Here is a 115343-nt window from a genome sequence, read left to right as displayed (position 1 = left end):
GGTCCCTGCCTCCAGAACTACTGTATCCACACCGCTTTCCATAAGGAACCATGCACAAAGGATCCCTGCCATCCCCCCTCCGATCACGGCCGCAGAAATGTGCTCCGGAAGAGGTTCCCGTTTATCTTTCTTCTGTATGTCGTTTATGGACCAGATGGATCTCATTTCATCACCTCTGGCCCTATTATTCCCCTTTTTTATCCACGCATACGTGCCCGCATTCCAATTAGCGGGCAGGACCGGTCGATTCCCACCAGATACCGCTTCTTTGCCCCGGCCACATAGGTCCTGGTCCAGATCTCCTGCTCCTCCTCCTTGTCATACAGTTTCACCTCTACTTCTGTCATCAGCGGCAGGATATCGCCGTCCAGCGTCATCTCTCCCTGGCTATCCAGACCCAGAACCCCCTCCTTTACGACCTCCAGTCCCATATATTCTGCCAGATGGCACATTCCATGGAGATTATCCAGAAATTCAAAAAAGATCTCCTTCTGCAGGCGGCTCTCCGCGTCTTCTGCATCCTCTCTCAGAAAATCCACGATCTCATTTTCATACTGTGCAAGGAATCTCTCTCCGTCGGCTTTTATTTCACGGGCTTTTTCTGCCAGTTCCTTATAATTCATGAATGAACCCCTCTTTCTTTTAATAAAATCTATTTTCGACATCTAGTAAATGTCATCTCCCGGTCCATCTTAACATATATTTATCTTACTGACAATCAGTGAATGTCTTGAGGGGAGAAAGCGATGTACAAAAACAAATCAGAACACGGACTAAATAATATATGCGGACAAAAAATACGGAAGCTGCGCCTGGAGATGAAAAATGTCTCCCAGAGGAAGCTGGCCGATATGCTCCAGGTACAAGGCCTTGATATTGATAAAAATGCGATCCAGCGGATGGAAAGCGGCAAACGCTTTATAACAGACATTGAGCTGAAGGCCCTGGCCAAGGTCCTCAACGTCACCTACGCGGAGCTTCTGGATTAAAGGAATTCCTTCCGTTTTCTGGTTCCGGAGCCTCCTTCCAGATCCCACTGCGCTTCTCCGGCTTCCAGTCGGTCCTGGTATCACTCAGTATCATCTGGATCCGTTCCAGGTTCCTGTGGGTCCTGAGGACATAGGCGCACAGAATATGCGGGCGTTTTTTGACCCACCTTTTCCTCCTCTGTACGATCTCCTCATCCTCCTTCCCCTCCAGGACCAGAAGCTGCTCCACAGGCAGATCCAGCATACATCCCAGGACCAGGAGATTATCCAGAGAAGGGAGAGCCTTCCCTTTCAGCCATTTGTAAACAGACTGGGGACTGTCCAGCTCCAGCTCCTCCTGCACATCCCGGACTGTGATCCCGCTCTCTGCCAGGAGTCTGCGTATCCTTTTTCCTGTCTCCTCTTTCGATATCTTTACCATCCCATCACCTGCCTGTCCTTCCAGATTCTTTTCATCTGCTTCTATCATACACGAAATCAGCCGCGTTGTCTTGAACCATTGGTTCAATAGTGAAAAAAAACAGCCCCAGTACGAACTTCGTACCGGAGCCGATTAAAAAGGGGAGGATAAGTATTAATCTTTCTCTTTGGTGATACTCCTATTATTGCCGCTTTTCCCAGATCTATACCAGTCTGAAAAAATTGATTGATTTTCTTTCTTCCTGTATTATAATATTTCCGTACAGCACGCCGGCCCGGAGATAAATGATCCCACCGCCGGCAGTAAGAAGTACTGACTCTAAATCGCACTAGAATGGAGAGAATGGATTTATTATGAAGAATTTAGTGATCGGACAGTCCGGCGGCCCCACCGCCGTCATAAACGCCAGCCTCTGCGGCGCAGTACAGGCATGGAAGGAGGCAGGGCAGGAGGGCCGTGTCTATGGGATGCTCAACGGCATTGAGGGCTTCCTTGCGGACCAGGTCACAGATCTGACTGCCCTCAGCGAGGAAGAGCTGAAGCTCCTCCGGCTGACGCCCGCCGCTTATCTGGGGTCCTGCCGCTTTAAGCTCCCGGAGGATCTGACGGACGCTGTCTATTCCGCTGTTTTTGATAATCTCCGCGAAATGAACATCGGATATTTCCTCTATGTGGGAGGAAACGACTCCATGGATACGGTGGATAAGCTTTCCCGCTTTGCTGCCCGGACCGGCAGCGATGTACGGTTCATCGGCATTCCCAAGACCATTGACAACGATCTGGTGCTCACAGACCATACGCCCGGTTTCGGCAGCGCTGCAAAATATGTGGCCTCCACGGTCCGGGAGATCGTCCTGGACGCCTCTGTATACCAGCAGAGATCTGTGACGATCATCGAGATCATGGGACGCCACGCCGGCTGGCTCACAGCTGCCTCAAAGCTGGCAAGAAAATATGAGGGAGACAACCCTATCCTCATCTACCTCCCCGAGGCTCCCTTTGAGCTGGAAGCCTTTTACCAGGATCTGGAGCATGCCTTTGAAAAAACAGCCAATGTGGTCGTCTGCGTTTCCGAGGGCATTGCCGACGCCGGAGGAACCTTTATCTGCGAATATTCCGACGCCGCAAAGCTGGATTCCTTCGGACACAAAATGCTCACCGGCTGCGGAGAGGTCCTGGAATCCTTCGTCCGTGACCGGTTCCACGTCAAGGTCCGCTCCATTGAGCTCAATGTAAGCCAGAGATGCAGCGGGATGCTGGCCTCCAGAACAGATATCGAGGAGTCTGCCATGGCAGGCGCCTTCGGAGTCCGCGCCGCCCTTTCCGGGGAAACAGGAAAAATGGCAGCCTTCCAGAGGATCTCTGATGTCCCCTATGAGCTTTCCTGCTGCCTGGAGCCGGTGGGACGGATCTGCAACCAGGAAAAGAAATTTCCGGCAGAATGGATCTCTGAGGGCGGTTCTGACGTAACAGACAGCTTCCTTCCCTATATCCTGCCGCTGATCCAGGGTGAACCGAAACGGATCATGGAAAACGGGCTTCCCAGATATCTTTACCGGCAGCCAGGCGCGGCCGCCCGCATAAAGCCTTAAACCATCAGAAAAACCGGCATGCCGTTCCTTTCGGGATCACATGCCGGTCTTCCTATTTAACGGACTGTCTTTCCGCCTGTCCTCTCCTCCAGCCGCTCCTTCAGATAAAGAAGCGCCTGGGTGATGATGCAGCCGTGGTCCACAGCCAGGCCGTCCGCCCACAGGAGCCTGTATCTTTCCCTGGGAAGCACGGCATCCGGGAAATATGTACGCTCTACCCGGGCCGCCACATGGACCTTCCGTTCTTCATGGTCCAGGCAAAGCTCCCATATCTCCTTCCGCTGCTGCCCGTCCTCCTCCGAGACCAGACGGAGCGACACATCCATCCACAGCGCATCCGCCGCGTCGTCGGCGGCCCTCACCGGCAGATCGCCTTCCGCCAGAGCCAGGAACGAGGTCGTGATCACCCGCCACCGGGGATCCCTGTCATAAGCGCCCCAGGTACGAAGCTGCTGGAGCGGAAGTCCCGTCACTCCGGTCTCCTCCTGAAGCTCTCTGGCCGCACCCTCATAAAGATCCTCCTTAAGCTCCACAAAGCCTCCCGGCGTGGCATACCAGCCAATGCTTGGATGATTGCCCCGTTTGACAAGAAGAAGCTTTAAGGGCTGCCCCCAGGACCGGAGCGGCTCATCACACTGTACCGCCACAATATCCGTGGTACAGCTGGGGCAGTCATATTTTTTGGGATCATACCTGTCCAGAAACTCCTCCAGGCTCTGACCCGCCCGGTTTTTCTCGCCAGTTCCGTAAAATCCCTTCAGATCCTCCAAAAAAGCCATGACACACTCCTATACCTTATGGATCCCGTCTCCGCCTTTGGCAAAATACCAGCCGTATTCGTACATCTTAAGGCCGATCTCCCTCTGGATCTCCATCATGTTGTCCACAATGGCCTCCACGTCCACATCGTCGCCGAACTGCACGCCCAGGCGTCTGCACAGGCGCTCTCCGGCGGCATACACCTCCCTGTAAGCCTCTGCACAGACAGAGCCCTCGCTGAACACATTTTCCACAAAGGCATTCTCTGCCACGATGCTGCTTCCAGGATTATAGGCTCCGGTTGCCAGATCATATACCTGCTGCATAAACTCAGTGCTGTTCTTTTCCATCTGTATCTCCCTCTTTTCCTATAATATACCAGCCTTATCAGAATACTTCCTTCTGCCTGGCGGCGCAAGCTAAATGATGCTTTCCGTCATTTCTGTTCCGGCGCAGAGCAGAGTCATGAGGAGCGTCTGCTGGCAGCCCTTGAAGGCATCCTCCACCTTAAACTGCTCGTCCAGGGTATGGCACTGGCAGTCATAATCACAGCCGCCTCCAAGACAGACAGCCGGAAGTCCGGCTTCCAGGGCCCGGTTGCAGTTGGTGGAGCCGCCGTTTCCAAGCTTCGGCTCTGCACAGCCAAGGAATTCTGCCGCCGCCATGGCTCCTTCCACGATGGACGCGTGGGAATCCTGATGACCGGCGTTGACGTCACAGATATGCTTCACTTCATATGTGATGGTATCCATGCCCCAGCGGTCTGTCTCCTCCTTACATGCCTCGTCGATGGCAGCAAAGATCCGGTCACGGAGCTTCTCCAGCTCCTCCTGGGAATTGGAGCGGAAGTTAAAGCGGATCTGGGCTGTGGGAACGATGGCATGGACCGCCTCAAAGCTTCCCGCATGGAAGTTGGTCACTGCAAATGTCGTCATGGGATCTGCGGGAACACGGAATTCCGAGATCTTGGCAATGGCTCTGGCCGCCGCATGGAGCGGGTTTGCCACCTTTCCAAACATGCCGCACGCATGGCCGCCGATTCCGTTGAAGTTCACCTCATACGTCTGGATGCCTGTGGCCTCATAAGTGATCTCCTGGTAGCCGGGTCCGTCCACAGAAATGCTGGCCTCCAGCTCCGGATGATGGTCCACATAATACTTCATTCCCTTTAAAGCGCCGGTTCCTTCCTCCTGTACCGTTCCCACAAAGTGGATATCACCCTTTGTCTGGATCCCGGCGGCGTTTAAAGCCCGGATCGTGGAAAGAACGGCCGCACAGCCTCTTGTATCGTCTACGATTCCGGGGCATTTGATAAAGCCGTCCTCCCGGACGATCTTAAGCTCCGTATCCAGGGCGAATACAGTATCCATATGGCCTTCCACCAGGGTCGTTTTTCCGCCGCCGGTGCCCTTACGGATCCCCACACAGTTGCCGTATTCGTCAATGTGACAGTCGGAAAGTCCCTCTTCCTTAAACATTTCCAGCATACGTTCTGCCTTCTTCTGCTCATGGTAGGTGGGGGCGGGGATCAGGGTCAGCTCGATCTGACGGTCGATGACCGCATCCTGGTCTTCTTCCATAAACTTCAGTGCCTTCTGAACCTTTTCGTCTTTTACGAGGGCGTCAAATTTCTGGCGTACCTGTTCTGAAACCTTATATTCCATCTGTATCCTCCTATAAAAATTTATTCCACATACAGCATAGCAAATCTGCCATAAATTTGCCACATAAATCTCCCATTTTTTCCTAAAAGATTTCACAATTTCTACACATACCTTTGTTACTATGATGCTATAAGAAAATGAAACACAAACTTACATAGCTTTAGGAGGATTTTAATATGAAGAAAAAAATCATGACCCTGGTCTTAACCACAGCAATGACCGCAGCCGCAGGCCTCACCGCCTTTGCAGGAGAATGGAAATCCAATGACACCGGCTGGTGGTGGCTCAACGACGACGGCTCCAATCCCGCAGCCGAATGGAAATGGCTGGACGGAAATAAGGACGGTACCTTTGAATGCTATTACTTTGGAAACGACGGCTACATGCTCTCAGATACGACCACACCGGACAACTACCAGGTCAATAAGGACGGGGCCTGGATCGTGGACGGAGGCGTACAGCTCCAGTTCGACCTGGAAGAAAACGCTAGAAATGATGAGGAAGATGGAGAGAACTCCGGTGAAGCTTCCTATGAATATGATGCCTACGATCTGATCGGAACTTATACTTCTGAAGACGGCGATTATATGGAGTTAAATCTGGGCGCTGACGACAGCCTGGTGGGTATGTACTATGATGAAGACGGCTCCTTTGATGGGATCTACAGCTTCAAAAAGGTAAATTCCCTGGAATATAAAGACTCCCTCCATTCCAGAAACATCAAATTCTCCAACGAGGGCTCCTTTACCATGAGGGATACCGTATACTACCGCTAAAATCCGTTTCTAAAGGTAAAAAAGAATCCTGCTCTTGCAGGATTCTCCGCCTGCGGCGGGTCGCATTTGCGACGAAATTCCATACCGCCGCAGTGCGATTCTGCACGAAGTGCTTTTTTATTTGATAGGAATTTCCTATCAAATAAAAAATGCTCCGGCCATATGACCGGAGCACTTTCTTTCCATCTTATTCAGTTCAGGCTACTGGATCCATGCGCCGCTGGCGTCTACAGTGTAGCCGTCCGGTGTGGTCCCATTCACGACCAGGGAGCCTACGGGGCCGCCTGCGTTCTCGCGGAAATAGTACCACTTGCCTTCGATCTGATGCCATCCAGTGTACATATGACCCTGGGTACCATCGGATACGTTATGTAAGAAATACCAGTTTCCATCCGTATCCAGATACCAGCCAGCTACCATGTAACCAGCCTCATTGAAGCGGTACCACTGGCTCACGCCGTTCCAGGTAAGCTGGGTCCAGCAGTTTGCCGGCCAGGTGTGGTTCGGGAATTTATACCACCAGCCTGCGGCATCCTTCACCCATGTTCCTTCTGTGGGAGCCTTATAGGATCTGCTTCCGCCGCTGCCGCCGGAACTTCCGGAGGAGCCAGTGCTTACTCTGGAGTTTGTAAATGTTACGTCAAATTCGCTGAAGTGGCGGACTTTAACGGAAATATAGGCGTTGTCTGTACCTTTGTTCTGGATCTCGAGATTGCTGATACTGGAATCGGAATAGCCCGCGCTCTTATGAACGATCTGGGCATATTTTTCTGTCACGGTCTTCGGAACAGCAAGACGGAAGGTGATATATCCATCCAGCTCGCTGTTGACAACCTTTCGGTCGGGAGTCTTCAAGTTTCCATTCTCGTCAAACACGTCCATGGCCACGGATGCATCGTAAACCAGCCTGCTGGGACGTACCACAAGCTTGCCGTCTGCCATTTCCGCGATCATTTCCATATCCTTCAGCTCAGAATCCACACGGCTTACGCCCTTATAGCCTTCCGGAAGCTTAACATTCACAGCCTCCTTTAAGCCTTCGGCAGGCTCCAGAACTGCTGTATTATTCTTCACGCTGTTCAGAGCTGACTCTACTGCCGCATTCTTAGCGTCTGCCAGCTGCTGGGCAGTCACAGAATCCGGAAGATTCTCCCTGGAAACTTCAACTGCTGCCTTGTTTACAGAAACAGTTACCTCACTGTCGCCTTCCAGGACAGCTCCTGTTTCTTCCGTTACAGTAACAACAGCTGATGCCTCTTTGCAGTTCTCTCCGCTTACAGTGATCGTAGTCTCTCCTGCTGCCAGGGCTGTTACAACACCATTCTCCACTGCAGCGACCTTCGGATCTGCAGAATCCCATTTGAGTTCTGTATTCTCCGGTTTGTTGGTCACCTTCAGCGTCCCCTTGCTGCCCTTTGTAAGAAGAAGCTCAGAGGATTCAAGCTTAAGCTCTGTTATGGCCGGTTCCGGAGTTTTTCCTACGGTTACTGTACAGGAAGCCGGCTCACAGTGACCTGCTGAAACAGTGATCGTTGCAGTTCCCTCTGCCACAGCAGTCACATTACCAGACTGGTCAACCTTTGCCACAGACTCTTTATCAGAAGACCAGTTGAGAATCGTTCCTGCCGGAACCTTTGTTGTTAATGGAAGCTTCTGCTGCTTAGATACTTCTAATGATAAGCTGCTGGTTTCTAATTCAAGCTTGAGTTTATTTACAGTTACCTTCAGAACGTCCTCTGCGGATTCAAGGTCCTCATAGGCGGGGTCATAGATCTTAACATAGATTTCACTGGATCCTGCTCCAACCGCCTTATACGTCATCTCCCCATGGCTTACCTGCGGATCATAATTTTCTGCCGGGTCTGCAAAGGCAATAACGTCCTCATTTTCATACCCCCACTTTACCTCAGCATTCGCAGGGCTTGTTACGACCCGCACGGTAAATTCGTCTCCAAATGTTACGGTCTTTGATTCTTCGGTAAAGTTAACGCTTACATTACTGGGTGTCGCATCACCCGGAGTCGCTTCCGAACCGGAGGCTGCCATAATCCTGCCGTCCCGCTCCGGAGCCTTCACATCTGCATAGGTCAGTCCGGACCCGGCAACTGCCGGTGCGAATGCCATGCCGATGCTGAGGGCTGCGGCGGTCAAGCGCTTCAGCCATTTTGTTTTCATGTGCATTTTACATTCCTGCCTTTCTTTACTTTTTTCACTCCCTTCCCAGCATATTCCGGCATTTTCCTGTATTACCGGATCTGCCAGTCTCAGAGATCATTCCCTGCATACACCCGGTCCGTTCCCCGCAGAATGTACACATTACATGCAGTTCCCAGGTTCTGATGTATACGTTCTCATCTTATCATACCCCCCCCCCGGGTGTCAATGGATGCCGTAAAGTTTTCCAGGATTTCCGCACATTTTCCAGATCGTTTTCCCCTGCTTTATGCGTCCCCCATAACTCCCCGGATATAAGAGATCACATGGCTCTTTTCCAGCACTCCCACAAAGGCCGCAGCCATGATGGTCCCGCAGCAGGTGCTCATAAGGAAGGGCATCACATACGTAAAAAGCGCCGCCTCTTTTCCCATGAGGACCACTGCCACCGGGTAACAGAGCATCCCGCCCAGGATTCCTGTTCCAATTACCTCTCCCAGGTATGTGGGCAGCAGCTTTCCCGTTTTCTCATACAGGATGCCGCAGAGCAGCGCCCCCACCATGCTCCCCGGAAAGGCCAGAAGGCTTCCGGTTCCCATGAGGTTCCGGATCAGAGAGGTACAGAAGGCCGCCATGACTCCGTAGCCGGGGCCTAAAAATACAGCGCACAAAACGTTCACCATATGCTGGATGGGATAGCATTTGGATACCCCGATGGGGATATAAAAGCCCGATAACGCCACGGTCAGCGCCGCCAGCATGGCCGCTGTTACTGTTTTTTTCAAAGAAATCTTCATGATCCTCTCCCCCTACTCTTCAAAAATATTTACGATCTCTCCGTCCAGGATCCGGTTCATATTCTTTACCGCGCAGAAATTCCCGCACATGGAACATGTATCTTCCTTCTCCGGCTTTGCCTCTGCCCGGTACCGTCTGGCCTTTTCCGGATCAATGGCCAGGGAAAACATCTTCTCCCAGTCCAGATTTTTTCTTGCCAGGCTCATTTCATTGTCCCAGTCCATGGCCGACGGGATCCCCTTGGCGATATCCGCCGCATGAGCAGCGATCCGGGACGCGATGATCCCCTCCTTCACATCCTCCACATTGGGAAGCCTTAAATGCTCCGCCGGAGTCACATAGCAGAGGAAGGACGCGCCTGCCGCTGCTGCCAGGGCTCCTCCAATGGCTGCCGTAATATGGTCATATCCTGGGGCCACGTCGGTCACCAGCGGTCCCAGAACATAAAACGGGGCTCCCTTGCAGATCTCCTGCTGGATCCGCATATTGGCCTCGATCTGGTTTAAGGGCATATGGCCCGGCCCCTCGATGATCACCTGGACATCCTTTTCCCAGGCCCTCCTCGTAAGCTCTCCCAGGGTCACTAATTCCTCGATCTGGGAAATATCGCTGGCATCCTTAAGACAGCCCGGACGGCAGGCGTCTCCCAGGCTTAAGGTCACGTCGTACTCCCGGCAGATCTCCAGGATGTCGTCAAAATGCTCATAAAACGGGTTTTCCTTCCCCGTCATCTCCATCCACGCAAAGATAATGGAGCCGCCCCGGGAAACGATATTGGTGAGACGCCGGTTTTCTTTAAAGCGCTTTGCCGTTGACCGGTTGATGCCGCAGTGGATGGTCATAAAGTCCACGCCGTCCTCCGCGTGCATCCGGACGATATCCAGCCACTCCTCGGTGGTGATCTCCTTTAAGGCCTTGTGATAATATACCACTGCATCGTAAATGGGCACAGTACCAATGATGGCAGGACATTCCGCTGTAAGCCGTCTCCGGAACACACGGGTATCCCCAAAGGAGCTGAGATCCATGATCGACTCTGCGCCCATGACCACGGCCCGGTTCACCTTCTCCACCTCCGTGTCCAGATCCATGCAGTCTCTGGATGTCCCAAGGTTCACATTGATCTTCGTCTTCAGCATGGAGCCGATGCCGTTGGGATCCAGGGCCTTATGGACCCGGTTGCAGGGAATGGCCGCCCGGCCCTCTGCCACCCACTGACGGATCTCCTCCGCCGTCCTCTTCTCTTTTCTGGCCACCAGCTCCATTTCCCGGGTAATGATCCCCTTTCTGGCCGCGTCCATCTGTGTTGTGTAATCCATATCCGCTCTCCTTCCATGATTTTTGAAAAAGAGGAAAGAAACATGAAAAAAAGGAACCTATCCCAAACGGATAAGTTCCTCCAATGACTCGCTTCATTCCTACGCCGGCATTATCCGTATCAGGTTCAACAGGTCGGAATCGTTCCTTCATTCCCTCTCAGCCTGCCGCGGCAAGCTCCCTCTTTTTCCATATTCAATTTACAGTTCCGCCCTTCTGTGCGGCCCCGGCACATCTGATGTGCATGGTATTATCATACCACGATTTTTCCAGATTGCAAGAAAAACCTGATATTTACCCGATGGGCTCAAAATCCGCCGCTCCATGCTTGCATAAGGGACAAATATAGTCGTCGGGAAGGGTATCTCCCTCATAAATGTATCCGCAGATCTTGCAGACAAAGCCCTTTTTGCCGTCTGTTTCCGGCTTCGGCTTCACATTCTTCTGGTAATACGTATAGGTCATGGTCTCCTTATCGCTCATGACACGGGCCTCTGTAACGGTACAGATGAACATGCCGTGGGTATCCAGATCCACGTACTGCTCCACCTTTAAGGACATGAAGGCGTTGATGTACTTGGGAAGGAACACCAGACCGTTATCGGACCGGCATGTCTCCCAGCTTTCAAATTTATCCACGTTCCGTCCGCTCTGGAAGCCGAAATTCTGGAATACCTCAAAGGGCGCTTCCACAGACAGACAGTTGACGTTTAAGATCCCTGTCTTTTTGATCACATGATGGGAATAATTGGCCTTATTGATGTTCACCTCCACCCGGAACGGATTATCCGTCAGCTGGCTCACCGTATTGACGATCAGTCCATTATCCCTGGTCCCGTCGTTGGAGGTGACCACATAAAGACCGTAGCCGATCTTAAATAAAGCGGTCATGTCGTGCTTATTGGCCTTTTCATCGGATCTGGCGATATACTCCCGGCACAGCTCCTCGGCCATGGTATCGATCTCCTTTAAATTATCCTCGCTTAAGGAGGAGGTGATCTTTACAGTCGTATTGAGCCAGGTGATGTCCTTGGAGCCCTCCAGCATTCCCTTCATGATCTTTGCTGCCATGGGAGCCCAGGAGCCGTTTTCCATCAGTCCCACCGTGCGCTTTTTAAAGCCCCGCTCCGTCAGATGGTCGATGAATTCCCGCATGAAGGGGAAAATATCGGCATTATAGGTGGTGGTGGCCAGTACCAGCTTGCCGTAACGGAAGGCGTTTTCCACAGCCTTTGACATATCCATCCGGGCCAGATCGCATAAGACCACTCTGGGGCAGCCCTTTTCCGTCAGCTTCGCTGCCAGCGTCTCAGCCGCCTTTTTCGTATTTCCATATACGGATGTATAAGCGATGACCACGCCGTCGTCCTCCACCCCGTAGGAAGACCAGGTATGGTATTTTTCCAGATAGTGGCCCAGATTTTCCTTTAACACCGGTCCGTGCAGGGGGCAGATGGTCTGGATATCCAGCGCAGAGGCCGCCTTTAACAGGTTCTGCACCTGTGCCCCATACTTGCCCACGATCCCGATATAATACCGTCTCGCCTCGTCATCCCAGTCCTCTTCCACATCCAGAGCCCCGAATTTTCCGAAGCCGTCGGCAGAAAACAGGACCTTATCCGTGCTGTCATAGGTCACCATGACCTCCGGCCAGTGGACCATGGGAGCAAACACAAAATTTAACACATGTTTTCCCAGGGAAAGGCTGTCCCCGTTTTTCACCTCCAGGGTCCGGCTCTCTAAATCCATGGAGCGGAAGAAATTCCCAACCATACAGAAGGTCTTTGCATTGGCCACGATCACTGCCTCTGGATAGGCCTTCATAAAATTCTGGATATTGGCCGAGTGGTCCGGCTCCATATGCTGGACCACCAGATAATCCGGCTTTCTTCCTGCCAGGGCCTTCTCCACATTGTCCAGCCATTCATGGGTGAACTTTCCATCCACCGTATCCATAACGGCAATTTTTTCATCTTTTATCACATAGGAATTGTAGGCCATTCCATTTGGGACCTGATACTGTCCCTCAAACAGATCCACCTGATGGTCGTTGACGCCTGCATAAATGATATCGTCGGTAATATACACAGATCTCATTCTCCTTTTCTTATTGAATCCATTGTCTGTCCCTGCGCGTTCCGCGCCGCTGCATACAATGTTAATTTTACTACAATCCCGCCGGATTTTCAAGACTGGCGGGACCATGTTTCCAGCCTGATACAAAACATTCCGAATCGTTTGTGGTTTTTGTGTAACACCTCCATGTTTTCAATATAATATGCTAATTATCTGCTAAATATCGGAAATTTCCCTGGATTCTTTGTACAATATATGATATCATGGTATAGTATTCAACACACTTTTTCCAAATATTTACTAAAGGGGGAAATGCCATGAAAGAAAAGACCGTAGAGAAGAAACCGTTGCTGGCCCGTTTCATGGACGGAGTTGAGACTGTCTGCAATAAGCTGCCGCCGCCGACCATGCTGTTCGTGTTCCTGTTCTTTATTGTGGCCATCCTGGGAACGATCTTCACTTTCCTGGGAACCAGTCTCACCAATCCGGCCACCGGAGAGATCGTCATGTCAAAGAACTTCTTTTCAAAAGAAGGCCTTCTCTGGTTCCTGGACAATATGGTGAAAAACTTCACCGGCTTCGCCCCCCTTGGTCTTGTGCTTACCATGACCATCGGCACCGGTATCTGTGAGGAAGCCGGGATGCTCAATTCTCTTTTAAGAAGCTCCATGAAAAATGTTCCCGCTGCCCTGGTCCCCTATGTATGCGTGCTCATCGGCATCATCGGAAACCTGGCCTCCGACGCCGCCAGCGTTATGGTACCGCCCCTGGCTGCCATGGCCTTCATGGGTGTTGGAAAGCATCCGGTGGCCGGTATGATCTGCGGCTATATCGGAGCCTAGGTGGGCTACGCCGCCAATCCGGTCATCTCCGGTACAGATACGCTCCTTATGGGGATCACCAACGATACCCTGGCCTCCTTTATGGGCGATTCCGCTTTCACCGTGGACGTGACCTGCAACTGGATCTTTAAGATCGCTTCCACTGTTCTCTGTGTAGTCGTTATCGGAATCCTTGTACAGAAGATCGTGGAGCCCAGATTCGGCGTTTACCACGGCGAACTGGAAAAAATGGAAGACCTGACTCCGTCTGAGAAAAAGGGGCTCCGGGCCTCCGGGATCTCGACCCTGGTCTATGTGGCCTGTCTGCTGGTCCTGTTCTTCACAGGAGTCATTGCAGCCGAGGACGGCGGCCTCATCGGTTCTCCGTTCTTAAAGGGCCTGATCCCCATTATCTTCCTTCTGTTCGTCATCGCAGGCGTTTCCTACGGCTATGCCTCCGGAAACTTTAAGGGACTGGTGGATATCCATAAGGCCATTGTGAAGCAGATGGCTGCCATGGGTACCTACGTGGGCTTCTGTTTCTTCTGCGGACAGTTCCAGGGCCTGTTCTCCTGGACCAACCTGGGAGCCATGTCCGCCATTGCAGGCGCAGATTTCCTGGAAAGCATCGGCTTTACGGGGATCCCCATGTGCATCGGCTTCATTATCCTCGTAACCCTGGTGGACGTATTCTTCAGCTCCGGCTCTGCAAAATGGGCGATCTTCGCTCCGATCTTCGTTCCCATGTTCCTGCTGCTGGACTACCATCCCGGCTTTACCCAGATCATTTACCGTCTGGGCGACTCCGCTGGAAACCTCTTCGGCCCCACCTCCGCTTATCTCTGGATGCTTTTAAGCGTGGCCCAGGCCAAGTACGATAAGAACTTAAAGATCGGCCAGATCATCTCCTGCAACCTGATGGTAGCCGTGATCCTGGAGGTCTTCTGGATCCTCTTACTGGTTGCCTGGATGCTTTTAGACCTTCCCATCGGCCCCGGCATCAATGTATTCATGCCCGCAGCCATGTAGCTTCTGCATGGCAGGATCCTGCCATATAAAAAGCCGTCCGGCTTCCCTCTCCGGAATACGTGTGAAAACGTACTCCGGCCGGAAGCCGGACGGCTTTTTCCGTTCCAGTCTGATCACAGGATGACCACCTCTGCCCCAAAGGGCAGGAGAGCCAGCTTTGCCAGCTTAAACTGCTGGAGACCGAAGGGGATCCCCAGAATGGTCACACAGAGGAGCAGGCCCATGGCCACATGCTCCAGGGCCAGGGGAAGCCCCGATACCAGAAGCCAGATCACGTTCAGAAGAAAGGAGCCTGCGCCTCCGCCGTACCGAACCTCCTTCCCAAAAGGGAAAAAGCTTAAGGACGCCAGCTTAAAGCATTGGAGCCCCACCGGGATCCCAATGACAGTGATGCACCAGAGGCAGCCCGTCAGGCACCAGCTTAGGCCCCCGATGGCTCCTCCAAAAATAAACCATAAAACATTTCCAAGAATTCCCATTTTCCTTCCTCCTCCCTCCGTTTATCCCCAGTCCTTAAACGCCTCCTCATAAGCGTTCCTGGTCCGGCCGTCAAAGCAGACCATCTGCACCTCCATATCCTGGTGGTCCTCCAAAAACCGGAGAATGGTCCCCACGGCGATGGGAGCGGCCTTCTCCAGGGGAAATCCATAGATCCCCGTACTGATGGACGGAAAGGCCACGGTTTTGCATCCATTCTCTGCCACCAGCTTAAGGCAGCTTTCGTAACAGCTTTTTAACAGAGCTTCCTCTCCGTCTCCTCCGCCGTTCCAGACAGGCCCCGGCGTATGGAGCACGAAACGGGCTGGAAGCCGGTAACCGCCAGTGAGCTTTGCCTGGCCGGTGGCACAGCCGCCCAGGGTCCGGCATTCTGCCAAAAGCTCCGGACCTGCCGCCCGGTGGATGGCGCCGTCCACTCCGCCTCCGCCCAGAAGGCTAGTATTGGCCGCGTTGGCAATGGCGTCCACAGCAAACGTTGTGATATCTCCCTGGACGATGGAGAAGCGGGAGGCGGCCGCTTTCTGTCTTTGGTTCTCATTGTTTTCCATAAATTCCATAGTCTCTCCTCTCACTGGTCCGCAGACTGCTGTTCCTTTGCCTGGAATGCCAGGTCATAAAATTTCTCTGGAAACGAATAGAAGGGTCCCTCCCCGATGACATCCAGCTCCGTGCCGATATATCCATAATTCGCATCCTGGTACAGACCGATAACCACCCCGTTATCGAATCTCACCCAGAGGTCCATGGTCCCCTCCAGCCATTCCTTTTCCGGCAGCAGCCGGTATCCCTCTGTCTCCAGCGCTGCCTCCACCAGCTCCTCAAGTCCGTTTTCTCCACTTATGGTTCCCGTGGGCGGGACGGCGCAGCCGCCTCCGTAGATCTCAGCCTTTTCCACTGCATCCCAAGAAACGCTTCCATCGCTGATATATGGGATTTCTTGTTTCCCACCCTGGCAGCCCGTCAGAAAAACTGCCAGGAGGCAGGGCAGGATCCATTTCTTCTTCCATGTCACCTGTTCCTCCCTCCTTTCTCAGCAGCTTTCATTTGTTTCTTTTATTATACCAGAATTCCCCCTTCCATATTTTAACGTTTGCTTACGGACTCCTTACATTTCTCCACTATCCCCGGAAAACTCCGGCCACGGCCTCTGCAATCCTCACCAGGATGCTCCAGAGACGCTGGAAGATGTTTCCCTCAGCCTGGAAATCCTCACTCATGGCCGGTACACTGTCTTCCTCTGTTTCCTTTGTGCCCTCCGTCCGCAGGATGATCTGGAGGCTCTGGGGCTCCGGATTCTCCCCGGAGGTAAAGGAAACCTTTTCTGCATGGATATCGGCATTGAGAATGGTCATATCCTCTCCCGTATATTCCTCCCATTTTTCATCAGCCAGATCCTCCACGGTATTTTTCGCATCCCGGATCACTCCGGTCTCAGAAAGCCCGGAAAGAGCTGCGGAAAGGGCGGAGCTTAAGCCCTCAATGGTCTTTTTCGTTCCTGCATCCAGGGGCTCTCCGGCTTTTTTAAGGCTTTCCTCCACGTTGGAAAGCAGGGTGTGCATGGCGTCCGTCCCCTGCACGGCGCTGTCGATCAGAAGCCCCGTATCCTTAAGGGACGAAGAGGCTGTGCCGTGATACGTATTTAAGATCCCGGTGAGCCGGTCCACATGCTCCACCAGACTCTGGCCCGTGGCCGCTGTATGCCTCAGGGTATCGGCCACATCGCCCGTATCGCTCAGGACATTTTCCAGGGATTCCCCGTCCCGGTGTACCCGGTAAATGATATGCTCCAGGGTGGAAATGGACTGGGTCACAGATCCGATCATGGATTCCAGCCTGGATGGCTTTTCAGCCGCTCCCACCAGGGCCTCCAGGGCCCCGATCAGCCTGGAAAGCCCTTTTCCGGCGATCTCGGTCCCCACGCCGGCCAGGTCTCCGAGAGCGTCCCCGACCGCGTCGGAGCCGCTGGCTGTAATCGCTTCATACTTCTCCCAGCCCTCATCCGCAAAGCCGCCGCAGAATCCGGAAAGCTGCTCCATCAGTTCCTCCCGTTCCTGGTCGGAGATCCCCAGAACGTCTCCATGGCCCTGGATCTGCTCCTGGAGCTCCTTTAATCTGGCGATCACTTTCTTAAGCTCTGCCACCCGCTTCCTGACGGCCTCTTTTTTCTCCTTCAGCTCCTCCAGATCCTTCCTGAGCCTTGCCAGCCCATCCTCCAGATCTCCCACATCATGGCGGGTATCATAAAGAAGATCTGCGGTATCGTTTAAGTCCATGGTCACATGCTTAAGCCCGTAGCCCAGGCTCTCCAGCTGGTCGTCCAGGGCCTGGACCGAGGTGTTCATGGAATTTAATTCCCCATTCATATCCTCCAGGGCCTTTCTGGCCTCCTCCACATAGGCCGGGAAGGGGATCCCCCGGTCAGACAGCTCCTTTAAAAGAGCCAGGGCCTGATCGGCGTCTACATAGATCCCTCCCTTGGCGTCTGAAAGGATCTGTCGGGACCGGTCCAGCTGTCCCAGGCCCTCCACCGTGCTCCCCAGGCCTCCCTGGAGTCCGTCCAGACTGTCCAGGACCACGTCCAGGCTGTCCCCGATGGCGTCTGCAGAATCCTTCACCGTGTCCCTGGCCTTCCTAAGATCCTCCAGCCGCTCCAGCTGGCTGATGGTCACCGGAGCCATGAGAAACAGCAGACCGGAAAACTCCAGGTCATTGCTGCCGATCTCCAGCTCAAAATGCTGCTCCTCCCCGGGCATCACCATAAACAGCACGGTCTTCATGCTGCCAATGGACTGGATCTGGGCTCCCGGAGCCTCCACGCTGAGGTTCTGGTCCATGTCCACCACGGCGGCGATCTCCATGGTCATATTATTTCTGAAATATTCGCTGGTACCGGTGTTGGGCACCGCGTCAATGGAGATTTTTAAGACGCCCTTTTCATGGGCCAGCTCCTCCAGCCTCCGCTCCACGCCGTTTAAACGGTAGGACACGGCGATATCCCAGGGCAGGGTCTCCGAAACCTCCTCCGGCTCCATGCGGCCTTCAAAATAGAACCTGTCGTTCTCCGGCTCCTCCAGAAGACGGAAGATCACCGTATCCCCGTCCACCTCCGGCTCCTCCATCCCGGTCATGTTATGGACCGCCTGGTAGGTGCCCCGGTCTGTGATCTCTCTGGCCCCATGAAGCTCATAGCTTTTCACCACACTGGCTTCCGATATGCCTCCGTAGGGGTCCATGGTCACGTACATGGCCTCGTCGCAGACCGGAACTCCGGCCGCGCCGAAGCTGGCGATCCCGGCAGACGCCGCCATCACTGCCGCCAGGGTCCCGCTGACGGCTCTCTTTATCTTTTTATCCATACCTTTCATTCCTGTACCTCCCTGCATGTTTGTTTTCCCGGCCGCGCCATTCTCCGCGCCCTTCGTTCCACTGCCCTCTGCTGCTGGCGCCGGATGGGCTTATCAAAGGCAGCCAGAAGCGCCGGAAGCAGCGAAAGCACCAGGATCATAGAAAGCAGCGCGCCCCTTCCCACCAGCCTTCCTACCTGGGAAATGGCCTGGATGGAGGAAGTAAAATAAAGGAGATACCCCACCACCGTCAAGATCCCGCCGGACGTAAGGATGGAGATGGCGCTTTTGGCAATGGCTGTGACCGCCGCATCCCGGCTTCCCATGGTCTCTCTGAACTCCATATAGTTGTTTGTCATAAGGATCGAGTAATCAATGGTGGCTCCCAGCTGTAAGCAGCTTACGATGATGTAGCCGATATAGACCATGCTGTCGCCAATGATATAGGGGATCGTCATATTTAAGTAAATGGCCACCTCAATGGGGATGATGACCAGGACCGGCACCATCACCGAATGGAAGGTCAGCATGACCACCAGGGCCACTCCTGCCAGAGAAATGATGGATACCCGGTTGTAATCGTCGGTCAGGATATCCCGGATATCCATGGTGGTGGGCGTCATGCCGATCACATAGGAGTCCTCTGGATAATATTTTTTCACGATCTCCGTCAGTTTTTCACTGCACTGGAAGGAGTAACTGCTCTCCTCCCTGTTCTCCATGGAGATCAGGATCCTGGCGTAAGAGCCGGTCCGGAGCTGCTTTGTAACGGATTCCGGCAGAAAGCTTTCCGGGATCCCCTGGGGAAGAGTCCCGGCCATGGACAGGGCGTAGTCGATAAATTCCTGGTCCTCCAGCTCCTCTGTCAGCCTGCGCTCTTTTATGACGTTCCCGTTGGGCACCATGGCGATGATCACATTGGACTTTCCAAACACGTCCTCGATGGCCCGGGAGTCCTCATAGACCCGGGTGCCTGGACCGGAGCCCAGGGCGTCGTCCCCGTAATAAAAGTAGTTCATGGACTGTCCAAAGTAACAGGGGACCGCACAGAAGGCCGCTGCTGCCAGCACCGGGATCCGGATCCTGTACATCAGCTTTCCCAGGCCGTCCAGCGGCGGAAGGAAGGATCTGTGGGCTGTTTTCTCGATCTTCTTATCGAACCGCAGGATCAGCGTGGGCATCAGAAACAGGACCGTCACCAGGCTGCATACGATCCCCTTGGTAAGGACGAAGCCCACATCCCTGCCAATGGTAAATTTCATCAGCGCAATGACCAGGAAGCCCACGATGGTGGTCGCGCCGCTGGCCAGGATCGAGCTGCAGGATTTCTCGATGGCGGCCTCCATGGCCGGACGTGAATCCACTCCCGACTGTTTGATGGCCGTATACGTATGTAAAAGGAAAATAGAATAGTCCATGGACACCGCCAGCTGCAGGATCGCCGCTGTGGAGAATGTAAAGAAGGAGATCCTGCCGAACATGATGTTGGAGCCCATGTTCAGCACGATAGCCACTGCCATGACCAGGATAAACAGGAACGGCTCAAACCATGAGGTGGTGGTCAGGGTCAGGATCAGCCAGATGATCACCACTGCCATTCCAATGGCCATGGCGATCTCCCGGGTAATGGATTCCTGACGCTCCTTACTGGAAACGGCGCTCCCGGCAAAGCATCCCCTGTCTTTTCCCACAATGCCATAGATCTCGTTTATGGCCTTATGGGTGGAGGCATCTGAATCCCCGTCCTCAAAAATGATCTGGTATACCGCGTTCCCATCTTTATAGAACCGGTCTGTCAGGCTGTTCTTTATAAAGGCATCTGTGGAATAAACATTGGCGGCCAGGTCCGGACCCACCACCAGGTCCACGCCATCCACCCGTGAGATCCTCTGGCGGATGGTCCGGGCCTCCGGCAGGGTCACGTCCTTTACCATGATCCGGGCCATGCCGGGATAACCGAATTCCTGCTCCATCACATCCAGCGCCTGCTTGGTGGGGGCAAAATCTGGAAGATACTTGCTCAGATCATAGTTGACGCCCACAAACGGGTAACAGACGGCGCAGAGAATGGTCATGGCAATAAAGAATTTTTCAATGATCCTTCCTCTTTGAACAATAAAATGGGCCATTTTTTTCAACATAGCTTTCATTCCTCATTATTTTTTTGTTATTAGTTTTAAATATGTTTATCATACATACTGTTGATTTTCCTTCTGGGATGTATTATAATATACCGCAGGACCGGATGCAATCATTAGTATTTTAATGTTTTGCTGTTTAATGAACACGGAAATTTTAATATGTCAAAAATGGAGGAAAATCCATGAGAAATCCCAAAGAAGACCGGCGCGTCCGCCGGACCCAGAAACTTTTAAAAGAGAGCCTGGTACAGCTTATGTCTGAAAAAGCGTTTAAGGACATCACCATCAAGGACATCACAGAACGGGCTGACTTAAACCGGGGTACCTTCTATCTCCACTACTCCGATACATACGACCTTCTGACTGCCATGGAAAACGGAGTGCTGGAGGACTTCCAGGAGATGATCACCGCCTATATGCCCTCCAGGCCGGGAAACGGCCTGATGCCGGTGCTGCTTCCCATTGTCCACTACATCGTGGAAAATGAACAGATCTGCAAAAATCTGTTTGAAAACAACGTTTCCAATGAATTTGTGACTAAATTTAAGGAACTGATCCGTAAAAACGGCGGCGCGCTCATCGAGCGGCTGTATCCCGCCTGTCAGACGGCCGATTCCGAATACTTTTTTGAATTTATCACCTATGGCCTTATCGGGATCATTAAAAAATGGCTGGACAACGGAATGCCCCAGACCGAGGAGGAGATCGCCCGCATGTCCAGCGACGCCGTCCTTTCCCTGGCCCGGTCCTTTTTTGCGGCATGATCTTTCCGGGCCGCTCCGTGTCCTGTGCATTCCCTCTTTCTGGCCGCCCCGTGCCCTCCCGGGAGTTTCCGGTTTTTTCTGGAAATTTCCCCGGGATTTTTTTATTTTCCTCTTGATTTTTTTACTCGTCTATATTATCATCAATATATGAACACTTATTCATATGTTGATCCTGACTAATCTAAAAAAAGACATCCGGAGGGCATAATTATGGAAGAGAACAAACATCTGCACGGACCGGAAGATCCTGCAGAAAACAGCTGCGGCCATGAGGGGTGCGGCTGCGGCCACGAGCACGTACATGAGCAGGAACATTCCCATGAGCATAGTCATGAGCATTCCCATGACGAGCAATGCTCCTGCGGACATGAGCACAGCCACGAACACGGACATTCCCACGAGCACTCCCACGACGGGCATTGCTCCTGCGGCTGCGGACATGAACACAGCCACGAACATGGACATTCCCATGAACATTCTCACGAGCACTCCCATGACGGACAGTGCTCCTGCGGCTGCGGACATGAACACAGCCACGAACACGGACATTCCCACGAGCACTCCCACAGCCATGGACACCACAATGCCCCAGGCTCCCCCTGTACGGTCTATGTGATGAAAAACATTGACTGCGCCAACTGCTCTGCCAAGATCGAAGCGAAAATAAAGGAGCTCCCGGAGGTGGACGACGCCGTCCTCACCTTTGCTACCAGACAGCTCCGGGTCTACTCCTCCGCCGGCACGGCTCTCCTTCCCAAAATGCAGGAGATCGCTGATAAGATCGAGCCCGGCACAGTGATCGAAGTCAGATCCAGAAATCCCAAGGCCCCGTATGTGGTCTACAACCTGGAAAATATCGACTGCGCCAACTGCTCCGCCAAGATCGAGGCGAAAATAAAGGAGCTCCCGGAGGTGGACGACGCCGTCCTCACCTTTGCCACCAGGCAGCTCCGGGTCTATTCCTCTGCCGGTACGGCCCTCCTTCCCAAAATGCAGGAGATCGCCGATAAGATCGAGCCCGGTACCCGGATCACGGTCCGGGAGGAGGGAAAACGTCAGAAAGACGTTCATAATGAGAAGCATTCCAGCGATCTTCCTGAGATCCTGGCCGGAGCCGGACTGTTCATCGCCGGTTCTCTTCTCGCCGGCCCCATGCCCGGCGTCTCCATTGTCTGCTTTGTGATCGCTTACCTGATCCTGGGGAAGGACGTGCTTTTTACCGCCCTTAAAAACATGAAGACCGGCCATGTCATGGATGAAAACTTCCTTATGAGCCTGGCGACCCTGGGAGCCTTTGTGATCCGGGAATACGGAGAAGCCGTGGGCGTAATGCTGTTTTACCGCATCGGCGAGGCCTTTGAGCACCGGGCTGTGGAAAAGAGCCGCAGCCAGATCATGGACGCTGTGGATCTCCGTCCGGAAACCGTGCTCCTGGACGAAGGCGGCTCCATCCGGGAGATCCCTGCCGAGTCTGCCCGCATCGGCCAGGTGATCCAGGTACGCCCCGGCGACCGGATCCCCCTGGACGGTGTGATCGTTGAGGGAGAAAGCCGTCTGGATACCTCCCCCATCACCGGCGAGCCGGTTCCGGTGGCCGTCAGAGAGGGCAGTTCCGTTTTATCCGGCTGTGTCAACACCTCCGGCCTCTTAAAGCTCCGGGTGGAAAAAGAGCTTTCTGAATCCATGGTCACCAGGATCCTGGATTCTGTGGAAAATGCCGCCGCCCAGAAGCCCCAGGTGGAACGGTTCATCACCAAATTCGCCCGGATCTACACCCCTGTGGTAGTAGCCCTGGCTGCCGCCACCGCCATCCTCCCGTCTCTCTTTACAGGAGACTGGAACCACTGGGTCTACACAGCCCTGACCTTCCTTGTCATCAGCTGTCCCTGTGCCCTGGTCTTAAGCGTTCCCCTATCCTTCTTCTCCGGCATCGGAGCCGGATCCAGAAAGGGGATCCTTTTTAAAGGCGGGATCGCTCTGGAGGCCTTAAAGAATGTAAAGGTCGTGGTCATGGATAAGACCGGAACCATCACCAAAGGAAACTTCGTGGTACAGACCGTATCTCCCTCCGGCTCCATGAAAAAAGAAGAGCTCCTGGCCCTGGCCGCTGCCTGTGAGACCGCCTCCACCCATCCCATCGGCATCAGCATTCTGGCGGCTGCCAGAGACCAGTCCCTTTCCGAGGAAACGCCCAGAGACCTGGCTGAGATCCCGGGAAAGGGGATCCGTGCCGTCACCTCTGCAGGCGTGCTCCTCTGCGGAAACCGGAAACTTCTGGAGGAAAACCAGGTGGATCTTGCCGGATTTAAGGAAGACTCCGGCTCCACCATGGTCCTGCTGGCAAAGGACGGCGTATATGCCGGCTCCATTTCCATTTCCGATACCATAAAACCGGAGGCGTCCGCTGCCATCGCATCCCTTAAGAAAATGGGGATCCAGACGGCCATGCTCACCGGAGACAGCGAAGCCGCTGCAAACGCCGTGGCCTCCTCCACCGGCATCGACCGGGTATATGCAAAGCTCCTTCCCGGCGATAAGCTGGATCTTTTACAGAATCTCCGGAAGGAAGCCGGAAACGCCATGTTCGTAGGCGACGGCATCAACGACGCGCCGGTGCTGGCAGGAGCCGACGTGGGCGCCGCCATGGGCAGCGGAGCTGACGCAGCCATCGAGGCCGCCGACGTGGTCTACATGACCTCCAGCATGGAAGCCATTCCCGAATCCATCCGCATTGCAAAAAAGACCGGGGCCATCGCCACCCAGAACGTGGTCTTCGCCCTGGCCGTGAAGGTCCTGGTCATGATCCTGGGGCTGGCAGGCTTTGCCTCCATGTGGATGGCCGTATTTGCCGATTCCGGCGTGGCCATGCTCTGCGTGTTAAATTCCATCCGGGTATTATATAAGAAAAACTGATGTAAAAATTTAAACTTCATTTCATCTGGGCATTTTCCGGGAAGCTTCCTTGAAAATGCCCAGTTTTTCTCATATCTGTTCCATCTGCCGGAAATGGAGCCTCCACTCCCAAAAGCCGGCGTTCCACAGCATCCCCTCTCCCCGCCGGAACCCTGGACAGGAAGATCCCATACAATAAACCATAGCATTTTTCCGGGAGGGAAATCATGAAAAAAATCGTCTGCGGGATCCTGGCAGGATGTCTGGTCCTTGCCACAGCCACCGGCTGCCAGAAAAACGCATCCGGCAAAACGCCCATCACCTTAAACGAAGTGGCCCATTCCATCTTCTATGCGCCCCAGTACGCCGCCATTGAGCTGGGATATTTTGATGAAGAGGGACTGGACGTGACCCTGGTCAACGGAGGCGGAGCCGATAAGGTCATGACGGCTCTGGTATCCGGAGAAGCCGACATCGGCTTCATGGGATCCGAAGCCTCCGTCTATACCTATGCCAACGGAGAAGCCGACTACGCCGTAAACTTTGCCCAGCTGACCCAGAGGGCCGGAAACTTCCTGGTGGGTCGGGAACCGGAGCCGGATTTCCAATGGGAAAACTTAAAAGGGAAAAAGGTCCTGGGAGGAAGGGCAGGCGGCATGCCCCAGATGGTCTTTGAATACATCTTAAAAAAGAACGGCATCGACCCGAAGACAGATCTTTCCATCGACCAGAGCATAAACTTCGGCCTCACTGCCGCTGCCTTTACCAGTAACGACGCAGACTACACCGTGGAGTTCGAGCCCTTCGCCACCGCCCTGGAGCTGGAAGGAAACGGCCATGTGGCGGCCTCCCTGGGAGAAAGCTCCGGCTATGTGCCCTACACGGCATATTGTGCAAAGAAAAGCTATATTGAAAAAAATCCGGAAATCATACAGAAATTCACAAATGCCATCCAGAAGGGACTGGAGTACGTCAATTCCCACACATCCGCAGAAATCGCAAAAACCATAAAACCCCAGTTTAAAGAAACAGACAAGGCCGCCCTGACAGCCATTGTGGAGCGGTATAAGGCCCAGGATACCTGGAAGACCGATACGGTCTTTGAAAAGGAAAGCTTTGATCTTCTCCAGAATATCCTGGAAGAAGCCGGAGAGCTTCCAGCCAGAGTGCCTTATGAAGACCTGGTAGTCACAGACTTTGCCAGGGCGGCGGTGAAAGAATAGAAACGATTTATCTTCTTAACCTTTGGGAGACAGCGGCTATGCTGGCTCCCGCGCCGTTTTCCCACTCCGCCGACCATATTTCGTAAGACCTTATTCATATATTTGTAAATTGCTTTTTCTTCTGTCCTCCCTTATAATGGCCATATCACCACTCATTATGGCATTTGAAGGAGGATTTTGAATTTATGAAAAAATTTACACAGAAAAAACAGTTGACCGCAGTTATCATGGCCGCTTCTCTGGCCTTTGCTTCCCTTACAGGCTGCTCCAGCTCTTCTGCCGGCAAGGAGCCTGCCGGCCAGGAGACCGAGGCCGCGGTAAACGTATCCCTGGACAACGTTTTAAATAAGATCAAAGAAGCCTATGGAGAGGGCTACATCCCCAACACTCCCATGGACGACCAGATGTTAAACGACGTCATCGGCCTTTCTCCGGAGCTGTGCGAATCCTATGTAGCCGAGATGCCCATGATCAGCACCTTCGTGGAGACCTTCATCGGAGTGAAGGCAAAGGAGGGAAAGGGTGACGATGTGGAGAAGGCCCTGACCGAATACAGAGAGCGTCTGGTGGGCGATACCATGCAGTATCCCATGAACGTTTCCAAGATCCAGGCCTCCCAGGTGGTGCGCCACGGCGATTACGTATTCTTCGTGATGTTAGGAGGACCCGATGACGCGGCCATGGAACAGGGCGATGAGGCAGCCTTAAAATCCGCAGAGGAAAATAACAAGATCGCCATTGACGTGATCGACGGCTTCTTTAAATAAGCCATGGTCTTTTCCAGTCTCTTATTTTTATTCCGTTTTCTGCCGCTGTTCCTGGCCCTCTATTTTCTGGTTCCCAGGAAGCTGCGGAACGGAGTATTATTTATAGGGAGCCTGATCTTCTATGGATGGGGGGAGCCTGTGTATATCTCGCTCCTCCTTTTTTCCACGCTGGTGGACTTTTTCCATGGAAAGCTGGTGGGCCGCTTTTTAGAGCGCGGAAACCGGAAAGCCGCCAGGATGACGGTAGCCTCCTCTGCGTTCATCAATCTGGCCCTTCTGGTGATCTTTAAATATACGGACTTTTTCATCCGTTCCATCAACAGCCTCACCGGAAGCGGGATCCCTCTCCTGGGCCTGGCCCTTCCCATTGGGATCTCCTTTTATACGTTCCAGACCATGTCCTACACCATCGACGTATACCGGGGCGAGGCTCCGGTCCAGAACAATATCATAAGCTTCGGAGCCTATGTGTCCATGTTCCCCCAGCTCATTGCCGGCCCCATTGTCCGCTACCAGGACATTGCCGCGGAGCTGAACACCCGGACCGAAAGCCTTGAGCGTTTTTCCCTGGGGATCCGCCGTTTCGTGGTGGGCCTGGGAAAAAAGGTCCTGCTGGCCAATCAGGCCGGCGCCCTGTGGACGGAGATCACGGCCATCCTTCCTGCGGACCGCAGCGTCCTTATGGTATGGATGGGGATCCTGGCCTTTGCCTTCCAGATCTATTTCGACTTTTCCGGTTATTCCGATATGGCCGTGGGCATGGGCCACATGCTGGGCTTTCATTTTCCGGAAAACTTTAATTATCCGTATATTTCAAAAAGTATTACGGAATTCTGGCGGCGATGGCATATTTCCCTGGGCACCTGGTTTAAGGAATACGTGTACATCCCCCTGGGCGGCAACCGGAAGGGCGGCCTTCTCCAGGTACGGAACATCCTGGTCGTATGGCTTTTAACAGGGATCTGGCATGGCGCCAGCGTAAACTTCCTGTTATGGGGTATTTATTTCGGACTGCTTCTTTTATTAGAAAAGTTTGTACTGATGAAATATTTAAAAAAGCTCCCCTCCCTGCTCCAGTGCACCTATGCTTTTCTTCTGGTGCTCCTTGGCTGGGTGCTGTTCGCCTTTGAGGACATGGGACAAGGGTTCCAGTACCTCCTTCAGATGACCGGAGCCGCCGGGCTCTCCCTCTGTAATGAGCGGACCATATTCCTGCTTTCCGGAAATCTGGTCCTTCTGGCCGCCTGCGCCCTGGGCTCCACCCCCCTGCCGGCCAGGGCTGCCGGGAGATGGAAAGACCGTGTCCCGGAACCTCTGTTCCTGGGCCTGGTACTGCTCCTCTCCGTGGCTTACCTGGTAAACGCAACCTATAACCCGTTTTTATATTTCCGCTTTTAGTACAGAAAGGGAGAAGCCATGAAAAAAAATATTTCCTATCCGGCTGTGATGACCGGGCTTTTCTGCGCCTTTCTGGGACTGGGCGCGGCCCTTTCCGTTTTCATGCCCCGACGGACGTTTTCTGAAACGGAAAACCGCTACCTGGCAAAACGGCCGGCCCTTACCTGGGAGGCCGTAAAGAGCGGAAAATTCGGTTCTGATTATGAAATTTATTTAAGCGACCAGTTCCCTTTCCGGGATTCCTGGATCGGCTTTAAGACGGCTGCCGAAAAAATCCAGTTAAAAAAGGAGATCAACGGCGTCTTTCTTGGAAAGGACGGCTATCTCATCGAGGCCTTTTATGCCGAGGACATGGATCCGGAGCTCTCAAAGAAAAACCTGGACGCCCTGGCGGCCTTTGCCCTCCGCCAGGAGGCGCTTCTGGGAGACGGTCATGTGAAGGTGCTTCTGGCCCCCACGGCCTCTGAGATCCTCACAGAAAAGCTCCCGGCCTCTGCCTCCCCCTTTTCCCAGGCGGCGGCCACGGATTTCCTGGAAAAAGCCGGGCTGTCCTCCATGCTTGTGCCCGTAAGGGACGCCCTTTTACAGGAAGAAGCCGACGGACCGGACCGCCCCCTTTATTACAGGACAGACCATCACTGGACTGCCTCCGGGGCCTATACGGCCTACCAGGCCTGGGCTTCTGCTTCCGGCCTCACGTCCCTGGAGCCTTCCGGTTTTTCTGTGGAAACCGTTTCGGAGGACTTTCTGGGCACCATCCACTCCAAGCTCAACGTTCCTGTAAAGCCTGACTCCATCGAGCTTTACAGGCCCATCCAGGAGCCGGAATGGAGCGTATTTTATGATGAAAGCCAGGAGCCTGTCCACAGTCTTTACTCTATGGAGGCTTTAAAGACCCGGGATAAATACCGGGTGTTCCTGGACGGGAACCATGGTCTCACAAGGATCGTAAATCCCCAGGCGGACAGCGGCGGGAAGCTTCTTATTATCAAGGACTCCTACGCCCACTGCTTCGCCCCCTTTGCAGCTCTCCATTTCCCGGAGACCCTTATGATCGATCTCCGGTATTATAATGGAAGGCTCGGGGACCTGATCCAGGAGCAGGAGATCACCGATGTCCTCGTCCTGTACCAGATCCCTGGATTCTTAAAGGACCGGAATATCAGCAAGCTGGTGTGGGGGTAAAAAACAGCCCCCACACCTTTTTCAGACAGTCTGGAAATCCGGCCCTTTCCACAGGCTCCTCTGCTGTCACGGCCACCCGGCCCAGCTCCTCGCCATCCAGCGTATAGACCAGATAACCGAAAACATCTCCCTCTCCCACCGGCGCTTCCACCGGGCCTTCCAGCTGCAGCTCCTTCTCTATGGCGGAAAAATCCTCCCCGTGGAGTCCCAGGAAGGAAAAGCCTTCCCTGTACCCGGCCTTTACAAAGTCCCGGACGCCTCCAAGCACCTGGATCTTTGGCAGCTCCGGCGGCGCCTCATCCCGGTACAGACGGCAGTTTCCATATCCATAATTCAAAAGAGCCACCGCATCCTGGAACCGCACCTTATAATCCGGCGCAGCCATGATGGCGGCGATCAGCTCCACCCCGTCTTTTTTCGCTGTGGCTGACAGACAGTATTTGGCAATGCTGGTGGAACCGGTCTTAAGGCCCGTCACCTGGAAATTCACAGGCATCTTCAAAAGCCGGTTGGTGTTGGACAGGCCGAACTCCTTTGTTCCCTGCTTCGTCACATGGGTGATGTTTTCCATCCATATGGTAGAATAATTGATGATCTGTGGATATTTTGTGATCAGTTCCCGGGACATTAAGGCAATATCCCGGGCCGTGGTCACATGATCCGGAGAATCTGTAAGGCCGCAGCAGTCCACAAACCTCGTGTGCTCCATGCCAAGGCCTGCGGCCCGCTCGTTCATCATCCGCACAAAGGTCCCCTCGTCTCCGCCTATGTACTCCGCCATGGCCACGGAGGCATCGTTGCCGGAGGCGATGACGATGCACTTGATCAGTGTTTCCACGGTCTGCATCTCCCCCTCCTCCAGGAATACCTGGGAGCCTCCCATGGATTTGGCGTAGGCGCTGGTCACCACCTGGTCGTCCAGACGGATCTTTCCTGACTGGAGGGCATCGAATATAAGGATCAGTGTCATGATCTTGGTGACGCTGGCTGGATTTCTGGGCTCGTCGGCATTTTTTTCAAAGATCACCGTTCCCGTAGACGCCTCCATAAGAAGGGCTGACGGCGCTGCGATCTGCGGCCCTCCGGCGCTCTCCTCCGGGACAGCTCCCGGCTGGGCCGTCTCCTGGCCCTGGGGCCCTGTCTGGCCGTTTTCCTGGCTCTCTGCCTTCCCTCCCTCCGTTTCTTCCCGGACCGTTTCCCGTCCTGGGACTGTTTCTGCCATCACCGGCATAGAGCCGCCGCCCAGGGCCATCGCCCAGGATAGGAGAAGGGCGGCCGCCCGTTTTCCTGTTTTTTTCACGTTTCCACCATGTCCTCTCAAACCGTCATGATCTCCTTACAAAATATGGCTGGGACATGGATCTTTATGTATTTTTCGCAGCAGTCCTATCCGGATCTTTACAAGGCTGGATTGTTGCTTTTTTTCACGGATTCCCATAACACCTTCCGGGAAATTATGTTATAATGTCTGTGAAGCAGACATTATAACATCGCGCATCTGGTTTCTGCGTTCACCGCAGAAATCCAGGCGCTTAAATTCCCCGGAGGGGGACCATGTCCGGAGGACATGGTATAATGTCTGTGAAGCAGACCCACGAAGGGATAAAAAGCCCGCCCGGCAGAAAAGGGCTTAAAAATACGATTCGAGGTGATCCAATGCAGTTTGAAGACGACTATACCCGCCGCCGTGCATACATATCCAGACGCCAGAAGCAGAGAAAACGCCAGCGCATGGTCCGTATCCTCATCTTTTTCATGATCCTTGGGATCCTGGCTGCCGCCGGAGCAGGAATCTGGCTTTTTAAGACAAAAGGCTTCCCCGGAGCCGGCTCCCATCCTGCTCCCGACGCCCCGTCTGCATCCAGCCCCGCAGAGCCCGGCGCAGACCCAGGAAACGGTGAGGACGGAGAAACAGGGACCAGTCCTGCGGAAACAGAACCCTCCAGCCTGGACGAACTCCTTTCCAGAGCCTCGGGCCTGGCCGCCTCCTACGACTATGACGGAGCCATCGCCCTGTTAAAGGACAGTGCAGAATTTTCCGGTGAGCAGGCGGTCCTGGATGCCATCGCGTCCTATGAAGAGATAAAAACAACACTGGTCCGGGCTGATACGGCCTCCATCACCCATGTGTTCTTCCACTCCCTGATCATGGATAATAAAAAAGCCTTTGACGGCGATTCAGATGAAAAGGGCTATAACCAGGTGATGACCACCAAAAGCGAATTTTTAAAGATCCTGGATCAGATGTATGAACGGGGCTATGTGCTGGTACGGATGCGGGATATCGCCTATGAGACCACAGATGAAAACGGAAACCCAAAATTTGTGGCCGGCGATATCATGCTGCCGCCGGGAAAGAAGCCCTTCGTCATGTCCCAGGACGATGTCTGCTATTATGACTATATGAAGGGCGACGGCTTTGCCACCCGGATCGTCATCGGGGACGATGGAAAGCCCACCTGTGAAATGGAACTGGACGACGGGACCGTGGTCACCGGCTCCTTCGACCTGGTACCTCTGCTGGAGGATTTCATTGCAGAGCACCCGGACTTTTCCTATAAAGGAGCCAGGGCAGTCCTGGCCTTCACCGGCTACCAGGGTGTTTTAGGCTATCGCACCGATCCGGAATATAAGGACTCCAACCCTAATTATGAGGAGGACCTGGAATCTGTCCGACAGGTGGCCCAGTGCCTCCGGGACGGCGGCTGGGAGCTGGCCTCCCACAGCTGGGGCCATATCAACCTGGGCTCCCGGGATCTGGCTTCTGTAAAAACAGACACCGATAAATGGGAGGAGCGGGTGGAATCTCTCATCGGCCCCACCGATATCATCCTCTACCCCTTCGGCGCAGACGTGGGCGACTGGCGGGCCTATACCCGGGAAAACGAGAAATTTGCCTATCTGTACGACAAGGGCTTCCGCTATTTCTGCAATGTGGATTCCAGCCCCGCCTGGGTACAGCTGGGGTCTGATTATTTGCGCCAGGGGCGGCGGAACCTGGACGGCTACCGCATGTACTACGATCTTCCGGAAACAAATCCTTCCAAGGATCATTTAAGCGACCTGTTCGACGTTACCACCGTTTTTGACCGGGAGCGCCCGGTGCCGGTGCCGCCCATGTAGGGTAGGAAATATTGCCTGCGGGGCTTCCTGCCGGCGGCATAATTCTTTCCCAGAGCATAAAAATAAGCTGCTGCAAAAAGGAAATGGATGCTTTCCTTTCGCAGCAGCTTATTTTTACTTTATTGCCCTAAAACTGGACGATCTCCTTGATCTCCTCTGCCGGCTCCACGCTTTCCGCGTAAAGCACCGGACCGGTTCCGTCGTAGTCCTGCCAGAACTCATATTCGATCCTGGCCCGGACCTTTACCCACATTCCGGTCTCCAGGGTCCTGGCCTCTCTTGCCTTGCATACAAAGCCCAGGAAGGTCATATCCGCCTCGCAGCAGGTCATGGCCATACGGCCCGGAACAAAGTAATTCTTCGGGAATTCCGGAGACTTTAAGACCATAGCCGTAAATTCCACTACCTTCCCCTTGTACCGGTCCTCCTTGTCCAGGGCGTCGATATACCAGATGCCGTAGGCCCCCGGGTCGATCTGGATCACATCTGCCTTCATATCATAGGGCAGATCCTCCTCCAGAAGCTCCTGCTCGATCTCCCCTTCCGCATCCTCCAGGATCAGGTCGGCCTGTGGATTTAAGGCCTTTAACCCCCTGCGGTAGCGGGTCAGGCTGTCATCGGTCAGATCGTCGCAGCGGTTCATGATGATCAGCTCGGAATTCCTCACCATAAGTCCCAGCAGCGGCTTCATGTTATTTAAATAGAGCTCAAAGGTGGAGCCGTCGATGATGGTGATCTGCTGGAACAGCTCCCAGTCTGCCGGAAGCTTCAGCAGGTCCTGGGGCCAGATCCCGTTCCATTCGATGAGCACCCGGTCCGGATCGTAGAGTGCTTCCAGACGGCCGAAAAAGTCCTCATCCAGCTCGTCTGCGCTGTCCACGGTGATCACCCTTGTCCGCGTTTTCTTTAACAGCTCCTGATCATATTCTGTGTCCCCCTCCTCGCAGAGGATCAGGACCGTAACTCCGTCAGCCTGGAAATACTCCTGCTGCAGTGTAAAGGAGATAAACTGGGTCTTTCCAGCCTCCAGAAAGCCGTTGATCAGAAACACCGGCATTTTTTCTTGATTATTTCCGCTCATGATTTCTCCCAGTGATTAAAATTAATGGAACAGTTCCTTCAGATCGTCCTCTTTTAAGCCGGAGCCGATGACGCACACCTTTCCTGTATAGATGGGCGCGCCTTCCCGCACCTCCGTCTCCTCGGGAACCATATCAAAATAGTGCCATACGCCGTTTTCATCCGGCAGCATGCCCTTGGCACGAAGCACCGTGCCGTACTTCTCTGTGTGGGCCAGGTCATGGAGGATCTCATTTAACCGTTCCAGGCTCACGCTGCGGCTTGTTTCCAGTCCCCAGCTTGTGAAAACCTCGTCGGCGTCATGGCCGTGGTGGTGATGGTGATGATGGTCGTGATCGTGGCCGCAGCAGCACTCCCCGTCCTCATGATCGTGGTGGTGATGGTGCTCATGGTCATGGCCGCAGCAGCACTCTCCCTCCTCATGATCGTGATGATGGTGATGCTCATGGTCGTGGCCGCAGCAGCACTCCTCATCCTCATGATCGTGGTGGTGATGGTGCTCATGGTCGTGGCCGCAGCAGCACCCTTCGTCCTCATGATGATGGTGTCCCTGCCTTACCTCCTCCAGAAGCTCAGCTGCCATGTCGTCGGTGGGCTTTTCAATGATCTCCAGAAGCTGGGCTCCGGTGAGACGGCCGATGGGAGTCGTAACAACGGCTGCCTTAGGATTCTTCTCCCGGATCAGCTCCACTGCCTTTGCCACCTTATCGGCGTCTGCCACGTCGGTACGGCTTAAAACGATGGTCCCGGCGCTTTCGATCTGGTTATTGAAGAACTCGCCGAAGTTTTTCATATACATTTTGCACTTCTGGGCGTCTACCACCGTCACAGAGCCGTTTAAGACCACGTCGATCTCTCCGGCCACGTCGCAGACAGCCTTCATCACGTCAGACAGCTTTCCAACGCCGGACGGCTCGATGATCACCCGGTCCGGCTCATACTTGGTCAGCACCTCAGACAGGGAGCGGCCGAAATCGCCCACTAAAGAGCAGCAGATACAGCCGGAGTTCATTTCCCGGATCTCAATGCCAGAATCCTGTAAAAAGCCGCCGTCAATGCCGATCTCTCCAAACTCATTTTCGATCAGCACCACCTTTTCCCCGGCGATGGCCTCCTCCAGAAGCTTTTTTATAAATGTGGTCTTTCCAGCTCCCAGAAAGCCGGAAATAATATCGATCTTTGTCATTTTTAATTCCTTCTTTCTATTCAATCCATAAAATAACGGTTGTCTGTTACTAACTTTAACACATTTTTTCCCAAAGTCAACCGCCGCCCTTAAAATTTCCCGTCCTACCGCCTCCGGACAGCCTGGATCACGGAAAAAATCCCAAAGGCTCCCATGTTGACCACCACCACGCTGGCTCCCGCCGGAATGGAATACACATAGGAAAGCACCAGGCCGATGAAAAAGCAGACCACGGATACGGTCCCCGCCGAAAGGATCACGCCGGAAAAGCTTTTAAATACCCGCATGGAGGTGAGGGCCGGAAAGATGATCAGGCTGGAGATCAGCATGGCTCCCATCATCCGCATGCCCAGGACAATGGTGACCGCCGTCAGCACCGCCAGGATCGTATTGTAGCCGGAGACCCGGACTCCGGTGGCCCTGGCAAAGCTCTCATCGAAGGTCACGGCGAACACCTTATTGTAGCACAGAATGAACATCCCCAGGACGATCAGGGACAGGACGGCGCTCAATACCACGTCCTCCCGGCTCATGGCCAGGATGCTGCCGAACATATAGCTGCTGACGTCTGTGGTCATTCCCGTGGTCAGGGATGTGACGATGATCCCCACAGCCAGGGAGCCGGCAGAGATCATGGCAATGGCCGCATCGCTCTTGATCTTGCCATTGCCGGTGATCCGAAGGAGCAGCACCGCAGCGGCGGCTACCACGGGGATGGATACCGCCAGGGGAGCCCACCCAAAGGCCACGGCCACGGACAGGGCTCCAAAGGATACATGGGATAAGCCGTCCCCGATCATAGAATACCGCTTCAGCACCAGGCTCACCCCCAGAAGGGAGGCGCACAGAGAGATCAGAAGGCCGCCGGTCAGCGCCCGGACGATGAACGGATACGAAAGCATTTCTCTTAAAAGCTCCATCATTTTCCACCTCCCAGGAATTCTCTCCCGCATTCCGTCTGTTTATAGTCTTCCACAGAGCCGTAAAATAACACGCTCTGCTTTAAGTGGAGGATCTTATTGGCCTGGGCCACGATGTTCTGGATATCGTGGGACACCATTAAGACGGCCACCTGCTCCTCCCGGTTCAAATGGCGGATCACCCGGTAAAAGTCCTGGGTGGTGGAGGGATCCAGCCCGGTGATGGGCTCGTCCAGGATCAGAAGGCGGTCTGTGGCACAGAGGGCCCTGGCGATCAGCGTCCTCTGCTTCTGGCCGCCGGAAAGATCCCGGTAGCAGCTCTTTCTCAGATCTGTGATCCCCAGACGCTCCATGTTCACTGCCGCCGTTTCCCTTTCTTTTTTTGAGTAAAACGGACGGTTCCCCCGCTTTCCGAGACAGCCGGAGATCACCACCTCCTGGACTGTGGCCGGAAAATCCTTCTGGGCCGGCGTCTGCTGGGGAAGATATCCGATGCCGGACCGCTTCAGATCGTCGGATACCATAAGGCTTCCGCCAGTGGGCTTTAAAAGCCCCAGAAGCCCCTTCATCAGCGTGCTCTTTCCCGATCCGTTTTCTCCCACGATGCAGAGGTAATCCCCCTGGCAGATCTCCAGGGACACATCCTTTACCACATCATAATTTTCATATCCAAAATCCACATGCTCACATTTTAATAACGGCTGGCTCATTTGCACAGTCCCTCCCACAGATTCTTCACATTCTGTTCCATCAGCTCCAGGTATGTGACCCCTTCCTCAAACTGCCGCCGGGTCACGTTATGGCAGGAATGGAACAAAAGAGGTACGGCCCCTGTCTCTTCTCCGATGATCTCCGCCACCCGGTGGCTGGAAAGCTCCAGATAGTAAATCACAGGAAGCCCCTCCTCTTTTACCTTGTCGATCAGATAGGCGATGGTCCTGGCGCTGGGCTCTGTATCCGAGGAGCAGCCGGAAAAGGCCGCCCGGTAACGGAGTCCGTAGGTGTCGGCAAAATACCGCAGCGGGAACTTATCGCCCATGACGATCATGTCGTGGACCGCGCTATCCCTTACCTCCCGGAATTCTTTGTCCAGTCTTTCCAGCTCCTCCAGATACGCGGCAGCTCCTGCCTGGTACATGGCCCCATGGTCCGGATCCCTTTCCGTAAGAGTCTCAGCGATCACGTCCACCATCCTCATGGCATTGACCGGGGAGGTCCAGATATGCTCGTCGTACTCGATCTCATACTGACTCTCATCCTCCTCCAGATGACCATCTTCCTCACCGTCCTCATGGACATGAACGTGGCCATGGCCTTCGTCGGAATGCTCCATCCCTTCCACGATCTCTTCCTCCACCGCGTCCACATGGTCCATCATAATGACCACCGTCTGGTCCTCCCGGTCAAAGGAATCCACCACCTGGTCCACCCAGTGCTCCATGGCCCCGCCGTTGGCGATGATCACATCCGCCTCCTGCATGATGCGGATGTCCTTCGGCGTAGGCTCAAAGGAATGGCTGTCCATGCCCGCCGGGATCACCAGGGACAGCTCTACCTGGTCTCCGGCCACCTGGCGCACAAAATCATAATAGGGGAACAGAGTGGCGGCTACCTTTAATTTCCTCCCGCCTTCCCCGTCTCCCGGCTCCTCTCCGCTCTCTGCTCTCCCACAGCCGGAAAGGAGACAGAAAAGGAACATCACTGCCAGCGCCAGCCATGTTCCCCCTCTTATTTTCCTCGTTTTTACAGATTTCCTCAATGATTCTCCTCAGCTTTCCCGGAAAGGATCCGGATCATGTCCCAGGGGCTTTCGATCAGATACGCCGGGGCAAAGGCCGCCAGCTCCTCCCGGCCCCGGAATCCCCACAGGACTCCCACCGTGTCCATCCCGGCATTTCTTCCTGTTTCCATATCGGTGTTGGTATCTCCGAAATACAGACAGTTTTCCGGAGCAACGCCCATCTCCTTTGCCGCCTCCAGAGCACCTCTGGGATCCGGCTTCTTCGGGATCCCTTCCCGCTCTCCGACCACCGTGTCAAAAGCGTCCGTTCCGAACACATACTCCACGGTCTTCACGGCCTGGGCGTGGGGCTTGTTGGAGACCACGGCCAGCTTCATCCCCTTTTCCCTGGCAAAGGCCAGGAGCTCCCTAATGCCCTCGTAGGCATGCATCTGGTAATTACAGTTTTCCCCGAAGATCTTCATATAAACCGGGAGGATGGCTTCATAATGGGCCGGATCTGCATCCTTACAGGCCGCCAGCGACCGCCTCATCTGCATTTTATAGCCGTCTCCCACAATGGTCATCATCTGCTCCTCAGACAGAGGCCCCAGCCCGAACCGCTCCAGGGACTTGTTGGTACAGTAGGTCAGCGCATGGATGGAATTCACCAGGGTTCCGTCCAGATCAAAGATCATAGCGCCGTAATCCGTACATTTTTTCATGTGCTCATCTCCTTACAGGGCCTTAGTATATCATAAGAAGGAAAGCCAGGCAAGAAAATCTTGCCTCAGTCCCTGGCTCCCGGAGGATCCCTCTGTCCGGAAGATTTCGTTAAATTCATATCAATCTTCTGCGATTTCCTTGCTTTTTTCTGGTTTCTATGGCAGAATACGTTGACCAATGGGATCGTTAATTTCTTAACGTATCTCTGGAGATCCGCAATCGTTCCGCTATGTGTCTTCCTGTCCGGATCTTCCCATGGCTGAACGGCCGCGAAAACGATAAAAGGAGTCACTGAATCATGGAAACAGCACCAAAGCACCGGGGATCCTGGAAGGAATTCCTAAAGAGAAAGCAGATCAATTTCACCGTACAGACGTACTTCATCGACGCCCTGGGGGCCATGGCCTTCGGCCTTTTCGCCTCCCTCCTGATCGGGACCATCTTTTCCACCATCGGGGAAAAAACGGGCGTGGAGGTTTTCAATACCATCGCCTCCTACGCCAAAGGGGCCACCGGAGCCGCCTTGGGCGTATCCATTGCCTATGCCTTAAAAGCGCCGCAGCTGGTTCTTTTTTCCGCTGCCACCGTGGGGATCGCAGGCAATGAGCTGGGCGGGCCCGTTGGCGCTCTGGTGGCCACCATTGTGGCTGCGGAGCTGGGAAAGCTGGTGTCCAGGGAGACCCGTGTGGACATCCTGGTCACTCCCGGCGTTACCATCATTTCCGGCGTCTTTATGGCCCAGTTCGTAGGCCCCGGCGTATCCCGGTTCATGACCCTGTTCGGAGAAATGGTCAAGACTGCCACAGAAATGCAGCCCTTTTTCATGGGGATCCTGGTATCGGCTCTCATCGGCATTGCCCTGACCCTTCCCATCAGCAGCGCGGCCATCTGTATCATGCTGTCCCTGGACGGCCTGGCCGGAGGAGCGGCCACAGCCGGCTGCTGCGCCCAGATGGTGGGCTTTGCCGTCATGAGCTTTAAGGAAAACGGCTGGGGCGGCCTTTTGGCCCAGGGCCTGGGGACCTCCATGCTCCAGATGGGAAACATCGTGAAAAACCCCAGGATCTGGATCGCTCCCACCCTGGCGTCCATGGTCACCGGCCCCCTGGCCACCATGGTCTTTCAGCTGGAAAACATCCCGGCAGGCGCGGGCATGGGGACCTGCGGTCTTGTGGGCCCCATCGGCATCTATACCGCCATGTCCGGCGGAGGCCCCAGGATGTGGGCCGGGATCCTCATGATCTGTTTCATCCTTCCCGCCGTCCTCACCTGGATCTTCGGAGAGCTCTCCAGGAAGGCCGGATGGATCCGTGAGGGAGATCTGAAGCTGGATCTGTAAACAGCCTCCATAAAATACTTCGGCCGTCCAGGCATCATGCCCGGGCGGCCTTTTTATCATTTTCCATCATTGATCCTGATTCCGGGTAAACTCCCCTACTAAATACACGATCCCAAGAACTGCCGTCAGAATAAGCCCCAGATACAGCGCCCAGAAGATCAGCCTCTGCCGTCCCGCACAGAACAGGAAGACACTGATCACCGCCGCCCATAGTAGCGGAGCCCAGAAAAATTTTGAAAGACGGAATAAAGCACCGATCACCTTCATTGTATTCCTCCTAGTATAATAATGGTGTAGTCAATGATGACTACAGATTAATAGTTACAAAGTCTAAATGAATAACTGAAGGAGGGATTCTCCTCTCCATCAGAAGTTATTGTTCCTTACCGTGTCTGAGACTTCCATAATGCACCAGGCCAGATCTTGAGGTATAATCACTGAGGCAGGGCAATTGACGTTTCCTCCTTGGGACCCGGCTTTCCGCCGGGAAAACCTCTTAGAAAGTCTGTCTGTCCATTCGGTGGTGATTTATGGTTTGGCTGGTTGGGAAGCCTCAGGCTATACCTGTATAAGCCGCTAGGTTGTGTATCCACCTTTTGGAAATGGATGCCTGCCGGAAAGGATATTTTACTATGCATTACAAAAGATTACTTACATGGATTGACGGCAGTTCTTCTTACCTCTCTGTCGGCCTCGCTGTCACAAAAATAAAGGAAGCGCAAGAGACGTATTCTCTCAAAAGCCGCTGCTTCCTTGAGTCTACCGGGATCTACCATATCCCGCTCCTGTGCTTCCTTCGTGATAAGGGGTTTGACTGCTCCGTCATTAATCCTATCATCACTAAGAATAGCACAAATATCAACATAAGGAAACTGCATAATGATAAATTCGACTCGAAAAAGGCTGCCCTTGTTGGTCTCAACGTTTCTCTTAAGACTTCCATCATCCCAGAGGATTCCATCGTTGATCTGAGAAACCTGGTCCGTGATTACTATTATTTCAAGGATCTCCAGTCTGCTGTCGCTCTCAAACTCACTGCGGAACTGAAAATGTCTTTCCCCGCTTATGCGAAAGTCTTCAGCAAGGTCACCACACAGTCTTCCTTAAAGCTGCTAAGCTCTTATCCTCTTGCCGGGGACATGCTTGAGGCTTCTAAAGACGATATCGTGGAGACCATCCGTAGCACGGCACGTTTTGGCGAAGCTTATGCACTGCGTAAGTATGACGCCGTCATCGCTGCCGCACAAGATGCTTCTGTTTTCGGCAGGGCACTTCCCAGCAATGCTGTCCGCATCCGCCTTTATATTGATACTTATCAGGAATACCAGAAGCATCTGGACGCACTCCTGAAGGCGCTCCATGAGACGGTGGAACGGCTGCAGGATACTTTGATCTACGACCAGATCTGCCTTCTGCAGTCCCTGCGCGGAATCGGTTTCTTAAGCGCAGTCGTCCTGATCGCGGAGATGGGGGATTTTAAACTTTTTCCTTCCCCGAAAAAACTTTACGCTTACTTTGGGCTTGACCCTGCCGTCAAACAGTCTGGAAAACTCAATGGCGATAAAGTCCATATGTCCAAACGCGGTTCCAGCCTTGCCAGACGGGTTCTTCACATGGTCGCACTCAATAACGTAAAGGTTGATAAAGGAAGCGGCACACCTGTGAATCCTGTCATTTACGACTACTACACAAGAAAGTGTTCTGGCAAGAAAAAACCAGTAGCAATGGGCGCTGTCATGCATAAGATCTGCAACATCATCTTTGCCATGCTTCGAGATAACAAACCTTTCGAGATCATCACTCCGGAAGAGCACTGCCAGCGATTCGCTGCGGAGTATCCAGACAAGATACGGAAAGCCGCATAATCAACACGGTACTCTCAATATTTCGTTCGCGACCAATCCAATATATCGGAATGGTCTGTTAAGGTTACCCTTTTTTCGCTGCTGTAAAAAATTTAACTTTTTTATATCACCTCTTGACATTTCTTAGCTGGACTCTCGTGGATATGGTCTGTATCCTGATTATACCATGTCCTCCGGACATGCTGCCCCTCTGGGAGAATTGAGCGCCTGGATTTCTGCGGTGAACGCAGAAACCAGATGCGCGATGGTATAATGTCTGCTTTGCAGACATTATACCATACAGGATCCCCCATTTCTATCCCTGTTTTATTGACTTTCCTCATGAAAAACTATATAATTTTTCCATGGGAGGATACCCCCCCCCAGGAATATTTATAAGGAGGTACAAACGTATGAAAAAGCGATTTGCCGCCCCACTGGCGGCAGTGCTGGCGATGAGTATGGCGTTTTCATCGCTGGCGGCAGTGAAACTGGACACACCGGTCGTACGGTGGAGTTCCAAACGAGAGGCTCTTCCTGAGTGGAAGCGGGTGGAGAATGCCAGCAATGAATACCAGGTGGAGGCGTTCCGGGATGGGGAACGCACATACAATTCCCACCACACATTTTCCTCCACAGGCTCCCGCGAATGGCTGAAATCCAGCGGATTTGTCAACAAATTGAAGGACTCTGGAACTTATACCTTTAGAGTTATGGCGCTTGGAGATGGTAACGATACCCTAAACAGCGACTGGTCCGAGCTTTCCGCTCCCTGGACATTTGAAAAGTCTTCCGTATCATTAGGGAGTCCAGTCAATCTTCGTTGGGATGGCACCACAGCCTGTTGGGATACTCCGGAAATTCCGGCAGAATATGCATCCTATTTCAAAGGCTATGAAGTATATCTTCTGGCTGATGGTCAATCCTGGAGTGGATACTCCAATGTACAGAACACCAGCCAGGATCTGGCTGACAACATGACAAAGGAAGGCGCAAAGGAATACTCCTTCTCCGTCCGCGCCGTCAGCAATACGCCGTCCAAGATCTTCCATAGTGAAACCGTTTACGCAGATGATCCCTACAAGCCAGGCGGCGCTTCCGACAAGGTATCGGGTACTCTTGATAAGATCACTTCCGGCGATATTCCCATGGACCAGGCACCGGATGCTTTAAAAGAAAATATCAAGGACGTCCAGGTGGCCATGCAGTCGGATCCGGACGTTCTGGCCAAGGTTGAAGCCCTGGAGCAGCAGTACATAAAGGATCAGAATGTGACCCTGGAACAGAATGTCACCTCCAATGAGGTGAGCATCGACCACAGCCAGGTAAAGGTGATCGGCGCTGCCTTAAACGCTGCGGCAGCCGGTTCCACCGTTTCCTTCAATATCGGAAAGCCTCATAAGGACGCAGTTGTGGATGCCATGAGATATAAAAACACCATCCAGGTGGATTTCAGCCTCAGCGGAGCCGTTCCGGAGCTTAAGGTTCCGGTACGCATCACCGTTCCGATCCCGGAAAATGTCAATCCAGAATTCTTCCATGTGCTCCACTATTCCAATGACGGAACGTATGAAGATATCTGGCCGCTGGAGATCGACCGGGAGGCCCGCACGGCTTCCTTCACAGTGACCCACTTCAGTACCTTTGTGCTGGCTGAGGAAAGAACCGAAGAGGATAAGCCAGGTACTGATCCGGAGTTTCCAGATTCCATCGCCACCCCGTCCAACGCAAAGGAGTTCCAGGCTCTGGCCGATGCCCTTCCCAATGACCTGGCTGGTCTTCCCCAGGAGGAGCGGGACGCCGCAGAAAGCGCCCTCTGGAAGCTGGCAGAGGCTCTGGATAAGAACGACGTCCAGAAGGCCATGGCCGGAAAGTCCGCAGAGCCCACTGTGAAAAAGCTCTCCTTCCTGTTTGACTCCCTGGGCGTGGGTGCAGCCATGGATGTCCAGTGTGCAGAGCCGCTGGAGGGAATGGACTACTATCCCCTGGCCTTCGCCCCGGACCATGGCTCCATCACGGGCCTCCGGGCAGAGCTTTCCAATATCTCCACGCCCAGCAACGCCAGCCGGACGTATTCCTTCGACCTGGAACTTTATAAGACCACAGAGGGAAGCGCCCGATCCGCAGAGGGAACTGAAACAAAGGTCACTTCCCTGCGGACTCCGCTGAAATTCTACATCTCCATGCCCGACGGCTTCGAGGATGTGGCGAACGAAAGCGATACCCTCTGGTATGACGAAGAGACCGGCTGCATCGTGGTCTACACCAATGATCCTGGAAGGTTCACCGTAAAGCTCCGCAGGGAAAACAGCGGCTCCGGTTCCTCCGGCAGCTCCGGCGGCGGCTCCAGCAGAAGCGTCCGCGTGGATCTGATGAACCAGTCCCCAGAGGGCGGAAAGTGGTCCAAGGATGGAAATATCTGGCGCTTTACCTTTAAGAACGGGATCCTGGCCCAGAGCTGCTGGCTCTATATCAACAACAACTGGTACTACTTCGGCAGCAACGGCGATATGGCCACCGGATGGTTTAAGGACAACTTAAACAACTGGTACTATCTGACTCCTGCCGGAGCCGGAACAGAGGGCGCCATGGTCACCGGATGGCAGCAGATCGACGGACGCTGGTATTACTTCAATGAGAAGAGCGACGGCTTTTGCGGCACCATGTTATCCAATACCACCACTCCCGACGGCTACACCGTAGACGGAAGCGGTGCGTGGATCCAGTAAAAAACAGATCTTGTTTCATCCGCCCGGGCTTTGTCCCGGGCGTTTTTTATATCATCGAGAAGTGCGCCCTATGACATAAAAAACGCTCTGCGGGGATCGCCATGCGGCGAAAGGGAATTATGCCGCAGATCTGCCCCTCCACATCTTTCTGCCCTCTCTAATTTTCCTCTCCCATTCCCCGGCCTACCAACTATATGCTCTCCTAGCTTCATATTCCCCCCTCCCGTATCGTCAAAAATTTTGGGCAAAAATCCCTCCTTTTTTCCATGGTGCCCAAAAATCGTGCGGAAATCCTGGATTTTCACCGGATCTTCCTGCGGGATTGGACATATATCTCTTTTTTCCCTGTATATGCCCAAAAACTGCAGGAATTTTGGGCATAGCAGAAAAAAAGTCTATTCTATGCCCAACAACAGGGCCTGTGTGAAGTGGTATGAAGTGGTAAGATAAAAGTAGACACCACCCCAAAAATAGTAGACAATAGAAATAGTCTTTTATTCTATAGATTCTTATATTATACAGGAGGTATCACATATGCTTACCAAAGAAGAACGCATACTCATTGGGAGAAGAATTGTAGAAGGTGAAATAACCGTTCATGACGCAGAAAAGGAATATCACATTTCTCGTTCTTCTGCGCAGTAATACGCCACAATCTACTTTTCGTTGACTAGTGCACTGTGAAGCTAAGGTGCGCCCCATAAGGCGGGTACACTTCCCCCTGTCCGCAAAAGGACCGGCCTTCCGGCCGGTCCCAGCAAAACAGCTTCTTTTATTTTTATTCGTACCGCAGGGCGTCGATGGGATCTGCCTTGGCCGCCCGGGAGGCCGGATAGATCCCGAAGAAAATTCCCACCACTGCGGAGAATCCCACAGCCAGGAAAATGATCCCAGGCTTTATGACCACTGGAAGTCCCAGGGCCATGCCGCCCAGGGATACCACGCTCACCGCCAGCACCACGCCGATGATGCCGCCGCAGGCCGAGAGGATCGCCGATTCTGTCAGGAACTGGATCAGCACGTCCCGGGTCCTGGCTCCCAGAGCCTTCCGGATCCCGATCTCCCGGGTCCGCTCCGTAACAGAGACCAGCATGATGTTCATAATGCCGATGCCTCCCACCAGGAGAGAAATGGCTGCGATCCCGCCCACAGCCGCGGACAGGGCTCCCATCATACTGTCCACACTGCCCATCTCATCCACCGCCGTCTGGCTGTAAAAGTCCTCTGGCTTCCTGTCCTTCTGTTTGGCGATATACGCCATGAGCCGGTTCATGAAATCCGTCATATCCACATCGTCCGCCGCGAACAGACGGCAGGAGTAAAAGTTATCATTGGGCCAGGTGAGGATCGTATAGGGGATAAAGGCCGCTCCCGTATCGCTCCCAGTCCCCATCATCAGCGCCTGGAAGGCGTTCATCTCTTTTTTGTAAACGCCCACCACCGTATACTCGTCTGTCTCCCCGTAAACGGTCATCCGCAGGCTTTTCCCCACGGCGTTTTCCGTTCCGAACAGCTTCTCGGCGCTTTTTGCCTCCATCACCAGGTTTTTCCTCCGGCCCAGCACATCTCCCTCGTTGAGATAGCGGCCGTAGATCACATCCACTGGCTGTACTTCCTGGTAATTATAGTCGATGCCGGTAAATTCAAACTTCATTTTCGTACGGCCCGCCTGTACATCTGTGCTCAGATACGCACTGCTGTCGATGTAAGCCACCTCATCCCCGAATACCTCTTTGATCTTATCCAGATCATCCAGGGTGAAATAATCGGTCATACGCACATCATCGATCCAGTAGCCGATCTGGATATAGGCCTGGGTGATCCCCACGTCCTTATAAAGATCCTGGAACAGTCCCCGCATGGTATCGCCGATGGACACAATGGAGATCACAGAGCCAATGCCGATGATGATGCCCAGCATGGTGAGGAAGGAACGCATCTTATTGGCCTTTATGGCGTGGAAGGCCATGGCCATATTTTCGATCAGCATACGGCCTCCCCCTTTCTCCCGTAAAGTCCCCGGGTGTGGATCACTCCGCTGCCAGGCGTGGGATTTAAGTTTTTCTCATCGCTGATGATCTGGCCGTCGGAAAACCGGATGATCCGGTCCGTGAAGGCGGCGATATTTTCCTCATGGGTCACCACCACCACCGTGGCTCCGGCCTTATGGAGCTCTGAAAAAATCTCCATGATCTCAATGGAAGCCGCCGTATCCAGGTTTCCCGTGGGCTCGTCGGCTAAGATCAGCGGCGGCTCGTTGGCCAGAGCCCTGGCGATGGCCACCCTCTGCCTCTGGCCTCCGGACATTTCATTGGGCATGTGGTCTGCCCTGGCTCCCAGGCCCACGCATTCCAGAAGCTCCATGGCCCGCTCCGCCCGTTTCCTCTTGGGGATCCGGGCATAGGTCATGGGAAGCTCCACATTCTTTAAGGCCGAGGTCCTGGAGATCAGGTTAAAGGACTGGAACACGAAGCCGATCTTTAAATTCCGCACCGCCGAAAGCTCGTTGGGATCCAGCTCCGCCGTGTCGATGCCGTCCAGATAATAATGGCCCATGGTGGGGCGGTCCAGACAGCCCAGGATATTCATGAGGGTGGATTTTCCCGAGCCGGAATGGCCCATGATGGCTACAAACTCCCCCCGCCGGATGGTCAGGCTGATCTTTTTCAGCCCCAGGACCTTAATGGCTCCGGTATCGTAGATCTTCACCAGGTTTTCCAGGCGGATCAGCTCCTCATGGACGTTTTCTGTCATATAGGGAGAAAGCTTTTTGTCTCTGATTCCAAACACATCCATTCCCCCCTTACTGCGCCATGGCGGTCACGGCCATGCCCTCCGTCAAGCCCTCAGAGGGAGCGGCCACGATCTGGGTCGTCTCGTCCAGCTCCTCGCCCTCGCCGGGAAGGATCTCCAGCTCCACATCTCCCTCAATGCCGGTCTGCACAGGGACCTCATGGATCATGCCGTCCTTCACTGCCAGCACCATGGAAACTCCGTTCCGTTCCGTCACGGCGGCCACTGGCACCGTCAGGGCATCCTCCTTTTCCTCCAGGACGATCTGGGCCTTGGCTGTGATCCCGGCAATGAGCTTTGTGTTCTCATCCATGATCCGCACCTTTGTGGGGATGACCCGCTCGGTGGAGCCGCCGCCCTTTTCCTCACCGGTGGGGGAAATGGACACCACCTGGCCGCGGACCGTTTCTCCGTCCAGGATATCTGCGGAGATCTCTGCCTCCTGGCCCACAGCCACCTTTCCGATGGAATACTCGCTGACCTTGATCTCCATTTCCAGAACATCCAGATTTTCTATGATGAATAAAGGCTCCGAGTCCTCCACTGAATCGGCGAACCGGCCCACCTTGGTGTTGACCCGTACCACCGTGCCGTCGATGGGGCTGGTGATCTGGGTATCCGCCAGCTGCTCCTGCTTCTTCTCATACTCAAACCGGGCCTTTTCCACCTGGAGCCGGTAGGAATCCCCTGCCACTGCCTGGCCATTCTTCACCTCATAGGAGGCAGCCTGGCGCTTTGCATCGTTTAAGCCGTTTTCCGCCGTTTCCAGATCCACCAGGGGCACGTCCCCGCTGTCATAGAGGACCTTGGTCCGGTTATAATTGTCCTGGGCCGTTTTCAGATCCTGGACCGCCTTGGCATAGCCGTTCCTGGCGTCCCGGTCCTGCTCCGCGCAGGTGCTCACTGCCAGATCGTAATCGTTTTTTGCCATGGCCACTTCCTTTTTCAGGTCTGTATCGTCCAGGACTGCCAGGACCTGTCCCTTTGTGACCTTATCGCCTTCCTTTACAGGGATCTCCAGCACCTCTGCATGGAGATTGGATACCACGTCCACACTGTCGGTGCCGGAAACCGGACCGCTGACCGAAAGCCGGTTCTGGATCTCCTTTCTCACCGGCGTCACCGTAGCTGCTGTGGGAAGACTGGGCTCGCTGCCGCCCAGGACCTTTACGGCTCCAATGCCCAGGACTGCCAGGACCGCCGCCGCCAGGAGAAACTTCTTTTTTCCGCGCTTTTTCTTCCCGGCCTTCTTTCCTCCTGTTCCGTTCATCATCTCCTCCAGCTGCCGGTCAAAGGCCGCGTCCTCCTGCGGTGCTTCCGGGGCCGCCTCCTTCTCCTCCGCGTCCTGTCCTTTTTCCCTGGACATTTCCGCTTCCTCTCTGGTCTCCGTCTCCCCGGGTACATTCATTCCCTGTCCCTGGGCCAGTGTTTTTCCTTCCGTTTCATTCATTCTGTCGTCGTGTCTCATGTCTGTATGTCCTCCCACCGCGCTGTTCTCTCTTTCTCTCTTTCAGTGTCAGCTTCAGTATAACACGAGAACTTTTCTATTCTTATGCGTTTTCCTTTCAGTTTCTTTCAAAATTCTTACGATTTTGCGTCAAAGCCCGGGCAAAATTCCACAATGGCACAATGATCAGATAAAATGCCAGACACAGACTGGCCATGGGTGCGCCTATGGTGGAAATGGGCACGTTTCCTGCAATGGACCAGGGCACCAGGGCCGCCATGAGGACCACCGTGTCCTCCAGGGCCAGGGCCCGTTTTTCCTTGTCCGGCTCCGCATCCTTTGTGAGCTGGTCGGTCAGAATGATCGCCAGGGTCTGGTTAAAGGAGATCATGGAGGTGACCACAGAGACTGCCAGGATCCCGCCGAAGGGCGTGATCCTCCTGCTGACGGCCTCCACGTACCTTTTGATCCCCAGAAGAAGGCCGGTACCCTCAAAGATCCCCGCATAGGCCGAGGAGATCCCCACGATCACCGACACCTGGACCATGGAAAGGAAGCCGCCTCCGTTCATCATGGCCGCTAACTGCGGGTCCTCTGACCTGTATCCGAAGATCATGAGCCTTATGAGCTCATGAACAGTCATTTTCTGGAATACCAGACAGCACACCGCCGCCGCTGCCGCACTGGCCAGCAGGGTATATTTCACCTTTGCGCGGAAGGCCGCCATCACCAGGATCAGAAGGGCCGGAACCAGAAGGATCCAGTGCAGGGTAAAATGTCCAGAGAACATGGTCTTCACATCCATGGCTCCGCTTCCTCCTCTGGAAAAGGCCCCCAGGGCCAGATAGGCTGCACAGGTCAGAACGAAAGGAACCAGGCAGGACCGGAGCATCCTGCGGATATTTCCGTACAGATCGGTCCCGGTCAGCTCACTGACCAGAAGAGCGCTGGTGGACACCGGGGAGCACCGGTCCCCGAAAAAGATCCCCGATACCACCGCCCCGCCTGTAAACAGAGGATTCACGCCCATGGCCGATCCCATGGTCATACAGACCACGCCCATGGTGGCCGCCGTGCCAAAGGATGTGCCCGTCAGCACCGAAACAGCACAGTTTAATAAGAAGCTCAGCAGTAAAAAGCCCGAAGGATGGATCAGTCCCGCCGAAACGGCGATGATCTCCGGAATGGTCCCGGCGCCTCTCCACAGGGCCGTCAGGATTCCGATCAGAAGAAAGATAAACAGGATCCGGATCACAGTACCAAGACCGGACCAGGACATTTTAAGAAGTGAAGGGACCGAATATCCCTTTTTCATCCCATAAAGGATAAAGATCACATATCCCGCTATGAGGGCGGCGGCCGTTGGGACCCCAAAGGCCACGCAGAACATCAGAACGGCCACGAAGGCCAGCATCACAAGGTTTTCCAGCATCATATTTTCCTCCCGTAAATCAAATACAGAGGCCGGGGACAAACTTGATGTCCTGGCCTCTGTCCTTGCATACAGTATAAAATAAGCTGCCGGATCTGTCCAGTGTGTTTACTGGATCTCAAAGGATCCGTCTTCCGATACGGAAATGGAGGACTTATAGAATTCCTCGAAGGCTTTTACCATATACTCCATATCCTTAGCGCCTGCAGTCTCATAAGAGGAATGCATTGCCAGCTGGGGCAGTCCGATGTCCACGGTATTTAAGGATACCTTGGAGTTGGAGATATTGCCCAGAGTGGAGCCGCCTAACATATCGGAGCGGTTTAAGAAGTTCTGGTAAGGCACGCCTGCACGGTCGCAGAGACAACGCATTACGGCTGCGGAAACAGCGTCGGTGGTATATTTCTGGTTGGCGCTGTGCTTGATCACGATACCGCCGTTTAAGTACGGACGGCTGGTGGGATCTGTCTTATCCGCATAGTTGGGATGGACCGCATGGCCGTTGTCGCCGGAGATCATGAAGCTGGCTGCCACGGCTGTCCAGTATTCCTCCTCGCTTCTTCCCATGGAAAAGTTGATCCGGCGGAGAACATCGTAAAGGAAGGTGGAGCCTGCGCCCTGCTTCGTGCCGCTGCCCACTTCCTCGTTGTCCATTACGCAGAGAACGGAAACGCTCTTCTCGCTCTGGCTCTTTAAAAAGCCCTTCATGGATGTGAAGGCGCACTGAAGGTCATCCAGACGCGGCGCGGAGATGAATTCATCCTCTGCGCCCCATACTCTTCCTTCCATTCTGTCGTAAAGGAACAGGTCGCTGCCCTTGATGTTCTCCTTTTCCACTCCTGCCTCAGCGGCGATCATGGACAGGAAATCCGTCTTGGAGCCATGCATCCGGAATAAGGGGAGCATGTCCTTCTGGAAATTGTACTTATATCCGTCATTGACATCCCGGTTCATATGGACAGCCAGGCTCGGGAGCATTAAAATATCCCGGTCTACGGCCACAAGCTTTGTCTCCAGCTTATTTCCATCCTGCACGATCACACGGCCGGCCACAGAAAGGGGTCTGTCAAACCACGGTCCGCAGAGCATTCCGCCATATTTTTCCACATTTAATTTTACATACTGGTTCTCCACGTTCATTTCCGGATCTTCCTTGATCTTTAAGGACGGGGAATCACTGTGGCTGGCGGCGATATTGAAGCCGGTAAATTCCTTACAGGGAACATGGAACGCGATGATGGCGGATTTATTTCTTGTCACATAATAGGTACCGCCTTCCTTTAAGTTCCATACGCTGCCCTCGGAAAGCTTTTCAGCTCCGGCATTTTCCATATATTCTTCCATAGCGGCAATGGCATGGAAGCTGGTGGGGCTTTTTTTAATAAATGCAAATAACTCTTCGTTTAAATTGTTATACATGATTTCCTCCTATATGATTTACATGCCTTCCGACTGATATTCTACCATCCGGCCGTCCCTTTTTCAAGGGGTTTCGTCCTTCCCCGGTCCGGGACACCGGACCGCCGGGGATCAGGCCAGATGGGTGTGGACGTATTCCTCTTTCACATCCTCCGGCACCAGTCTTCCTCCGGTGGCCCAGGCGATGTGGGTGATGTTTTCCTGCTTTTCCTCCAGTCCCTGGCTCTTAATGTAATCCCCAAGACGCTCCGGAACCTCTGCAAAGGCAAAGGCGGCACAGGAGGAGGGCTCGATGAACACACCTTCTGCTTCCATCAGATCCCGCATATAATCATAGAGCACTGCGTCTCCGGTGGTAAAGATCCCGCTTAACATGGGCTCCATGAACTTGCCGACAAAGGCGGACGGCCGTCCCACTGCCAGTCCGTCGGCGTGGGTCTTTCCGGAGATGCCGAAATCCTGGACGCAGACCTGGTCGTGGAGTCCCGTGGCCATGCCCAACAGCATACAGCAGGAATCCACCGGCTCTGTAAAGAAGCAGTGGACATTGTCACCGAACACGGTCTTTAAGCCATAGGCAATGCCGCCTGGCGCTCCTCCGATGCCGCAGGGCAGATATACGAACAGCGGGTGATCCTGGTCCACGAAAACTCCGGCCGCCTCCAGCTGCTTCTTTAACCTTCTGGGAGCCACGCTGTATCCCATGAACAGATCCCTGGAATTTTCGTCATCCACAAAATAGCTGGTGGGGTCGCTGTCGGATTCCTTCCGCCCCTGCTTTACGGCTTCCCCATAATCGGACTCATATTCCTTCACCGTGACACCCTTGCTCCTTAAAAGATCCTTCTTCCACTGTCTGGCGTCATGGGACATATGGACAATGACCTTAAAGCCCAGCTTCGCGCTGATGATACCAATGCTTAAGCCCAGGTTTCCTGTGGAGCCTACCTGGATCGTATAACGTCCAAAGAAATCTACAAATTCCTGGGAAGCCAGGATGGAATAATCGTCCGTGGTCTTTAAAAGCCCGTTTTCAATGGCCAGGGTCTCCGCATACTTTAAGATCTCATAGATCCCGCCCCGGGCCTTGATGGAGCCGGCAATGGCCAGCTGACTGTCCTCTTTTAAGTAAAGCCTTCCGGCAAGCTCACAGCCATGGCGCTCCTTTAAAAGCTCCTTCATCTTCGGGATCTCCACAAACGGAGACTCGATCAGTCCGCCGTCCTTTTCAGTTTCCGGGAACTGCTTCTTGATATACGGCGCGAACCGCTCAAGCCTCGCCTCTGCATCGTCAATATCCTCCACCGTCACCGCCAGATCCTTTGGCAGCTCCTTCATGGATACCAGGCGCGGATTGATCCAGCCCACCGGCTTCTTTTCCACAGCCGCTGCGATCTCCGGTACCCGGGCTTCAAACTCTTTCCGTTCTCTTAAGTCCATTGTCCTTACCTCCTGATTATAAAGTCACCCCATCCTGCGGCCTTTTCCTCCGCAGTATGTCAGTTTCCATTATAATGGGAGAACCCGCTTTTTACAAGACCTCCCGTCATATTGACCCCTGGGTTTTCATAAGCTGTAACAAACAAAGAATCCCAAAGGAACTGACCCATGAGCTCCAAAACAAAAATCGTTGTCCTCCGGATGAAGGAGATCATCTACACTGCCATCTTCATCGGCCTGGCCATCTTTCTGATCCTGCTGTTTTTCTTCATGTTCTGTTCTGAAAAAGAAGCTCCGGCTCCCACTGCCGAAAGCGCTTCCCCGGCCGTTTATGCGCCGGGAGTCTACTCGGCCTCCTTATCCCTGGGCCGCCAGAACGTAAACGTGGAGGTGGCCGTGAGCCCGGACCGCATAAGCGCCGTGACCCTGGTTCCCTTAAGCGACTCTGTGGCCGCCATGTATCCTCTGATGCAGCCGTCCATGGATGCCCTGTCCGCCCAGATCCTGGAAAGCCAGTCCCTGGAGGGCCTTGAATATCCCGCAGGCTCCCAGTATACCTCCATGGCTCTGATGAACGCCATAAAAACCGCGGTTGCAAAGGCGGCCCTTCCAAAGGAAGCCCCATAAAAGGACTTGACAATTCCGGATCCTAAGGTTATACTCTTCACTATGTTAGCATTTTACCATGATAAATTGCTAATTTATAAAAATATCAAAATACCACAAGAAGGAGGATTTTCCCATGAGGAAAGTAAAATTTTTCGCATCTCTCACTGCCCTGATGACCCTTTCCGTGGCTGCGCTCACCGCATGTACCACCGCTGAGGCATCCACCCATCATACGGTCTCCCAGACTGGCGGTGAGAGCGTCCATTCCTCCCGTCTTGACGCAATCTTAGAGAGGGGATATATCGAGGTGGCCACCGAGCCTTCCTTTGCCCCCAACGAATTTATCGACACCACAAAAACCGGCCAGGACCGGTATGCGGGCTCTGACATCCAGCTGGCCAACTATATCGCCAACGAGCTGGGAGTGGAGCTGCGCCTGAAGCCCATGGATTTTACCACCGTGCTGGGAAGCATCACGTCCGGGAAATATGACCTGGCCATTTCCGCCCTGGCCTATACGCCGGAGCGGGCCGAAGCCATGAACCTCTCCAAAGGATATTATTTCGGCAGTGAGGATCCCCAGAAGGCCTACGGCCTCCTGATCCGCCAGGAGGATGCCGGAACGATCACCGGTGCAGGAGATCTAAAAAACAGGACCATCACCGTACAGAACGGCTCTCTCCAGGAACTGTTCGTAAAAGAACAGCTCCCGGACTGCGGAAAGCTGAATCTGGTCTCCTCTGCCAATGACGCCTTTCTGATGGTGCAGACAGGCCGTGCCGACGCTGCGGCCGCCTCGCTGAAAATGGCACAGCTCTATCTGGATTCCACCCCGGAAAGCGGACTGATGATCCTTCCGGATTTTTACTTTACTGTAGATGAAAGCACCCAGGGGATCCGGATCGGGATCCCCAAAGGCGAAGACGAGCTGACGGATCGGATCAATGAGATCATCGACATGGTGCTGGAGCAGGATCTTTACAACCAGTGGTATGAGGAATCCCGTGAATACGCCAAGTCCCTTGGACTCAATCTGTGATCTTTCCCGTCCCCCTCTGGATCCGTCCGGAAAGTGCCTCCCCTGCGGAAGCCGTTCTGGGCGGTTCTTTTTTCCTTTTTCTCTCCTATGAAATATTCTTGCCACCAAATTTCTCTTATGCTACAATGGAATCATGAGACCGGGCAGGCGTTCTCTGCCCCATCCATGGATACCGGACTGTTTTTTCATGACGCGGTCCGGCATCCGGACCTGTACGTTAAATCTGTATATCCTATTTATAAGGAAGGAAAATGAATATGAATCGAATCGATCCCCAGTCCTGGAAAGCCGATCTGCCGGAATTCAGGGAAAAAACAACTGCCTTTTATGCAGGCGATCTGGACAAAATGGCCTATAAGGGCTTTTCCGGCCTGTATGGAAGCTACGCCCAGAAGGGCGGAAAAGCCAGCATGCTGCGTCTCCGTATGACTGCCGGCCGCGTTACCAGAGAAAAATTGGCCTTTGTTGCAGAAGCGGTCCGTACCCACAAGGTATCCCGGATCCACTTTACCACCTGCCAGACCATCCAGCTTCATGACCTCCAGCAGGAAGCCGTTTTTGATATTATGGAACGGGCCCTGGACTGCGGGATCGTGACCATGGGCGGCGGCGGAGATTTCCCGAGAAACGTCATGTGCTCCCCTCTCTCCGGTGTGGAAAAGGACGAGTATTTCAACGTTATGCCCTATGCGGAGGCGGCCGCCGACTATCTGATGAACTTCATCAAGGCTGAAAAAATGCCCAGAAAATTAAAAGTGGCCTTCTCAAGCTCCCCGAAGAACCTGACCCATGCCACTTTCCGGGATCTGGGCTTTGCAGCCAGACCTGATGGAAAGTTTGACGTTTACAGCGCCGGAGGCCTGGGAAACAATCCCCGCTTCGGCGTCAAGGTCGCTGAAGCCGTGGAGCCGGAAAAGATCCTTTACTATGTAAAGGCCATGTGGCTCACCTTCCGCGCCTACGGAAACTATGAAAACCGCGGAAAGGCCCGCACCCGTTATATGCAGGAGATCTTAGGCGGACCGGAAAAATATGCCGAGGCCTTCCTGGAAAAGTTAAACCAGGTACTGGCATCCGGTGAAAACCTGGATCTGGCCGTGGCTCCCTGGGATATCTCCAAAAAGGGCAACGGCTCCACTGCCTGCGGCGCCCGTGTGATCCCCCAGAAGCAGGACGGCCTCTATACCGTAGTATGGCATCCTCTGGGAGGCCAGCCTGATCCCGTTGCCTTCTGTTCCCTCAGTGATCTTCTGGCTGATATGGAAGACGCTGAGATGCGCCTGGCTCCCGATGAGACCGCTTATATCGTAAACCTCACCGGAGACGAGGCAAAACTGGTCCTGGCTGCCACTGGTGATGGTGCAGAAACCTTATTTGAAACATCCGTAAGCTGCATCGGAGCCAGCATCTGCCAGGTGGGCGTCCGCGACTCCCAGGCTCTCCTTTCCGCCTGCGTCCATGCAGTACGGGAAGCCGGGATCCCCGACGGAGCCCTTCCCCAGATCCATATCTCCGGATGTCCCTCCTCCTGCGGAACCCACCAGACCGGTGCCATCGGCTTCCGCGGCGGTGTGAAAATGGTGGACAAGAAGCCTCTTCCGGCCTTTGTCCTCTATGTAAACGGAAACGAGCTCCAGGGCGGAGAGACCATGGGCCGGGAGGCCGGAACGATCCTGGAGGACCAGATCCCAGCCTTCTTAGTGGAGTTAGGAAAGACCGTGGCTGCCTCCGGCATGACCTATGAGCAGTGGGCCGCCAAGGATCCGGCTGCCATCGACGCAGTCGCAGCCCCCTATATCCAGTAGGTTTTCAATAAAAATATCTGATATAAAAAGCGGCAGTCCGGGCGGATAAAGATCCTGCCCGTCTGCCGTTTTTTCTTTTCTCTCCGGAACCTTATACCTCCCAGTCGGAATCCAGAAAGCCTTCTCCATACACCTCTTTGGCCTCGGAAACGATCACAAACGCATCCTCGTCGATGCCGTAGATGATCTTTTTCGCCTTATAAAACTGCTTCCGGTCCACCACACAGATCAGGGTCTCTCCCTCCACCTTGGCGTAGCCGCCGCGGCTCTTAAAGAAGGTACAGCCCCGGCCCAGATGCTCCATCAGCTGGTCGCCGATCTCCTGGACCTTGGGGGACATCACCGTCACCATGGTACTCTTATTCATACCATAAAGCATGATATCGATCACATAGGTGGACACCACCATATTAATAAGGCCGTAAAGACCGGATTCGATATTTCCGAACACCACCATGGATGCGCCGATGATCACCATATCCGTCAGCATCACTGCCGTCCCCGTCTGCATATGGGGCCGGTACTTCTGAAGCAGCTTGGCTGCGATGTCACCGCCTCCGGTGGTGGAGCCGCGCATGAACACCACGGCCAGACTGGCTCCCATAAGCACGCCGCCAAAAATACAGGACACCATCTTGTCTCCCGTATAGACCGGCACATAAGGCGTGATGATGAAGTCCAGGATCACCGTCAGCACCGCCACTGTCTTCAGGGTCTTTATGGTCCGCCCCTTCCCCAGATAGATCCATGCAGCGATCAGAAGCGGGACATTCACTGCAAACGTCAGGATACCGATGGGCAGGGAGGTGAACCGGTTCAGAAGGATGGCCAGGCCGGTGGCGCCTCCAGGGGCGATGTCGATGCTGTCGATGAAGCAGTGGAGAGCCACTGCCTGTAAAAATCCACCGGCAATATCATACAGAAAATCCAGCCATAGTTCCTTCACTCTTCCTCTTATTTTTGTCATGCCCCTTTCATTCCTTTCCAGATAATAGTGAAAACACTCTCTTTCAGTATAGCAAAATGCCGGACATACGTCAACGAGGGGACAGTTCCCGTCCCCTCGTTCCGCTTCTATTCCTATTTTTCCCTGATTTTCCTCTAGTCTCTCAGGATCTCCGAGATCTTTTCGATCATCTCGTCCTCCTTCAGCCGGAACTTGATCTCCACCCGCCTGGAAGCGTCCATGTCCACCTGAAGCTCCGCTCCCGGAGCCTCTGCGGTATACACCGGGTTGCTGAAGGAACGGCCGTTGACCGTCAGCACCTGCTGGAGCCTGGCGATCTCCGTCTCGTTTAAGCCGTTGCCGGAATCCAGACAGAACCTGGCCACAGAATTGGCCCGGTTATAGGAAAGCTGCTGATTGCTCAGATAGCTTCCCACCGTATCCGTATGGCCCTCGATGATGATCTCCGCAATGTAATCCTGGTATTCGTCCCTTAAAAGAACGCCCAGGTACATGGGGATCGTTTCCCTGAGGGTCTGTTTGCTGGCATCCGTCAGAACGGCGCTGTTATAGTTAAAAAGCACATCCGAGGAGAAGGTAATGGAGCCGGTCTGGGCATCCACGGACATGGCAGAGTTATTGAAGGCCGACTGAAGGGCTCCGATGATATCTGTGCGGATCCCCACAATATCCTGGAGCTCACTCTTCGTTACCTCCAGCTCATTCTGGGCATCCTCGATCTCCAGATACGCCTTATTTAACTCCTCTTCTGTCAGAGCTGCCTGGGCGTAGGCCTCCTGGAGCTCTGCCAGGGACTTATTCAGTTCCTCGTTGGAAAGCTCGATCTTTGCCCGGAAATCCTCCAGCTCCAGAGCCGCCTGGTCCAGCTTGGTCTGGGCTGCATTGAGGTCCAGCCTGGCCTGGTCCAGGTCCACGGTCTTCTGGCGGTAGATGGAAAGGGTGATGGCGATGATCAGCACAAACACCAGAAGCAGCGCTGCCATCATATCCGAGTAGGACTGCCAGTAGCTGTGTTCCCCAAAGGCCTCCCTGTTTTTTCTTCTATTTTTCATACAGATTCCTCATTTGATGAAAGGTGTGGATCTGGTTTCCCACGTCTTCAGTCATCTCCCGGCAGGCTGCTGCCAGGTCCTCCTTCTGCTCCCGCAACTCTCTGGCAAAGGCCACCTGGCGCTCCATCTCCTGAGCCACCGAGGCCTGGAGGGCACGGCTGGAATCCAGAAGCTTCTCTGCTGCCTCCGTCAGCTGTCTGCCGGATTCTGCATAGGCCATCTGGGCCTCGCCGGCAGATCTCATGGTATCCCCCAGACTGGCAAAGCTGGCTCCCATAGAGTATTCCAGTGTTTCCATCACCTGGGCCACGATCCGCTCCACGCCACGGGTCTGCTCCTCGGCATTTCCCTTTAAAAGCTCCATGATCTTTTTCATGGAATCGGCCATTCCCGCCTGGTACACCAGCATGGAAGCGGAATTTTCCCGCTCTGACACCGGCTGGGGAAGAACGCACTGACGGAAGGCTGCCAGAAAGCCGTCCATCTTTCCATAAGCGTCTGCCATCAGGCTCCGGTATACAAAATTAAATACCAGAGAGAAGAAAATACCGTATACCGATGTGTGGAAGGCCACCTTCATGCCCGAAAGCAGCGGGCCCACATTGTCGGAAATGGTGTAGATATCGTTTCCGTTGAAGGATCCCAGTCCCATGGAAAGCCCCAGGAAGGTTCCCAGGATGCCAAGGCCGGTGAGAGTCCCGCCCATGGCCGAATTAAAGTGGGTCATGCCCGCCTGGTCCAGCAGATCCTCGTTTATGTACTCCTCCACATCACAGACAGAGGTATACCCGTACCGGGTCTTTAATGTCTTCATCCGCATCAGGTACTTTCCAAAGGCATCCTTTAAAGCCACATCCTGGAACAGCTCCTTGCGTTCACAGTAGCTGGCCCACAGGTTCTTTTCCCCTGCCTCTTTGTATTCTTTCTGGATCTCCTCTGTGACCCGGACCAGCTCGTCGGTGCACCGGTTAAGCCTGGCAAAGCTGAAACCGCAGATCACGAACAGGATCCCTATCACCAGAAGGAATACGCCGTTGATGGCCAGGTTCAGGAACGATGCCACATTTCCCGTAAAGATCCCATTGACATAAAGAACAAACGCCGTAGCCAGAATATACAGCACGAACAAAATATAATACAATTTATTTCTCTTCATCCCCCAACTCCTATCTGTGCCGAAACACGAAACATGATCTGCCAGTTACAAAAACTTCCGTTGATTTCCAACTTTCACTCTTAATTTACCATATTTTCCTGGAATCAACAAGATATTATCCGAATTATTATAGAATTTTTCCTCAAATCGTAAGATTTTTCCCTTATAAAGCAGAAACCGGGAGACAGCCTGTGACCTGGCCGTTTCCCGGTTCCCATTTAACCGATCCATTCCATCTAAAATTTATTTTTTTCTGGAATCCACGTATTTTTTGATATTTGACGCATTAACAAATTTTCTGATCTCTCCATCCTTTACAAGCACCAGTGTAGGCGCCTGCATGATCCCATAGGCGTCGGAAAGCTCTGGATTTTCTTCTGCATCCACCACCTGGTACTGCTCATCCTTTAAAAATTCTTTGGCGATCTTACAGTTTGGGCAGGTCTTGGTGGTAAAGAGGAAAGCGCCGTTTCCCTGGGGGATCATGGACGGCTCCTTGGCCTTCCCTTCATTTCCGGCCTTTCCCTCATTTCTGGCCTCCTGGATCTCTTCCCTGGCCTGATGGATGGCCTGGGCGATCTCCCTGGAAGCCTCCGGGGATCTCTTTAAGACGGAATGGCCGATGTCGTACATCTTTCTTTCCTTATACTCCTGGGTCTTTCCATCGTTCCAGTTCTGGACCGGACGGTAGTAGCCGGTGATCCGGCTGTAAACCTCTGCCTTTTCCCCGCATACGGGGCAGGTGAAGTGTTCACCGTTCAAGTAGCCGTGTTCCCGGCAGATGGAGTAGGTGGGAGACAGCGTATAGTAAGGAAGCTTATAATTTTCTGCAATGGTCCGTACCAGCTTGGCCGCTGCCTTCCAGTCGGGCAGCTTTTCGCCCAGGAACGCATGGAACACCGTACCGGAGGTATACAGGGTCTGCAGCTCGTCCTGGATATCCAGGGCGTCAAACACATCCGCTGTATAGGATACCGGAAGGTGGGAGCTGTTTGTATAATAGGGCGTTCCATCCTTCTCACACCCGGCGGTGATGATATCCGGATATTTTTCCTTGTCATGTCTGGCCAGACGATAGGTGGTGGACTCCGCCGGAGTTGCCTCCAGGTTGTACAGATCGCCGTACTCCTCCTGGTAGATCACAAGACGGTCCCGCATATGGTTCAGCACGTTCTTTGTAAACCTCTGGGCCTCCGGGCTCACCAGATCCTTCCGGATCCACCGGGCATTTAAGCATGCCTCGTTCATACCGATAAGACCAATGGTGGAGAAATGGTTCTTAAAGGTGCCCAGATACCGCTTGGTGTAGGGGTACAGGCCGCCGTCCAGAAGCTTTGTGATCACTTCCCGCTTGATCTTTAAGGAGCGGGCCGCGATGTCCATCATATGGTCCAGACGCTCGTAAAAATCGTCTTCATCCTTTGCCAGATATGCAATCCTGGGGATGTTGATGGTCACAACGCCCACAGAGCCTGTACTCTCTCCGGAACCAAAGAAGCCGCCGGTCTTTTTCCGCAGCTCCCGCAGATCCAGGCGCAGGCGGCAGCACATGCTGCGCACGTCGCTGGGCTGCATATCGCTGTTGATATAGTTGGAGAAATACGGAGTGCCGTATTTGGCGGTCATTTCAAACAGCAGCCGGTTGTTCAGATTGTCGGACCAGTCGAAATCCTTTGTGATGGAGTAAGTAGGGATCGGATACTGGAAGCCGCGGCCATTGGCATCTCCCTCGATCATGGTCTCAATGAAGGCCCGGTTGATCATATCCATCTCCGCCTTGCAGTCTCCGTAGGTGAAGTCCATTTCCTTTCCACCTACGATAGCCGGCATATTGGCCATATCGTCCGGCACCGTCCAGTCCAGGGTGATGTTGGAGAATGGAGCCTGGGTGCCCCAGCGGCTGGGGGTATTGACGCCATAAATAAAGGATTCGATGCATTTCTTCACTGCCGGATAGTCCAGGTGGTCCGTCCGTACAAAGGGCGCCAGGTATGTATCAAAGGAAGAAAACGCCTGGGCTCCGGCCCATTCGTTCTGCATGATCCCCAGGAAATTCACCATCTGGTTGCACAGCACGGAAAGGTGCCTTGCCGGGGAGGAGGTGATCTTTCCAGGGATCCCGCCCAGTCCCTCCATGATCAGCTGCTTTAAGGACCAGCCGGCGCAGTATCCGGTAAGCATGGACAGGTCATGGAGATGCAGGTCTCCGCTCCTGTGGGCCTCGGCGATCTCTGTGTCATAGATCTCCGACAGCCAGTAGTTGGCCGTGATCGCCCCTGAGTTGCTTAAGATCAGTCCGCCCACAGAATATGTAACTGTGGAATTTTCCTTCACACGCCAGTCCTCTACCTTCACATAGCTGTTCACCACATCCTTATAATCCAGGATGGTGTTTTTCATATTGCGGATCCTCTCCCGCTGTTTTCTATATAAAATATAAGCCTTTGCCACATCCGTATATCCGGTCTCCTCCAGCACGTGCTCCGCGCTGTCCTGGATCTGCTCCACAGAGATCCTTCCGTCCTTCATCTTATTCTGGAAATCTGCCGTTACCCGGAGGGATAAAAGCTCCAGGATCTCATTGTTGTAGTCCTTTTTTGTGGCTTTAAAGGCTTTCTTGATTGCTTCTGTGATCTTCCCTAAATTAAAATCCGCGATCTCACCATCGCGCTTGATGACCTGTATCATCTATATTCCCCTTTCTTCGGATATCGCCAATGTCGTATTCCCTATTATAGCAGAGCCGAAATAAAAACACAATATCTGGTTTTCTTATTTTTATCATAAACCAGATATTGTGTAGTTATCCACAGGTTATCCACCAGGTATGTGCATATCCCTTTCTGTATCTCTCTTTACCGGTACAGCTCCTCAAACAGCTCCACCGGCACGTAGGCCGTCACATGGATCCCGTCCTCCTTATATTCCTCTGACAGGAGGCGGCCGTTTTTCCGGATCCGCTGGATCCGCCCGGCCTCTGCATAGGAGAACACCTTTTCAAAATAGATCCTCCGGCTCCGGAGGATGGTCTCCAGGACGCCCAGAAGGTCCGGGAGCCCCTCTCCCGTCTTTGCAGAGATCTTCACCCGGTAATCGGCTGCCATATCCCGGCCTGCGGTATCGGCTCCCTCCCGGTCGATCTTGTTGAACACAGTGACGATCTCCTTATCTGTGATCTCCAGCTGGCGCAAAGTCTCATAGACCACATGCATCTGCATATCCATCTGGGGATTGGAGCAGTCCACCACATGGAGGATCACATCGCTGTACTTTGCCTCCTCCAGAGTGCTCTTAAAGGCTTCGATCAGATGGTGGGGGAGCTTCCGGATAAAGCCTACCGTATCCGTTAAAAGGACCCGCTCGCCTCCGGGCAGGGTAAGGGCCCGGGTGGTGGGGTCCAGAGTGGCGAACAGCTTGTCCTCGGCCAGGATCCCAGCCTGGGTCAGACGGTTTAACAGCGTGGATTTTCCCGCGTTGGTATAGCCCACGATGGCCGCCGTCAAGGCCCCTCCGTTTTCTCTTTTTTTCCGCACCACCTCCCGGTGGCGCTTCACATCCTCCAGCTCAGACTTCAGCTGGCTGATGCGCTCATGGATCAGACGCCGGTCCACCTCCAGCTTCTTCTCTCCCGGTCCCCTGGTGCCGATCCCTCCTCCCAGACGGGACAGGGAATTTCTGAGCCCCACCAGGCGCACGGCCCGGTACCGGAGCTGGGCCAGCTCCACCTGGATCTTTCCCTCCCTGGTCCTGGCCCGGGATGCGAAAATATCCAGGATCACCATGGTGCGGTCCATGACCTTCGTATCCAGGGCGTCCTCCAGGTTTTTAAGCTGGGCCGGGGAAAGCTCGTCGTCACAGATAATGCCTGTGGCGTCCAGCTCCCATAAAAGCTCCTTCACTTCTTCGATCTTTCCCTTCCCCAGATACGTCCCTGGATGGACGTTCTCCCGGTTCTGGATCACCTTTCCCACCGTAACGGCCCCCGCCGTAGACGCCAGCTCCTCCAGCTCGTCCACCGAGGCGGCCGTATCATCGTCCTCTCCGGTGCTCACGGCCACCAGGATCACCCGTTCCTCCTGCTCCTTTAATTCAATCATTTCTGCCATGAAAAACTCCTATCTCGTCTTCAAAAAGGCGATCTCATGCTCCGCCGCTTCATCGCTTCCAAACTCTTCCGTATATGCCTGGAACAGCTCCAGAGCCTTCTGGTACTGGCCCAGATGCTCAAAACAGACCGCCTGGTTGAATTTAAGCTCCCGGACTGCCGTCCGGTCCGAAAGAGCCAGGCCTGTCTCACAATAGCTGAGGGCTGTTTCATAGTCCCCTGCCTTGATCTCCGCCATGGCCAGGCGGTTATATACAGAGGTACCGGCCTTCCCCGACTGGATCAGCTCCGTATAAACGGCGTCTGCCCGTTCCTGATCGCCGGAATCCAGGTATGCCTCTCCCACAGCCGTCATGGCCTCTGCGAAGCCCGGGGCCGTTCCGTCCTCGTCCAAGGCCCTTCCCTGCTCCAGCTTTTCCCAGGCTCCGGCGGAATCCCCAGCCTTTGCCAGGGACAGAGCGGCAAAATAGCCGTATTCCGCCCGCTCTTTGTCGATCTGGCTCAGGATATCATACGTATGGGCGGCAGCTTCATAGTCCTTAAGACCATATTCGGCTTCTGCCCGGTATTTCAGGATATCCACCTCAAAGTCTGTGACCCGGTCTGCGTCCTGGATCAGCGCTTCAAACTGGTCCAGGGCCCCTTCGTAGTCGCCGCTTTCTAAAAGGGCGATCCCGTTTTCCCGGGCGGTCTTCTCCTCCTCTGTAACTCCTTTGCAGCCTGTAAGAAGGAGCGCCGCTGCTGCCAGGACCGCCAGCGGTCTTAAGTGTTTCCGGAAATTCTGTTTCATATGCGCTCTCCGTCCCTATCTGGTGGTGCTGCCAAAGCCGCCGTTTCTTTCCTCCGTCGTCTCGTCATCCACGGTGATCCCATATTCCAGGAAGATCCCCTGGGCAAAGCCCGTTCCTTCCTTTACCTCCAGACGCTTTCCCTCCCGGCTGTCGTTGGTCAGCTTGATCTGGATATGCCCCTCATTGTCGGAGCCATAATAATCACTGTCGATGATCCCCACCGTATTATTCAGCTGTAAACGGTATTTAAAGCCCAGACCGCTCCTGGGATAGATCTTAAGGACCCAGCCGTCGTCGATCCTGGCCCGGATCCCGGTGAGGATCCTGGTGCACTGGCCCGGATCCAGGGAAAAGCCTGCGGGGGCAAAAAAATCGTATCCGGCGGAACCGGCGGTGGCGCGGCGGGGAAGGCGGATGGAATCATAGATCTCCTGGATCCGGTCCTCGCTGTCATCGGGATGCTCTGACTGCCAGTCGGTGAGAAACTGTTTAAAGGATATTTTTTCAAATTTTGCGATTCTTTTCATTATTCTGAAATTTTCTCCTGTCTGATATTTTATGACCATTCAAGCAGCCCCCGCCTGCGGCAGGGGCCTCCTCCGGACCATGGATGGATCGGGGGAAATCCGTGCTGGATTCTACTATATCAAGTTTGAGGGGGGATTTCAATGGGGAATATTTTTTCTCATGTCCGCATGGGACGCGCCGCCCCGCTCTCGGGGATCTGCACTGGGTTTCGGAGCCGTTGAGGCTTATAGAAGTCCCTGGGATATGGACCGCGGCTCCTGCAAATGTGCATCTCCCGGAGAGCGGGGCGGCGCTGGCGGCTGGCGGAAATTAAAAGTACCCGCGCACAGATCTCATGCCTCTGTACGCGGGTGCTTGTATAACTACCGTTTCTTATGGTTCCAGTCTATTTTCCTGCAAAGTTCCTGCAGATCTTCACTAACATATCGCCGCTGCCTACGTTGTAGCCGCTGCATGCGTAAACGGCGTTAAGCTCCTTTGTGGTAACGATGATCAGAGGAAGCTTCTCCGGGTCCACATACATTCTGCGGGCCAGTGTCTCCACATTGGGAACGAAGGTGTCGTAGAGAACACGGATCCTTGGGAAGGTGCTGAGGACCTTGGTCAGCTTGGCGTTTTCCAGGGCTGCCTTGTCTTTTACCATAAAGATGATATCGGCGGGCAGATTCTGGAAGTCGGCCTCCTGCTCCAGCATCTCGTTTAAGATATGCTCCGTGGGCTCCTTACCCTGCTCTAACCACATGAGCACAGCCGGGTTCTTTGTGAGCTCGCTGCCCTTGACCGTATTGCCGTTTTCATCGGATACCTTGAACTCGTCCAGGGTAAAATTATCCAGCATGTCGGCCAGATCTGCATGGTATTTCTCCAGCTTCACAGTCTTTGTCTCGCCCTCGCCCACCACGAAGATGTACCGGCTGGCGAAGATGTTTCCGTTGGGAAGACGGTTGTCGGTGATGACCTTGTACTGGCCGGCAGGAACGGAGATCTTCAGCTCATTGCCGTCCCATTTTTCATTTTCCAGATCCAGGGTCTGGTATCCGCCGTCCACAAGCTGGCTCACAGAAAAGTCCGGGAAGTATGCCCAGTTCTCGCCCTCTCCCTTCTGGAAGACGATGGTGCTGCCCCCCTTGTCCAGGATCTCCACCGGAACGAAGCGGCCGTCCTCATAGACCTCTGCCAGCTCGTTGATGGGGTTCACTCTGGATACGATGCCCAGGGCGCGGCAGATGGCCACAAACAGGATCTTTTTGGAGCGCTGGTTTCCGTTCTTTACGGTTAAAGCTCCCACGGGACGGGTCACGATCTGACCGTACTCGATATCCGGGTTGAAGGCGATCTCTTTATTGATATACTCCCATACGGATCTGGGATCCTTACGGAAGGCAGCCTTTTCTTCCTCTGTAAAGAAGTCCAGGATGAACTGGCGGTTCTTTCTTAAGGGCTCGTTGAACACACGCGGGCATACCACATACTGGTAGAACAGCTCCTCATCCTCAAAGGTATAATCCTTTGTAAGGGCCAGGGCCTCTTTTAATACATCTGTATCCACGTCTCTTCTGTCCTTTTTGGAAAGAGTCAGAAGCAGCTTCTCTTTTGCGTGGGCAGAGAAGGTCTCATCCTCTAAAAACTCCTCCAGACGGGTCACATTGCTGCGGCTCTCAAACAGAAGCTCGTAGATCTCCTGGCTGTAACCGTATTTGTCCACAATGGCCTTCGCCTTATCTGCATCAAACATGGCGGCCACTCTGGCCTCACGCTTTTTATTGGCAGCGTCAGTCTTCTTCATGCCCAGCTCTTTCTGTTCCTCTGTGGGCTTTGCGCCGTTGACGATCTGGTCCTTGGGTGCAATGGAAACAAAGTGCTCCCATGTATCATAATTCACCGGCTCATTCTTTAAAACGATCTCCACTGTATCCACATCCGGAGTATAGACCAGACGCTCGCAGAATACATCGTCCTTCTTTACATGGATATGCATGGTTCCCAGGCCGCAGGTCAGGCCGCAGCAGCCGTTTTCGTCGGTATCCATGATGGCAGCATCAAAGAAGCTGGAATAGTTTAAGATTCCAAAGCCCACCTGGGCGCCCTGTACCGGCTTCCCGGCCTCGTCCTTTACGCAGACCTTCAGATATTTTGTAACTGCATATAATTTCAGGTTATTCAGGAAAGAAGCCATTCCCACCTTGGAGATGATCTCCTCCCCGCTGATCTCGCCGAAGCAGCGGCTGTGGATCAGCATGGCGCGGCTGGCAGCGTTGGTGAACCAGCCCTTATTTAATACCTCCTCCGGCTCACAGGCTCCAAGGAAGTGCCATGCGCCATCGCAGTAGACCTCCACCCAGGCATGGTTGTCGTCACAGTGGGCCCAGCGCGGTGTGTAGATCTGTCTGGCAGGAATACCGATGGCACGGTATACGTTTACGCCGAAGGCGGATTCCTCGCCGCAGCGACCGTATGCAGAATAATATGCTCCCAGTGCGGAGATGGTACGGCTGTCGGTGGCCTGGTACATTACATTTTCTGCGTTCCAGTAGTTGGCCTCGATGATGGCGTCATGCATGGAAAGGCTGTTGACACGGTCTGCCAGCAGTCCATAGAAGAATTTACGGCAGTCACAGAGCTCTTCCTCGTTGACACGCACATGAAGCACATAGTTTAAGAAAATGTCCTCCGGAAGATCCTTTGCAAAGGGGGAATTTTCCCTTAAGAACACTCCATGCTCTGCGCAGGACTGGAAGATCTCAAAATCGTAGTTGGCCAGGTCGCTTAAAGGGCTGTTGGCATAGATCCATTTGATGGCGGCGATCACATCAGCGCTTTCCGTCTTTTCTGCCTGTGCCAGTCTGGAGAGGATTTCTTCTCTTTTCTTCTCTCCTGCTTTTTCTAACAGGCGGCTGAACTTTTCTTCCGCCGCTTTCATTGCTTTTTCTGTAAACATCATAGAGTTCTCTCCTGTCTTTTGGTTTTATACAAGGGAAAAGGCAAGTCCATTTCCAAAAGAACCTGCCTTTCCCTTCTGCCCTCCGGGGATCTTATTTACCAAAGGAATGCACGATCTGGGCGCACTCTCTGAATTCCTGTTCGTCTGTCTCCCAGATCTCATACTCGGAAAGGGTGGGAAGTCCCATGGCAACCGTACTCTTTCTGTACTTCATGCCGCTGTCTAAGGCTCCCTTTCTTCCTGTGGTATGGAAAACTACGATTCCAGTATGGTCATGGACTTCCTGGATGTTCCATTTTTTAACACCACAGCCAGCCATGATGTCGATCCGGCCTGCGGCAGCCGCATACACGTCCTTTAACAGATCCTTACCGGCAACCACGTCACTCTGCTGTCCGGATGTAAGGATCGTCTTACAGCCCAGCTCAATGGCCTTTTCCAGTGTCTCCATGGGATCTCTGGTCATATCGAAGGCACGATGAAGCGTAACATCCATACCGCCTGCGCAGTCCATCATCCGTTTCATCTTCTCCATATCCAGGTCTCCGTCGGGAGTTAAAGCGCCGATCACAACGCCGTTGGCTCCCAGGAGACGGAACATGCGGATCTCGTCGCACATTAATTCCATTTCCTTCTCTGTATAGAGGAAGTCGCCAAAACGGGGACGGATCAGGATATTTGCTTTGATATGGTCGCAGTCCTCCATTACCTGGCGGAATACGAACGGGGACGGTGTGCAGCCGCCGATGGCTAAGTGAGCACAAAGCTCAAGTCTGTCAGCGCCGCCCTTCCATGCGTTGACGCAGGACTGGTAGGAATCCACACATGCTTCAATTAACGGTTTATTCATTTTATCAGTCTCCTTGTTTCTCTGAATTTACCATCCTATTTCTTATAGAGATGACATGCAACAAAGTGGCCCGGCTCGACCTCAACTCTCTCCGGTCTCTGCTCTAAGCACTCCGGTCTGCATTTCTTACACCGGGCGGCAAAGGGACAGCCCTTGGGAAGGTTGATGGTGGACGGGATATCTCCCTCCAGGATGATCCTCTCCTTATGCAGCGTCGGATCCGGGATCGGAACTGCGGAAAGAAGAGCCTCTGTATAAGGATGCAGCGGAGTCTTGTACAGCATTTCCTTGGGAGCGGTCTCCACAACGAAGCCCAGGTACATAACGGCGATACGGTCAGAGATCATCTCCACAACGGAAAGGTCATGGGAGATAAATACATATGTCAGCTTGTACTCTTCCTGGAGCTTATGGAGAAGGTTTAATACCTGTGCCTGGATGGAAACGTCCAGAGCGGAGATCGGCTCGTCGGCGATCACCAGATGGGGGTTTACCGTAAGGGCACGGGCAATTCCGATCCTCTGCTTCTGTCCGCCGGAGAACTCATGAGGATAACGGCTGGCATGCTTATCGCTCAGACCAACGATCTTTAACAGATTGTTTACGATCTTTGCCCTCTCCTCTGCACTCATATCCGTATGGATCAGGAGCGGCTCCTCGATCAGCTCAGAAACTCTCATACGGGGATTCAAGCTTCCCGCCGGGTCCTGGAAAATCATCTGCATATCCTTACGGATGGGACGCATCTCATCCTGGGAGATATGGGAGATCTCTTTTCCCTGGAACCAGATCTCGCCGGAATCCGGGATCAGAAGATGGTTGATCAGACGTCCGGTGGTGGACTTACCACAGCCGGACTCGCCTACGATGGAGAAGGTCTCACCTTCGTAAACGTCAAAACTTACGTCATTTACGGCATGAACGAACTTTGTCGGCCTGCCTAACAGAGATTTTCCCACTGGGAAAGTCTTAGATACATTTTTTAATGAAAGAATTACGTTCTTTTCCATAATCTGTTTCCTTACCCTTCCTGTGTCCGCCAGCATCTGCACTTCTGGTCTTCACTGATATCCAAAAGCTCTGGTTCCTGCTCTCTGCACTTGTCGGTTGCATACTTGCAGCGCGGTGCAAAACGGCAGCCAGTCGGCATGGAAGCCAGATCCGGTACGCTGCCCGGGATGCTGGGAAGCACTTTTACGCCCGAACCTAACTTCGGCACGGAAGCGATCAGTCCCTGGGTATAGGGATGGGACGGAGTGGCAAACAGCTTCTCCACCGGCGCCATCTCCACGATCTTTCCGGCATACATAACGATCACGCGGGTACACATCTCTGCCACAACGCCCAGGTCATGGGTGATCAGCAGGATACTGGAGCCGTCCTCCTTCTGGAGCTTTTTCATCAGGTCCAGGATCTGGGCCTGGATGGTCACGTCCAGGGCGGTGGTGGGCTCATCGGCGATCAGGAGCTCCGGGTTGTTGCTGAGGGCCATGGCGATCATGACACGCTGGCTCATACCGCCGGATAACTGGTGCGGGTAGTTCTTTAATACCCGGGCCGGATCAGGGATACCGACCTTCTTTAACATATCTGCCGCATGGGCCAGAGCCTGCTCCTTGGTCATATCCTGGTGCAGGCGGATGGTCTCGATCATCTGTTTATCGATCCGCATGGACGGGTTCAATGCGGACATGGGCTCCTGGAAGATCATGCTCATCTTACCGCCGCGGATGTCGCGGATCTGGGTGTCGCTGGCTTCCACCAGGTTGACGCCGTCCAGCGTAGCTGAACCGTTGGTGACCTTACCGGGAGTATCCTTTAATAACTGCATGATCGATAAAGACGTAACGCTCTTTCCGCATCCGGACTCTCCCACCAGACCCAGGACCTCTCCGCGGTACATATCGAAGGAAACGTCCTTGATCGCAGTCACACTGCTGGTCTTACTGGAGAAAAATTCTGTGCGTAAGTCTTTTACGCTGAGTAATACTTCTTGTGACATATTGGCTCCTTTCCTATTTCCCTCTCTTACTTGATCTTCGGGTCAAGAGTATCTCTTAATCCATCGCCGAACAGGTTGAATGCAAGAACTGTGATGAAGATCACAAGACCCGGCAGGTAAACCATGTGCGGTGCGGTGCTCAGGTAGCTTCGGCCCAGGGAAAGCATTGCGCCCCACTCCGGGTCAGCAATGTTTGCGCCGAAACCGAGGAAACTTAAGGAAGATGCTGCCATGATGGCAGAACCGATTCTCATGGTGAAGTTTACGATCAGGGACTGGAGCGTACCCGGGAAGATATGGACAAACAGGATACGTCCGTCCTTACATCCAAGGCTCCGGGCCACCTCTACATAGAGGGAGCCTTTCACGGCCAGGGTCGCACTTCGCATGATACGGGCAAAGCTGGGGACCGTAAATACGGCCACAGCGATGAATACGTTGACGATGCCAGGGCCCAGAAGAGCTACGATGGCGATGGCAAGCAGGATATCCGGGAAGCTGAATAATACGTCAGCTCCGCGCATTACCAGCATCTCGATCCAGCCGCCGTAGTAGCCGGCCAGAAGTCCCAGGACCGTACCCAGGGCAGCGCCCACGATAACGGAGGACAGGGATACGCCAAGTGTAAGGGGCGTACCTGCTAAAATACGGCTGAAGATATCGCGGCCGTACTGGTCCGTACCAAATAAGTGGCTGGCGCTGGGGCCTGCCAGGATATTGTCATAGTCGTATGCTTCCGGCGCATAGGGGGCAAGGCTCGGTCCGAAGAGAGCCATGAGCAGAAGGAAGCACATTACGAAGAAGGCGGCCACTGCGGTCTTCCTCTTCATGAATTTTTTGATAAATTCTTTTGTTTTATTAGTTTTGACGCTGACGTTCTCGTCAATATAATTTTCCTCAAAAGAGGTATCGGTTTTCACCTGTTCATTCTGTGTGTTTGGCATAATATCCTCCTGCTTGCTGTTAATCGAGGCGGATCTTCGGGTTGATCACGCCGTATAATACGTCAACCACCAGGTTGATGAGAACGTACTGGAGGGCAAAGATCATTAAAAGTCCCTGGATCACCGGATAGTCACGGAATGAGATGGAGTCTACCAGAAGACGGCCCATTCCGGGGATGGAGAAGATGTTCTCCGTGATAACGGAACCGGATAACAGTCCGCCGATCTGAAGGCCAAGGATCGTAACGACCTGGATCAGAGAGTTCTTGAACGCATGGCGGAACATAACGATGGACTCCTTCTGTCCTTTGGCGCGGGCAGTACGGACATAATCCTCTCTTAAGGTCTCAAGCATGGAGGAACGGGAATATCTGGCAAGGGTAGCCATGATACCTGTACCCATTACTAAAGACGGCAGCACCAGGCTCTTCCAGGACTCCAGGCCTGCGGACGGGAGCATGCCCATCTTTACAGAGAAGAACTGGATTCCCATAAGTCCCAGCCAGAAACCAGGGGCAGAAAGTCCGCAGATGGCTAAGAACATACCGCCCAGGTCCACCCAGGTCCCACGCTTAATGGCACACATAACGCCAATAAAGATACCTAAAAACGGAGCCCATACAAGGCCTGCACATACTAACTGGATGGTGAACTGGAATCTGGACCAGATCAGCTCAGTTACCGGGATATTGGACTTTAAGGAACGGCCCATATCGCCTTTGAATAAGCCGATCATATAGTCTGCATACTGCTTTAAGAGCGGATCGTTCAGCCCGAATTCTTCACGGATGGCTTCGATCTCTTCCGGTGTCGCCTCGACGCCTGCCAGAGTCCTGGCCGGATCGCCGGGGATCAGATGGATAAACATAAACACAAAAATGGAAATAATTAACATTAAGGGAATCGTTTCCAATAAACGTCTAGCTATATAGCGCCCCATTGAATACCTCCTGATGAAAACGGAGCAGTTTTAGCTGCTCCGTTTCCGATTAAATATTATTCGTGATCCAGACCAACTGTTCTGAATACCATTGTTCCGCCGGGTTTATACTGAAGTCCGGTCACGTAGGTCTTATAAGCATTGATGGTGTTATCGTTGCCTAAGAAGATCCACGGGCACTCTTCCCATGCGATTGCCTGGGCCTTGGCATAAGCCTCTGCAATCTGGGCATCATCGGTCATCTTTAACGCGTCATCCAGGAGCTGGTTGAATTCTTCGTTATTCCAGAATGCAGTGTTGTAGCCTTCCGGCGGGAACTTCTCGCCGTGAAGGATATTTCTCATGGAACCGTCAGCCTCGTAAGAACCGGAAGCCCAGTTTACATACCACATCTGAACGGTTGTATCCTCAAGCGGCGCGCTTGTCTTTTCTGCGTTGGCAGTGGACTCGTTGGGAAGTACCTTTACATTGACATTGATCTGGGACAGCTGCTGCTGTACAAACACAGCGCCCTTCTGCTCGATGGTGGTGTTATCAACGATCAGCTCTACGTCAAAGCCATCTTCAAATCCAGCTTCTTTCATAAGGGCCTTTGCCTTTTCCAGATCCGGCTTGTACGGAGTCTGCTCAGCATAGAAGCGGATAGAATCGGAGAAAATGGAGGTGGGCTCTTTTGCATAGCCGTTGAATACGACCTTTGCGTATGCCTCACTGTCAAATGCATAGTTGAATGCCTGACGGACTCTCTTGTCCGCAAACGGCTTTCTTCCGTCCGGAAGGGCCCACTCGGTGTTCAGAGTTACGTATCTGTATGTAGTTGCCGGTGCCACGTCGATGATGATGGACGGATCGTTTTCGATCTGGCTGACATCTGTGGTGGGTACCGGGAAAATCACGTCAGCCTCGCCAGTCTGCAGCATAGCGATACGGGCTGCATCCTCCGGAACCACCTGGAAGGTCAGGCTGTCTACGGACGGGCCTTCCTGCCAGTAGTTTTCGTTGCGCACCATCTTGGTGTAGCCGCCGTCTACTCTCTCAGAAAGTACGAACGGGCCTGTACCAGCAGAGTTCTTTGCAAGATAGTCGCTGGCGTTCTCCATAGCCATAGCCTTGGGAGAAACGATACGGAACTGGGTGATCTTGTTGATGAATGTATTGTTGGGTTCTTTTAATTTGATAGTCACCTGGTATTCGCTGTCAACCACGACATCCTCCCAGGCATTGATGGTTCTCTGGAGCGTTAAGCTGGAATCCTTCAGACCACGGTCATATACGGCTCTTACAGATTCTGCGTTGAACGGCTCGCCATCGTGGAACTTGATGCCCTCGTTTAATACGAAGGTATAGGACTTACCGTCCTCGGATACGGACCACTCCTTTGCAAGCAGCGGAACTACGTTGGTATCCTCGTCGAAGGTAAGCAGTGTCTCGTACATTTCGTTGGTGATCTGGTTGGAAACACCATTACTGGAAACGTGCGGATCCAGGTGGGTCGCGTCCGCCTGGAGTGCGATCACAATGTCATTGTCCGGAGACTTGGCTGTGGACGCTTCCTGTTTGGCTGCTTTGGATTCTTTTACTGCGGCTGCATCTGCAGTTGTTGTTTCTCCTGCGGCCTGGGCTGTGGTAGACTCTGCTGCCTTATCGCCGCCTCCACATGCGGCAAGGCTGAGAACCATAGCGCCCGCAAGAGCGATGGATACGATTTTCTTTCTCATCTTTTCTGAGCTCTCCCTTCTCATTGTATAATCCTAATACTGCCGGGCGTGCCATTACACCCGTCGGAATTACAGATTTTATTATAACGTATTTTGTTATTTTATACAAGTATTTTTAAAATTAATCCGTTCCATTCCTTATTTTTAAATGTTTTTACCAAAAATTTTTTATCATTTTTGTCTATTCTGCCTTTTCTTTTTTTTAGAATCCCAGGCCGGTTTTATTTACAAAGACATAATACAGTGGTAAAATAAACGCGGTGGTTTGAATATAAAACCTTCAGACCCCTATTATCAAAAAACTTTTTTTACAGGAGAGGTATCAGAATGAAACGAGTCTTAGTTGCAGCCATGCATCATGAATCCAACTCCTTCAACCCCATCGTTGCGGGAGAGAACGAATTCCGTGTACTCCGCGGACAGGAATTTTTTGAGAACTTCCGCGATAACGATTCCCTGACCGGCGTTGTAAAGACCTTAATGGACGCAGGCTATGAAGTGGTCCCGGCCGTTTCCTGCCGTGCTGTCCCCAATGGAGAGGTGGACTACGACTTCTACCAGGGCATAAAAAATGAAATTCTTGAGGTGGCCAGAAAGGAAAACGAGAAAAAACCGTTGGATGCCATCACCCTTTCCCTCCACGGCTCCATGCGGATCAAAAAGATCGGAGACGCTGAGGGCTATTTATTAGAGGATTTAAGAAAGCTGTTCCCGGATATCCCGATCTTCGCATCCCTGGACATGCACACTACCATGACCGAACGGATGCACAAAAACTGCAATGGCTTCGTGGGCTATAAGTGCGCGCCCCATACAGACTGCACTGAGACCGGCATCCATGCCGCAAAAATGACCATCCACGCCTTAAATGACGGCGTTCAGGCAAAATCTGCCTGGGTACGGGTCCCCATCCTCATTGCCGGAGAACAGTCCTCCACCACCGTGGAGCCCATGATCACGCTGATCAATGAACTCCGTGAAACCGAGAAAAAGGAGGGCATCATGGCCGCCTCCTATCTGATGGGCTTCCCCTGGGCCGACAACCCGGACAGCTCCGTAGCCGTTTATGTGGTTGCGGAAAACCAGGAGCTGGCAGATGCAGAGGCCCTGCGGCTGGCTGAGTTTATCTGGTCAAAAAAGGATGAATTCTGCTTCCAGACCGAGGCTCTCCATGAAAAAGAAGCCATCGACGCAGCCTTCGAGTCCATTGGAAGGGGACAGTATCCCGTATTCCTTTCCGACTCCGGAGACAACCCCACAGCCGGCTCTTCCTCGGATGTGACCGAATTCGTAAAAATGCTCATCGCCGATGACAGGGTCCTTTCTCTTCCCCATCCGGTGGCTTACGGCGGTTTTTATGATCCCGAGGCCACAAAGGCCTGCGAGGGCAAGGTAGGCCAGGAGATCACCCTGACCTTCGGTGCAAAGTTTGATACAAAGACCTCAAGCCCGGTGACCGCCACAGGGACCGTTATGAACTATGTAAAGGACTGGGACGGCTTTGGCCGCTCCAACGGCGATGTGGCCGTATTCCGCACCCACAACATCGACATTATCCTGGCTGAACAGCACATCGGCTATGCTGGCCCCAGAGTCTTCCTAGACATGGGCCTGGACCTTTCCAAGGCTCCCATGGTCGTCTGCAAGCTGGGGTATCTGGGCGATGAGCACGAGGCCTTTGCGAAAAGAGCCATCCTGGTGCTGACAAAGGGCAGCACCAACGAGGATTTAAAGACCCTCCGCTATGAGACCGTACCGCGTCCCCTGTTCCCGTTAGACAATGGCTTTGAATATGATCCCAGAAAAAATCTCCACTAAATTCCGGATCGGGATCATCGGTCCCGGCTCCATCTGTGTCACCTATGGAAACGCCCTGAAGGCTTCTGACACCGTATCCCTGGCCTGCATCTGCGGCCGGGATACGGAAAAGGGAAGGAAGACAGCGGAGAGGTTCCAGGTCCCCTACTATACGGACCAGGAGCAGATGTACCGGAACGAGGCCCTGGACGTGGTCCTCATCTGCACCCCCACCTATACCCATGAGGAGATGGTCCGGCGGGCTCTGGCCCGCCGGGTCCCTGTGATGTGTGAAAAGCCCCTGGCCCTGGATGCAGAGACGGCCCGGAGGCTGGTGGCGGAGGCAGCGGACGCAGACGTTCCCTTTATGGTCATGCAGGTGGTCCGTTTCTGGCCGGAGTACAGGGCCCTGGCCCGGCTGATCCGGAGCGGACAGCTGGGGAGGATAAAAAATGTCTACATGAGCCGTCTCTCCTCTCACCCGGACTGGACTGTCTGGCACCGGGATCCAGAAAAATCCGGCGGAGGGCTTTATGATCTCCATATCCATGAGCTTGATTTTTTATACAGTGTTTTCGGTCCGGCGGAAACGGTTTACGCCATTGGGGATAGGGAGGAGAACGGATGCTTTAACAACGTTTCCACCTGCCTGCGCTTTTCCTCGGGTGTTCCGGCAGTGGCCGAGGGCTTTATGGATATGACCGGGGATTTCCCGTTTTCCGCGTCCTTCCGGGTAAATGGCGAAAGGGCCTCTGTGGTTTATGAGAGCCGGGATGGGGCCATGACGCTTTATAAGGCGGGGAAGCCTGGAGAGGAGCTGGAGATTCCCAGATACGATCCGTACCGGGAGGAAACGGAGTATTTTGCGGACTGTGTCCGCAGTAAAAAAGAGACCGCGTTCATCCCGGGGACGGACGTGATCTCTGTTCTGGAACTATTGGATGCGGTGAAGGAATCCCTGGTTTCGGGGAAGCCGGTGAGGCTTTCGCGGGATTCTGGAAAATAAGGAAGGAGCCTGCCTGCGGCGGGCGGATCCTGCGGCATAGGTTTCCCTCCGCGGGATGGAGCGCCGGACGCTCCGCTCCGGCGGGATCAGGCGTGGAGGACCACACGGCCTTCGGCCAGGGATCGCTTCACATCAATGACTCTCTGATTGGCACTGCCCTTCCAGTGAAGGGCGGTGTCTTTTTGTTCTTCTATAAAAGGACCGTCCACCAGTACGTCTGCCAGGGGCATAAACGGAAGGTCTTTTACTTCCTCCCAAAGATAGCCGGTATAGATCCAGATGGTCTTGTCCGGGAAGGTCTCATGGATCTCTTTTATGAGAGCTCCGATCTCGTCCCGGTTGGCCATGTGGAGGGGATCGCCGCCGCTCATGGTAACGCCGGAGATGTAGGGCTGACTGAGTTCGGCAAACAGCTCCTCTCTGGCCGCATCGTCGAAGGGGATCCCGCCGCAGATATCCCAGGTGATGGGATTGTGGCAGTTCTTGCAGCCATGGCTGCAGCCTGCCACCCACAGGACGGTGCGCAGGCCGTCGCCGTTTAACATGTCGTCTTTGGTAATATTATGGTATCGCATGGGTATTTTCCTTTCTTTCCGTCCGGAGTGTGGGGGCTGCGCCTTATGGCAGAGGCTTCCCGGACACGCCTTGGTAAACAGGATCGCACGGCGGGGAACTCCTCCCGCGGGGTGCAAAGCCGTGACATTCATCATTGGGTGGGGGAATGGGAATTCCAAAAGTGGCCTTTATGGACGCCCAATGATTCATGTAGGGGCTGCGCCCTATGGCAGAGCCTTCCCGGACACGCCTTGGTAAACAGGATCGCACGGCGGGGAACTCCTCCCGCTGGACGCAAAGCCGTGACATTCATCATTGGGCGAGGGGATGGGAACTCCAAAAGTGGCCTTTATGGACGCCCAATGATTCATGTGGGGGCTGCGCCCTATGGCAGAGCCTTCCCGGCCCCTCCTTTGCGAGCAAGCTCGCACGGCGGGTCCTGGAAGGCTCTGCCGCACGGCTTTGCTGGATTACATACTTTTCCTTTCGGCGATCTCGGCCATTTTGGCGTCGTTTAGGCGGGTGTCGCCTTTGACACGGGAGTAGCTTAGGTAGCCGTTCATCCGGTCGATCTTTGTCAGGTTTTTGCTGCCGCAGACCGGGCATACGTCCATGTTCAGCTCTTCGTGGCCACAGTCGTCGCAGTAGGAAAGGGACAGGTTCACGCCCTCGTAGAAGCCCATCTTCATAGCCCGGCGCACCAGGGATTTGATGGCTTCTTTGTTATAGTCGATGGGATACTTCACATACTGGATCTTTCCTCCGTTAGAGAGCTCCCAGAACCGGTATTCCAGATTCTGCTTCTCAATGGGGGTGATATCCTCGGTCACATGGCAGTGGAAGCCGTTGCTTACGTACTCCCGGTCGGACACATTCTCCACGATCCCGTATTTTTCCCTGAACTGCTTTACCTGGAGGCCGCACAGGTTCTCCGCCGGTGTGGCATAGATGGCGTACAGGTTTCCGTCGGCCTCCTTGAATTCGTTGACCTTGTCGTTGATGTGCTGGAGCACCTCCAGGGCAAACTGGCCGTCCTCCACCAGGGACTTGCCGTTGTAAAGCTGCTGGAGCTCATTAAAGGCTGTGATCCCGAAGGATGCGGTGGCTGTTTTAAGGAGAGGCTTGATCTTATCGTGGAGGCCCAGGTGGCCGCCGTAAAAGCCGCCCTCGCAGTAAGCCAGCGGATTGGTGGAGGCCCGCATCTCGCCCAGATATGCGTAGGTGCGGATATGGATTTTCCGGATCAGCTCCAGATAGTAGTCCAGGACCTGGTAGAAATCGCGGCTCTCCTGGCGGGCCTTTGCCAGGATCATGGGCAGGTGCAGGCTTACGACGCCGATGTTGAAGCGGCCCACGAATACAGGAGAATCCTGTTCGTCCGCCGGCTCCATTCCACCTCTTTCGTACCAGGGGGACAGGAAGGCGCGGCAGCCCATGGGGCTGATGATCTTTCCATATTTCTTATACATGCTGGCAATATAGCCCTCTCCTGTCAGGGACAGCCAGTCTGGATACATGGTCCGGGAGGAGCACTCGATCCCCGCCTCAAACACATCCTCCAGCTCCTTTCCGGGGCCGTGGAGGTTTTCATCATAAAGGAATACCAGCTTCGGGAAAAGGACCGGCTTTTTATGGTCTTGCTTTCCCTGTCCCTTTCTTCTGACGTTCAGCATGGTAATAGTGGCCATTTTGGCGAACCGGCTGGTCCCGGTCCCTGCGGTCATAGTGATAAAGGGGTAATCACCGCGGCTGGAGGAAACGGAATTAAACTTGTACTCCCAGCCCTGGAAGCCCTGCTCCATGTCCCTCTGGACGTCGTTCCAGGCCACTTCCTTTGCTTTCTCCTCAGAAATGCCCAGGTCCGTATATTTTTTTATATATTTTTCATAGGACTTTTCCGCATAGGGGGCTAGGATATTTTCCACACTGGGGACTGTAAAGCCGCCGTACTGCTGGCTGGCAGCGCTTAAAACGATATCTCCGATCACGTCAAAGGCCACGTCCAGGGTCTTGGGCTCGTTATACCACAGGTTCCCCATTTCAAAGCCGCCGGTGAGCACAGTCTGCACATCAAAAAGACAGCAGTTCATGGTATCGCGGCGGGCGGACATATCATGGATATACAGATATCCGTCCCGGCAGGCCTGGAGCTCCTCCACGGTCATGAAAAATTTCTGGTACAGGGACTTATTCAGCTCGTTGAAGATCAGGCTCCTCTTGGTGGATACCAGGGCACTGTCCGTATTGCTGTTTTCCTTGTCTCCGATGTACATGATGGACTGGCTCTTTTTGTACACCTCGTCCAGCATCTGCACGAAATCCTGCTTATAGTTCCTGTAATCCCGGTAGCTCTTGGCCACCAGGGGATTGACCCGCTCCAGGGCTCCCTCCACAATGTTGTGCATCTGGGCAATGGGGATCTCGCCCACCTCCATCTGCTCTGCCTTCTCCTCTACGAACTGGCAGATAAAATTGATCTCCGCCCGGGAAAATGTGATCATAGCCCGGTTGGCGGACTTATTGACGGCCACCACCACCTTCTGTACATTAAAATCCTCCCGGGTGCCGTCTTTTTTTATGACTTTGATATCACTGCATCTCATGGTCCTGTTCCTCCTCGTTTTCTGTCGTTCCATCCAGCAGCCCGCCGGGGCCTGCCTTCAGATTCAACTCCTCCTCCACCTCTGACCGGATCTCCTCTTTCTGTTCCAGATCCATCTCCGGCAGGTTCTCCGTGGAGCTCACTCCAAATCTCCGCAGGAATTCCTCTGTGGTCGCAAACAGTGCCGGTTTTCCCGGCGCGTCCAGCCTTCCTGCCTCATAAACCAGATTATATTCAATGAGGCGGTTCACCGCATGATCCGATTTGACACCTCTTATTTTCTCAATATCCGCCTTGGTCACCGGCTGCTTATAAGCAATAATGGCCAAAGTCTCCAGGACCACGTCCGACAGCACCTGCTTTTTCGGCGCAGCAGCCACCCGGATCAGGTTTTCATAATATCCGGTCCTGGTACACATCTGATAGCTGTTTTCCAGCCGCAGCACCTGCATTCCGCAGACACTCTCCTCATAACGGGCCTTCAGCCTTTCTGCGGCAGCCTCTGCCTCCGGTTCTCCCGTTTCCAGGGCCGCAGCCAGCTGCCGGATCTCCACTGACCGGCCCATGGTAAAGAGCACGGCCTCCACAACGGCCTCCTGCTCCCTTAAATCCTCTACTCTCATCCGATTTCCTCCGCCCGGGTCCCGGTCTGGTCCCTGGTCTCCTCCGGCTCCAGGGCCTCGATCATCATATCGTCAAACAAATGCTCCTGGGTCAGATGGATCCGGCCCATTTTCATCAGCTCCAGAAGGGCCAGGAACGTGACCACGATCTCCGTCTTGTCCCTCTGGCGGCTTAGCATGCCCCGGAAGCTGAACCTCCGGTGCCTCTCAGCGTATTCCAGCACAGCCTCGATCTTTTCCTCCAGGCTCACCGGTTCCTTTTTTATGGTCCCGAAGGTACTGCGCACCGGATCGATCTTGTCTTCCCGGCGCTTCATCACGGATTCAAAGATCTTCTGGAGCTTCGACAGGGTCAGGCCGTCCAGAAGCTGGTCCAGATCCACCGGCTCCTCATACTTTTCCACCTCTCTGGGGATCGTCGGGGCCTTATAAAAGACCTTGTCTGCATCCACTTCCATGTCCTTCAGCTCCAGGGACATGTATTTATACGTCTTATACTCCAGGAGCCGTTCCACCAGTTCGGCCCGGGGATCCTCTTCCTCCCCTTCCTCACTGACCTCCCGGGGCAGCAGCATCCTGGCCTTGATATCCAAAAGTGTCGCTGCCATCACCAGGAATTCGCTGACCACATCCAGGGATTCCTCTTCCATGCAGCTTACGTATTCCAGGTACTGGTCCGTGATCTCTGCAATGGGGATATCGTAAATATTGATCTTATTTTTCTCGATCAGGTGGAGCAGCAGGTCCAGGGGACCCTCAAATTTCTCCAGCTTGTACGACAGTTCCATGTCCTCTCCTCCGCCCGGGGCTGTTGTCGGGATCCGCCTCCGGAAGCCCTCCGGCAGCCGCCGGCTATAAAAAGAGAGTCCCGCGTTCCGGAACTCTCTTCCTGGGCATTGCTAACACAGTATATCAGACTTTTCATCTGCTGTAAATAGGTTTGCCAAAAGATTATGCAACAAAATATTGTTTACGGTTTTAATTTCACCACTAGAACTTGTGGTTTATCACAGAACCGGATATTGATGGAATGGGTCCCCAGTCCCCGGCCCACCAGCATCCTGCGCCCTTTCTCATCCGTAAATTCACCGGCACAGCGGGGGTAAAAAAACTGGTATTGGGGCGTCATGACCCCTCCCAGAACGGGCAGACGGATGGTTCCGCCGTGAAAATGGCCCGAAAGGGTCAGATCCGCCCCCCAGGCCGCATATTCCTCAAAAAACACAGGAGAATGGGCCAGGAGAATGGAAAACCGTTTTTCATCTGACTTTCCCAAGGCCTTTTCCATAAATCCCGGCTCCATGAACGGCGTTCCCGGCCGGTAATACCGTTCCGGCAGGTCCACCCCGTAAAGGACCAGATCCCTGTCCAGGCATACATGGCCGTCTGAAACATGGACGACCCCCATTTTTTCCAGGGCCTCCCTGTATTCCCAGTACTTGTTTCCGTAGATCTCCGTCTTGTTTTTCATACGGAGCTCGTGGTTGCCGTTGCCGCAGTATACAGGAAATTCCCCGGCCAGGGCCTTTATAAGCCTCAGAGACGTTTCCAGTTCGCCCTTCCCCTTTGCCACCATCATGTCGCCGCCGATGAGGACAGCGTCCGGCCCTGCGGCTCTTATGGTCTCCAGCAGCCGCCGGTTGCCGGGACCAAACTCTTTATCATGAAGGTCTGTTAAAAAAACAAGGGTCCGGCCGCCTTCCGTAAGCTTCGGAGAGCAGATCTCATAGGTGTCCGTCACCAGGCAGTCCTTTTCATACTCCGAACGTCCCAGGAACAGCGCCGCGGCCGCTCCGCCAGCCAGAAGGCCGGGAATGATCCCCATGTCTCTTATTCCTTATGGTCAGAGGCGTTCTCCTGGGCCTCTGCCGCCCGGGCCTGGACTGCCTGGGCCTGGCTCTCCAGTACGCTGACGCCAAGATCAACGATTCCTGCCAGGGCCTGTCCATAGGATTTGATCTCCGGATTTTCCTTCATCAGCTGGTCCAGCACTGCCTTGATCTCACCGTGGATCAGAACGGTACAGCCAGTGGCTTTTTCTCCTGTTTTTCTGTTCTCATATTCTGCCTCTGTGACTCTGATCGGATTTTTCATATTTTTCTGTTCCTTTCCAAAATTTAACCTACTGCCGGACCCAGACACCGTCTGCCCCGACATAATACGTCTGATCGATCCAGGCGTTCCGGACCATGGCTCCTCCGCTTCCCAGGTAGAACCACTTGTCTCCGTCCTGTCTCCAGTCATTCTTTACCATAGAGCCGTCTGAACGGAAATAATACCAGTCCTCTCCGTACTTCTGCCAGCCCTTCTGCATTTTTCCAGCATCGTCAAAGCCATATTCCACTCCGTCGATGACCGCCCGGCACCCCTTAAGGAGCTGTCCGTCAGCCGTGCGGAAATACCAGCCGTCTCCGTTCTGCACCCACTGATGGTACGGGCCGCTGCCGAATGCCTGGAGCTTTTTATAGCCATAATCCAGCATGGCCTTCGTATCCCCGTAATGGGTGCTTCTGGCCTTTAATACCACAGCGATCAGCCGGACTCCATCCTTTTCTGTACACGTTACCAGGGTATTCCCCGCGAGGGAAGTATACCCGGTCTTTCCGCCCACCATCCCCTCGTAATATCTGGAATCACTGGGATAGAGCATTTTGTGGCCCGGCGTAATGGTCCTGGCGGCTGCCGCCTTTGTAGCCGGGAACTCATAGCTTAAGGAGGAGCTGATCTTTTGGAGCGTCTCATTTTTAAAGGCGGCCCCGGCGATCTTCGCCATGTCCCTGGCCGTAGTATAGTGGTCCGGGTCATTGAGGCCGCTGGGATTGGTGAAATGGGTCCCCGTACACCCCAGCTCTGCTGCCCTCTGGTTCATCAGGTCTGCAAATCCCTGGATACTTCCTCCCACATGCTCTGCCAGCCCATTGGCTACCTCATTGGCCGATTTCAGCAGAAGACCGTATAAACAGTCCCGGACTGATACCCGGTCCCCTTCCTGGAGCTTTAAGGTCACTGCCCCGGATTCCAGGTTCGTCACTGCGGTTTTAGAAAATACCACCGTATCGTTCAGATCTGCCTTTTCCAGCACCAGAAGAGCCGTCATCAGCTTTGTGATGCTGGCCGGGTACAGCTTTTCATCTGCATTTTTTTCGAACAGCACTGTATTATGGGTGGCATCAAAAAGAATGGCCGCCTCAGCCGACACTGCCGGCATGGAAAGCTCCATGTCCTGGACGGCTCCGGCCGTTCCGTTTACCGGTGCATTTGTTCTGTATTCCAGGATCCCGGAGGCCGGAGCGGTCACAGTCCCTGTCTGGGAGCCCGTAGGGCCGGACTGGGTGCTCAGATCTCCCGCCTGGGGACCTGTGGAGCCGGACTGGATGCTCTGGTTCCCCGCCTGGGGGGACTGCCCGGCTCCCGGCTTCTCCTGGGGCCCGGGCTGGTTCTGGGCCTGGGTCCCCGCCCCGCCCTGGCTCTCCGGCACGATCTGGACTCCCTGGCCTGCCGGATTGCTGACATCCAGTGGTGTGATCAGTATTTCTGCCTGGGCCGTCTGGGCCATACAAAGGGCCATGGCCAGTCCCAGGCTCAAGATCCGTGTTCTCTTAAACATTGTCTGTCTCCCTGCATTGTAGATTTTCGTACTCTCAAGTATACCATGCTCCCGCCGTCAGAATCTTAATATTTTCTGACGATTTTCACGCAATCATGTGTCAAGCATGGCCAGCAGGTCCTCTCTGGTGAGTCCGGCGAAGCTTCCGGTCCCCTCAGTGACCACCGAGTCCGCCAGATCCCTTTTTCTTTCCTGCAGCTTCAGGATATTTTCCTCCACTGTGTGGCTGGTGACCAGCCGGAATACGGTCACCTGGTTTTCCTGTCCCATGCGGTGGGCCCGGTCCGTGGCCTGGTCCTGGGCCGCCGCGTTCCACCATGGATCATAGTGGATCACCACATCCGCCGCCGTCAGGTTAAGGCCCGTTCCTCCGGCTTTTAAGGAGATCAGGAACACCATCACATCATCCTTGTGGAAGTCCGATACCATCTGCATCCGCCGGCCCTTTGGCGTGGCCCCGGTCAGCATGTAGAAGCGGATCTTTTCCTTTGAAAGCCTCCCGGCGATCACATCCAGCATGGACGTGAACTGGGAAAATAAAAGGATCTTATGACCAGCCCTGGTCCCGTTTTCCAGAAGCTCCATGCACGTTTCCAGCTTGGCCGATCCGCCCTTATACCGCGGAAAGCACAGGGACGGATCGCAGCAAATCTGTCTTAGGCGCAGAAGCTCCGCCAGGATCTGCATCCTGTCCTCCCCTGTCTCCAGTTCCCCGGCCAGCAGCCGCTCCTTTAATGCGGCTGCACTGGCCGTATAGATCCGCTTCTGCTCTCCCTCCATCCGGGAATAGAGCACTGTTTCCATTTTGGATGGAAGCTCCTTCAGCACATCCCTTTTCAGCCTTCTGAGCAGGAACGGGCCGATCATCCGGTGAAGCCGTTCCAGGGCCTCACGGCTCCCGTCCCGCACAATGGGGGTCTCAAAGGTCTTTTTAAACTTCTGATATGTGAACAGAAAGCCGGGCATGAGAAAATCAAAGATGCTCCACAGCTCTCCCAGATGGTTTTCCATGGGAGTTCCCGTCAGGGCAAACCTGGTCCTGGCGCTGACGGATTTTACGGCCCTGGACGCCTGGGTCGCCGCATTTTTGATGTACTGGGCCTCGTCGATGATCTGGTAACGGAAATCCATGGACCGGTAAAAGGCCAGGTCCCGCTTCAGCAGATCGTAGGAGGTAATGACAACGTCCGTTCCCCCATCCTTTTCCGCCGAAAGCCGTTCAAAAAGCTGCTCCCTCTCTCCCTGGCTTCCGGCTGCGGCGGCCACAGAAAGCTCCGGCGCAAACCGGGCGATCTCATTTTCCCAGTTATAGACCAGGGAGGCAGGACATACGATCAGGGTCCTTCCGCCGCCCTGTCTTTTTTCATCCAGGAGCAGGGCAATGATCTGGATCGTCTTTCCCAGCCCCATTTCGTCAGCCAGGATCCCGCCGAAGCCGTAAGCGTCCAGGCTCTTCAGCCACCGGTACCCCGTTTTCTGGTAGCCCCTCAGCACAGCGGCAAACGGCTCCGGTATCTCAAATTCACTGTCCTCCACGTCCTTCATGCCCCGGACCACTGCCTTAAAAAGCTGGTCCCGGTAAAAGCTCACGCTCCGGTCCTCCTTAAGCATTCCATCCAGGAACATGGCGCGGTACATGGGAAGGCGGATCGGCGCCGGTCCTGCCAGCTCCTTTTCCACTCCCAGGCTTCTGGCCAGCCTGGATACCGTCAGAAGGCCGTCGTCTCCCAGAGCCAGGAAATCTCCGTTTTTCATCCGGTAAAACTTCTTCCCGGCGTCATACTCTGCCAGGATGGCACTTAATTCCTCCCTGGAGATCCCATCGGTCTCCACCTCCAGATCCAGCCACCGGTCCTCTGCCTTTACCCTTACGGATACGTCTGCCGGCGGCAGGACCCGGAATTTCTTAAAGGACTCCGAAAGGAAGATCTCTCCCAGCTCCATGAACTGGCCCATTCCCCCGGAAATAAGGCGGTAGACCGCTTCATCGTCATTCCGGATCACCAGATTCCTGGTTCCATCCTCCGTATATTTAAAATACCGGGTAATGACCTGGCTCACCCGGAATTCTCCCGGAACATCCCGGCAGATCTCCCTAGGCACATTTTCGTCCTCCAGAGGGTGAAAGGAAAAATCCCCGTAGGACAGCTCCGGTCTCAGAGTCACTTCCCGGGAGCCCGGACTGTCGAAATAAAAGGAGCACTTAAGTTCCTTTGGCCGGAAGCTTTCCAGATCCAGGTCCCGGACCTCCAGAAGCTTCAGCATATCCAGCTTTTTTAAGACGCGCTCATAAAACAACGGCATATCCCGGTCATTGATGAGGATCTCCCTCTCCGCATCCTGTCCCATGACCGTATATTCCATCAGAACCGTCAGAGCGTCCGTATATTCCTGGTCGCAGATGCAGACCGATCCCCAGTCCGCCACAAGCAGATGCTTTTCGCCAGAAAACGCCATGATCTCTTCCGGAACTGTGAGCTTTACCCCGTCCTTTCCAGTTTTCTCCACCCGGAAGCAGATCTTCGGATTTTCCTTTTTTACCGTCAGGTCTCGCTTCTGGCGGCGGGGATCCTCACATTCCAGGCTCCTGCCTTCCAGGATCCCGAAAAAACGCTCCCGGGCAGACTTTCCCAGGACCAGCTCCTTAAGGACCGGCTCTGTCTCCAGAGCTCCCCGCTTAAACTGGGCATAGGACTCCCTGTATGCGCCCACCAGCTCCAGGACCAGAAGCACCAGGGGGCGGCACTCCTCCTCAAAGGCTGTCAGACTGTGGTGAAAGGATCTTCCTTTCCCGTACTCCAGGAACCGTTCAAACTCCACAGCCTGGGAAAAGGTCACCAGATCCTTTACCGGGAAGGACTTTTCCCGGCAGATCTGGAAGCGGACCCGGATCTGGTCCCTGGAAAAAGAGACCAGGGGGATCAGCTTCATCCGCCCCTCTTCTCCGTCTCCCATGATCCGGCCCACCTCCCGGTTGGTATACTCCCGTACCATGAAGCGGACCTTCTGGGACGTGGATACCGGTTTCAGGCCCTCCGTCCCTTCCTTTCTTATATACGCTCCATATACAGCCTCTCCATGGGGGCAGAGGACTGTGTTTCCTCCTTCTCCATGGCAGCCCAGCGAGCAGTACCCGGTCCGCTTCCCATTTTTATCCACACGAGAACAAGAGTAGTCAAAAATCTGACTACCCTTGCGCAGAATACGGACTCTGTACCGTTCCGTACCGTCGGTCACTTCTCCTCTGATCTCCGTTTCACCTTTCCAGAAGGTATCTGCGGAAAGTCCGGTTACCTCCATGATGCCTCCCTGTCCTGTTTCCAGTCCTCTGGTCCTGCAGGATCCTACATCCGCTCCGGTGCTTCAAAGCCCAGAAGACCGATGCAGGTGGTGAGCACGCTCCTGGTGAGCGTTACCAGGCCGATATATCCCGCCTGCTTCTCTTTATCCTCTTCTGCAATGATCTTCGTTTCATGGTAGAAGTGGTTTAAAGCGTTGGAAAGCTCATAAATATACGCACAGATCTTATGGGGAGCCAGCTCTTCAAAGCCTGCCTCCATTACCTCGCTGAATCTGGATAAAGCCAGCATCAGGGTCTTCTCCGGCTCTGCCTCCGGCGGCAGGATCACCGGATCTTTCGGAGTCCCGCAGACTGCCTCATATTTTTTCAGGATCGAATTGATACGGGCAATGGTATAGAGGATATATGGCCCCGTATTTCCTTCAAAGGACGTGAACCGCTCGATATCGAACACATAATCCTTGGTGGCCTGGTTGGAAAGGTCGCCGTATTTTAATGCGGCCAGTCCCACGATCTTTGCGGTCTCCCTGGCTTCCTCCGGAGAGATGGTCCGGTTTTCCATGATCCGGTTGTAGGCGGCTTCGCTGATATCGGCGATCAGGTTTTCCAGCCGCATAACTCCGCCCTCTCTGGTCTTAAAGGGCTTTCCGTCTTTGCCGTTCATGGTCCCGAAGCCTACGAAATCCATTTTCCGCTCCGGCGCCACGATCCCGGCCTTCTTTGCCACCCGGAATACCTGGGTGAAATGAAGGTCCTGACGCTTGTCCACCACATAAATATAGTGGTCCGGATGGAAATCCTGCTCCCTCTCCACAATGGTGGCCAGATCGGAGGTGGCATAAAGAGCAGCCCCGTCGGATTTCCGGATGATGCAGGGCGGCAGCTCCTTGGTATCTGTCTCCTCTGCAATATCCACCACCAGGGCTCCCTGGCTCTCATAGGCCAGGCCCTTTTCCACAAGATCATCGATCATCGCAGGGATATAGGGCTGGGCATCGCTTTCACCCTTCCATAAGTCAAACTCCACGTTCAGATTGGAGTAATTTTTCTTTAGATCCTTTAAGGATACGCTCATGATATGGTTCCAGATGGCACGGTAGGGCGCATAACCGCTCTGGAGCTTAAAGGTGGCCTCCTGGGCCCTCTCCTTAAACGCCTCATCCACCTTGGATTTTGCACTTGCTGCCGGATAGATCTCCTCTAACTCAGAAATCGTAAAGGGCGGCTCCCCGGGATACTCTCCCGTATAGCCTTCGTCAAAATAGCAGAGCTCCGGCTGACGCTCCTTTAATTCCTCAATGATCAGACCCATCTGGAGCCCCCAGTCTCCCAGATGAACGTCGCCGATCACCTTATGGCCCACAAAACGGCCCATGCGCTTAATGGCTTCACCGATGACAGCGGCACGGAGATGGCCCACGTGCAGGGGCTTTGCCACATTGGCTCCGCCGTAGTCCACGATCACGGTCTCCGGATGCTCCGCCGGTTCCATTCCCAGCTTCTCTCCAGTCCGCATCCCATTCATATAATCGGCCAGAAAGCTGCTTCCGATCTTCAGGTTAATGAAGCCCGGCATAACCGCGGAAACCTCCTCAAAGATCTTGCTGTCCTTTAAATGCTCCACCACACCGTTTGCGATGTCGATGGGTTTCTTTTTATAGGCTTTGGCCGCAGCCATGGCGCCATTACACTGATATTCGCAGAGGTCCGGGCGGTTGGATAAAGTCACCTTACCGTAGGTGGCGTCGTAGCCTGCGGCGGTGAAAGCCCCTTTCATTTCCTCTGTGATCCGGTCAAGAATCTTTTTCATTGCTTTCTCCTTCTGTTCTATATGGCAGATTCATTTATTATAACCCATGGGGAACGGATTTGGCAAGTGTTTCCGCGGAGATTCAGCAGGGAAGGAAAAGACCGGAGTCCCCTGTACGGGACTCCGGCCTTCCACTGGAAACGGCCTTATTCTTCTTCATGCTCCGCCATATAGGCCACCAGACCGTCAATGAACTGGGCGTTCTTCGGCTTGGCATTGAATGGATACGGAACCAGCTCCTTTAAGAACTGCCGGTTTCCATAATTCCATATCATATCTACCATAGTCCTTATGTTCCTTTCCACACAGAAGGGCGTTGTATGATAACGTTCGGCCACTTCATTATACAGCCACTTGCACTGATAAATGGTCTTTCCGCTGTCCATGACGATCTCAATGGCAGTGGCCGTATAATAAAAGCCCAGGTAACCTCCATTGGCGCCAAGAATACGCAGCAGTTTATGGGCAGCATTTTCTCTGTTTGTCATTACGCCTGTCTCCATTTCTTTTGTAGATTTGCAGCATCTTAGTTCTGTTCCTTTATTGTAGTATGGACGCTGTAAGACGAAAATAGAATCATGACGACAATTTTCGACTTCACTTCAGTTCCGCGATCCGTGTGACTCCCACATAAATATGGGAGATCTTATACCAGGTGGAAAAATCCACCGTTCCCGTCACCGGAAGGCCGAAGACCGACTGGAACGCCTCCACCGCCCTGGCTGTGGCCGGGCCGTAGATCCCATCTGCGGCAATCCTGGGAACCGCCGAATAGACGGTGGCGACCGCATCCAGCTGCTCCTGTATCTGGCGGACCTTGTTTCCGCTGCTGCCTATGACGAGATCCTCCCCCGGCCAGGAGGCCGGGATCCCGGAAATGGCCTCCGCTGTATTGATATACAGATCGCTGCCGTAGAAGTACCGCAGGATCTCGATGGGACTGTACCCGCGTTCACCAAGGTCGCAGGATCCCCACTGTGTCAACCTTTTCGCTTTTGCGTACATAGTTCCTTCTTTAATTATATAGGTGGAAAAATGGTCGGAAATGACCAGAGATATTACCCGTATTATCCACGGATCCAGGCTGTCTGTCAAGCCCCTTTCCGTGTCTTAAGCCCCTTGCCAGCGCTCCGGAGACAAAAAAGTAAACCATGTATCTTGCAATCAGGATTGGCATATGCTATAATGCCGATAGGCAAAAAGACAAAATGTTTCCTTGCGAAACAGCAAAACGAAAATCCCCGGATGCGCGTCCGGGGATTTTCTATTCCGTTTAATAGTGGCGGCTTAAACCACAGGCTAGTTACCGGCTACTTATCACTGTCTAACCATTTGCAGATGAGGTGGCAAACCACGCCTGCCACAACAGTGACGATAAAAGACAAAATGTATTCCATTACGAAACACCCCCTCTCCTTACCGGTATGGGGGCGGTAACACGCCTATTATACTACACACTTCCAGACATTTCTACATTTTTATACGATTGTCAGTGCTCCCCTCTCATTGCACCGGCACCGGATCTCTCCCCGCAGCATGGCCCCATCCTGGCCAAAAGCAAAGACCTCATCACCAATCTGCATGAGCCTTCCGGTGACCATTGCACCATCAGAGCCAAGGTAATACCACTTGCCAACCCTGTCCTGCTTCCAGGCGTTGGCGACCATCACTCCGGAACCGTCAAACCAGTACCACCGGCCATCGGGATCCCGGTGCCAGTCGTTGCGTACCGGCTCTCCTGTGTCTCCGTGATAATATCTCCAGATCCCGGCCTCCTGGATCCAGCCGGATTTCTTTTCCGGCTCCGGCGGAGCAGCTTTGGCCCCATCATCCAAAACAACTACCGTGTGCCCCTTTGTCCTCGTTACCAGGATATCCCCACGCGATAAGTAGTCTGGCTTTTTACAGTACTTGTCATCTTTTAAGATATCAAACTTACCGGTCGCCCACAATGTACTCACCTCATTGGCTGTGTTAAAACTGGCCACTTTAACTCCGGCGTACAGGCAGCATACCCGGACAGCCTCGGAGCAATCTGTCTCGCAGGGTGACAAAACCTTGCTGGCATCATATCCATATCCAGCAGCAATAGCAGTCAGGCTTGTCCTGTGCTCCTGACAATAACCAATATTATTGTTGGCGCAGATGGATTCCATGTTGTGGGCAATCAGCTCACGTACTGGCCTATCTTTCGCGCGGATAACGACCCACCCTTTGCTATGCAGATACCAGTCCTGTGTGGACACCTCCCTTCCGTTCTTCTGGTCTCCCGGCTTTCCGCCATTGATTCCACCATTTTCATTCGATCTTGCACTTCCAACTCTTACCATATGTGTTCCTCACTTTCTGCACAAAAAGAACGCCCCTCACATGAAGGACGTTCTGGCTACTATGTTTTTACGTAATATTACGTATTTTTATTGACGCACGTAATATTACGTGCTATAATGTATGTAGATAAGGAAAGGAGATAAACAGGATGCCAATGACACCGCAGGAGATGATAAAACTCCTAAAGAAAAACGGGTTTGAAGTTGTCAGTCAAAATGGGTCGCATATAAAACTGAAAAACATCCAAACCAATAAAACAGTTATCGTTCCTTATCACTCCAGGGATCTTAAAAAGGGCCTGGAACAAACAATTCTTAAACAGGCGGGGCTGAAATAGTCCCGCCGCCCCAAAGGAGGCTCCCTTTATGAAACAATATTTTTACCCGGCAGTCTTCCATACCGCCGAGGAGGGCGGTTTCTGGGTTTCCTTTCCGGATTTTCCAGAATGCCTGACCCAGGGCGATTCCATGGAAGAAGCCTACGAAATGGCAAACGAAGCTCTTGGCTTAACAATCACAGATCGCCTTACAGACCACGAAGCACTTCCCGTCCCCTCTCTTCCTGGACAGATCGAACTGGATGATGAGAATTCCAGTCTGGTTGTGTTATGTTTTGACCTGGAAGCATATCGGAAAAAACATAATTCAAAGGCTGTCAAAAAAACTTTGTCGATTCCGGAATGGCTAAATGAAGAGGCTATGGCCAAAGATCTTAATTTTTCCCAGGTCCTTCAGGAGGCGCTTTTGGCCAAAATACAGGCTCAGTAGAATATTTGCATACAGCATACGAAAACCCCAGGGGTAACCACCTCTGGGGTATTGACTTTTCGCTTAAAATAGCATATGATGAGTGTAGCTAAGGAAAGCTATTATTGTCCATAGGGCAAAACGAAAACCCCAGAGGTGGCACCCTCTGGGGTTTTCTTGTTCATTACGGTGAACCACTCCGTTTAGGCTGTTGCTGTCTATTTATCTCTGTCCAGCCATTTACAAACGTAGTAGCCAATTACGCTTGCCAATACAGAGATAAGGAAAGTTATTATGTACTCCATAGGGTGTCACCTCCTTTCTGCTGGAGGTTCGACAGCATCTTTATCCTACCATATCTTCCGACAGGTTTCTACCGTTTTCGTATTTTTTCCCTGTTGCGACGTCGCAATAAACATCCGGCTTAACCCCGCCGGCCGGGAGATACCGGATCACCTCCTTAGGACTTGTCCATGGGCCTTTTCTGGTAGCCGGTCCGGTCCCAGATCTCTTTGAGCCGTTCCCATCCATCCATAGCCACCAGGGCCACGATAAAGGCCCCGATCATACACGCAAAGACCATATACCAGGTGATCTCCCGGTCCATCCACGCCATCAGCGCCACAAAGGTCACCGGGCACAGCACCAGGGACAGCACGATCACCACTACCGACGTGGGGAGCTTATCCAGGCCCGGCCAGGATTTGACCACCTGGGTGACCACAGACACCACAAAGGCCATCACGCCGATGGCCACCAAAAGATACGATATGTACTGCATGATTCCGCTAAAATCCATTCTGTTTTTCCCCTTTCACTATCTGATATACTGCACAGCTAACATTGCAAGCCCTGTGATCACAGCACCGGCCAGGAGCCCCACAGCCGTGTCCAGGACCTTGTCCGACATCCGCTGCCATCTCCTCGCCGGCTGCTGCTCCAGGGCTTCCAGGCGGCCGTCAAACCGCTCCAGCCGTGTTCCCTGGTCCTTAAGCTCTGATAACATCTGCCGCATGTCCTGGGCCAGGGCATGGACGGAGATCGTAAGGTCCTGGATCGCCTTTACGGACTGCTCCAGATCATCGATCCGGTGGTTCTGCCGGTTGTCCTCGTCCCGGAGCCTGGCAAGCTCCGCTTTTACAGCCTCATCCATTGGTATCACCTCCATTCTTTCCAGAGAGCTTCTGTCCCGGATATTCCGGGCTCCCAGACATTATTGTCAACAAGGGATTCCCAGGTCTTTCCTCCATGGGCAACGCGGTCGCCTTTGGCATATCCATTGGTGCTTTCCGGCTGCTTCCACTCCGGGATCACCCCGGGATCCGGAATTAAAATCTCCGCAAACAGCGCGGGGGATGCATCCGGTGTCCAGTCATCCTGGGATGTGTGGTCCTGTAACACCTTGTAAAGAACACCGGTATACCGGAGCCTTGTACCGGTCTTATAGGCCGTACCATTCCCATCCCATTCCGGGTACAGACCAGGAACCTGTACCGCCTGATCATCCGTGAAGGTTTCTGCGATGAAAGAGCACGCCACAGTCATGGGCATCACACTGCCTGTCACCAGATGATTTATGCTCTCTGAAAGCGCATCAATCTTTCCAGATATCTGTTCCACCTCCGTTTTCGGCAGTTCCTCGTATCTTGCCTTCGGGATGCTCCCGGAAAAATCAATCCCATATACGCTGCGACCTTCCGGGACATCCGCGACCATCCCCGATAATCCGGTAGGGAGGATGTCCTCGCCATAGGTGACATTCCAGATTCGTCCTGTTGCGTCGTAAATAATTAATGCTTTCATTCCAGTCTCCTTTCTTTTTTCAATGGATTGCTTTATCGACCATTTTCTATTCCAGCCATATTTTATATATTCTGATACCATTGCCATTGAGAGCGTACTGATCGTATCCCGTCCAGCCAAACCGTATATCCTGGATAGCGACTCCAGATCCTGCCATTTGTATAGCAATCCTCTTATTTCCTACAACGGCCTTGTTCGTATCGCGAAATGAAACTTGCTTAGGATATCTGTCTTCTTCACGTTTGTATGTATAACTAGCATTCAGAAATGGGTAATTGGATTTTGCATATAAAATATATAAATCAAACCACATTTTTGAATATCCGGAATCAATTACTGGGGTTTTAAACTTATATATCGAATCAGATCCGGATCCAGGCATACCAGGATTTTCTACATAAGTTGGATAGAAAGTAGCAATCTCATAACTATCGTACATACCATATGGATTATAGCCATTATCATATAATATCTTTCCCTTTGTTGTAGCCGCTACATTATAGCTGGATCCCCACCCCAAAGCGTCACAGTACGACGTACATGTAAAGTAATAGGTGGTTCCCATATTAAGTCCGCCTATATCCACATAGTTGCTCCCTCCGGCCTGGTTCGGATTATTGCCAGCTCCTGTGTATTTTCTCGTTCCGCCGCCCGTCCCCGGATTTCCGGATGTACTCATCTGGATAAATACTCCCTGCCACGGCCCCCTGGCCGGATTCTTCCAGCTGATCCGGACCGAAGTTGCGGAGAGAGCGGCTGCACTAAAAGAAATCGCAGATTGTACAGCGAGAGTACCTGTCAGCTTACTACCATTGACCCACGCAGTTTTCCCAGACAGGATATGCCCCGCTGCCGCATTGGCAGAGGTCTGCGACGCCAGGCTGTTGGCTGTCACCTTCCCCCCGCCGTTATGGTACCCGGCTGGTATCGTATAACTCCCTCCAGCGTTTAAGGAAGCCGTTTTCGCTCCCTGGTTGGCCATCGTTCCGGTGCGTTTCGCGCCGTCCTTCCAGTATGTCTTGCCGGACAGGACATCCCCGTCTGCTGCCGTAGCTCCTCCCGTCTGCGATGCCAGGCTCTTTGCCGTTACCTTTCCCCCGCCGTTATGGTACCCCTCCGGAACTGTATAGCTCCCGCCTGCTGCCAGCTCCTGGGCCACAGCCCCGCGGTTCGGCATAGTCCCGGTCCGTCTCGTTTTCGGGTCCTTATTGTAATAGGTTTTCCCGGTCAGAACATGGGAATCCGCCGCATCCCCGATCAGCTCCAGCGTTCCCTCCACAGGCTCATCGCTGCTGTCGCTTGTAACCGCTGTCTTCCCTTTTAATACATCTCCTCTGGCGGCAGTCAGCTCGTCCGATGACGCTCCGCCGCCTCCTCCTGCATTGGTATATACCGCCATACTACACGCCTCCTTTCAGATTCTGGATCAGGATCTCATCCACGGCCAGGTCCCCTGCAGGGACTTTTTTTGCCACCAATATCAGCTTTCCAGCTTCCGTCCTCCCCCGTATATTGGCCTTCTGGGCCGCCGGGACCGAATCGAACGCATACCCGATATGCACAATGCTGTCGGCCTGGATCGCCGCATTTTCGATGGTATAGGTCAGATCCTTCCAGCCGGAGGCCGGAATCGTAATACCGGTTATCAAACTCCCGGCTGCCTTTTCTGCTGTCCTCCGGTTAAACACAGTATTATTAAACAGCTGCTCGATCACCAGTCCCATGGCGTCTCCATCTGCGACCGTTTCCCTATCCCATTTTTGAACCTCCTCCGTAAATACCGGAGGATCCTTTCTCTCACAATTTGCCACATGCACGCCTCCTTAAAAAACCTCGTCCATATCGAAAATCAGCGGGATATCCTCATCCTTCCCTTTTCTAAGAAAAGTGCGGTAAGCGATCAGATCTCCATCTGAATCGTAAAGCCCCATCTCAGAAATTTCTTTACCTGTAAGTTCTCCCTTGTCCAGGATCCCGCTGTACCGGCATGTCGTCTCATCCTCAACCGGATACATATGGCCGGAAATATTCTTTTTTAACAGCTCGTTATATAACGATATTTCGTTTCCTGTCGTTGCCTTTGGTACTCCATCCTCCGTAACGCCCCCGTCTCCCCATGCGATCTGTGTGATCGGAGGCAGGGTAATATCCCCGGCATGTGCCTTACACAGTTTCTTCCTTCCAATAACCGTAATAATTCCCTTTGAATCTGCCATATGTTATCTCCTTCCTTCATCACAAAACCGTTCTTCCGCCATTCAGCTTCCGGCTTCCATCTAACTTCCAGGTCCCGTCCAGTATATTGACCGTCATAACCTCCAGCTTCCCCACGGATATTTCCTGTACGGCCTTTCCCTGGATCCTGGCACATGTCTTCAGCTCCACTGGTTCCGGGATCCGGGATTCAAGCAATACCACCGTTTCCGCCCCGGCCCGGACAGTCCCGATGGCCATTCCCTCAAAACAAACGGTCTGGCCATATCGGACCGGCTCTGGAATCTGAACCAGAACGGTCCCGTGGACCGGGTACAGGTCCACGAAATGGTCTGCCCGGTATCCGTTCAGCTTCCGGCTCCCATCCAGATCCCATGTCCTGTCCAGATACAGCACCTCCAGGTTCTGCCTGGGCCAGAAGGTCATCTGCAGCGTTACTGCATTCTGATAACAGACGCAGACCTGATACCAGGACTGGATAACCCAGGCAAAATACTCCAGCCATGACCGGACGTTTTTATAAGCCAGGATCTGCTGCTTTACCTCCTCCCCATAGCCCAGAGGGATCTCATGGCTTTCTGCATACACATAGGCCCGGAAATAATACGGCTTACCGCCGTAGGAAAACCACTCCTCCGTTTTCCCTCCATCAAACACAGTACCAAGATACTCCCGGATCACGGACGGGGTCCCTGCCTGCATATACCATGGAATAGTCTGCCGGATCAGCTCCCTTTTTGTATCCTGCGGAAGATCTTCCCTGTAATACTGGGTCTTTAATTCCACCGCAAGCAGATCCAGGATCTCATCCGGAAGCATATCTATGGATGCATGTCCGGAAACCCTGCCTGTATACGGAAGCATTCTGTGAAATGCATTTCCCATAGCAGTACTGAAGGCTCTGGTTTCTTCTGCCTTCAGACTGTCCGGGATCAGATCCCATGGAAACGTGCTCCATATATCACTCATCCTGCACCCCTCCGTATGCCAGATTCACCCCGGATGCGACCGCAACGCTGGCCCCTTCCATCTTCTGGAATCCCGGGGATTTCAGATCCACCCACTTAGCTCCTGCGGCAACCAGTCCATAGATCAGCCTGGAGGGATTGATATCCCTGGCGATGGCGCTTTTCTGCCAGCGGATAAATTCATCCCGCGCCGCCTCCACCTGTTTCTGGATCACTGCCGCCATCTCCTGCCGGTCCCGGCTGATGTAGTATGTGCCTTCAATGGTGTATTCCACCGTCTGCGGTGCCTTTACCACCACATGATCCGTCAGGGGCCGCCTTGTCTCATCATCCAGAAAGTCCTGAAGACCGGAAATAAAATCCTCTCCAGGCAGCTCCCCGTCCTCCAGAAGGACATATATGTCCACCTCTCCTGGTGATTCTGACGTGACAAAACAGTCCTGTACCAGCTGGCTGTAAGATCTGACCCAGAATCTGTACGCACCTTCCGGTCCCGCCACCGAATATCCCTGGGGTGCCAGGTATACACGCTCCGCCAGGGCATCATCGTCCTCCCGGTCTGTTCCTCCGGCTGTTTCCGTCAGATTTTCGATCCGGTCCACATAATTGACCGGATCCACCAGCACATTGATCTCGCCGGGAAGATATCCGTTCCCAGCAGTGCCGGTGCTTAAGCACACCGCCGGAACGTCCACAGTCTCCTCTCCCACCGGTATCTCCGCGTACAGGGTCGTGGCAAAGAACAGGTCGCCCGCCCTGGCCCGGGTCCCCTTTGGAATACCGATCACCTCTTTCTGGGCCTTTGAGAGCGTAAACCGGAACGTCGTGGACGCTGGCTGCGGCTCCAGTCTCCGGATTCTTTTAAGGCTTGCCAGCTGGTCCAGATATTCTCCTGTACTGTACTTTAAAAGCCCCATCTTCCCACTATAGTCCACATATTGATATCCCTGATAGATCATCATTGCACAGGTATACAAAAGCATCCGCATGGGATCCGCTTTTCCCAGCACAGCATCTTTTCCGGTTTCTTCCCTGTATGCGTTCTGGTAATCCTGTATCACCGATGCCAGAAAGTCAGAAAAACCCAGATGGTCAATAAAGCTGACTTCTGGATAACTCTCCAGCTCCGTTCTGATTCCGTCCACGGTCCGTCCCCTCCTTTCTGTGACAGAAAATCCGGGGCTTCACTCCTCCCGGCTCCCGGATGAAATCGATCCTGTCGATCTCCAGCTCCGGAAGATACTTTTCTGTTTTTATCTCCACCTCCATCCGGAACATGACCTCGGCAGCCTCCGGCGGCCCATCCAGACACGACCAGTCAATTCCAAGATCCCTGTCCACAGGCTGGCTGCCGGCCCTGGTGGCCAGAAGGACCCGGAAATCCCTCTGGAGCCTCTCATCCTCCTGGAGATCTCCCTGGAATAAAATTTCATAATTCATGTGATAACCTCCGCCACGTACTCCTTAAGAGTCAGTGATGTTTCCGCCTGGACAAGTTCCCCATGTGCATATACCCGGTTCCAGGCCTCGCTGCTCTTTGTAAGCACCCACTGGTTCTGTCCGATCCTTCTGGGACCTATAAGAAGAACAGCCGGAGTCCCCGATTCCACCATACGGGCCATCAGCTCCAGGAGCTGCCGGGGTTTCACGCCCAGAGCCGCATTCAGAGTTACATTTAATGTCACTTCCTGGAGCTCCGGCCCCAGAAATACAGACACCGCCTTTCTCCCCAGTACGTCATACTGGGACCATTTCCCGGACACGCTCCGCTGGAGCTTTGAAAAATTCAGCACCTGCCTGTCGCTGACCTGGAAAAGGATTCCTCCCAGCATTCCTATAACAGCCATTCCACCACTCCTTTACAGCGCATCTACCTTCCGTTTCATTTCCAGGATCTCTGCCACGGAAATCTGTCCGGCTGCGCAGCCAAATGCCAGATCCGGAGACTCCAGTAAAAGAGTCCCGGCAGCTAACCTGAGAAAGGATCTTCCATCCCTGGAAAATCCCTTCCGGAACACATCCGTTCCGGAAACAGGAAGCTCCTCATCATTCCAGAAGCCCCCCATCACAATTCCCATGGAACTGTCATTGCTGAGATGAAGGACAAGGACCATGTCGTTGACCTCCGGCATCTGATACTCGTTCCCCATCTTAAAAAACGGCAGCTCCGGCGTCACCTCCCGGTCCCGGTCCGGATACGTGACCCGTACCATTCCCGTATCCTGGTTCACACTGGAAACAAGCCCGACCCTTACAGTATCATCGTTCATGCATTTTCTCCTTCCTGGATCTTAAAAAGCGTCAGATTCATCATATACTGGCTGCTGCTCATGGAATGGGTTGCCTTATTGACCAGGTATTTTCCATCCGGTTTTCCGAATCCGGAAACCATCAGCACACTGCCCGAAACATATTTAAGATCCGGCATCATCCGTACCGTCATGACCGTTCCCTTCCGGTTGGCCATCCGCATGGCCGCCAGTCCCAGCCGTTCTGCATCCGCCTCACTCTCCGCCTTTTCGTTGGAGTAGTACAGCCGCTCTTCGCTCCCCACGGTAATCTCCACGGTTTTTCTTTTTTTAGGGGGCGTATAGCTGATCCTAGCTCCGGTATAGGTCCCGTGAACCGTACTTTTATACGTCCATGAAAGCCCCGGAGTCTGCGGCGTGATGATTCCTGACGGCTCCCTTTTTTCATAATTTTCATAAGAAAACACGATCAGACGCCGGTTATAGATCTTTAAGATCAGTCCGTACCGGCTGCACAGCTCCTTTAAAAATTCACTGTCCGGCCTCTTATTCTGCTCCATCCGTTTTATAGTGATCTCATCGGCATCATACACACATTCCAGACCATACCGGGAAGCGATCTCCCCCGCTACCTGGCAGATCGTCACCGATTCCCAGGTCTGTGACCGCTTCGTCTCTGTAAAAGCTGTATCCGCCGGTGCAGAGACTGCCTCCAGCTGGAGCTTCCCTGGATATCCGGACAGGGAGAACGTATCCAGGAGCAGTTCTCCACAATTTAATTCCGGGATCCGGTCTTTTCCCCAATTTTCCAGACAGATCACAGGATCAATGCGGTCTCCGGTCCTGGGAGTCCAGGCACCGGCCCATCTCCCCCGGTCGTCTTTTAGTGTAATGGAAGCCGAATCGGATTCTTCCAGGGCGTCTGAGTACGAAAAATCCAGAAGGTCCGCTGTGATCTCGTCTGCTGCATCCGCCCCGTTATAGGTAAGGCGGATCCCGAATTTTCTGGGCCTCATTTCCATTACTTACCTCCTCCAGGGCGGCAGATCCATGGACCCTGATCCTGGCTTCTCCGGAACCAGAAGCTCCACTCCGGCCGGGAATATGAGATATTCCAGGCACTCCGGGTTTCCTTCCATCAGAAGGTCCAGATACCGCTCATCCCCGTAAAATCTCCTGGCGATCCTGTCCCAGGTATCTCCCTGGATAGTTCTGTATTTTTCCATAAGCTCTTAAAATGCCACCCGCCTTCTCTCAAACAGGAATCGGTCGATATGTTCCAGAAACTCCTCATAGCTGCTCCGGTTGGCTGCCTCCACATCTTCCTTCTTTACATCTCCATAAAAATTCTGGACCGGTGCGAATGCGGCCATCAGCCCTCCGGCAATGCCCTGGGACCCCGTTTCCAGAGCGGCCGCTGGTCCAGCCGTAATCTCCCGGTAGTAATTCCTATAGCTGTTCCCCTGGCTTTCCTGGTACACTCCCAGAAGCTTCCCGGCCTGGGCCCACAGCCCCCGGGCATGATCTGTATCCTCGATGGGAATAGCCATCTCCGGCCCCTCCTCTGCAAAGTACGACAGAGTCGGCTGCTCGATCAGTCCACCGCGGGCATGATGGGCAATGGCTCTGGCATTCAGTACTGTCCGCTCCAGGGATGCAGCCGCAGGCCGGCTTCCGGATGCACCCAGATCCACATTTATCTTTCCATCAATGTTCATTCCGCGGATCATCCGGTTGGTATAGTCTTCCATCTGCTTTACAGCATCCGTAATCTTCGCCTGGTTTTCCGGATCCTGGATCCCCCTCGCCACCGCCTCCGGAACCTTTCCGCCCTGTTCTGCGCTGACCCTTACGATCTCTGCCGCCTCCGGGCTGGCTGCCACATGATCCGCTGTCACCTCCATGATCGCATCCACATTCCCGGCGATCAGCCCCAGATCCGCACTTTCTGATATGGCCTCAGTCAGAGCCGCCGGGATTTCCATGCCGCTTTCCGCCAGGGTGTTTTTCAATTCATTCAGCTGATTTACACTTTCATACAGAGGTTCATAAAGTTCCTTCAGCGCAGACAGCGTTGTTGGATCGATTCCGGAATACTGCCATACATCCTGCATCCGGAGGGCGTATGTTCCCCATTCTGTCTCTGGCGATGCACCATTCTGGATTGCTGCCAGTGTTTCATTTAACAGCTCTCCAGTCCTCTGCTCCAGTTCCGGCCCCGCAGCTGCCAGCTCCTCGGCATAATGCCTTTTGATGGTCTCCACCTGGTAGCTGACTGCCTTTGCCTGCACCTCCGCCAGCTGGGTCTGGTACTGGCCAGACAGATACTCATGCTGAAGATCATATTCATCCTGGCTGATGCTCCCGGAATTCAACTGGGCATTCAGCCCGGCATAGCCATAGGTCAGGGATTCCTTCAGCTTTTTCTCCGACACCTCCACCTGATCCATCATCTCCGCCTGGAGATTCTGGAAAGACTCCGCATCCAGGTTTCCGGCATAGCCCTCTGTAATCACCTGCATATTGGCATCAAACTCACTGACTGCCAGCGCGCTGGTGATCCGGCTCATTTTCTGCTGCAGTTCCTGGATCGCCCTCGCCTCATCGATGTCCAGCATCCCGTCCTCGAAGGCGTCCCCGACCACCTGGCCCAGCTCGTCTCCCAGCCTGGTCAGCTCCTCATACTGATCCGTATAAAACCTCGAAAACTGCTCCTTTAAGGCTGTCCCGGTCTCATCCTCACCCGCAAGCCCCTCCAGGTTTAACTGCATGGCATACTGAATCTCCAGCACCTGTTCCCTTGAGCCGTTAATAAAAGACTCCACATTATCCAGATAGCTCTGCCGGTCATCCTCAGAAAGCTCCAGTCCCACAGACACCTTCCAGTTCATCTTTTCCAGGGTATCCACGTTGTCCTGTAAGGATTTCTTTAAGGTATCCACCCCGTCAAAGGCCTTCATGGCCTCCCCCATCTTTTCCAGGGACTTCGTTTTTACCATCTCCTGGGATATCTGCCGGAGGTCCTTTATGGACAGGCTGATGTCCCCGAAATGGTCTGCCAGGTTCTGCTTCTTCAGACGCTGGTCTGCCGTCTTCACTGCGGCGGCGATCCCCACGATCCCGCCCACGGCAAGTCCGGCGGCTGCCACCGGCCATGCGCCCAGCACACCGGACACAGACATCAGAAGCTTCGGCAGCGCACTGGCGGCCTTTACTGCCTTAAACGCTGCCATGGAAGAAGTGATCCCGGCCAGGGTCCCGGTGATCACCTGGGGATGGTCTGCCATCCACTTCCCCGCCTCCACCAGAGGCTTAAAGGCCCCTGCAGCGCTCTCGCCGAAATCCTTCAGCTCTCTGCGGGCCGTGGGGGCCATCCGTACCAGGTCCTCCAGGAACTGGCTCTCTGTAAAGGCATTGACCCCTTCCGTGAGACCCTGGACTGCCTCCCTGGCCGGATCCACCAGCCCCTCGTACATGGCGATCCCGGCGCCCTCGGCAGCGCTCTTTAATAACGTCACATCCCCAGCAAGATTATCGATCCGGATCTCTGCCATCCTCTGTGCCGCTCCGGAAGAATTATTGATCGCCTCCGTCAGCTTCTGGTAGTCCGCATCGCTGGCATTCACGATTGCCAGAAGACCGGACATAGCCTCCTGGCCGCCCAGCATGGCCGCATAGCTGGCCTTCTGGTCTGCCGTTAATTTCTGCATCCCGGTGCGCATCTGGTCCACAACCTCAGCCCAGGACTTCATGGAGCCGTCTGCGTTGGTGATCTCGATTCCCAGGTCTTCCATGGCTGCTCCGGATTCCGCCGTGGGCTTTGCAAGCCTTGTGATGGTACTCCGGAGAGCAGTACCGGACTGGGATCCCTTGATCCCCGCATTGGCCATAAGTCCGATGCTGACGGCCATGTCCTGGATGCTGTATCCCATGGCTCCGGCTGCCGGAGCCACATACTTGAAGGTTTCACCCATCAGGGCCACATTGGTATTGGAACTGCTGCTGGCCTGGGCCAGGACGTCTGAAAACATGGCGGAATCCTGTGCGGCCAGCCCGAAGGCTGTCAGGGCGTCGGTCACAATATCCGAAGTGGATGCCAGATCCTCGCCGGATGCAGCCGCCAGGTTCATGATCCCTGGAAGGCCAGCGACCATTTCCTTTGCCTTCCAGCCAGCCATGGCCATGTACTCCTCTGCCTGTCCGGCCTCAGTGGCGGAAAACTGCGTCGTTCGGCCCATTTCCTGGGCCGCCGCGTTTAACATGTCCATTTCTGACCGGGAGGCCTGGGAAATCGCCTGCACGGTACTCATCTGTTTTTCAAACGAACCGCCATATCCAAAGGATACTGCCACAGCTGCGCTGATTCCCGCAGCTGCAGCCTTCGCCGATTTCACCATTCCGCTGAAAGTCAGATCTGCCGCCCTGTCTAACGCCTTAAGGCCTCTGGTATCGATCTTTGAGAATGCCCGTTCCATATCCCGGCCGGACGCATACATCTTCCGTCTGAGCCGTTCCACATCCCCCTGGGCGCTGTCCACCGCTCCCTTTAAAGACCGGTTCGTCTTTCCAGAGATCTCGATCCCCAGCTGGTACTGTCCCTTTTTAGACGCCATACTTTCACCCCTTTCCTGCCCGCCGGATCTCCTTCATCACTTCCACCGCATCCCCGGTAAACCGGTTCAGCTCCCCAAGCGGCAGGCCGTAATAAAAATCAAGACCTGTATTTGTGAACCTTGCCACATAAATACAGGTCTTTCTGGCCTCCCGGACATCCAATGCCCCCCGGATGCCTACATGTAGAAAAAACGGTAGGTCATGTTCTTTAAACGTACGGCATCCCTGGCCCGGAGCTGGTCCAGGGCCTCCACCGGAAGTCCGGCCACACGGGCGGCCGCACACTGGGCAAACCGGAGATCTGACTCCTGCATGATCACACTGCCTCCGCCGAAGGCCTCATACGCCGCGTAGATCTCCGTCAGATCCTTTAATGTCAGCATCTCATAGCCGGAAAGATCCAGCTCTGTGATCTCCTTCCCGTCATACCGGACCGGCTCGCTTAATTTCAGCTTCAGAATTTCTTTTCTGCTCATGCTTCCTCCTCCTAACACATATCCCGGACTTCCGCCAGAACGTCATTCCCGTTGATGATGCATACATCGTTCAGCTTGTCGATCTCCAGGAATGTATCTCCGTCATACTCAATCTTATAATAAGTCATATTGGCTGCGATGCTGCCGGACATTTTGGCTCCGGCCTTTAAGGTCCCCGGCGTATACTCCTTTGTAAATCCCCGGATCACCACCTTCAGGTCCTGGAATGTCATTCTTCCGGAACCCTGGTCCATGGCCTGTACTGCACCGCGCAGGGTAAGATCCAGAGGCTCTGTCGGATCCAGCATCCTGGCCATATCCTGGCTGATACAGGTAAACGGAATGGAAATCTCCATGTTTTCAGTAAGACCGGTCACGGCAATATCCATAGTTCCTCCCACACCGGCCCCTTCCAGGGTCTCCGTCAAAAACTTCACCGCCGGAAGCTCCACCTCTCCAGTATGGCCGAATAATCTGTTTTTGCGCAGATAAATATTAAACCGGTTGATCACACTGGGCATATATCCCTTGCTCATCCTTATGCCTCCTCTCCCAGAATCGATGCCTGTAACGTCTTCACATCAAACTCCGTTGCTGCCTCAATATACTCCAGCGGCGTAAACGGGGCAATGAAGAAACGGACCTTCAGCTTTCCGTTTAACAGATCGTTGGATGTGTTGTCCTGGGCTCTGTATTCTGCCCGCAGACCGGCGCACATCCCCCTGGATACCAGACTGTTGCCCCAGATGTTAAAGCTGTTGACGATATCATCGATCTTGTTTTTGTTCATCGGCTCGTCCAGCTCAGACAGGTAATTGAGGATGAAATAATTGGCCACATAGGTGAACATACGGCGGCAGGCGATCCACCGCTCCTTCATATCCGTGACCTCCGGATAACAGGCACAGTTATTTCCCCAGCTCTTCAGACCGGAATCATGGATCACGGTCACGATCCCATCACCGTTTAAGTAAGCCGCCTGGATCTGGTCCAGGGTCACCTCTGTCATTTTTCCGTCATCCAGGACCGCTGCCTCTATATTTAACAGCTTATTGGACGGATACAGATACGGAACATCTCCGTTGGTGGCCGTAATATAGCTGGCCATTGCCGCATATACAGCCGAATACGGCATTACCTTTCCATCCACACGGACCGCAGGCCAGAGAACAATGGCGCTTTCCCCGGTATATCCGTCCTTGTCCTTCAGCGCCTTGCATTCGGTGTACTTTTTCGCCTTTTTTGTATCCAGGTCCAGAACACACTCACACCGGAACACGCCGTTGACGCTGCGGCATTTCTCCTGGAGCGCAGCCGCCACATTTGCCCTGGTGCTCCAGCCTGGAGCCAGAAGAAGCGCCCCCACAATGCCATAAAGCGGATAGATCGTCCGGATCACCTCCAGGCCGCTCTCCTTTCCGGCATCCTCGTCGTATGCGCCGATGATATCTTCCTCTGTCACAGCCTCCGGATCCAGACTATCGCATTCTACTGTAACGTTTGTTTCTTCATAGGCTGTTCCAGAAGAAAGGAACACCGCCTTTAACCTGTCCTGGTCGTCATACTTTAAAATATAGTCCTTATCTGCCTCATACACCGTCTCCGGCGAATCCTTTTTCTTAATGGCCACACTGCCTTTTAAAACATAGGACGGTTCCAGGGTGATCTGGTGGTCTGTCACCGGATACTCCTTTAAGTCATTGGTCTTCTTATGTTTTGCCGGATCCAGCACGTTAATAAAGATCACCGGATATACGTTGGTCAGACCAAAGCTGGCCTTCATGCTGGCACACAAAGAAAATTTTTCCCATTCGTCGCTGTATCCCAGATACTTTTCCGCCTCGTCCATAGAAGAAACCCGGACTGCGCGGTTCACAGCACTGTCCGGATCATCTACCTTAAACACCGGAGCCGTCCCGACTACTACCTGGACGCCGAACCGGGTCGCCAATGGATCCTCATATCTGGTCGCCAGCTCTGTTACCTCAATTCCATGCTTATACATGTGCACTCTCCTATCTTTCAAGAATTTTTACTGCCTCTTCATAAACCCCGCGCAACCGGCTCCCCGGCTCCGCCAGTTCTTTCCTGGCCCTGGCCAGTCCGTCCACCGGCACAAACAATTCCAGGAAAACCGGATGCAGCGCCGCCAGGGCCGCTGCCTTTGGCGGCAGCCCGTTCTTATAGGACGTTCCGGACTGGATGATCCCGTGGACAGACGTCCCCAGGTACATAACGATTCCCCTGGCCGTACTGGATCCGCCGGTACGCTCTGCCTTTCCTCCATCACCCTTTGTTCGCAAATTCAGTCACCTCCTCCTCGGCAATTTCCGGAATATTCCAGTTTGTTTTCAGACATCCGAAAAAATATGGATAAGAAAAATCCTCATCCTCTTCAATCACCAGTTTCATTTCCCGCTCACACCAGAACGGACCCGCAATGCAGTTCTGCCGTAATGACATCGCAATTTTCTCCAGAACAGAAAAAAGAACAAAATATCCGGCCATGCTCCGGTCACTCTCCCGGATCCCCACCAGGATATACGTCTCTGTCCGGCTGTCCTCCTCTTTAATATCCACATCCGTGGTCCGGACCTTAAAGTACGGGAAAACCGCGTCCTCCTCATCCTCCCGGTAATCCAGGATCGGGATATCATGGGAATAGCCCCGGATCCTTTTATCCGCAAAGCAGGCCATCCGGTTCAGCTCCTCCTCCAGCCGTTCTATGATCGCTTCATGGAGCGCGTTGACTGTCATTTCTTACCTCCCTGGCTTATGGCCTTCTGCATCTCGTTTAAAAGCACCCTTCCCACATCCCCGTACATCTCCAGGAACATCACCTCTGACATCTTGGATGCGCTGGGACCGAACAGCTCCTTAATGGCCGCTCTGTGATCATTTTTCCGGAGCTTCTCCAGCCGCTTCCCGGATGCCCTGGAATGGCTTCCCGGCTGCTTCATGATCCTCCCCTTCCCGATCCGCTGGAAAACAGCCACATGATCCTCCGCTCCTTCTCCGGAGTTGTGCATGGTGGTCACAAAGGCCTTCCGTCCATCCACCACCAGCTCCTTCATATCCCCGTTTTTCTTTACCACAGCCTGGGCTGCTTTCTTCTTTCCGTTTTTCTTTACCTTAAATCCCCGTCTTAATGCCGGCGGCCCGCTCTGTACCAGGATCACAGCCTTAAGATTCGACTGGGCCGCCTTTTTTAACTTCAGGATATCTTTGGGAAATGCCCGCCGCTTCACCGTATACGTCTCCATGACCTTCTGGTACAGTTTCTTTTCTGTTTCACCGGCAACCTGGTTTAAAACCCGCTTCATTTCTGCCTTCGGGTTCTGTCCCGCCGCCAGAAGAGCCGCCTCCACTTCCCTTAAGGATCCCTCATCCACTGAAACCGCAATCACGACCGCACCGCCTCCAGACTGATAGAATAGATCCCGGATTCATCCGCCGCGTCTGTAATGATATAATCCTTTCCATCCAGGGAAAGATTCCGGCCCACCGGCGGAAGCCGTCCAAACGCCTCCGCCGCCACATAAAAGAGCTTCTGCACCCGGTAATTTCCCTCCCGGTATGCAAAAGCTCCCTTTGTGATCCGCCGTTCCACCTCTTCATTGTCATCCAGGACGATCTTATACTCCTTCCCGTTGATGATATGCGTCTCCCCGAACTCCTCCGGATTTAAAAAGATTCTTGATGCATCTGCCCTCACGATATCCTTAAACCCCTTCATGATCACCCCGGAAGCTTGACGAGCACAGCCGCATCCTGCGCCGCCGCGTCTCTGACCGCATACCCCATAGGATCTGAAGATGCCTTATCAATACCATTTTCATCCGTAAATGTCACCGGATCCCCCATCACCAGGGCGACCCCGCTCTTTTTCGGGATCTCAAACACTCCTGTTACATGGATGGAACCAGTCTCCCCGGCCGGGATCTCTGTCCCGGCCACTCCCATCCGTTTCCCGAATACCAGCACGGTCCCGGCCGGGATCGTCTGGTCCGTTTTGTTCGTATAATCCAGGCTGTCGCCTTTCTGCCAGTATGCCGCAGTTTTTGCCATAATCTTTTCTCCTTTCCTTACGCCAGTGCAATGGGGCTTTTAATTTCCACGCCCGGATTCTTCACAGCCCCACGGTAATCCAGCACTGTAATGCCCCAGTCCAGATACACATCCCACACGAAACCCAGCTGTCCCGGGGCCTCCATCCGGCGGATATTGGGAATATCCTGGCCGTTTAAGTAGTCCACCTGGATAAAATCGGTATCATTGGCATCGCCAACCAGGTACCACGGGATCGGGCCGGAAGGGATCAGAGCGTTTAAGGTGGCGTCCTCCACAACCTGGATCATATCCTTATACTGGTAAAGAGGATTTACCGTTCCGGATGCGCTGATGGTCGTGGAATGGAACAGCGTATACATCTGGAATTTATACCCCAGAGGAACCACCATTACAGCTGGCCGGATAATGACGGCCTGGTCCACGCCATCCATTTTCTTTTTATGGCCGCCCAGCGCCAGGATCATCGACTGGACTGCCTCCTGGCTGATCTCAGTTCCCTGTGCCAGGATATTTTTATGCTCCGCCGTAAACAGCGGCTTTCCGTCATAAATCTTCTGGCTGCCGGTAAGGACCTTATATACCTGGTTGTTGATCGTGGTCCTGGATGCCCTTGCTGCCCTGGCCGGAAGTGTGGTGACAACTCCCATGTCGTCGTTGATAAACGCCTGACGGGACATGGTGAACTGACGACCATAGGTCTTAAGCTGTCTCTGGGGCAGCTTTTCGTCCGTCGGAAGCGTATGCTTTAATTCCCCGTTTTCCGGTACCTCCAGAAATTCCCCGAAGCTGCCCTGGATATAATAATTATCCGCCTTCTTAAAATCTGTAAGCGTACCCCTGGAGGTAAACTGGTCAAAGGTTACGGGCGCTGTCTTATGGCCCTCCACATAGGCCTTCCGGATGGTCTGGTCCATGATGGCCGGAAAAGCAGAAGACGGATTGTAAAATGACCTTCTCATGGTCTCTTCAAACAGCTCGTTGGCCCCCATCATATAATAATTTCTGCTGTTTTCACTATCCTCCTCCGCCAGACAGCTGGCTGCGATCATCCTTAAGGACGTACCGCGGAACTCCCTGGCGCCTTCTGCAGGCGTTTCCACAGGAATATTATTCCTTAAAAGGATCCCGTCCACCATGGCAGCCCGTTTCTTGTCCCCTGCATCCGCAGTAACACGGACTGAAACAGGCGATCCATTTCTTTCCAGCTGGTCCAGTACAGCCGCCCGGACCTGGTCAATACTGTCTCCCCTGGAAACAAACGGGTCCGGGTCCACTCCGAATTTCCGGCAGAGTCCCTGGATCTCGCTGATCCGCGCACGCTCCGCCAGAGCCGCCCTCTGTCCCGCCGCATCCGGATCCTCTTTCCCGGGAGCAGATGCCGGAGGTTCCTGTCCGCCTGTGGCCGAGCCACGGTTTCCGTCTCCGGCATCGATCTGTCCCTGGAGTCTGTCAAACTCCGCCTTTTCCGCTTCCGTCAGATCCCGGCCCTCACTCCGCGCCTGGTCAGTGATCTGTCTCTGTCTTGCAATCATTTCCTGTACTGTCATTCCATTCTCCTTCCCCGGATGTTCTCCGGCATCTGTTTTTATCATTATTTAAAGATTCCCGCGTCCTTCAGCTTCTGCACCAGGGCGTCATACTCGGCTTTCGTCGGCGTCTCACCGGCGGCTGTTGCCGGGGCCTGGACCTGGGTAAACGCCGGACCCGATGGCGCTTTGTAGTGCTCTGCGAGAAATTCACAGATCTGTTCCATGGATCCTGCCGGAACCTCCGGTTCCTTTTTACCCGTAAGCGCCGCAACGGCTTTCCTCATGGCCTGTTCCATATTATTCATGTTCTTCCCCTCCCTTCCGTCTGATTTTGAGTATAAAAAGAACGCCCCCGTATGAAGGACGCTCTGGTTACTATCTTTTCTTTATCCGGTTCTCGTTCACCCGAACCATCCGTTCAAAAACGTCCAGCCCAGAGCCTGTGGCTCCGTTCTCACCTGCAAAATCCCTCCCCACACCGACCGTCGGATCCGCCGGTACGGATACGATGCTGATCTCCAGCGGTGTCCATTTTTTAGCAATGTAACAGGGGCCCATAAACCGTCCGTCAGAGGATTTCTTTCCCGCCATGACCTCCTCCCAGGTATCCACGCTGTACCGGACTGAAACTCCCTTTAAGGTTCCCCCGGCCACCTTCTTCCGGATCGTTTCCGCAGCTTCATCATCGTCAAACTCCACCACGGCCATTCCCCGGTTCTCCTGATTCCAGGCCTTTTCCACCTTTCCCAGTACCCGGTCTGTGTCATGGTTAAATAAAAGGACTCCGATGGAGTTTAACCGTTCCAGATCCATGCACCCCTCCGTATGGTCCAGGATCTCGGACCCGAACCACCGGCCATACGGTTCCTCAGAAGAAAAGGACAATTCAAACCTTCTTTTATTTCCCTCGCCCTCCATGGAACGGATTCCCGCATCCATAAACCGGACCGGAAAAAAATCATTCTCTCCCTTCGGATTCTTCCGCATAGGCCTTTCCCTGATCTGCACTCTGCCCATAACTCTCCTCCATTTCACTGCTGCCGGGATCCCGGCCGGAGATCATGGCCATAAGGTCGATTCCCCGGTCATTGGCGTAATCCCTGGCGTCTGCCATTTCATCAATTACCTGTTTCCAGTCCCGGCCATTCTCCGTACAGGACTGCTGGAATGTTTTCTGCCCAGTCTTTAATGCCACGCTGTTGGCGCTGGCCTCCTTATATGGGTCGATCCATCGTCTGGGGATCACCACCCATTCATGGGACAGATACCGTTCCAGGTTTTCCCAGAAATCTGCCGCCTGAATCACACCCTTCAGCCAGCAGGAGATCACAAACGACTCATAGATCTCATCCAGAAAATTTTCAACCAAAATCTCTCTTTCCTCTCCATACGTCAGATCATCTTCAATCATAGACTGCCTTGCTGACGCATAATTTGTTTCAGACATATCCCGGGATGTGGATTCATAAGACAGGCCATTGGAGGATGATACCATCCGCTGCAATGTCTTTATAAATGATGTGGCGTCTGTCCCCTGCCCGGCCGGGTTCAGCATCTGCGCCTCGTCTCCGGCATTCAGCTCCATGATCATTCCTGGGACCACCCGTTTTCCCGCATACGTCGCATCCGGCCCCGCCTTATGTGACCCGCGACCTGGCCCTCCAATCGAAGCAATCCGTTTGATAAAGACTGCCAGACAGGCTGCGATCTTTTCCTTCAGTGTCACCGCATGCATGAACTCGTTCATATCCTTGATCCTGGTAAGGGACGGGCTGAGATCCGAAATCTCCCGGATCTGGGATGGCCGCTTCTTGGAAAAATAAAAAACCACATCCTTAGCCTCGATGTAAACCGGCTCTGTCTGGGTGTATCCGTCAATGGAATACTGCCGGATCCAGTACCCCTCCGGCCGGTTCCACCGGTTATATTCAATTCCGCCTACAACCCGGTTCCCTTTCCTCTTTGGCGCAAGCTGGGAAATATCCAGCTCATCCACCTCTAAAATCTGGAGCTGAAGAGGAAGGATTCCCTGGTTCGTATACCGCTTCACGACCAGGATCCCGCCATCCACGATCTTTCTCTGGATACACATCCGGACGATTTGGGTGAAGGACTGCTGGCCAGTCACATCACAGTTAAACCGTTTGCACCACTTTTTCCACATTTTCTCCAGTGTTTCGTTGATATCCGCATCCCCGGTTGTCACCCGTATGTGGATGCCGCTCCCAATCACATTGCGGCGGAATGCCCGGACGACCGAATTCATGGTATCTGAATTTCTTTCCAGGTCCCGCGCCCTGGCCCGGACCCGGTCCCGGTCATACCGGTCCGTCATTTCCCCAGACAGGTTCTGGATATTCCACTGGCTCTGGAGCCTTCCATCCGCCCCGGCGTCATAATTTCCTCTGTATGCCTCCAGCGTATTCCGCCATTCAGCACGCAGAGCACCCCACCGTGGACTTATGTATCCGGCAATACTGTCAATGATATTCATGGCTACCTCCTGTTATCCGGACCGAAATCTGCGGCATATGCTCCCGCAAGTAAAGAGCCGCCGCCATCCAGCTGGGACTCCAGCCGGTTCCTCTCTGCGATCAGCGTGGCCAGATCTGCCCTGGTCAGAGACCTGGATCCGATCTTATAGCTCTGACCACCCGCCAGGATGTTGTAAATTGCCTCATTGATATTTTCTAACTGCTCTCTTGCTGTACCATTCTGTTCTTCCATCTTATATCCATCCCTCCAGTTCATTTTCCCGGATCCACTGCTCTTCCTTCGCCTCAGAGCCAGACCGGGATTTTTTAGGAGCCTCCGACGGCTCATATTTGTCCAGATGCCAGGTCCTCGCCCCGCGGATATCCGCAGCCGCCATAGCATATACCTCCGCGTCCAGGTAATGGTTATCCTTATGGCTGCCTTTGGGAACCCACTTCTGGACAATCTTTCCATTTGCCTGACGTTCATTGATCTTGTGTTCTGCAGTGACCTGGGCAGCATACTCATCGTCAATTCCCCGGAATACCATCCAGGCACCATTTCCGTTTTTCCTGGCCATACGGGCCGCGATACGGTCCTTATATTTGGAAGTATCCACCATGACAAGCGGATGCCCCGTAGCCCTGGAACCGGCCTTATTGATGGTGCTGATCTTATAATCAGTCTCCAGCTTTTTACTCGCGCCCTTACTGGGCAACGTATACTCGGCAGTATCCACACAGAAGTCATACACCATATCCGTCTGGTCTCCGGAGTCTACCAGGACCAGGCTGGGAGCCATCTGCGTCCCATCCCGTTTCTGATAATTCAGATTCATGATCCCGTCCACCTCCCACAGGTTCACGGCCTGTCCTCTGGCAACCAGCTGGCTGGTCCAGTGTTCGCCCCAGGCTCGGATCACCCAGTATACACTGGTTTCCTGGACGTCGATGCCACCGGTCAGTTCCACAGCCCAGTCCGGCACCTCAGATTCCTCATACTCCGTCTGCCGTTCTTTCACAAGATCTTCGGTTGTCTTCAGTTTCGTATCTTCCCAGGGTTCGGCCAGCCAGCTGTTGGCAAAGTTCTGGAGCATTTCCGGATCATCTTTCGATTTCAGAAACTCTTCCGCTACATCCGCCCATGTTACAAATACGCTGTACAAAGAGTTGAGCCGAAAACCCACGGTTTTCGGGTTCCCGACTCCCCGTTTTTTGACAGCCCTCCATTCCCCCTTCCGCAGCATCCGCGGCTTATCCCTGTCCAGGATCTCGCAGCCGCATTCCGGGCACACATAGGAGGATGTCTGTGCCCGTTCATAAGGAGACATGTCCTTTTCCGGATCCTTGTCGTAAAGAATATGTTTAAACTCCAGCCGGATCATGGCCTCACAGTGCGGACATGGAACAAAATACTCCCGAACCTCATCAGCGCTGTCATGAAGCTGCCAGATATAATTGGTCTTTAAGGTGGGTGTTGAACAGGCATACACCTTACTCTGGGTCTTAAACGTTTTGATTCGTTCCATGGCCAGGCTGTAAGGAGATGCCTCCTTTTTGCTGGCCCCGCCCATTTTGTCGATCTCATCAAAAAAAAGATACCGGATTGCCCTGGATGCCAATTTTGAAGGCGACCCGGCTCCGGTAATATTAATGTTCATGGACTTAAATTTAAGCCGCAGCTCTTTCGATCTTGTTTCGCTGAACTGTTTCCGGATCTCCGGAACCAGGCGGAACGCCGGTTTCAGCTTATCATTGGAAACATCCTTTGCCAGGTCATCGGACGGATATACGATCAGTGCCGGTCCCGGCTCCTCACAGATAATATACCCTAGCATATTGATAAGAGCCTCTGTTCCTCCCAGCTGGGAACCTTTGCACAGATAAATTTCCCGGATCCTGGGATCATTGAATGCATCCATGATTCCCACCAGATACGGTGTGACCGCATTGGACCATTTCCCGGACAGATTGCTGCTCTCATCCAATACCCGGTAACGTTCCGCCCACTGGCTGACTGTGATCTCGTCCTGGATAGCCAGGGCCTTCTTTATGGTCCGGCGGAAAAGCTGTCCCGTTTTCTTTCTGTTCCTGCTTCTCTGCGTCACCCTGGCACCCCTCCTTTATTCGCTGTCCTCTCCCTCCTCCCCTTCCAGATCATCCTCCTCCGGATCATAGTCCCCTCCGGCCGAGCCGCCGTCAATTTCATCCGGATCATACTCTGAAAGTTCTTCCAGCACCGCTCCCAGTTCCTTTTTAATGATCTGTATGATTTCGTTGATATCAGATTCCCCGGCAATCTGCATGGCCAGCCTGGAAGGCACCGACAAAAGCCGGTTCTTAAACCGGAGCAGCATATCTGTCAAAAACGCTTCCACATCGGACGCCTCATGAAGTTCCCGTCGAAGCCGTCGGAGCTTCAGAAGAGAGATCTGCTTCTTGACTTCCTCATGCTCTGCCTGCACCTCCTCTTTCGATATAGATGCCCGGCGTCCCGTTTCCGCATTTACTTTGTACTCAATGTATTCCTGGATGCTTTTTTCCAGGTTGTATCCTTTCCCTTCCTGGGTCAGCTTAAACAGCCCTTCTTCCCTTAACTGGCGCACTCTCCTGGAGCTGATGCCCAGGCATTCCGCCAGCTGCTTCTGATTAACAATCATCTTTCTACGCCTCCTGTCCGGCCCCCAGAAAGAGGAAGGAAGTGCCCTGAAAAAATGTTCCGGAAAGCCAAAAATGCCGGGCCTTCCACGCCCCGCACGGGGGCCGGGGGTCTGGTAGTACCTTACGCCTTCCCGAAGCCGATAAATTCCCTTTTTCTGCCTGTTTTTCTGTCAGCAGCCATATAAAAAGCACCTGTCCGCTGTGACAGGTGCCCAAAGAGCCTTATTAATTCTGGTTTACTTCCTCAACAAATTCTTTCATCATCTTTGTAATCTGTCCGGCCTGGCTTACTCCGGCCTTCTCACAGGCCTCAGCAAAGGATTCTGCCACCTCGCGTTTGAGTTTAAAGGCCTTTGAAATGTACCCCGCTTTTTTCTGGTACCTTTCAGACGCTATTGTCTGTGGTTTTGGATTTCCTACTGGCATGATCTACGCTCCTTCCAGACTTCCCCGAGAAGCCGTAATGAACAGTATACCGCTTTTCCAAGATAAATCGCGGCAAGAAAAATCAGTGCAAGTCTTATCAGATCCTTCATATTGTTTTTTACAGATGAGTATGTTACCTGACTTCCGTCGTTTCTCTCAAAACATAGTACTCAGGAGTCCAGGAGGATACAGTTCTGAAAAAGATTGTTGATTTCTTTTTCAGTGAG

Annotated in this window: 104 protein-coding genes and 3 pseudogenes (1 of these 107 running past the window's edge); 21 read left to right on the top strand and 86 right to left on the bottom strand. The window is 53.6% G+C overall.

Annotated elements, in window-relative coordinates:
* Both OCV69_RS06635 and OCV69_RS06630 read right to left on the bottom strand, forming a co-directional pair.
* Window positions 1-165, bottom strand: partial view of an FAD-dependent oxidoreductase gene (locus tag OCV69_RS06635; RefSeq protein ID WP_158356990.1) — the start only. It extends 1173 nt beyond the left edge of the window; 165 of the gene's 1338 nt are visible here — the first part of the coding sequence; it begins with the start codon at window positions 163-165; its stop codon lies beyond the left edge, outside the window.
* Between the two features lie 32 nt (window positions 166-197).
* Entirely contained in the window at window positions 198-623 is a 426-nt protein-coding gene (locus tag OCV69_RS06630; protein WP_022274429.1) for a hypothetical protein, read from the bottom strand.
* 123 nt (window positions 624-746) lie between these two features.
* On the opposite strand from OCV69_RS06630, the gene OCV69_RS06625 reads away from it, so the two are divergent.
* Window positions 747-989 (top strand): helix-turn-helix domain-containing protein, encoded by a 243-nt coding sequence (locus tag OCV69_RS06625; protein ID WP_022274430.1) that lies wholly within the window; start codon window positions 747-749, stop codon window positions 987-989.
* Here the strand turns inward: OCV69_RS06625 and OCV69_RS06620 are convergent.
* Complete coding sequence (locus tag OCV69_RS06620; RefSeq protein ID WP_252207708.1) at window positions 964-1458, bottom strand: helix-turn-helix domain-containing protein; 495 nt, start codon at window positions 1456-1458, stop codon at window positions 964-966. The genes OCV69_RS06625 and OCV69_RS06620 overlap by 26 nt on opposite strands.
* A 302-nt stretch (window positions 1459-1760) precedes the next feature.
* Between OCV69_RS06620 and OCV69_RS06615 the strand changes: the two genes are divergently transcribed.
* A complete protein-coding gene (locus tag OCV69_RS06615) occupies window positions 1761-3002 on the top strand; it encodes a 6-phosphofructokinase (protein WP_158356989.1) in 1242 nt (413 codons plus the stop codon).
* 56 nt (window positions 3003-3058) lie between these two features.
* Here the strand turns inward: OCV69_RS06615 and OCV69_RS06610 are convergent, their stop codons facing one another.
* From OCV69_RS06610 to OCV69_RS06600, 3 genes are all read right to left on the bottom strand, one after another.
* Window positions 3059-3781 (bottom strand): NUDIX domain-containing protein, encoded by a 723-nt coding sequence (locus tag OCV69_RS06610; protein ID WP_158356988.1) that lies wholly within the window; start codon window positions 3779-3781, stop codon window positions 3059-3061.
* Between the two features lie 9 nt (window positions 3782-3790).
* Window positions 3791-4111 carry a hypothetical protein gene (locus OCV69_RS06605; RefSeq protein WP_022274434.1) on the bottom strand — a complete coding sequence of 107 codons (321 nt, stop codon included), beginning with the start codon at window positions 4109-4111 and terminating at the stop codon, window positions 3791-3793.
* Window positions 4112-4180: 69 nt separating this feature from the next.
* Window positions 4181-5425 carry a M20 family metallopeptidase gene (locus OCV69_RS06600; protein ID WP_022274435.1) on the bottom strand — a complete coding sequence of 415 codons (1245 nt, stop codon included), beginning with the start codon at window positions 5423-5425 and terminating at the stop codon, window positions 4181-4183.
* Window positions 5426-5601: 176 nt separating this feature from the next.
* Here OCV69_RS06600 and OCV69_RS06595 point away from each other — a divergent pair, with 176 nt between their 5' ends.
* A complete protein-coding gene (locus OCV69_RS06595; protein ID WP_158356987.1) occupies window positions 5602-6201 on the top strand; it encodes a hypothetical protein in 600 nt (199 codons plus the stop codon).
* 201 nt (window positions 6202-6402) lie between these two features.
* Here OCV69_RS06595 and OCV69_RS06590 read toward each other — a convergent pair whose 3' ends face one another.
* The 4 genes from OCV69_RS06590 to OCV69_RS06575 all read right to left on the bottom strand — a co-directional run bounded on the left by OCV69_RS06590 (window position 6403) and on the right by OCV69_RS06575 (window position 12558).
* Window positions 6403-8376: an Ig-like domain-containing protein gene (locus OCV69_RS06590; RefSeq protein ID WP_262563029.1), complete on the bottom strand. Its 1974-nt coding sequence runs from the start codon at window positions 8374-8376 to the stop codon at window positions 6403-6405.
* A gap of 266 nt (window positions 8377-8642) precedes the next feature.
* Window positions 8643-9152 (bottom strand): energy coupling factor transporter S component ThiW, encoded by a 510-nt coding sequence (thiW, locus tag OCV69_RS06585; protein ID WP_158356985.1) that lies wholly within the window; start codon window positions 9150-9152, stop codon window positions 8643-8645.
* A gap of 12 nt (window positions 9153-9164) precedes the next feature.
* Complete coding sequence (gene thiC, locus OCV69_RS06580; RefSeq protein WP_158356984.1) at window positions 9165-10472, bottom strand: phosphomethylpyrimidine synthase ThiC; 1308 nt, start codon at window positions 10470-10472, stop codon at window positions 9165-9167.
* A gap of 292 nt (window positions 10473-10764) precedes the next feature.
* Window positions 10765-12558, bottom strand: a complete 1794-nt coding sequence (locus OCV69_RS06575; protein WP_158357010.1) for a flavin reductase — start codon at window positions 12556-12558, stop codon at window positions 10765-10767.
* Window positions 12559-12863: 305 nt separating this feature from the next.
* Between OCV69_RS06575 and OCV69_RS06570 the strand changes: the two are divergent.
* Window positions 12864-14396 (top strand): annotated as a pseudogene (locus OCV69_RS06570) (AbgT family transporter).
* Window positions 14397-14509: 113 nt separating this feature from the next.
* Here OCV69_RS06570 and OCV69_RS06565 read toward each other — a convergent pair.
* The 5 genes from OCV69_RS06565 to OCV69_RS06545 form a co-directional block, all read right to left on the bottom strand.
* Window positions 14510-14875, bottom strand: a complete 366-nt coding sequence (locus tag OCV69_RS06565; RefSeq protein WP_022273357.1) for a YccF domain-containing protein — start codon at window positions 14873-14875, stop codon at window positions 14510-14512.
* 21 nt (window positions 14876-14896) lie between these two features.
* Entirely contained in the window at window positions 14897-15442 is a 546-nt protein-coding gene (locus OCV69_RS06560; RefSeq protein ID WP_158357009.1) for an O-acetyl-ADP-ribose deacetylase, read from the bottom strand.
* A gap of 20 nt (window positions 15443-15462) precedes the next feature.
* Window positions 15463-15906 carry a hypothetical protein gene (locus tag OCV69_RS06555; protein WP_158356983.1) on the bottom strand — a complete coding sequence of 148 codons (444 nt, stop codon included), beginning with the start codon at window positions 15904-15906 and terminating at the stop codon, window positions 15463-15465.
* Window positions 15907-16012: 106 nt separating this feature from the next.
* Entirely contained in the window at window positions 16013-18259 is a 2247-nt protein-coding gene (locus OCV69_RS06550) for a hypothetical protein (RefSeq protein ID WP_158356982.1), read from the bottom strand.
* A complete protein-coding gene (locus tag OCV69_RS06545) occupies window positions 18256-20379 on the bottom strand; it encodes an efflux RND transporter permease subunit (protein WP_262563028.1) in 2124 nt (707 codons plus the stop codon). Before OCV69_RS06545 ends, OCV69_RS06550 begins: the two co-directional genes overlap by 4 nt.
* Before the next feature lie 182 nt (window positions 20380-20561).
* Between OCV69_RS06545 and OCV69_RS06540 the strand changes: the two genes are divergently transcribed.
* From OCV69_RS06540 to OCV69_RS06515, 6 genes are all read left to right on the top strand, one after another.
* Window positions 20562-21143, top strand: a complete 582-nt coding sequence (locus tag OCV69_RS06540; protein WP_022273350.1) for a TetR/AcrR family transcriptional regulator — start codon at window positions 20562-20564, stop codon at window positions 21141-21143.
* Window positions 21144-21353: 210 nt separating this feature from the next.
* Complete coding sequence (locus tag OCV69_RS06535; protein WP_158356980.1) at window positions 21354-24056, top strand: heavy metal translocating P-type ATPase; 2703 nt, start codon at window positions 21354-21356, stop codon at window positions 24054-24056.
* Window positions 24057-24262: 206 nt separating this feature from the next.
* Complete coding sequence (locus OCV69_RS06530) at window positions 24263-25258, top strand: ABC transporter substrate-binding protein (protein WP_158356979.1); 996 nt, start codon at window positions 24263-24265, stop codon at window positions 25256-25258.
* 185 nt (window positions 25259-25443) lie between these two features.
* On the top strand, window positions 25444-26025 hold the full coding sequence (locus OCV69_RS06525) for a DUF4358 domain-containing protein (RefSeq protein WP_158356978.1): 582 nt from the start codon (window positions 25444-25446) through the stop codon (window positions 26023-26025).
* Between the two features lie 3 nt (window positions 26026-26028).
* Window positions 26029-27423, top strand: coding sequence for an MBOAT family O-acyltransferase (locus OCV69_RS06520; RefSeq protein WP_158356977.1), 1395 nt, complete (start codon window positions 26029-26031; stop codon window positions 27421-27423).
* Between the two features lie 18 nt (window positions 27424-27441).
* Complete coding sequence (locus OCV69_RS06515) at window positions 27442-28608, top strand: DHHW family protein (RefSeq protein WP_158356976.1); 1167 nt, start codon at window positions 27442-27444, stop codon at window positions 28606-28608.
* On the opposite strand, the gene OCV69_RS06510 is transcribed toward OCV69_RS06515, so the two are convergent.
* A complete protein-coding gene (locus OCV69_RS06510) occupies window positions 28586-29860 on the bottom strand; it encodes a D-alanyl-D-alanine carboxypeptidase family protein (RefSeq protein ID WP_416782446.1) in 1275 nt (424 codons plus the stop codon). The two genes, OCV69_RS06515 and OCV69_RS06510, sit on opposite strands and share 23 nt — an antisense overlap.
* A 404-nt stretch (window positions 29861-30264) precedes the next feature.
* On the opposite strand from OCV69_RS06510, the gene OCV69_RS06505 reads away from it, so the two are divergent.
* On the top strand, window positions 30265-31731 hold the full coding sequence (locus OCV69_RS06505) for a polysaccharide deacetylase family protein (protein WP_158356975.1): 1467 nt from the start codon (window positions 30265-30267) through the stop codon (window positions 31729-31731).
* Between the two features lie 127 nt (window positions 31732-31858).
* Here OCV69_RS06505 and OCV69_RS06500 read toward each other — a convergent pair whose 3' ends face one another.
* The 6 genes from OCV69_RS06500 to OCV69_RS06475 all read right to left on the bottom strand — a co-directional run bounded on the left by OCV69_RS06500 (window position 31859) and on the right by OCV69_RS06475 (window position 37362).
* Entirely contained in the window at window positions 31859-32812 is a 954-nt protein-coding gene (locus tag OCV69_RS06500; protein WP_158356974.1) for a TIGR03943 family putative permease subunit, read from the bottom strand.
* 21 nt (window positions 32813-32833) lie between these two features.
* On the bottom strand, window positions 32834-33997 hold the full coding sequence (locus OCV69_RS06495; RefSeq protein ID WP_158356973.1) for a CobW family GTP-binding protein: 1164 nt from the start codon (window positions 33995-33997) through the stop codon (window positions 32834-32836).
* Between the two features lie 104 nt (window positions 33998-34101).
* On the bottom strand, window positions 34102-34917 hold the full coding sequence (locus tag OCV69_RS06490; RefSeq protein ID WP_158357007.1) for a metal ABC transporter permease: 816 nt from the start codon (window positions 34915-34917) through the stop codon (window positions 34102-34104).
* The gene (locus OCV69_RS06485) at window positions 34917-35627 is read right to left on the bottom strand and encodes a metal ABC transporter ATP-binding protein (protein WP_158356972.1); all 711 of its coding nucleotides are present in this window, start codon (window positions 35625-35627) and stop codon (window positions 34917-34919) included. The genes OCV69_RS06490 and OCV69_RS06485 overlap by 1 nt, the downstream gene beginning before the upstream one ends.
* Window positions 35624-36616, bottom strand: a complete 993-nt coding sequence (locus OCV69_RS06480; RefSeq protein WP_158357006.1) for a metal ABC transporter substrate-binding protein — start codon at window positions 36614-36616, stop codon at window positions 35624-35626. Before OCV69_RS06480 ends, OCV69_RS06485 begins: the two co-directional genes overlap by 4 nt.
* Before the next feature lie 56 nt (window positions 36617-36672).
* Window positions 36673-37362 (bottom strand): HAD family hydrolase, encoded by a 690-nt coding sequence (locus tag OCV69_RS06475; RefSeq protein ID WP_158356971.1) that lies wholly within the window; start codon window positions 37360-37362, stop codon window positions 36673-36675.
* A 299-nt stretch (window positions 37363-37661) separates the two neighbouring features.
* Here OCV69_RS06475 and OCV69_RS06470 point away from each other — a divergent pair, with 299 nt between their 5' ends.
* Window positions 37662-38702 carry a PTS sugar transporter subunit IIC gene (locus tag OCV69_RS06470; protein WP_158356970.1) on the top strand — a complete coding sequence of 347 codons (1041 nt, stop codon included), beginning with the start codon at window positions 37662-37664 and terminating at the stop codon, window positions 38700-38702.
* A 66-nt stretch (window positions 38703-38768) separates the two neighbouring features.
* On the opposite strand, the gene OCV69_RS06465 is transcribed toward OCV69_RS06470, so the two are convergent.
* Entirely contained in the window at window positions 38769-38969 is a 201-nt protein-coding gene (locus OCV69_RS06465; RefSeq protein ID WP_158356969.1) for a hypothetical protein, read from the bottom strand.
* Between the two features lie 425 nt (window positions 38970-39394).
* Here OCV69_RS06465 and OCV69_RS06460 point away from each other — a divergent pair.
* Both OCV69_RS06460 and OCV69_RS06455 read left to right on the top strand, forming a co-directional pair.
* Window positions 39395-40567, top strand: a pseudogene (locus OCV69_RS06460) (IS110 family RNA-guided transposase); the annotation flags it as partial.
* A gap of 392 nt (window positions 40568-40959) precedes the next feature.
* Window positions 40960-43275, top strand: coding sequence for an N-acetylmuramoyl-L-alanine amidase family protein (locus tag OCV69_RS06455; RefSeq protein WP_262563027.1), 2316 nt, complete (start codon window positions 40960-40962; stop codon window positions 43273-43275).
* A 778-nt stretch (window positions 43276-44053) separates the two neighbouring features.
* Here the strand turns inward: OCV69_RS06455 and OCV69_RS06450 are convergent.
* From OCV69_RS06450 to OCV69_RS06425, 6 genes are all read right to left on the bottom strand, one after another.
* Window positions 44054-45265 (bottom strand): ABC transporter permease, encoded by a 1212-nt coding sequence (locus OCV69_RS06450; protein WP_158356966.1) that lies wholly within the window; start codon window positions 45263-45265, stop codon window positions 44054-44056.
* Window positions 45259-46029: an ABC transporter ATP-binding protein gene (locus OCV69_RS06445; protein ID WP_262427985.1), complete on the bottom strand. Its 771-nt coding sequence runs from the start codon at window positions 46027-46029 to the stop codon at window positions 45259-45261. Before OCV69_RS06445 ends, OCV69_RS06450 begins: the two co-directional genes overlap by 7 nt.
* A 49-nt stretch (window positions 46030-46078) precedes the next feature.
* Window positions 46079-47536: an efflux RND transporter periplasmic adaptor subunit gene (locus OCV69_RS06440; RefSeq protein ID WP_262427948.1), complete on the bottom strand. Its 1458-nt coding sequence runs from the start codon at window positions 47534-47536 to the stop codon at window positions 46079-46081.
* A 97-nt stretch (window positions 47537-47633) separates the two neighbouring features.
* A complete protein-coding gene (locus OCV69_RS06435; protein ID WP_262427947.1) occupies window positions 47634-48950 on the bottom strand; it encodes a Na+/H+ antiporter NhaC family protein in 1317 nt (438 codons plus the stop codon).
* Between the two features lie 105 nt (window positions 48951-49055).
* A complete protein-coding gene (locus tag OCV69_RS06430; protein ID WP_158356964.1) occupies window positions 49056-50366 on the bottom strand; it encodes a M18 family aminopeptidase in 1311 nt (436 codons plus the stop codon).
* Between the two features lie 111 nt (window positions 50367-50477).
* Window positions 50478-51806, bottom strand: a complete 1329-nt coding sequence (locus OCV69_RS06425) for a D-serine ammonia-lyase (RefSeq protein WP_158356963.1) — start codon at window positions 51804-51806, stop codon at window positions 50478-50480.
* A gap of 168 nt (window positions 51807-51974) precedes the next feature.
* Between OCV69_RS06425 and OCV69_RS06420 the strand changes: the two genes are divergently transcribed.
* From OCV69_RS06420 to OCV69_RS06410, 3 genes are all read left to right on the top strand, one after another.
* Window positions 51975-52433, top strand: coding sequence for an FMN-binding protein (locus OCV69_RS06420; RefSeq protein WP_158356962.1), 459 nt, complete (start codon window positions 51975-51977; stop codon window positions 52431-52433).
* Window positions 52434-52548: 115 nt separating this feature from the next.
* On the top strand, window positions 52549-53454 hold the full coding sequence (locus OCV69_RS06415; protein WP_158356961.1) for a transporter substrate-binding domain-containing protein: 906 nt from the start codon (window positions 52549-52551) through the stop codon (window positions 53452-53454).
* Window positions 53455-53711: 257 nt separating this feature from the next.
* Window positions 53712-55259, top strand: coding sequence for a nitrite/sulfite reductase (locus OCV69_RS06410; protein ID WP_158356960.1), 1548 nt, complete (start codon window positions 53712-53714; stop codon window positions 55257-55259).
* A gap of 91 nt (window positions 55260-55350) precedes the next feature.
* On the opposite strand, the gene OCV69_RS06405 is transcribed toward OCV69_RS06410, so the two are convergent.
* The 14 genes from OCV69_RS06405 to OCV69_RS06340 form a co-directional block, all read right to left on the bottom strand.
* Complete coding sequence (locus tag OCV69_RS06405) at window positions 55351-56226, bottom strand: YitT family protein (protein ID WP_158356959.1); 876 nt, start codon at window positions 56224-56226, stop codon at window positions 55351-55353.
* 134 nt (window positions 56227-56360) lie between these two features.
* Entirely contained in the window at window positions 56361-57278 is a 918-nt protein-coding gene (locus tag OCV69_RS06400; protein ID WP_158356958.1) for an OmpA family protein, read from the bottom strand.
* Window positions 57268-58434: a MotA/TolQ/ExbB proton channel family protein gene (locus tag OCV69_RS06395; protein ID WP_158356957.1), complete on the bottom strand. Its 1167-nt coding sequence runs from the start codon at window positions 58432-58434 to the stop codon at window positions 57268-57270. Before OCV69_RS06395 ends, OCV69_RS06400 begins: the two co-directional genes overlap by 11 nt.
* Window positions 58435-58677: 243 nt before the next feature.
* A complete protein-coding gene (locus tag OCV69_RS06390) occupies window positions 58678-61122 on the bottom strand; it encodes a ribonucleoside triphosphate reductase (protein ID WP_158356956.1) in 2445 nt (814 codons plus the stop codon).
* Window positions 61123-61289: 167 nt separating this feature from the next.
* Window positions 61290-62540, bottom strand: a complete 1251-nt coding sequence (hflX, locus tag OCV69_RS06385) for a GTPase HflX (protein WP_158356955.1) — start codon at window positions 62538-62540, stop codon at window positions 61290-61292.
* Between the two features lie 9 nt (window positions 62541-62549).
* Window positions 62550-63329, bottom strand: coding sequence for a tetratricopeptide repeat protein (locus OCV69_RS06380; RefSeq protein ID WP_158356954.1), 780 nt, complete (start codon window positions 63327-63329; stop codon window positions 62550-62552).
* A 15-nt stretch (window positions 63330-63344) separates the two neighbouring features.
* On the bottom strand, window positions 63345-63857 hold the full coding sequence (locus OCV69_RS06375; protein ID WP_158356953.1) for a dCTP deaminase/dUTPase family protein: 513 nt from the start codon (window positions 63855-63857) through the stop codon (window positions 63345-63347).
* A gap of 386 nt (window positions 63858-64243) precedes the next feature.
* Window positions 64244-66799 carry a transglutaminase domain-containing protein gene (locus OCV69_RS06370; RefSeq protein WP_158356952.1) on the bottom strand — a complete coding sequence of 852 codons (2556 nt, stop codon included), beginning with the start codon at window positions 66797-66799 and terminating at the stop codon, window positions 64244-64246.
* A 91-nt stretch (window positions 66800-66890) separates the two neighbouring features.
* Entirely contained in the window at window positions 66891-67649 is a 759-nt protein-coding gene (locus OCV69_RS06365) for a copper homeostasis protein CutC (RefSeq protein WP_158356951.1), read from the bottom strand.
* A 35-nt stretch (window positions 67650-67684) separates the two neighbouring features.
* Window positions 67685-68659, bottom strand: a complete 975-nt coding sequence (locus OCV69_RS06360; protein WP_022273290.1) for an ABC transporter ATP-binding protein — start codon at window positions 68657-68659, stop codon at window positions 67685-67687.
* An 11-nt stretch (window positions 68660-68670) separates the two neighbouring features.
* On the bottom strand, window positions 68671-69651 hold the full coding sequence (locus OCV69_RS06355) for an ABC transporter ATP-binding protein (protein WP_158356950.1): 981 nt from the start codon (window positions 69649-69651) through the stop codon (window positions 68671-68673).
* A gap of 26 nt (window positions 69652-69677) precedes the next feature.
* Window positions 69678-70595, bottom strand: a complete 918-nt coding sequence (locus OCV69_RS06350) for an ABC transporter permease (RefSeq protein WP_022273288.1) — start codon at window positions 70593-70595, stop codon at window positions 69678-69680.
* Window positions 70596-70614: 19 nt separating this feature from the next.
* Window positions 70615-71535 (bottom strand): ABC transporter permease, encoded by a 921-nt coding sequence (locus OCV69_RS06345; protein ID WP_158356949.1) that lies wholly within the window; start codon window positions 71533-71535, stop codon window positions 70615-70617.
* Between the two features lie 56 nt (window positions 71536-71591).
* Window positions 71592-73253 (bottom strand): ABC transporter substrate-binding protein, encoded by a 1662-nt coding sequence (locus OCV69_RS06340; protein ID WP_158356948.1) that lies wholly within the window; start codon window positions 73251-73253, stop codon window positions 71592-71594.
* 327 nt (window positions 73254-73580) lie between these two features.
* Here OCV69_RS06340 and OCV69_RS06335 point away from each other — a divergent pair, with 327 nt between their 5' ends.
* Both OCV69_RS06335 and OCV69_RS06330 read left to right on the top strand, forming a co-directional pair.
* Window positions 73581-75071: a M81 family metallopeptidase gene (locus OCV69_RS06335; RefSeq protein WP_158356947.1), complete on the top strand. Its 1491-nt coding sequence runs from the start codon at window positions 73581-73583 to the stop codon at window positions 75069-75071.
* Window positions 75046-76056 (top strand): Gfo/Idh/MocA family protein, encoded by a 1011-nt coding sequence (locus tag OCV69_RS06330; RefSeq protein ID WP_262563026.1) that lies wholly within the window; start codon window positions 75046-75048, stop codon window positions 76054-76056. The genes OCV69_RS06335 and OCV69_RS06330 overlap by 26 nt, the downstream gene beginning before the upstream one ends.
* 86 nt (window positions 76057-76142) lie before the next feature.
* Here OCV69_RS06330 and nrdG read toward each other — a convergent pair whose 3' ends face one another.
* The 12 genes and pseudogenes from nrdG to OCV69_RS06270 all read right to left on the bottom strand — a co-directional run bounded on the left by nrdG (window position 76143) and on the right by OCV69_RS06270 (window position 90884).
* Window positions 76143-76631, bottom strand: coding sequence for an anaerobic ribonucleoside-triphosphate reductase activating protein (gene nrdG / locus OCV69_RS06325; protein ID WP_158356945.1), 489 nt, complete (start codon window positions 76629-76631; stop codon window positions 76143-76145).
* A gap of 450 nt (window positions 76632-77081) precedes the next feature.
* Window positions 77082-79214 carry an anaerobic ribonucleoside-triphosphate reductase gene (gene nrdD / locus OCV69_RS06320; RefSeq protein WP_158356944.1) on the bottom strand — a complete coding sequence of 711 codons (2133 nt, stop codon included), beginning with the start codon at window positions 79212-79214 and terminating at the stop codon, window positions 77082-77084.
* On the bottom strand, window positions 79201-79836 hold the full coding sequence (scpB, locus tag OCV69_RS06315; RefSeq protein WP_158356943.1) for an SMC-Scp complex subunit ScpB: 636 nt from the start codon (window positions 79834-79836) through the stop codon (window positions 79201-79203). The genes nrdD and scpB overlap by 14 nt, the downstream gene beginning before the upstream one ends.
* The gene (locus OCV69_RS06310) at window positions 79833-80624 is read right to left on the bottom strand and encodes a segregation and condensation protein A (RefSeq protein ID WP_022274380.1); all 792 of its coding nucleotides are present in this window, start codon (window positions 80622-80624) and stop codon (window positions 79833-79835) included. The genes scpB and OCV69_RS06310 overlap by 4 nt, the downstream gene beginning before the upstream one ends.
* A gap of 182 nt (window positions 80625-80806) precedes the next feature.
* Window positions 80807-81661 carry a metallophosphoesterase gene (locus tag OCV69_RS06305; protein WP_158356942.1) on the bottom strand — a complete coding sequence of 285 codons (855 nt, stop codon included), beginning with the start codon at window positions 81659-81661 and terminating at the stop codon, window positions 80807-80809.
* Window positions 81662-81666: 5 nt separating this feature from the next.
* A complete protein-coding gene (locus tag OCV69_RS06300; RefSeq protein WP_022274378.1) occupies window positions 81667-81930 on the bottom strand; it encodes a hypothetical protein in 264 nt (87 codons plus the stop codon).
* 28 nt (window positions 81931-81958) lie between these two features.
* A complete protein-coding gene (locus tag OCV69_RS06295) occupies window positions 81959-83443 on the bottom strand; it encodes a serine hydrolase (RefSeq protein WP_158356941.1) in 1485 nt (494 codons plus the stop codon).
* Between the two features lie 93 nt (window positions 83444-83536).
* Window positions 83537-86743, bottom strand: coding sequence for a DEAD/DEAH box helicase (locus OCV69_RS06290; RefSeq protein ID WP_158356940.1), 3207 nt, complete (start codon window positions 86741-86743; stop codon window positions 83537-83539).
* A gap of 44 nt (window positions 86744-86787) precedes the next feature.
* Window positions 86788-88554, bottom strand: coding sequence for an arginine--tRNA ligase (gene argS / locus OCV69_RS06285; protein ID WP_158356939.1), 1767 nt, complete (start codon window positions 88552-88554; stop codon window positions 86788-86790).
* A 146-nt stretch (window positions 88555-88700) separates the two neighbouring features.
* On the bottom strand, window positions 88701-89042 hold the full coding sequence (locus OCV69_RS06280; protein WP_022274373.1) for a sporulation initiation factor Spo0A C-terminal domain-containing protein: 342 nt from the start codon (window positions 89040-89042) through the stop codon (window positions 88701-88703).
* Window positions 89043-89151: 109 nt separating this feature from the next.
* Window positions 89152-89538, bottom strand: a pseudogene (locus OCV69_RS06275) (peptidoglycan-binding domain-containing protein); the annotation flags it as partial.
* A 494-nt stretch (window positions 89539-90032) separates the two neighbouring features.
* The gene (locus tag OCV69_RS06270) at window positions 90033-90884 is read right to left on the bottom strand and encodes an N-acetylmuramoyl-L-alanine amidase family protein (RefSeq protein ID WP_262563025.1); all 852 of its coding nucleotides are present in this window, start codon (window positions 90882-90884) and stop codon (window positions 90033-90035) included.
* 149 nt (window positions 90885-91033) lie between these two features.
* Between OCV69_RS06270 and OCV69_RS06265 the strand changes: the two genes are divergently transcribed.
* Entirely contained in the window at window positions 91034-91222 is a 189-nt protein-coding gene (locus OCV69_RS06265) for a type II toxin-antitoxin system HicA family toxin (RefSeq protein ID WP_158356937.1), read from the top strand.
* A gap of 28 nt (window positions 91223-91250) precedes the next feature.
* The gene (locus OCV69_RS06260) at window positions 91251-91652 is read left to right on the top strand and encodes a type II toxin-antitoxin system HicB family antitoxin (RefSeq protein ID WP_158356936.1); all 402 of its coding nucleotides are present in this window, start codon (window positions 91251-91253) and stop codon (window positions 91650-91652) included.
* A 439-nt stretch (window positions 91653-92091) separates the two neighbouring features.
* Here OCV69_RS06260 and OCV69_RS06255 read toward each other — a convergent pair whose 3' ends face one another.
* The 31 genes from OCV69_RS06255 to OCV69_RS06105 all read right to left on the bottom strand — a co-directional run bounded on the left by OCV69_RS06255 (window position 92092) and on the right by OCV69_RS06105 (window position 115116).
* Entirely contained in the window at window positions 92092-92430 is a 339-nt protein-coding gene (locus OCV69_RS06255; RefSeq protein ID WP_158356935.1) for a hypothetical protein, read from the bottom strand.
* 18 nt (window positions 92431-92448) lie between these two features.
* On the bottom strand, window positions 92449-92784 hold the full coding sequence (locus tag OCV69_RS06250) for a hypothetical protein (RefSeq protein ID WP_158356934.1): 336 nt from the start codon (window positions 92782-92784) through the stop codon (window positions 92449-92451).
* Window positions 92785-92789: 5 nt separating this feature from the next.
* On the bottom strand, window positions 92790-93434 hold the full coding sequence (locus OCV69_RS06245; RefSeq protein WP_262563024.1) for a carbohydrate-binding protein: 645 nt from the start codon (window positions 93432-93434) through the stop codon (window positions 92790-92792).
* A gap of 46 nt (window positions 93435-93480) precedes the next feature.
* On the bottom strand, window positions 93481-94833 hold the full coding sequence (locus tag OCV69_RS06240; RefSeq protein ID WP_158356932.1) for a fibronectin type III domain-containing protein: 1353 nt from the start codon (window positions 94831-94833) through the stop codon (window positions 93481-93483).
* 1 nt (window position 94834) lies between these two features.
* The gene (locus OCV69_RS06235) at window positions 94835-95245 is read right to left on the bottom strand and encodes a hypothetical protein (RefSeq protein ID WP_158356931.1); all 411 of its coding nucleotides are present in this window, start codon (window positions 95243-95245) and stop codon (window positions 94835-94837) included.
* 12 nt (window positions 95246-95257) lie between these two features.
* Window positions 95258-95650 carry a phage tail protein gene (locus tag OCV69_RS06230; protein WP_158356930.1) on the bottom strand — a complete coding sequence of 131 codons (393 nt, stop codon included), beginning with the start codon at window positions 95648-95650 and terminating at the stop codon, window positions 95258-95260.
* Window positions 95651-95669: 19 nt separating this feature from the next.
* On the bottom strand, window positions 95670-96617 hold the full coding sequence (locus OCV69_RS06225; RefSeq protein WP_158356929.1) for a phage tail protein: 948 nt from the start codon (window positions 96615-96617) through the stop codon (window positions 95670-95672).
* The gene (locus OCV69_RS06220; RefSeq protein WP_158356928.1) at window positions 96610-97761 is read right to left on the bottom strand and encodes a baseplate assembly protein; all 1152 of its coding nucleotides are present in this window, start codon (window positions 97759-97761) and stop codon (window positions 96610-96612) included. The genes OCV69_RS06225 and OCV69_RS06220 overlap by 8 nt, the downstream gene beginning before the upstream one ends.
* Window positions 97709-98056: a hypothetical protein gene (locus OCV69_RS06215; RefSeq protein ID WP_158356927.1), complete on the bottom strand. Its 348-nt coding sequence runs from the start codon at window positions 98054-98056 to the stop codon at window positions 97709-97711. The genes OCV69_RS06220 and OCV69_RS06215 overlap by 53 nt, the downstream gene beginning before the upstream one ends.
* Window positions 98053-98463 carry a phage tail protein gene (locus tag OCV69_RS06210; protein ID WP_158356926.1) on the bottom strand — a complete coding sequence of 137 codons (411 nt, stop codon included), beginning with the start codon at window positions 98461-98463 and terminating at the stop codon, window positions 98053-98055. Before OCV69_RS06210 ends, OCV69_RS06215 begins: the two co-directional genes overlap by 4 nt.
* A 12-nt stretch (window positions 98464-98475) precedes the next feature.
* The gene (locus OCV69_RS06205; protein WP_158356925.1) at window positions 98476-98886 is read right to left on the bottom strand and encodes a phage baseplate assembly protein V; all 411 of its coding nucleotides are present in this window, start codon (window positions 98884-98886) and stop codon (window positions 98476-98478) included.
* Window positions 98883-99887 carry a phage late control D family protein gene (locus OCV69_RS06200; RefSeq protein ID WP_158356924.1) on the bottom strand — a complete coding sequence of 335 codons (1005 nt, stop codon included), beginning with the start codon at window positions 99885-99887 and terminating at the stop codon, window positions 98883-98885. Before OCV69_RS06200 ends, OCV69_RS06205 begins: the two co-directional genes overlap by 4 nt.
* 3 nt (window positions 99888-99890) lie before the next feature.
* Complete coding sequence (locus OCV69_RS06195; RefSeq protein WP_158356923.1) at window positions 99891-100091, bottom strand: tail protein X; 201 nt, start codon at window positions 100089-100091, stop codon at window positions 99891-99893.
* 6 nt (window positions 100092-100097) lie between these two features.
* On the bottom strand, window positions 100098-103478 hold the full coding sequence (locus OCV69_RS06190) for a phage tail tape measure protein (RefSeq protein ID WP_158356922.1): 3381 nt from the start codon (window positions 103476-103478) through the stop codon (window positions 100098-100100).
* A 4-nt stretch (window positions 103479-103482) separates the two neighbouring features.
* Window positions 103483-103641: a hypothetical protein gene (locus tag OCV69_RS06185; RefSeq protein ID WP_262563023.1), complete on the bottom strand. Its 159-nt coding sequence runs from the start codon at window positions 103639-103641 to the stop codon at window positions 103483-103485.
* Between the two features lie 14 nt (window positions 103642-103655).
* Window positions 103656-103955, bottom strand: a complete 300-nt coding sequence (locus tag OCV69_RS06180) for a phage tail assembly protein (protein WP_158356921.1) — start codon at window positions 103953-103955, stop codon at window positions 103656-103658.
* A gap of 11 nt (window positions 103956-103966) precedes the next feature.
* Window positions 103967-104491 (bottom strand): phage major tail tube protein, encoded by a 525-nt coding sequence (locus tag OCV69_RS06175; protein ID WP_158356920.1) that lies wholly within the window; start codon window positions 104489-104491, stop codon window positions 103967-103969.
* A 2-nt stretch (window positions 104492-104493) separates the two neighbouring features.
* Complete coding sequence (locus OCV69_RS06170; protein ID WP_158356919.1) at window positions 104494-105960, bottom strand: phage tail sheath family protein; 1467 nt, start codon at window positions 105958-105960, stop codon at window positions 104494-104496.
* 10 nt (window positions 105961-105970) lie between these two features.
* Window positions 105971-106258: a hypothetical protein gene (locus OCV69_RS06165; RefSeq protein ID WP_158356918.1), complete on the bottom strand. Its 288-nt coding sequence runs from the start codon at window positions 106256-106258 to the stop codon at window positions 105971-105973.
* Complete coding sequence (locus OCV69_RS06160; protein WP_158356917.1) at window positions 106242-106712, bottom strand: hypothetical protein; 471 nt, start codon at window positions 106710-106712, stop codon at window positions 106242-106244. The genes OCV69_RS06165 and OCV69_RS06160 overlap by 17 nt, the downstream gene beginning before the upstream one ends.
* Window positions 106709-107362, bottom strand: coding sequence for a hypothetical protein (locus tag OCV69_RS06155; RefSeq protein ID WP_158356916.1), 654 nt, complete (start codon window positions 107360-107362; stop codon window positions 106709-106711). The genes OCV69_RS06160 and OCV69_RS06155 overlap by 4 nt, the downstream gene beginning before the upstream one ends.
* A complete protein-coding gene (locus OCV69_RS06150) occupies window positions 107359-107691 on the bottom strand; it encodes a hypothetical protein (protein WP_158356915.1) in 333 nt (110 codons plus the stop codon). Before OCV69_RS06150 ends, OCV69_RS06155 begins: the two co-directional genes overlap by 4 nt.
* A gap of 2 nt (window positions 107692-107693) precedes the next feature.
* Window positions 107694-108023: a DUF2190 family protein gene (locus OCV69_RS06145; RefSeq protein WP_158356914.1), complete on the bottom strand. Its 330-nt coding sequence runs from the start codon at window positions 108021-108023 to the stop codon at window positions 107694-107696.
* 17 nt (window positions 108024-108040) lie between these two features.
* A complete protein-coding gene (locus OCV69_RS06140; protein ID WP_158356913.1) occupies window positions 108041-109573 on the bottom strand; it encodes a phage major capsid protein in 1533 nt (510 codons plus the stop codon).
* A gap of 44 nt (window positions 109574-109617) precedes the next feature.
* Window positions 109618-109860, bottom strand: coding sequence for a hypothetical protein (locus tag OCV69_RS06135; protein WP_158356912.1), 243 nt, complete (start codon window positions 109858-109860; stop codon window positions 109618-109620).
* A 70-nt stretch (window positions 109861-109930) separates the two neighbouring features.
* Window positions 109931-110542, bottom strand: a complete 612-nt coding sequence (locus OCV69_RS06130; protein ID WP_262563022.1) for an HK97 family phage prohead protease — start codon at window positions 110540-110542, stop codon at window positions 109931-109933.
* Window positions 110514-112049 (bottom strand): phage portal protein, encoded by a 1536-nt coding sequence (locus OCV69_RS06125; RefSeq protein WP_158356911.1) that lies wholly within the window; start codon window positions 112047-112049, stop codon window positions 110514-110516. Before OCV69_RS06125 ends, OCV69_RS06130 begins: the two co-directional genes overlap by 29 nt.
* Before the next feature lie 2 nt (window positions 112050-112051).
* On the bottom strand, window positions 112052-112282 hold the full coding sequence (locus OCV69_RS06120) for a peptidylprolyl isomerase (protein WP_158356910.1): 231 nt from the start codon (window positions 112280-112282) through the stop codon (window positions 112052-112054).
* Window position 112283: 1 nt separating this feature from the next.
* The gene (locus OCV69_RS06115; protein WP_158356909.1) at window positions 112284-114137 is read right to left on the bottom strand and encodes a terminase gpA endonuclease subunit; all 1854 of its coding nucleotides are present in this window, start codon (window positions 114135-114137) and stop codon (window positions 112284-112286) included.
* A 15-nt stretch (window positions 114138-114152) separates the two neighbouring features.
* Entirely contained in the window at window positions 114153-114689 is a 537-nt protein-coding gene (locus OCV69_RS06110; protein ID WP_158356908.1) for a DNA-packaging protein, read from the bottom strand.
* Between the two features lie 226 nt (window positions 114690-114915).
* Window positions 114916-115116, bottom strand: a complete 201-nt coding sequence (locus tag OCV69_RS06105; protein ID WP_158356907.1) for a chemotaxis protein — start codon at window positions 115114-115116, stop codon at window positions 114916-114918.
* Window positions 115117-115343 lie beyond the last annotated feature (227 nt).

Origin of the sequence: Alitiscatomonas aceti (assembly GCF_025567195.1) — a bacterium.
Taxonomy (GTDB): Bacteria; Bacillota; Clostridia; order Lachnospirales; family Lachnospiraceae; genus Alitiscatomonas; species Alitiscatomonas aceti.
This window is presented reverse-complemented; position numbering and strand designations above follow the sequence as displayed.

Bases quoted from the DNA above. Each gene is read 5' to 3' on its own strand.
- OCV69_RS06120 (WP_158356910.1), bottom strand. From the start codon at position 112,282: ATGGAAGAACAGAATGGTACAGCAAGAGAGCAGTTAGAAAATATCAAT.
- OCV69_RS06540 (WP_022273350.1), top strand. From the start codon at position 20,562: ATGAGAAATCCCAAAGAAGACCGGCGCGTCCGCCGGACCCAGAAACTT.
- OCV69_RS06335 (WP_158356947.1), top strand. From the start codon at position 73,581: ATGAAACGAGTCTTAGTTGCAGCCATGCATCATGAATCCAACTCCTTC.
- OCV69_RS06565 (WP_022273357.1), bottom strand. From the start codon at position 14,875: ATGGGAATTCTTGGAAATGTTTTATGGTTTATTTTTGGAGGAGCCATC.
- OCV69_RS06525 (WP_158356978.1), top strand. From the start codon at position 25,444: ATGAAAAAATTTACACAGAAAAAACAGTTGACCGCAGTTATCATGGCC.
- OCV69_RS06475 (WP_158356971.1), bottom strand. From the start codon at position 37,362: ATGAAAAAATGTACGGATTACGGCGCTATGATCTTTGATCTGGACGGA.
- OCV69_RS06515 (WP_158356976.1), top strand. From the start codon at position 27,442: ATGAAAAAAAATATTTCCTATCCGGCTGTGATGACCGGGCTTTTCTGC.
- OCV69_RS06550 (WP_158356982.1), bottom strand. From the start codon at position 18,259: ATGAAAGGTATGGATAAAAAGATAAAGAGAGCCGTCAGCGGGACCCTG.
- OCV69_RS06415 (WP_158356961.1), top strand. From the start codon at position 52,549: ATGAGGAAAGTAAAATTTTTCGCATCTCTCACTGCCCTGATGACCCTT.
- OCV69_RS06280 (WP_022274373.1), bottom strand. From the start codon at position 89,042: ATGACAAACAGAGAAAATGCTGCCCATAAACTGCTGCGTATTCTTGGC.
- OCV69_RS06430 (WP_158356964.1), bottom strand. From the start codon at position 50,366: ATGTATAACAATTTAAACGAAGAGTTATTTGCATTTATTAAAAAAAGC.
- OCV69_RS06305 (WP_158356942.1), bottom strand. From the start codon at position 81,661: ATGGGGATCATTCCCGGCCTTCTGGCTGGCGGAGCGGCCGCGGCGCTG.
- OCV69_RS06190 (WP_158356922.1), bottom strand. From the start codon at position 103,478: ATGGCGTCTAAAAAGGGACAGTACCAGCTGGGGATCGAGATCTCTGGA.
- OCV69_RS06345 (WP_158356949.1), bottom strand. From the start codon at position 71,535: ATGGGGCGCTATATAGCTAGACGTTTATTGGAAACGATTCCCTTAATG.
- OCV69_RS06145 (WP_158356914.1), bottom strand. From the start codon at position 108,023: ATGGCAAAAACTGCGGCATACTGGCAGAAAGGCGACAGCCTGGATTAT.
- OCV69_RS06290 (WP_158356940.1), bottom strand. From the start codon at position 86,743: ATGGAGGTAACCGGACTTTCCGCAGATACCTTCTGGAAAGGTGAAACG.
- OCV69_RS06480 (WP_158357006.1), bottom strand. From the start codon at position 36,616: ATGTTCCTTTTCTGTCTCCTTTCCGGCTGTGGGAGAGCAGAGAGCGGA.
- OCV69_RS06355 (WP_158356950.1), bottom strand. From the start codon at position 69,651: ATGTCACAAGAAGTATTACTCAGCGTAAAAGACTTACGCACAGAATTT.
- OCV69_RS06240 (WP_158356932.1), bottom strand. From the start codon at position 94,833: ATGGCGGTATATACCAATGCAGGAGGAGGCGGCGGAGCGTCATCGGAC.
- OCV69_RS06500 (WP_158356974.1), bottom strand. From the start codon at position 32,812: ATGAGCGGAAATAATCAAGAAAAAATGCCGGTGTTTCTGATCAACGGC.
- thiC (WP_158356984.1), bottom strand. From the start codon at position 10,472: ATGGATTACACAACACAGATGGACGCGGCCAGAAAGGGGATCATTACC.
- OCV69_RS06255 (WP_158356935.1), bottom strand. From the start codon at position 92,430: ATGGATTTTAGCGGAATCATGCAGTACATATCGTATCTTTTGGTGGCC.
- OCV69_RS06365 (WP_158356951.1), bottom strand. From the start codon at position 67,649: ATGAATAAACCGTTAATTGAAGCATGTGTGGATTCCTACCAGTCCTGC.
- OCV69_RS06435 (WP_262427947.1), bottom strand. From the start codon at position 48,950: ATGATGCTGGAAAACCTTGTGATGCTGGCCTTCGTGGCCGTTCTGATG.
- OCV69_RS06510 (WP_416782446.1), bottom strand. From the start codon at position 29,860: ATGGCCCTGGGCGGCGGCTCTATGCCGGTGATGGCAGAAACAGTCCCA.
- OCV69_RS06625 (WP_022274430.1), top strand. From the start codon at position 747: ATGTACAAAAACAAATCAGAACACGGACTAAATAATATATGCGGACAA.
- scpB (WP_158356943.1), bottom strand. From the start codon at position 79,836: ATGAGAGTAGAGGATTTAAGGGAGCAGGAGGCCGTTGTGGAGGCCGTG.
- OCV69_RS06490 (WP_158357007.1), bottom strand. From the start codon at position 34,917: ATGGAGCTTTTAAGAGAAATGCTTTCGTATCCGTTCATCGTCCGGGCG.
- OCV69_RS06340 (WP_158356948.1), bottom strand. From the start codon at position 73,253: ATGAGAAAGAAAATCGTATCCATCGCTCTTGCGGGCGCTATGGTTCTC.
- OCV69_RS06200 (WP_158356924.1), bottom strand. From the start codon at position 99,887: ATGGAAATGAGGCCCAGAAAATTCGGGATCCGCCTTACCTATAACGGG.
- OCV69_RS06350 (WP_022273288.1), bottom strand. From the start codon at position 70,595: ATGCCAAACACACAGAATGAACAGGTGAAAACCGATACCTCTTTTGAG.
- OCV69_RS06390 (WP_158356956.1), bottom strand. From the start codon at position 61,122: ATGATACAGGTCATCAAGCGCGATGGTGAGATCGCGGATTTTAATTTA.
- OCV69_RS06530 (WP_158356979.1), top strand. From the start codon at position 24,263: ATGAAAAAAATCGTCTGCGGGATCCTGGCAGGATGTCTGGTCCTTGCC.
- OCV69_RS06150 (WP_158356915.1), bottom strand. From the start codon at position 107,691: ATGAAGGGGTTTAAGGATATCGTGAGGGCAGATGCATCAAGAATCTTT.
- OCV69_RS06330 (WP_262563026.1), top strand. From the start codon at position 75,046: ATGATCCCAGAAAAAATCTCCACTAAATTCCGGATCGGGATCATCGGT.
- OCV69_RS06520 (WP_158356977.1), top strand. From the start codon at position 26,029: ATGGTCTTTTCCAGTCTCTTATTTTTATTCCGTTTTCTGCCGCTGTTC.
- OCV69_RS06125 (WP_158356911.1), bottom strand. From the start codon at position 112,049: ATGAATATCATTGACAGTATTGCCGGATACATAAGTCCACGGTGGGGT.
- OCV69_RS06270 (WP_262563025.1), bottom strand. From the start codon at position 90,884: ATGGTAAGAGTTGGAAGTGCAAGATCGAATGAAAATGGTGGAATCAAT.
- OCV69_RS06440 (WP_262427948.1), bottom strand. From the start codon at position 47,536: ATGAGACACGACGACAGAATGAATGAAACGGAAGGAAAAACACTGGCC.
- OCV69_RS06410 (WP_158356960.1), top strand. From the start codon at position 53,712: ATGAATCGAATCGATCCCCAGTCCTGGAAAGCCGATCTGCCGGAATTC.
- OCV69_RS06195 (WP_158356923.1), bottom strand. From the start codon at position 100,091: ATGGAAAAATACAGAACTATCCAGGGAGATACCTGGGACAGGATCGCC.
- OCV69_RS06295 (WP_158356941.1), bottom strand. From the start codon at position 83,443: ATGTTTAAGAGAACACGGATCTTGAGCCTGGGACTGGCCATGGCCCTT.
- OCV69_RS06560 (WP_158357009.1), bottom strand. From the start codon at position 15,442: ATGGAAAACAATGAGAACCAAAGACAGAAAGCGGCCGCCTCCCGCTTC.
- OCV69_RS06210 (WP_158356926.1), bottom strand. From the start codon at position 98,463: ATGGCTGTTATAGGAATGCTGGGAGGAATCCTTTTCCAGGTCAGCGAC.
- OCV69_RS06110 (WP_158356908.1), bottom strand. From the start codon at position 114,689: ATGATTGTTAATCAGAAGCAGCTGGCGGAATGCCTGGGCATCAGCTCC.
- OCV69_RS06265 (WP_158356937.1), top strand. From the start codon at position 91,034: ATGCCAATGACACCGCAGGAGATGATAAAACTCCTAAAGAAAAACGGG.
- OCV69_RS06180 (WP_158356921.1), bottom strand. From the start codon at position 103,955: ATGAGCAGAAAAGAAATTCTGAAGCTGAAATTAAGCGAGCCGGTCCGG.
- OCV69_RS06485 (WP_158356972.1), bottom strand. From the start codon at position 35,627: ATGAGCCAGCCGTTATTAAAATGTGAGCATGTGGATTTTGGATATGAA.
- OCV69_RS06425 (WP_158356963.1), bottom strand. From the start codon at position 51,806: ATGGACTTAAGAGAACGGAAAGAGTTTGAAGCCCGGGTACCGGAGATC.
- OCV69_RS06590 (WP_262563029.1), bottom strand. From the start codon at position 8,376: ATGAAAACAAAATGGCTGAAGCGCTTGACCGCCGCAGCCCTCAGCATC.
- OCV69_RS06140 (WP_158356913.1), bottom strand. From the start codon at position 109,573: ATGACAGTACAGGAAATGATTGCAAGACAGAGACAGATCACTGACCAG.
- OCV69_RS06605 (WP_022274434.1), bottom strand. From the start codon at position 4,111: ATGGAAAAGAACAGCACTGAGTTTATGCAGCAGGTATATGATCTGGCA.
- OCV69_RS06470 (WP_158356970.1), top strand. From the start codon at position 37,662: ATGGAAACAGCACCAAAGCACCGGGGATCCTGGAAGGAATTCCTAAAG.
- OCV69_RS06215 (WP_158356927.1), bottom strand. From the start codon at position 98,056: ATGAATTATGAAATTTTATTCCAGGGAGATCTCCAGGAGGATGAGAGG.
- OCV69_RS06160 (WP_158356917.1), bottom strand. From the start codon at position 106,712: ATGACAGTCAACGCGCTCCATGAAGCGATCATAGAACGGCTGGAGGAG.
- OCV69_RS06360 (WP_022273290.1), bottom strand. From the start codon at position 68,659: ATGGAAAAGAACGTAATTCTTTCATTAAAAAATGTATCTAAGACTTTC.
- OCV69_RS06380 (WP_158356954.1), bottom strand. From the start codon at position 63,329: ATGAAACAGAATTTCCGGAAACACTTAAGACCGCTGGCGGTCCTGGCA.
- nrdD (WP_158356944.1), bottom strand. From the start codon at position 79,214: ATGAGATGCAGTGATATCAAAGTCATAAAAAAAGACGGCACCCGGGAG.
- OCV69_RS06375 (WP_158356953.1), bottom strand. From the start codon at position 63,857: ATGAAAAGAATCGCAAAATTTGAAAAAATATCCTTTAAACAGTTTCTC.
- argS (WP_158356939.1), bottom strand. From the start codon at position 88,554: ATGAAAAAGATTCTTGACCGGATCACAGAGGAAATGAAAGGGGCTTTC.
- OCV69_RS06495 (WP_158356973.1), bottom strand. From the start codon at position 33,997: ATGACAAAGATCGATATTATTTCCGGCTTTCTGGGAGCTGGAAAGACC.
- OCV69_RS06205 (WP_158356925.1), bottom strand. From the start codon at position 98,886: ATGAACGATGATACTGTAAGGGTCGGGCTTGTTTCCAGTGTGAACCAG.
- OCV69_RS06545 (WP_262563028.1), bottom strand. From the start codon at position 20,379: ATGTTGAAAAAAATGGCCCATTTTATTGTTCAAAGAGGAAGGATCATT.
- OCV69_RS06465 (WP_158356969.1), bottom strand. From the start codon at position 38,969: ATGAAGGTGATCGGTGCTTTATTCCGTCTTTCAAAATTTTTCTGGGCT.
- OCV69_RS06450 (WP_158356966.1), bottom strand. From the start codon at position 45,265: ATGCTGATCGAAAATATGGCCATGGCCTTCCACGCCATAAAGGCCAAT.
- OCV69_RS06535 (WP_158356980.1), top strand. From the start codon at position 21,354: ATGGAAGAGAACAAACATCTGCACGGACCGGAAGATCCTGCAGAAAAC.
- OCV69_RS06225 (WP_158356929.1), bottom strand. From the start codon at position 96,617: ATGAGTGATATATGGAGCACGTTTCCATGGGATCTGATCCCGGACAGT.
- OCV69_RS06135 (WP_158356912.1), bottom strand. From the start codon at position 109,860: ATGAATAATATGGAACAGGCCATGAGGAAAGCCGTTGCGGCGCTTACG.
- OCV69_RS06505 (WP_158356975.1), top strand. From the start codon at position 30,265: ATGCAGTTTGAAGACGACTATACCCGCCGCCGTGCATACATATCCAGA.
- OCV69_RS06130 (WP_262563022.1), bottom strand. From the start codon at position 110,542: ATGCGGAAGAATCCGAAGGGAGAGAATGATTTTTTTCCGGTCCGGTTT.
- OCV69_RS06310 (WP_022274380.1), bottom strand. From the start codon at position 80,624: ATGGAACTGTCGTACAAGCTGGAGAAATTTGAGGGTCCCCTGGACCTG.
- OCV69_RS06630 (WP_022274429.1), bottom strand. From the start codon at position 623: ATGAATTATAAGGAACTGGCAGAAAAAGCCCGTGAAATAAAAGCCGAC.
- OCV69_RS06400 (WP_158356958.1), bottom strand. From the start codon at position 57,278: ATGAAAAATAGAAGAAAAAACAGGGAGGCCTTTGGGGAACACAGCTAC.
- OCV69_RS06260 (WP_158356936.1), top strand. From the start codon at position 91,251: ATGAAACAATATTTTTACCCGGCAGTCTTCCATACCGCCGAGGAGGGC.
- OCV69_RS06600 (WP_022274435.1), bottom strand. From the start codon at position 5,425: ATGGAATATAAGGTTTCAGAACAGGTACGCCAGAAATTTGACGCCCTC.
- OCV69_RS06300 (WP_022274378.1), bottom strand. From the start codon at position 81,930: ATGAAAAATCCGATCAGAGTCACAGAGGCAGAATATGAGAACAGAAAA.
- OCV69_RS06370 (WP_158356952.1), bottom strand. From the start codon at position 66,799: ATGATGTTTACAGAAAAAGCAATGAAAGCGGCGGAAGAAAAGTTCAGC.
- OCV69_RS06595 (WP_158356987.1), top strand. From the start codon at position 5,602: ATGAAGAAAAAAATCATGACCCTGGTCTTAACCACAGCAATGACCGCA.
- hflX (WP_158356955.1), bottom strand. From the start codon at position 62,540: ATGGCAGAAATGATTGAATTAAAGGAGCAGGAGGAACGGGTGATCCTG.
- OCV69_RS06230 (WP_158356930.1), bottom strand. From the start codon at position 95,650: ATGGCAGATTCAAAGGGAATTATTACGGTTATTGGAAGGAAGAAACTG.
- OCV69_RS06175 (WP_158356920.1), bottom strand. From the start codon at position 104,491: ATGAGCAAGGGATATATGCCCAGTGTGATCAACCGGTTTAATATTTAT.
- OCV69_RS06620 (WP_252207708.1), bottom strand. From the start codon at position 1,458: ATGATAGAAGCAGATGAAAAGAATCTGGAAGGACAGGCAGGTGATGGG.
- thiW (WP_158356985.1), bottom strand. From the start codon at position 9,152: ATGAAGATTTCTTTGAAAAAAACAGTAACAGCGGCCATGCTGGCGGCG.
- nrdG (WP_158356945.1), bottom strand. From the start codon at position 76,631: ATGCGATACCATAATATTACCAAAGACGACATGTTAAACGGCGACGGC.
- OCV69_RS06245 (WP_262563024.1), bottom strand. From the start codon at position 93,434: ATGAAAGCATTAATTATTTACGACGCAACAGGACGAATCTGGAATGTC.
- OCV69_RS06170 (WP_158356919.1), bottom strand. From the start codon at position 105,960: ATGTATAAGCATGGAATTGAGGTAACAGAGCTGGCGACCAGATATGAG.
- OCV69_RS06445 (WP_262427985.1), bottom strand. From the start codon at position 46,029: ATGACAGAAAACGTCCATGAGGAGCTGATCCGCCTGGAAAACCTGGTG.
- OCV69_RS06455 (WP_262563027.1), top strand. From the start codon at position 40,960: ATGAAAAAGCGATTTGCCGCCCCACTGGCGGCAGTGCTGGCGATGAGT.
- OCV69_RS06420 (WP_158356962.1), top strand. From the start codon at position 51,975: ATGAGCTCCAAAACAAAAATCGTTGTCCTCCGGATGAAGGAGATCATC.
- OCV69_RS06250 (WP_158356934.1), bottom strand. From the start codon at position 92,784: ATGGATGAGGCTGTAAAAGCGGAGCTTGCCAGGCTCCGGGACGAGGAC.
- OCV69_RS06405 (WP_158356959.1), bottom strand. From the start codon at position 56,226: ATGACAAAAATAAGAGGAAGAGTGAAGGAACTATGGCTGGATTTTCTG.
- OCV69_RS06395 (WP_158356957.1), bottom strand. From the start codon at position 58,434: ATGAAGAGAAATAAATTGTATTATATTTTGTTCGTGCTGTATATTCTG.
- OCV69_RS06105 (WP_158356907.1), bottom strand. From the start codon at position 115,116: ATGCCAGTAGGAAATCCAAAACCACAGACAATAGCGTCTGAAAGGTAC.
- OCV69_RS06610 (WP_158356988.1), bottom strand. From the start codon at position 3,781: ATGGCTTTTTTGGAGGATCTGAAGGGATTTTACGGAACTGGCGAGAAA.